Origin of the sequence: Enterobacter sp. BNK-22, from assembly GCF_048684805.1 — a bacterium.
GTDB lineage: Bacteria > Pseudomonadota > Gammaproteobacteria > Enterobacterales > Enterobacteriaceae > Enterobacter > Enterobacter quasiroggenkampii.
The window spans coordinates 4,460,792-4,575,458 of sequence record NZ_JBLQTT010000001.1 but is presented as its reverse complement, the minus strand read 5'-3'; the positions used below and the strand labels follow the sequence as shown (position 1 = coordinate 4,575,458).

General features: G+C 57.5%; 103 protein-coding genes and 3 tRNA genes (2 of these 106 cut by a window edge). 38 read left to right on the top strand and 68 right to left on the bottom strand.

The window, feature by feature from the left end; translation table 11 throughout:
- Positions 1 to 660, top strand: the 3' end of a protein-coding gene (locus ACMGGE_RS21615) for a 6-phospho-beta-glucosidase (RefSeq protein ID WP_045908509.1). 765 nt of this gene lie to the left of the window's left edge; 660 of the gene's 1,425 nt are visible here — the last part of the coding sequence; its start codon lies off the left edge, out of view; its stop codon occupies positions 658 to 660.
- An 88-nt stretch (positions 661 to 748) separates the two neighbouring features.
- Here the strand turns inward: ACMGGE_RS21615 and hycI are convergent, their stop codons facing one another.
- The 9 genes from hycI to hycA all read right to left on the bottom strand — a co-directional run bounded on the left by hycI (position 749) and on the right by hycA (position 8,527).
- A complete protein-coding gene (gene hycI / locus ACMGGE_RS21610) occupies positions 749 to 1,204 on the bottom strand; it encodes a hydrogenase maturation peptidase HycI (protein WP_063622347.1) in 456 nt (151 codons plus the stop codon).
- On the bottom strand, positions 1,197 to 1,607 hold the full coding sequence (locus ACMGGE_RS21605) for a formate hydrogenlyase maturation HycH family protein (RefSeq protein WP_262766796.1): 411 nt from the start codon (positions 1,605 to 1,607) through the stop codon (positions 1,197 to 1,199). The genes hycI and ACMGGE_RS21605 overlap by 8 nt, the downstream gene beginning before the upstream one ends.
- On the bottom strand, positions 1,604 to 2,371 hold the full coding sequence (gene hycG, locus ACMGGE_RS21600) for a formate hydrogenlyase subunit HycG (RefSeq protein ID WP_069720343.1): 768 nt from the start codon (positions 2,369 to 2,371) through the stop codon (positions 1,604 to 1,606). The genes ACMGGE_RS21605 and hycG overlap by 4 nt, the downstream gene beginning before the upstream one ends.
- The gene (locus tag ACMGGE_RS21595; RefSeq protein WP_008499573.1) at positions 2,371 to 2,913 is read right to left on the bottom strand and encodes a formate hydrogenlyase complex iron-sulfur subunit; all 543 of its coding nucleotides are present in this window, start codon (positions 2,911 to 2,913) and stop codon (positions 2,371 to 2,373) included. Before ACMGGE_RS21595 ends, hycG begins: the two co-directional genes overlap by 1 nt.
- 9 nt (positions 2,914 to 2,922) lie before the next feature.
- A complete protein-coding gene (hycE, locus tag ACMGGE_RS21590) occupies positions 2,923 to 4,632 on the bottom strand; it encodes a formate hydrogenlyase subunit HycE (protein WP_420294136.1) in 1,710 nt (569 codons plus the stop codon).
- 15 nt (positions 4,633 to 4,647) lie between these two features.
- The gene (locus ACMGGE_RS21585) at positions 4,648 to 5,571 is read right to left on the bottom strand and encodes a respiratory chain complex I subunit 1 family protein (protein ID WP_420294135.1); all 924 of its coding nucleotides are present in this window, start codon (positions 5,569 to 5,571) and stop codon (positions 4,648 to 4,650) included.
- Position 5,572: 1 nt separating this feature from the next.
- Positions 5,573 to 7,387 (bottom strand): formate hydrogenlyase subunit 3, encoded by a 1,815-nt coding sequence (hycC, locus tag ACMGGE_RS21580; RefSeq protein ID WP_420294134.1) that lies wholly within the window; start codon positions 7,385 to 7,387, stop codon positions 5,573 to 5,575.
- Positions 7,384 to 7,992 (bottom strand): 4Fe-4S dicluster domain-containing protein, encoded by a 609-nt coding sequence (locus tag ACMGGE_RS21575; RefSeq protein ID WP_023308971.1) that lies wholly within the window; start codon positions 7,990 to 7,992, stop codon positions 7,384 to 7,386. The genes hycC and ACMGGE_RS21575 overlap by 4 nt, the downstream gene beginning before the upstream one ends.
- A 70-nt stretch (positions 7,993 to 8,062) precedes the next feature.
- On the bottom strand, positions 8,063 to 8,527 hold the full coding sequence (hycA, locus tag ACMGGE_RS21570; RefSeq protein ID WP_032653166.1) for a formate hydrogenlyase regulator HycA: 465 nt from the start codon (positions 8,525 to 8,527) through the stop codon (positions 8,063 to 8,065).
- A 210-nt stretch (positions 8,528 to 8,737) separates the two neighbouring features.
- Here hycA and hypA point away from each other — a divergent pair, with 210 nt between their 5' ends.
- The 10 genes from hypA to ACMGGE_RS21520 all read left to right on the top strand — a co-directional run bounded on the left by hypA (position 8,738) and on the right by ACMGGE_RS21520 (position 18,665).
- On the top strand, positions 8,738 to 9,088 hold the full coding sequence (gene hypA, locus ACMGGE_RS21565; RefSeq protein WP_039265546.1) for a hydrogenase maturation nickel metallochaperone HypA: 351 nt from the start codon (positions 8,738 to 8,740) through the stop codon (positions 9,086 to 9,088).
- Positions 9,089 to 9,091: 3 nt separating this feature from the next.
- Complete coding sequence (gene hypB, locus ACMGGE_RS21560; protein ID WP_048029230.1) at positions 9,092 to 9,955, top strand: hydrogenase nickel incorporation protein HypB; 864 nt, start codon at positions 9,092 to 9,094, stop codon at positions 9,953 to 9,955.
- On the top strand, positions 9,946 to 10,218 hold the full coding sequence (locus ACMGGE_RS21555; protein ID WP_047650282.1) for a HypC/HybG/HupF family hydrogenase formation chaperone: 273 nt from the start codon (positions 9,946 to 9,948) through the stop codon (positions 10,216 to 10,218). Before hypB ends, ACMGGE_RS21555 begins: the two co-directional genes overlap by 10 nt.
- Positions 10,219 to 10,220: 2 nt before the next feature.
- Entirely contained in the window at positions 10,221 to 11,342 is a 1,122-nt protein-coding gene (gene hypD, locus ACMGGE_RS21550) for a hydrogenase formation protein HypD (RefSeq protein WP_420294133.1), read from the top strand.
- Positions 11,339 to 12,349, top strand: a complete 1,011-nt coding sequence (gene hypE / locus ACMGGE_RS21545) for a hydrogenase expression/formation protein HypE (RefSeq protein WP_196352702.1) — start codon at positions 11,339 to 11,341, stop codon at positions 12,347 to 12,349. Before hypD ends, hypE begins: the two co-directional genes overlap by 4 nt.
- Positions 12,350 to 12,404: 55 nt before the next feature.
- The gene (gene flhA, locus ACMGGE_RS21540; RefSeq protein ID WP_048224598.1) at positions 12,405 to 14,477 is read left to right on the top strand and encodes a formate hydrogenlyase transcriptional activator FlhA; all 2,073 of its coding nucleotides are present in this window, start codon (positions 12,405 to 12,407) and stop codon (positions 14,475 to 14,477) included.
- A 154-nt stretch (positions 14,478 to 14,631) separates the two neighbouring features.
- Positions 14,632 to 15,630, top strand: a complete 999-nt coding sequence (locus ACMGGE_RS21535; RefSeq protein WP_420294132.1) for an ABC transporter substrate-binding protein — start codon at positions 14,632 to 14,634, stop codon at positions 15,628 to 15,630.
- Positions 15,630 to 16,667, top strand: a complete 1,038-nt coding sequence (locus tag ACMGGE_RS21530) for a FecCD family ABC transporter permease (protein WP_045908496.1) — start codon at positions 15,630 to 15,632, stop codon at positions 16,665 to 16,667. Before ACMGGE_RS21535 ends, ACMGGE_RS21530 begins: the two co-directional genes overlap by 1 nt.
- The gene (locus tag ACMGGE_RS21525) at positions 16,667 to 17,428 is read left to right on the top strand and encodes an ABC transporter ATP-binding protein (protein ID WP_045908495.1); all 762 of its coding nucleotides are present in this window, start codon (positions 16,667 to 16,669) and stop codon (positions 17,426 to 17,428) included. The genes ACMGGE_RS21530 and ACMGGE_RS21525 overlap by 1 nt, the downstream gene beginning before the upstream one ends.
- Positions 17,429 to 17,444: 16 nt before the next feature.
- On the top strand, positions 17,445 to 18,665 hold the full coding sequence (locus ACMGGE_RS21520; protein WP_063622358.1) for an MDR family MFS transporter: 1,221 nt from the start codon (positions 17,445 to 17,447) through the stop codon (positions 18,663 to 18,665).
- Between the two features lie 5 nt (positions 18,666 to 18,670).
- On the opposite strand, the gene ACMGGE_RS21515 is transcribed toward ACMGGE_RS21520, so the two are convergent.
- Complete coding sequence (locus tag ACMGGE_RS21515) at positions 18,671 to 19,015, bottom strand: nitrous oxide-stimulated promoter family protein (protein WP_045418265.1); 345 nt, start codon at positions 19,013 to 19,015, stop codon at positions 18,671 to 18,673.
- 175 nt (positions 19,016 to 19,190) lie between these two features.
- Here ACMGGE_RS21515 and ACMGGE_RS21510 point away from each other — a divergent pair, with 175 nt between their 5' ends.
- Together ACMGGE_RS21510 and mutS are read left to right on the top strand one after the other, a co-directional pair.
- On the top strand, positions 19,191 to 19,421 hold the full coding sequence (locus ACMGGE_RS21510) for a SymE family type I addiction module toxin (RefSeq protein ID WP_111967758.1): 231 nt from the start codon (positions 19,191 to 19,193) through the stop codon (positions 19,419 to 19,421).
- 113 nt (positions 19,422 to 19,534) lie between these two features.
- Positions 19,535 to 22,096 carry a DNA mismatch repair protein MutS gene (mutS, locus tag ACMGGE_RS21505; protein WP_023616757.1) on the top strand — a complete coding sequence of 854 codons (2,562 nt, stop codon included), beginning with the start codon at positions 19,535 to 19,537 and terminating at the stop codon, positions 22,094 to 22,096.
- A gap of 137 nt (positions 22,097 to 22,233) precedes the next feature.
- Here mutS and ACMGGE_RS21500 read toward each other — a convergent pair whose 3' ends face one another.
- From ACMGGE_RS21500 to ACMGGE_RS21490, 3 genes are read right to left on the bottom strand one after another with little or no spacing between them, the layout of a single operon-like run.
- The gene (locus tag ACMGGE_RS21500; protein WP_003862116.1) at positions 22,234 to 22,455 is read right to left on the bottom strand and encodes a non-oxidative hydroxyarylic acid decarboxylases subunit D; all 222 of its coding nucleotides are present in this window, start codon (positions 22,453 to 22,455) and stop codon (positions 22,234 to 22,236) included.
- A gap of 10 nt (positions 22,456 to 22,465) precedes the next feature.
- Positions 22,466 to 23,893, bottom strand: a complete 1,428-nt coding sequence (locus tag ACMGGE_RS21495) for a non-oxidative hydroxyarylic acid decarboxylases subunit C (RefSeq protein WP_420294131.1) — start codon at positions 23,891 to 23,893, stop codon at positions 22,466 to 22,468.
- Positions 23,883 to 24,485 carry a non-oxidative hydroxyarylic acid decarboxylases subunit B gene (locus tag ACMGGE_RS21490; protein WP_008499595.1) on the bottom strand — a complete coding sequence of 201 codons (603 nt, stop codon included), beginning with the start codon at positions 24,483 to 24,485 and terminating at the stop codon, positions 23,883 to 23,885. Before ACMGGE_RS21490 ends, ACMGGE_RS21495 begins: the two co-directional genes overlap by 11 nt.
- A gap of 172 nt (positions 24,486 to 24,657) precedes the next feature.
- On the opposite strand from ACMGGE_RS21490, the gene ACMGGE_RS21485 reads away from it, so the two are divergent.
- Positions 24,658 to 25,065 carry a MarR family winged helix-turn-helix transcriptional regulator gene (locus ACMGGE_RS21485; RefSeq protein WP_023294441.1) on the top strand — a complete coding sequence of 136 codons (408 nt, stop codon included), beginning with the start codon at positions 24,658 to 24,660 and terminating at the stop codon, positions 25,063 to 25,065.
- Here the strand turns inward: ACMGGE_RS21485 and ACMGGE_RS21480 are convergent.
- A complete protein-coding gene (locus tag ACMGGE_RS21480) occupies positions 25,062 to 25,949 on the bottom strand; it encodes a LysR family transcriptional regulator (protein ID WP_262805788.1) in 888 nt (295 codons plus the stop codon). The genes ACMGGE_RS21485 and ACMGGE_RS21480 overlap by 4 nt on opposite strands.
- 108 nt (positions 25,950 to 26,057) lie before the next feature.
- Here ACMGGE_RS21480 and ACMGGE_RS21475 point away from each other — a divergent pair, with 108 nt between their 5' ends.
- Complete coding sequence (locus ACMGGE_RS21475) at positions 26,058 to 27,260, top strand: MFS transporter (RefSeq protein ID WP_111967761.1); 1,203 nt, start codon at positions 26,058 to 26,060, stop codon at positions 27,258 to 27,260.
- Positions 27,257 to 27,637, top strand: coding sequence for a DUF4440 domain-containing protein (locus ACMGGE_RS21470; protein ID WP_063622361.1), 381 nt, complete (start codon positions 27,257 to 27,259; stop codon positions 27,635 to 27,637). The genes ACMGGE_RS21475 and ACMGGE_RS21470 overlap by 4 nt, the downstream gene beginning before the upstream one ends.
- Positions 27,638 to 27,689: 52 nt before the next feature.
- Here ACMGGE_RS21470 and rpoS read toward each other — a convergent pair whose 3' ends face one another.
- Both rpoS and nlpD read right to left on the bottom strand, forming a co-directional pair.
- Positions 27,690 to 28,682 carry an RNA polymerase sigma factor RpoS gene (gene rpoS / locus ACMGGE_RS21465; protein WP_008499600.1) on the bottom strand — a complete coding sequence of 331 codons (993 nt, stop codon included), beginning with the start codon at positions 28,680 to 28,682 and terminating at the stop codon, positions 27,690 to 27,692.
- A gap of 59 nt (positions 28,683 to 28,741) precedes the next feature.
- Complete coding sequence (gene nlpD / locus ACMGGE_RS21460) at positions 28,742 to 29,815, bottom strand: murein hydrolase activator NlpD (RefSeq protein WP_240613108.1); 1,074 nt, start codon at positions 29,813 to 29,815, stop codon at positions 28,742 to 28,744.
- Between nlpD and ACMGGE_RS21455 the strand changes: the two genes are divergently transcribed.
- Complete coding sequence (locus tag ACMGGE_RS21455; protein WP_369751013.1) at positions 29,757 to 29,888, top strand: peptidase; 132 nt, start codon at positions 29,757 to 29,759, stop codon at positions 29,886 to 29,888. The two genes, nlpD and ACMGGE_RS21455, sit on opposite strands and share 59 nt — an antisense overlap.
- 94 nt (positions 29,889 to 29,982) lie before the next feature.
- Here the strand turns inward: ACMGGE_RS21455 and ACMGGE_RS21450 are convergent, their stop codons facing one another.
- The 11 genes from ACMGGE_RS21450 to cysG form a co-directional block, all read right to left on the bottom strand.
- Positions 29,983 to 30,609 (bottom strand): protein-L-isoaspartate(D-aspartate) O-methyltransferase, encoded by a 627-nt coding sequence (locus ACMGGE_RS21450; protein ID WP_008499604.1) that lies wholly within the window; start codon positions 30,607 to 30,609, stop codon positions 29,983 to 29,985.
- Entirely contained in the window at positions 30,603 to 31,364 is a 762-nt protein-coding gene (gene surE / locus ACMGGE_RS21445) for a 5'/3'-nucleotidase SurE (protein WP_021241911.1), read from the bottom strand. The genes ACMGGE_RS21450 and surE overlap by 7 nt, the downstream gene beginning before the upstream one ends.
- A complete protein-coding gene (truD, locus tag ACMGGE_RS21440) occupies positions 31,345 to 32,394 on the bottom strand; it encodes a tRNA pseudouridine(13) synthase TruD (RefSeq protein ID WP_045908488.1) in 1,050 nt (349 codons plus the stop codon). The genes surE and truD overlap by 20 nt, the downstream gene beginning before the upstream one ends.
- Positions 32,391 to 32,870 (bottom strand): 2-C-methyl-D-erythritol 2,4-cyclodiphosphate synthase, encoded by a 480-nt coding sequence (ispF, locus tag ACMGGE_RS21435; protein ID WP_008499607.1) that lies wholly within the window; start codon positions 32,868 to 32,870, stop codon positions 32,391 to 32,393. Before ispF ends, truD begins: the two co-directional genes overlap by 4 nt.
- On the bottom strand, positions 32,870 to 33,580 hold the full coding sequence (ispD, locus tag ACMGGE_RS21430; RefSeq protein ID WP_262822474.1) for a 2-C-methyl-D-erythritol 4-phosphate cytidylyltransferase: 711 nt from the start codon (positions 33,578 to 33,580) through the stop codon (positions 32,870 to 32,872). The genes ispF and ispD overlap by 1 nt, the downstream gene beginning before the upstream one ends.
- A gap of 19 nt (positions 33,581 to 33,599) precedes the next feature.
- Entirely contained in the window at positions 33,600 to 33,911 is a 312-nt protein-coding gene (ftsB, locus tag ACMGGE_RS21425) for a cell division protein FtsB (protein ID WP_008499609.1), read from the bottom strand.
- Positions 33,912 to 34,077: 166 nt separating this feature from the next.
- Entirely contained in the window at positions 34,078 to 34,404 is a 327-nt protein-coding gene (locus ACMGGE_RS21420) for a DUF3561 family protein (protein WP_008499610.1), read from the bottom strand.
- A 58-nt stretch (positions 34,405 to 34,462) separates the two neighbouring features.
- Entirely contained in the window at positions 34,463 to 35,068 is a 606-nt protein-coding gene (cysC, locus tag ACMGGE_RS21415) for an adenylyl-sulfate kinase (protein WP_021241908.1), read from the bottom strand.
- Positions 35,068 to 36,492, bottom strand: coding sequence for a sulfate adenylyltransferase subunit CysN (cysN, locus tag ACMGGE_RS21410; protein WP_048029217.1), 1,425 nt, complete (start codon positions 36,490 to 36,492; stop codon positions 35,068 to 35,070). The genes cysC and cysN overlap by 1 nt, the downstream gene beginning before the upstream one ends.
- A 9-nt stretch (positions 36,493 to 36,501) precedes the next feature.
- Positions 36,502 to 37,410 (bottom strand): sulfate adenylyltransferase subunit CysD, encoded by a 909-nt coding sequence (cysD, locus tag ACMGGE_RS21405; RefSeq protein WP_006811770.1) that lies wholly within the window; start codon positions 37,408 to 37,410, stop codon positions 36,502 to 36,504.
- 9 nt (positions 37,411 to 37,419) lie between these two features.
- Positions 37,420 to 38,769, bottom strand: a complete 1,350-nt coding sequence (gene cysG, locus ACMGGE_RS21400; protein ID WP_162270769.1) for a siroheme synthase CysG — start codon at positions 38,767 to 38,769, stop codon at positions 37,420 to 37,422.
- Between the two features lie 246 nt (positions 38,770 to 39,015).
- Here cysG and ACMGGE_RS21395 point away from each other — a divergent pair, with 246 nt between their 5' ends.
- Positions 39,016 to 40,059, top strand: coding sequence for an aminopeptidase (locus tag ACMGGE_RS21395; protein WP_048029216.1), 1,044 nt, complete (start codon positions 39,016 to 39,018; stop codon positions 40,057 to 40,059).
- A 98-nt stretch (positions 40,060 to 40,157) separates the two neighbouring features.
- Here the strand turns inward: ACMGGE_RS21395 and cysH are convergent, their stop codons facing one another.
- From cysH to cysJ, 3 genes are read right to left on the bottom strand one after another with little or no spacing between them, the layout of a single operon-like run.
- Positions 40,158 to 40,892, bottom strand: coding sequence for a phosphoadenosine phosphosulfate reductase (gene cysH, locus ACMGGE_RS21390; protein ID WP_045908483.1), 735 nt, complete (start codon positions 40,890 to 40,892; stop codon positions 40,158 to 40,160).
- Positions 40,893 to 40,907: 15 nt separating this feature from the next.
- A complete protein-coding gene (cysI, locus tag ACMGGE_RS21385; RefSeq protein WP_414455331.1) occupies positions 40,908 to 42,620 on the bottom strand; it encodes an assimilatory sulfite reductase (NADPH) hemoprotein subunit in 1,713 nt (570 codons plus the stop codon).
- Positions 42,620 to 44,425, bottom strand: coding sequence for an NADPH-dependent assimilatory sulfite reductase flavoprotein subunit (gene cysJ / locus ACMGGE_RS21380; protein WP_414455332.1), 1,806 nt, complete (start codon positions 44,423 to 44,425; stop codon positions 42,620 to 42,622). The genes cysI and cysJ overlap by 1 nt, the downstream gene beginning before the upstream one ends.
- Before the next feature lie 306 nt (positions 44,426 to 44,731).
- Between cysJ and queD the strand changes: the two genes are divergently transcribed.
- Positions 44,732 to 45,094 carry a 6-carboxytetrahydropterin synthase QueD gene (queD, locus tag ACMGGE_RS21375; RefSeq protein ID WP_420294130.1) on the top strand — a complete coding sequence of 121 codons (363 nt, stop codon included), beginning with the start codon at positions 44,732 to 44,734 and terminating at the stop codon, positions 45,092 to 45,094.
- Here queD and ACMGGE_RS21370 read toward each other — a convergent pair.
- Entirely contained in the window at positions 45,079 to 47,427 is a 2,349-nt protein-coding gene (locus tag ACMGGE_RS21370) for a helix-turn-helix transcriptional regulator (RefSeq protein ID WP_420294129.1), read from the bottom strand. The genes queD and ACMGGE_RS21370 overlap by 16 nt on opposite strands.
- A gap of 171 nt (positions 47,428 to 47,598) precedes the next feature.
- Between ACMGGE_RS21370 and ACMGGE_RS21365 the strand changes: the two genes are divergently transcribed.
- The gene (locus tag ACMGGE_RS21365) at positions 47,599 to 48,768 is read left to right on the top strand and encodes a M20 aminoacylase family protein (RefSeq protein ID WP_048224638.1); all 1,170 of its coding nucleotides are present in this window, start codon (positions 47,599 to 47,601) and stop codon (positions 48,766 to 48,768) included.
- Between the two features lie 25 nt (positions 48,769 to 48,793).
- Positions 48,794 to 50,191: an MFS transporter gene (locus ACMGGE_RS21360; RefSeq protein WP_262811448.1), complete on the top strand. Its 1,398-nt coding sequence runs from the start codon at positions 48,794 to 48,796 to the stop codon at positions 50,189 to 50,191.
- 17 nt (positions 50,192 to 50,208) lie between these two features.
- On the opposite strand, the gene queE is transcribed toward ACMGGE_RS21360, so the two are convergent.
- The 3 genes from queE to ACMGGE_RS21345 all read right to left on the bottom strand — a co-directional run bounded on the left by queE (position 50,209) and on the right by ACMGGE_RS21345 (position 53,201).
- On the bottom strand, positions 50,209 to 50,880 hold the full coding sequence (gene queE, locus ACMGGE_RS21355) for a 7-carboxy-7-deazaguanine synthase QueE (protein ID WP_021241905.1): 672 nt from the start codon (positions 50,878 to 50,880) through the stop codon (positions 50,209 to 50,211).
- Between the two features lie 72 nt (positions 50,881 to 50,952).
- Positions 50,953 to 51,642 carry an N-acetylmannosamine-6-phosphate 2-epimerase gene (locus ACMGGE_RS21350; RefSeq protein WP_414455334.1) on the bottom strand — a complete coding sequence of 230 codons (690 nt, stop codon included), beginning with the start codon at positions 51,640 to 51,642 and terminating at the stop codon, positions 50,953 to 50,955.
- Positions 51,642 to 53,201, bottom strand: coding sequence for a PTS transporter subunit EIIC (locus ACMGGE_RS21345; RefSeq protein ID WP_063436634.1), 1,560 nt, complete (start codon positions 53,199 to 53,201; stop codon positions 51,642 to 51,644). The genes ACMGGE_RS21350 and ACMGGE_RS21345 overlap by 1 nt, the downstream gene beginning before the upstream one ends.
- A gap of 165 nt (positions 53,202 to 53,366) precedes the next feature.
- On the opposite strand from ACMGGE_RS21345, the gene ACMGGE_RS21340 reads away from it, so the two are divergent.
- Together ACMGGE_RS21340 and ACMGGE_RS21335 are read left to right on the top strand one after the other, a co-directional pair.
- Positions 53,367 to 54,191 (top strand): MurR/RpiR family transcriptional regulator, encoded by an 825-nt coding sequence (locus ACMGGE_RS21340; RefSeq protein WP_032675434.1) that lies wholly within the window; start codon positions 53,367 to 53,369, stop codon positions 54,189 to 54,191.
- Positions 54,192 to 54,548: 357 nt separating this feature from the next.
- Positions 54,549 to 55,658: an SDR family oxidoreductase gene (locus ACMGGE_RS21335; RefSeq protein ID WP_126533978.1), complete on the top strand. Its 1,110-nt coding sequence runs from the start codon at positions 54,549 to 54,551 to the stop codon at positions 55,656 to 55,658.
- A 52-nt stretch (positions 55,659 to 55,710) separates the two neighbouring features.
- Here the strand turns inward: ACMGGE_RS21335 and eno are convergent, their stop codons facing one another.
- The 5 genes from eno to rlmD all read right to left on the bottom strand — a co-directional run bounded on the left by eno (position 55,711) and on the right by rlmD (position 63,392).
- A complete protein-coding gene (gene eno / locus ACMGGE_RS21330; RefSeq protein ID WP_024909267.1) occupies positions 55,711 to 57,009 on the bottom strand; it encodes a phosphopyruvate hydratase in 1,299 nt (432 codons plus the stop codon).
- Between the two features lie 82 nt (positions 57,010 to 57,091).
- The gene (gene pyrG, locus ACMGGE_RS21325) at positions 57,092 to 58,729 is read right to left on the bottom strand and encodes a glutamine hydrolyzing CTP synthase (RefSeq protein WP_032648095.1); all 1,638 of its coding nucleotides are present in this window, start codon (positions 58,727 to 58,729) and stop codon (positions 57,092 to 57,094) included.
- A 223-nt stretch (positions 58,730 to 58,952) separates the two neighbouring features.
- Complete coding sequence (gene mazG, locus ACMGGE_RS21320) at positions 58,953 to 59,744, bottom strand: nucleoside triphosphate pyrophosphohydrolase (protein ID WP_032675437.1); 792 nt, start codon at positions 59,742 to 59,744, stop codon at positions 58,953 to 58,955.
- 66 nt (positions 59,745 to 59,810) lie between these two features.
- Positions 59,811 to 62,042 (bottom strand): GTP diphosphokinase, encoded by a 2,232-nt coding sequence (gene relA, locus ACMGGE_RS21315; protein ID WP_008499628.1) that lies wholly within the window; start codon positions 62,040 to 62,042, stop codon positions 59,811 to 59,813.
- Between the two features lie 51 nt (positions 62,043 to 62,093).
- Complete coding sequence (gene rlmD, locus ACMGGE_RS21310) at positions 62,094 to 63,392, bottom strand: 23S rRNA (uracil(1939)-C(5))-methyltransferase RlmD (protein ID WP_420294128.1); 1,299 nt, start codon at positions 63,390 to 63,392, stop codon at positions 62,094 to 62,096.
- A 57-nt stretch (positions 63,393 to 63,449) separates the two neighbouring features.
- On the opposite strand from rlmD, the gene barA reads away from it, so the two are divergent.
- On the top strand, positions 63,450 to 66,209 hold the full coding sequence (gene barA / locus ACMGGE_RS21305; RefSeq protein ID WP_048029196.1) for a two-component sensor histidine kinase BarA: 2,760 nt from the start codon (positions 63,450 to 63,452) through the stop codon (positions 66,207 to 66,209).
- Positions 66,210 to 66,298: 89 nt separating this feature from the next.
- On the opposite strand, the gene ACMGGE_RS21300 is transcribed toward barA, so the two are convergent.
- From ACMGGE_RS21300 to syd, 8 genes are all read right to left on the bottom strand, one after another.
- Entirely contained in the window at positions 66,299 to 67,438 is a 1,140-nt protein-coding gene (locus ACMGGE_RS21300; protein ID WP_420294127.1) for a glycerate kinase, read from the bottom strand.
- A 77-nt stretch (positions 67,439 to 67,515) separates the two neighbouring features.
- The gene (gene gudD, locus ACMGGE_RS21295; protein WP_420294126.1) at positions 67,516 to 68,856 is read right to left on the bottom strand and encodes a glucarate dehydratase; all 1,341 of its coding nucleotides are present in this window, start codon (positions 68,854 to 68,856) and stop codon (positions 67,516 to 67,518) included.
- A 12-nt stretch (positions 68,857 to 68,868) separates the two neighbouring features.
- A complete protein-coding gene (locus ACMGGE_RS21290; protein ID WP_045908469.1) occupies positions 68,869 to 70,209 on the bottom strand; it encodes an enolase C-terminal domain-like protein in 1,341 nt (446 codons plus the stop codon).
- Positions 70,209 to 71,564, bottom strand: coding sequence for a galactarate/glucarate/glycerate transporter GudP (gene gudP, locus ACMGGE_RS21285; RefSeq protein WP_196365335.1), 1,356 nt, complete (start codon positions 71,562 to 71,564; stop codon positions 70,209 to 70,211). The genes ACMGGE_RS21290 and gudP overlap by 1 nt, the downstream gene beginning before the upstream one ends.
- A 333-nt stretch (positions 71,565 to 71,897) precedes the next feature.
- On the bottom strand, positions 71,898 to 72,347 hold the full coding sequence (locus tag ACMGGE_RS21280; protein ID WP_023294459.1) for a flavodoxin: 450 nt from the start codon (positions 72,345 to 72,347) through the stop codon (positions 71,898 to 71,900).
- 24 nt (positions 72,348 to 72,371) lie between these two features.
- On the bottom strand, positions 72,372 to 73,148 hold the full coding sequence (gene truC, locus ACMGGE_RS21275) for a tRNA pseudouridine(65) synthase TruC (RefSeq protein ID WP_045908468.1): 777 nt from the start codon (positions 73,146 to 73,148) through the stop codon (positions 72,372 to 72,374).
- Entirely contained in the window at positions 73,145 to 73,474 is a 330-nt protein-coding gene (locus ACMGGE_RS21270; protein ID WP_023309024.1) for a YqcC family protein, read from the bottom strand. Before ACMGGE_RS21270 ends, truC begins: the two co-directional genes overlap by 4 nt.
- A 632-nt stretch (positions 73,475 to 74,106) precedes the next feature.
- Complete coding sequence (syd, locus tag ACMGGE_RS21265) at positions 74,107 to 74,652, bottom strand: SecY-interacting protein (RefSeq protein ID WP_045908467.1); 546 nt, start codon at positions 74,650 to 74,652, stop codon at positions 74,107 to 74,109.
- Positions 74,653 to 74,721: 69 nt separating this feature from the next.
- Between syd and queF the strand changes: the two genes are divergently transcribed.
- The 5 genes from queF to xni all read left to right on the top strand — a co-directional run bounded on the left by queF (position 74,722) and on the right by xni (position 81,157).
- Positions 74,722 to 75,564 (top strand): NADPH-dependent 7-cyano-7-deazaguanine reductase QueF, encoded by an 843-nt coding sequence (gene queF, locus ACMGGE_RS21260; protein WP_420294125.1) that lies wholly within the window; start codon positions 74,722 to 74,724, stop codon positions 75,562 to 75,564.
- A gap of 116 nt (positions 75,565 to 75,680) precedes the next feature.
- Entirely contained in the window at positions 75,681 to 77,045 is a 1,365-nt protein-coding gene (gene ppnN, locus ACMGGE_RS21255; protein ID WP_008499641.1) for a nucleotide 5'-monophosphate nucleosidase PpnN, read from the top strand.
- Positions 77,046 to 77,560: 515 nt separating this feature from the next.
- Entirely contained in the window at positions 77,561 to 78,856 is a 1,296-nt protein-coding gene (locus ACMGGE_RS21250) for an HAAAP family serine/threonine permease (protein ID WP_008499642.1), read from the top strand.
- Positions 78,857 to 78,921: 65 nt separating this feature from the next.
- Complete coding sequence (locus tag ACMGGE_RS21245) at positions 78,922 to 80,289, top strand: L-serine ammonia-lyase (RefSeq protein WP_420294124.1); 1,368 nt, start codon at positions 78,922 to 78,924, stop codon at positions 80,287 to 80,289.
- A gap of 112 nt (positions 80,290 to 80,401) precedes the next feature.
- The gene (gene xni, locus ACMGGE_RS21240) at positions 80,402 to 81,157 is read left to right on the top strand and encodes a flap endonuclease Xni (protein WP_021241892.1); all 756 of its coding nucleotides are present in this window, start codon (positions 80,402 to 80,404) and stop codon (positions 81,155 to 81,157) included.
- A 62-nt stretch (positions 81,158 to 81,219) separates the two neighbouring features.
- Here xni and rlmM read toward each other — a convergent pair whose 3' ends face one another.
- From rlmM to ACMGGE_RS21220, 4 genes are all read right to left on the bottom strand, one after another.
- The gene (gene rlmM / locus ACMGGE_RS21235; protein WP_048029185.1) at positions 81,220 to 82,320 is read right to left on the bottom strand and encodes a 23S rRNA (cytidine(2498)-2'-O)-methyltransferase RlmM; all 1,101 of its coding nucleotides are present in this window, start codon (positions 82,318 to 82,320) and stop codon (positions 81,220 to 81,222) included.
- Positions 82,313 to 82,708, bottom strand: a complete 396-nt coding sequence (locus ACMGGE_RS21230; RefSeq protein WP_008499646.1) for a DUF423 domain-containing protein — start codon at positions 82,706 to 82,708, stop codon at positions 82,313 to 82,315. The genes rlmM and ACMGGE_RS21230 overlap by 8 nt, the downstream gene beginning before the upstream one ends.
- A gap of 39 nt (positions 82,709 to 82,747) precedes the next feature.
- The gene (gcvA, locus tag ACMGGE_RS21225; protein WP_008499647.1) at positions 82,748 to 83,665 is read right to left on the bottom strand and encodes a glycine cleavage system transcriptional regulator GcvA; all 918 of its coding nucleotides are present in this window, start codon (positions 83,663 to 83,665) and stop codon (positions 82,748 to 82,750) included.
- Between the two features lie 349 nt (positions 83,666 to 84,014).
- On the bottom strand, positions 84,015 to 84,242 hold the full coding sequence (locus ACMGGE_RS21220) for a YgdI/YgdR family lipoprotein (RefSeq protein ID WP_008499648.1): 228 nt from the start codon (positions 84,240 to 84,242) through the stop codon (positions 84,015 to 84,017).
- Between the two features lie 192 nt (positions 84,243 to 84,434).
- Here ACMGGE_RS21220 and csdA point away from each other — a divergent pair, with 192 nt between their 5' ends.
- On the top strand, positions 84,435 to 85,640 hold the full coding sequence (csdA, locus tag ACMGGE_RS21215; protein WP_262752588.1) for a cysteine desulfurase CsdA: 1,206 nt from the start codon (positions 84,435 to 84,437) through the stop codon (positions 85,638 to 85,640).
- Positions 85,640 to 86,086, top strand: coding sequence for a cysteine desulfurase sulfur acceptor subunit CsdE (gene csdE / locus ACMGGE_RS21210; protein ID WP_045908462.1), 447 nt, complete (start codon positions 85,640 to 85,642; stop codon positions 86,084 to 86,086). Before csdA ends, csdE begins: the two co-directional genes overlap by 1 nt.
- Here the strand turns inward: csdE and tcdA are convergent.
- Positions 86,077 to 86,883, bottom strand: coding sequence for a tRNA cyclic N6-threonylcarbamoyladenosine(37) synthase TcdA (tcdA, locus tag ACMGGE_RS21205; protein WP_006811804.1), 807 nt, complete (start codon positions 86,881 to 86,883; stop codon positions 86,077 to 86,079). The two genes, csdE and tcdA, sit on opposite strands and share 10 nt — an antisense overlap.
- A 75-nt stretch (positions 86,884 to 86,958) precedes the next feature.
- The gene (gene mltA / locus ACMGGE_RS21200) at positions 86,959 to 88,056 is read right to left on the bottom strand and encodes a murein transglycosylase A (protein ID WP_021241890.1); all 1,098 of its coding nucleotides are present in this window, start codon (positions 88,054 to 88,056) and stop codon (positions 86,959 to 86,961) included.
- A gap of 208 nt (positions 88,057 to 88,264) precedes the next feature.
- Between mltA and ACMGGE_RS21195 the strand changes: the two genes are divergently transcribed.
- From ACMGGE_RS21195 to ACMGGE_RS21185, 3 genes are all read left to right on the top strand, one after another.
- Positions 88,265 to 88,341, top strand: a tRNA-Met gene (locus ACMGGE_RS21195).
- 44 nt (positions 88,342 to 88,385) lie between these two features.
- Positions 88,386 to 88,462, top strand: a tRNA-Met gene (locus ACMGGE_RS21190).
- Between the two features lie 44 nt (positions 88,463 to 88,506).
- Positions 88,507 to 88,583, top strand: a tRNA-Met gene (locus ACMGGE_RS21185).
- A gap of 87 nt (positions 88,584 to 88,670) precedes the next feature.
- Here ACMGGE_RS21185 and amiC read toward each other — a convergent pair.
- Positions 88,671 to 89,924, bottom strand: coding sequence for an N-acetylmuramoyl-L-alanine amidase AmiC (gene amiC / locus ACMGGE_RS21180; RefSeq protein WP_021242006.1), 1,254 nt, complete (start codon positions 89,922 to 89,924; stop codon positions 88,671 to 88,673).
- 227 nt (positions 89,925 to 90,151) lie between these two features.
- On the opposite strand from amiC, the gene argA reads away from it, so the two are divergent.
- Positions 90,152 to 91,483, top strand: coding sequence for an amino-acid N-acetyltransferase (argA, locus tag ACMGGE_RS21175; protein ID WP_023294467.1), 1,332 nt, complete (start codon positions 90,152 to 90,154; stop codon positions 91,481 to 91,483).
- Positions 91,484 to 91,517: 34 nt separating this feature from the next.
- Here argA and recD read toward each other — a convergent pair whose 3' ends face one another.
- The 12 genes from recD to rppH form a co-directional block, all read right to left on the bottom strand.
- Entirely contained in the window at positions 91,518 to 93,338 is a 1,821-nt protein-coding gene (gene recD / locus ACMGGE_RS21170; RefSeq protein ID WP_069720010.1) for an exodeoxyribonuclease V subunit alpha, read from the bottom strand.
- Complete coding sequence (gene recB / locus ACMGGE_RS21165) at positions 93,335 to 96,877, bottom strand: exodeoxyribonuclease V subunit beta (RefSeq protein WP_420294123.1); 3,543 nt, start codon at positions 96,875 to 96,877, stop codon at positions 93,335 to 93,337. The genes recD and recB overlap by 4 nt, the downstream gene beginning before the upstream one ends.
- Positions 96,874 to 99,756, bottom strand: coding sequence for a pitrilysin (gene ptrA / locus ACMGGE_RS21160; RefSeq protein ID WP_420294122.1), 2,883 nt, complete (start codon positions 99,754 to 99,756; stop codon positions 96,874 to 96,876). Before ptrA ends, recB begins: the two co-directional genes overlap by 4 nt.
- Positions 99,757 to 99,895: 139 nt before the next feature.
- Positions 99,896 to 103,270, bottom strand: coding sequence for an exodeoxyribonuclease V subunit gamma (recC, locus tag ACMGGE_RS21155; protein WP_420294121.1), 3,375 nt, complete (start codon positions 103,268 to 103,270; stop codon positions 99,896 to 99,898).
- Between the two features lie 12 nt (positions 103,271 to 103,282).
- Entirely contained in the window at positions 103,283 to 103,606 is a 324-nt protein-coding gene (locus ACMGGE_RS21150) for a prepilin-type N-terminal cleavage/methylation domain-containing protein (protein WP_420294120.1), read from the bottom strand.
- Positions 103,591 to 103,992, bottom strand: coding sequence for a DUF2509 family protein (locus ACMGGE_RS21145; RefSeq protein ID WP_262779267.1), 402 nt, complete (start codon positions 103,990 to 103,992; stop codon positions 103,591 to 103,593). The genes ACMGGE_RS21150 and ACMGGE_RS21145 overlap by 16 nt, the downstream gene beginning before the upstream one ends.
- Positions 103,989 to 104,549: a prepilin peptidase-dependent protein gene (locus tag ACMGGE_RS21140; RefSeq protein WP_420294119.1), complete on the bottom strand. Its 561-nt coding sequence runs from the start codon at positions 104,547 to 104,549 to the stop codon at positions 103,989 to 103,991. The genes ACMGGE_RS21145 and ACMGGE_RS21140 overlap by 4 nt, the downstream gene beginning before the upstream one ends.
- On the bottom strand, positions 104,543 to 105,004 hold the full coding sequence (locus tag ACMGGE_RS21135) for a prepilin peptidase-dependent protein (RefSeq protein ID WP_420294199.1): 462 nt from the start codon (positions 105,002 to 105,004) through the stop codon (positions 104,543 to 104,545). The genes ACMGGE_RS21140 and ACMGGE_RS21135 overlap by 7 nt, the downstream gene beginning before the upstream one ends.
- A gap of 184 nt (positions 105,005 to 105,188) precedes the next feature.
- Positions 105,189 to 105,983, bottom strand: a complete 795-nt coding sequence (gene thyA / locus ACMGGE_RS21130; protein WP_014885081.1) for a thymidylate synthase — start codon at positions 105,981 to 105,983, stop codon at positions 105,189 to 105,191.
- Positions 105,984 to 105,989: 6 nt separating this feature from the next.
- A complete protein-coding gene (lgt, locus tag ACMGGE_RS21125) occupies positions 105,990 to 106,865 on the bottom strand; it encodes a prolipoprotein diacylglyceryl transferase (RefSeq protein WP_420294118.1) in 876 nt (291 codons plus the stop codon).
- A gap of 205 nt (positions 106,866 to 107,070) precedes the next feature.
- A complete protein-coding gene (gene ptsP, locus ACMGGE_RS21120; RefSeq protein ID WP_032643187.1) occupies positions 107,071 to 109,317 on the bottom strand; it encodes a phosphoenolpyruvate--protein phosphotransferase in 2,247 nt (748 codons plus the stop codon).
- A 12-nt stretch (positions 109,318 to 109,329) separates the two neighbouring features.
- A complete protein-coding gene (gene rppH / locus ACMGGE_RS21115) occupies positions 109,330 to 109,860 on the bottom strand; it encodes an RNA pyrophosphohydrolase (protein WP_013098553.1) in 531 nt (176 codons plus the stop codon).
- 683 nt (positions 109,861 to 110,543) lie between these two features.
- Here rppH and mutH point away from each other — a divergent pair.
- The 3 genes from mutH to ACMGGE_RS21100 all read left to right on the top strand — a co-directional run bounded on the left by mutH (position 110,544) and on the right by ACMGGE_RS21100 (position 112,755).
- Complete coding sequence (mutH, locus tag ACMGGE_RS21110; protein ID WP_047747241.1) at positions 110,544 to 111,236, top strand: DNA mismatch repair endonuclease MutH; 693 nt, start codon at positions 110,544 to 110,546, stop codon at positions 111,234 to 111,236.
- A gap of 128 nt (positions 111,237 to 111,364) precedes the next feature.
- On the top strand, positions 111,365 to 111,583 hold the full coding sequence (locus tag ACMGGE_RS21105) for a YgdI/YgdR family lipoprotein (protein ID WP_008499668.1): 219 nt from the start codon (positions 111,365 to 111,367) through the stop codon (positions 111,581 to 111,583).
- Between the two features lie 131 nt (positions 111,584 to 111,714).
- Entirely contained in the window at positions 111,715 to 112,755 is a 1,041-nt protein-coding gene (locus tag ACMGGE_RS21100) for an NADP(H)-dependent aldo-keto reductase (protein ID WP_023309049.1), read from the top strand.
- 92 nt (positions 112,756 to 112,847) lie between these two features.
- Here ACMGGE_RS21100 and lplT read toward each other — a convergent pair whose 3' ends face one another.
- Positions 112,848 to 114,041 (bottom strand): lysophospholipid transporter LplT, encoded by a 1,194-nt coding sequence (gene lplT / locus ACMGGE_RS21095; RefSeq protein ID WP_111967511.1) that lies wholly within the window; start codon positions 114,039 to 114,041, stop codon positions 112,848 to 112,850.
- A protein-coding gene (gene aas / locus ACMGGE_RS21090) for a bifunctional acyl-ACP--phospholipid O-acyltransferase/long-chain-fatty-acid--ACP ligase (protein ID WP_045909892.1) crosses the window boundary here: on the bottom strand, positions 114,034 to 114,667 show its 3' end. The gene runs 1,526 nt beyond the window's last position; 634 of the gene's 2,160 nt are visible here — the last part of the coding sequence; its start codon lies beyond the right edge, outside the window; the stop codon is at positions 114,034 to 114,036. The genes lplT and aas overlap by 8 nt, the downstream gene beginning before the upstream one ends.

Below are 114,667 nucleotides of genomic sequence, written 5' to 3'. Positions count from 1 at the left end.
CTGGAGAAAGACCGCGAGAACCTGTTCTTTATCGACGTGCAGGCGCGCGGCAGCTATCCGGCCTATTCTGCCCGCGTGTTCCGCGAGAAAGGCGTCGTGATTGTTAAAGACCCGGGCGATGACGAACTGCTGAAAAATACCGTCGATTTTGTCTCGTTCAGCTATTACGCCTCGCGCTGCGCCTCGGCGGATATGAACGCGAACAACACCAATGCGGCGAACATCGTTAAATCTCTGCGCAACCCGCACATTCAGGTGAGCGAATGGGGCTGGGGCATCGACCCGCTCGGCCTGCGCATCACCATGAACATGATGTACGACCGCTACCAGAAGCCGCTGTTCCTGGTGGAAAACGGCCTGGGGGCGAAAGATGTCGTTGATGAAAACGGCGAGATTAACGACGACTACCGCATCAGCTATCTGCGCGAGCATATCCGCGCGATGGGCGATGCGATTGAGGACGGCGTGCCGCTGATGGGTTACACCACCTGGGGCTGCATTGACCTTGTCTCGGCCTCAACCGGTGAGATGAGCAAGCGTTACGGGTTTGTGTACGTCGACCGCGACGACGCCGGGAACGGCACGCTGGAGCGGAAACGCAAGAAATCGTTCGGATGGTATAAGAAGGTGATTGCGAGTAACGGGGGGGATCTCGAGTAGCCTGTTGCCCTCACCCCAGCCCTCTCCCACAGGGAGAGGGAGATGGGTTTGGTAGGCCGGGTAAGGCGAAGCCGCCACCCGGCACTGCTCAGAGCTGAGAAAAACCTCCATCCCCAACCCACCCGGCTAGTCGTGAATACACCACCTCCACCGCCTCCTTCACCGGCGGCGTCATCGGGTAATAAAATCCGACAATGTCCGGCTGAATGCCCAAAAACAGCACCTCGCCCACGTCACCTTTGATCTGATCCACCAGGTAGTTCAGCGGCATATTGTGGGTGGTCATCATAAACATCTCGGCGATGTCGTCCGGGTCAATCAGGCGGATCTCGCCGGGGTTGAGTCCCATATCGGTGGCATCGACGATTAACAGCCTGTCCGGACGCAGCTCGCGGATGGCAACCACGTCGTTTTCCGGCGCGCTGCCGCCGTCAATCACCACCCAACTGCCCTGCGGGTTCGCGGCGCACATCTCCGCCAGCAGCGGACCCGCGCCGTCGTCGCCCATCATGCTGTTGCCGACACACAGTAAAACGTCAGTCACGTAATCTCCTCACCATCAGGTAGATGGCACTCTCCTGATGAATATCATGCAGCATACCGAGCAGCGTTTTGCTCCACACCTGCTGCTCCGGGGTTTGTCTGCCGAGCGCCGCGTCAAAGGCGTTGGCGAGCATGGCAATGTGGTTCGCATCGATCACGATCTCACCATATTTCGGCACGCCTTCCATTTTGCGCCGCGCCGTACTGCCCTCCTCCAGCGTGGCAATCCACGCCAGGTATTCCGGCCACGGGCAGCTCAGTGCGGCCTCCAGGCAGTCAATCACCCCGAGGTGATGCCCAATCGCCAGGCTGTAATAGACCACCTGCTGCGCCGCATCCGGCGTGGCATCGTTCTCATCAATAAACTTACGGCTCAGCTGGCTGAACACCACCGTTTCACTCATCGGATACGCGCCTCATCGACGATGCTGTTCAGGTTCGCCACAATCTCATTGAGGCGCGGATCGTTTTCCGCCTCCAGCCAGCGTGCGACCTGATGCTCGCCCTGGCTCAGCAGGCGCAGATAGTCGTCGGCAATCTGACGGCCGTAGCGATAGCCCGCCAGCCTGCGCGCCGCGCGATCCACCTTCACCCGCAGCGGCTGCACCATATCCGGGTGCAGAATGGCCGCTGGCTGGTTGTCGAGCTCGCCCGGCTCGCGGGCGTGGATTTTCTGCTCCAGCAGGCCGAGCGCCATCGCAAAGCCGTACAGCGTGGCGGCGGGCGTCGGCGGACAGCCCGGAATGTAGACGTCCACCGGCACGATTTTGTCGGTGCCGCCCCAGACGCAGTAGAGGTCGTGGAAGATGCCGCCGCTGTTGCCGCAGGCACCGTACGAGATGCAGATTTTCGGGTCCGGCGCGGACTGCCAGGCGCGCAGCGCGGGCGAGCGCATGGCGCGGGTGACGGCCCCGGTGAACAGCAGGATGTCCGCATGACGCGGGGACGGCACCACTTTGATGCCGAAGCGCTCGGCGTCAAACAGTGGCGACAGCGTAGCGAAGATCTCAATCTCGCAGCCGTTGCAGCCTCCGCAGTCCACGCGGTAGACGTAGGCCGAGCGTTTGATTTTTTTCAGCAGCGACGCCTTCATGCTGGCGATGGATTCGTCCACCGTCATCGGCACCGGAATGCCGTTAGCGTCGCGTGGGCCAAGTAAATTTTCCATCAGCTGGCCTCTCTCATGTGGCGGGTGATATCAATGCGGTCGGACGGCAGCAGGCACTTCTGTCGCTTGCACGCCGGGCAGGTTTCAAAGCTTTCACGGTGATGCTCCGCGCGGGCGTCGCCGTTGTGCTGCAGCAGCGCAATGGCGTAGTCGATCTCTTTCTGCACGGCGAACGGGCGCTGGCAGACGCGGCAGTGGCACAGGTCAAAGCGCGACTGCTGCAGGAAATCCTCTTTCTTCCACACCGCCAACTCGTACTCCTGCGACAGGCGGATGGCGACCGTCGGGCAGACCTCTTCGCAGCGGCCGCAGAAGATGCAGCGCCCGAGGTTAAACTGCCAGGCCAGCTCGCCGGTTTTGAGATCCGTTTCCACCGTTAAGGCGTTCGACGGACAGGCGTTGACGCAGGCCGCGCAGCCGATGCACTGCTGCGGGTTGTGTTCCGGCTTGCCGCGAAAGTTTTTGTCGACCGGCATCGGCTCCAGCGGATAGCGGCTGGTCTGCGTGCCGGTTTTGATCACTTTTTTGATAAAGGTAAACATGACGAATCCTTATTTCAGCGGCGAGTTCTTACGCTCGATGCTGTAGCGCTCAAGCTCTTTGTACGGCACCACCTGGCTTTTCTTCTTGCGCACGTCCACGACGGTCATGCGGTCGGTGCAGGAGTAGCACGGGTCGAGGCTGCCGATGATCAGCGGCGCATCAGACACGGTGTTACCGCGCAGCATGTAGCGCAAGGTTGGCCAGTTGGCGTAGGTCGCCGCACGGCAGCGCCAGCGGTAGAGCTTCTGGTTGTCGCCGGTCATGCTCCAGTGAATATCGTCCCCGCGCGGCGCTTCGGCAAAGCCGAGGGCAAAGCGGTTTGGAATGTAGGTGAAGCCCTCCACCATCAGCGGGCCACCCGGCAGGTTGTCCAGACCAAAGTCGATCATATTCAGCGCGGTGAACACCTCGTTGATGCGCACCTTCAGGCGGGAGATGACGTCGCAGCCCTGCTCGCTGTGCACGGTCATCGGCAGCAGGCCATAGCCGACGAACGGGTGATCGGCACGCGTGTCGCGGGCGTGGCCGCTGGCGCGCACCATCGGGCCGACGTTACTGAAATCGCGGGCAATCTCCGGATCGAGGCGGCCAATGCCGACGGTGCGCTGCTCGATGTTGGGCGTGCTGAGCAGCATGTCCACCAGCTCCTGCACGTCGCGGCGCATCTGCTGCGCCAGCTGGCGGGTCTGGATCATGTCATCCTTCAGCAGGTCGCGGCGGATCCCGCCGATCAGGTTCAGACCGTAGGTTTTGCGCGCCCCGGTGAGGATCTCCGCCATCTTCATCGACGCCTCGCGCACGCGGAAGAACTGCATAAACCCGGAGTCAAACCCGACGAAGTGGCAGGCCAGCCCGAGGTTCAGCAGGTGCGAGTGCAGGCGCTCCACCTCCAGCAGGATGGCGCGGATCATCTGCGCGCGTTCCGGCACCACGATCCCCATGCCGTTCTCTACCGAGGTGGTGTAGGCGGTGCTGTGGGCGAAGCCGCAGATGCCGCACACGCGGCCAGAAAGAAACGTGACTTCGTTGTAGCCCATGCGGGTTTCCGCCAGCTTTTCCATGCCGCGGTGGACGTAGAACAGGCGGTAGTCGGCGTCGATAATGTTTTCGCCGTCGACGAACAGGCGGAAGTGGCCCGGCTCGTCGGAAGTGACGTGCAGCGGGCCGATCGGCACAACGTTATTTTTCTTGCTGCCCAGCTCGTTGATGAATTCGTAGGTTTCACTGTCGGTGGTCGGGGCCGGACGCTGGCGGTAGTCCATGCTGTCTTTGCGCAGCGGATAGAGTTCGTCCGGCCAGTCGTCCGGCAGCACCAGACGGCGTTCATCCGGCAGGCCAACCGGCACCAGACCATACATGTCGCGCACTTCACGCTCGCCCCAGACGGCAGCGGGCACGCGCGGCGTGACGGACGGGTATTCCGGTTTATTCGGGTCGACCTCGACGCGCACGGTGATCCAGCACTTCTCGCCCTGCTCCATCGACATCACGTAGTACACCGCGTAATTGCCGCACAGCTGGCGCTCGTCGTTACCGAACAGCACCGACAGCCAGCCGCCCTGCCGGTAGTAGAGAAACTCCACCACTTCTGGCAGATAGTTCACCTTTACGGTGACGGTGATCTGGTCTTTGGTTTGCCAGGATTCCTCCAGCACCACGCCGGGGAAAGCCTGATGCAATGCGGCGAGATACTGCTGACCTTTCTTTTCTTCAGACATAAACACTCTCTTTAATCACGCCACCAGCAAGGAGACGAACGCTAAAAATGCAAAACCAAAACCGGCCCAGGTAATGCGTGACGTTTCCACAAAACGCAGACGCGCCATGCTGTTTTCGAACAGGGCAATGACCAGCACGCCGACCAGCAGCTTGAGGACGGCAACCACGACGGCCAGCAGCAGACCGCCCGCGGAGAAGTGCGTCATCTGCCCCCACGGGAAGAAGACGCCGACAAACATCTGCAGCACCACCAGCTGTTTAAGGCTGATGCCCCACTTCAGCACCGCAAAGCCGTAGCCGCTGTATTCGGTGAGCGGTCCTTCCTGCAGTTCCTGCTCGGCTTCGGCCAGATCGAACGGCAGCTTGCCCATCTCGATAAAGGTGGCGAATGCGCAGGCGCACAGCGCCAGAACCAGCGGAAGGGAGCGGGCAACCGGCCAGTGGTATACGGTGTCGGTGATAAAGCTGATATGGGTTGAGCCCGCAACCTGCGCGGCAACCCACAGCCCCAGCAGCAGGATCGGCTCAACCAGCACGCCGAGCATCGCCTCGCGACTGGCACCGATGCCGGTAAACGGGCTCCCGGTGTCGAGACCCGCAATCGCAAAGAAGAAGCGGGCGATGGCAAACAGGTAAATCAGCGTAATCAGATCCCCGAGCGCCGGCAGCGGCGAAGCCACCGTCACCACCGGCAGCGCGGTGGCGATGGTGAGCATCACGCCCACCATCACGAACGGCGTCAGGCGGAAGACCCAGCCTGCGGCATCCGGCGCCACGCTCTGGCGAGAAAGCAGCTTGAAGAGATCGCGATACTCCTGGAGCACGCCAGGACCGCGACGGTTGTGCATCCGGGCGCGCACCACGCGCGTGATGCCCGACAGCAGCGGCGCGGCGGCAAACAGCACCAGCGCCTGAAGAATTGCCAGTAACAGACTCATGTCAGGCTCCTCGTGAAATCACAACGACCACCAGCACCGCCAGCTCGATAACCGCCAGACGGCGGAACAGCGCGGGTACGGCAGCGCTCTGCCAGCCGGGTACCCAGCGCACCGGGTTCAGCCAGTGGCGCAGCTTCAGCACGGCGGCAAAGTTCTCTTTCACCGGCATAGCGAAACCGTGGGCGGTGATGACCATCGACTGTTCGTGTTCGTAGCCGCAGGCCCATGCTGCACCGCGCGAGCGGGAGGTGAGCCGGTCGCGTTTGAAGAACAGCATCAGCACCAGCGGCAGCAGCGGTGCGCCTATCAGCAGCAGCGCGATCATGGGCTGGGAAACGGTGGTGTTCGCCGCGGTCAGCGGCAGCGGAATGGCATTGCCCAGCAGCGGCAGCAGCCACGGTGCGGCGACGCCGCCCGCGATGCAGCACAGCGCCAGCGCGACCACGCTTACGCCCATCAGTAGCGGTGCGCAGCAGGCGTTCTCAGCCTCACGCGTACGGGGTGCACCGAGGAAGGTCACGCCATAAACTTTCGCCATGCACATCACCGCCAGCGCCCCGGTAATCGCCAGCCCGACCGCCAGCAGCGGGCCGAGCAGACGGGCGATAAACGCCTCGCTCTGACCGAGGGCGAAAAAGGACTGATAGATCACCCACTCCCCGGCAAAGCCGTTCAGCGGCGGCAGCGCGGCCATCGCCATCAGCCCGACCAGCATCGCCAGCGAAATCACCGGCATTTTTTTGCCAATCCCACCGAGCTTTTCGATATCCCGATGGCCGGTGCGGAACCAGACGCTGCCCGCCCCGAGGAACAGGGTGCTTTTAAACAGGCTGTGGTTGATCAGGTGATAAAGACCGCCGATAAAACCGGCCGCAATCAGCGCCGGTTGATTCAGCGCCAGCCCGGTCACGCCCGCGCCAATGCCGAGCAGAATGATGCCGATATTCTCCAGCGTGTGGTACGCCAGAAGACGCTGGATATTGTGCTCCATCAGCGCGTACAGGCCGCCGACGAAGGCGGTGATCATGCCCGCAATCAGCAGCACCACGCCCCACCACAGCGGCGGTTGTCCGCCGGTCAGCGTAATCGCCAGGATCCCAAACAGACCGACCTTCATTACCACCACCGAAAACAGCGCGGCGGCGGGCGCGGAAGCATTCGCATGCGCCTGCGGCACCCAGCCGTGCAGCGGAATGATGCCGGCGAGCAGGCCAAAGCCGAGCACGCCCAGCAGCCAGACGTCATTCCCCAGCGGATGCCCGTTAAGCGCAGCGAAGTCCAGCGTGCCGAAGCGCTGCCACACCAGCCAGCAGGCCAGCGCCAGCAGCAGCGTCCCGAGGCGTCCCAGCGCAAACCACAATTTCCCGGAGGCGCTACAGCCCGTCAGGAACACGCCGCAGAGCGCCATGATCTCCGCCATCACCACCAGCGCGCCGAGGTTGCTGGCGGTAACGGTACAGACCGCCGTCGCCATCAGCAGGTTCACCAGCAGGCCGTTGGCTTTAGCGTGCGGGTGGCGATGCCACTCGATATTGAACAGGCTGATAAATAGCCCGCACAGGCCAAACGTCACCAGCCAGAGGGCGTTCAGCGGCGTAATCTCAACGGTGTGGCGAACCAGCGGTATGAGGGTGTCAACGGATTGTCCGCCGAGCAGAACAACGCCGCCTGCCGCCAGCGTCAACAGGCTACCTGCCGCCCCGCCGATCCCGGCAACTCCGCCGCTCAGGGTTTTATGGAAGGAGAAGATCGGCGCCAGAATAGCTGCGGCAATAAAACAGGCTACTGCGCCGGTAATCATCATGGCCGCGTTCATTTCGCCCCCTCGTTAAGCGCCTGTAGCAGAGAAAGGTCGCCAAAATCACTGTTGATGGTCAGCTCGCGCTTGCGCTTGCTGGTACGGGCGATGTCGCGAATGTTAACAAGAATCAGCGCTTTCGTCGGACAGGTCCGTACGCAGGCCGGGCCCTGTTCATCGAAGCTGCACAGGTCGCACTTCACCGCCACGGCACGGATGCCGGGCACCCAGTCCAGCAGTGTGCTGACGCGTGCAGGCGCCGGCGGCGCGGGCGGGGCTTTAGGCGAGTTGGCATTGGCCGGAATATGCAGCGGGCGGCTGCCGGAAAATTCAATTGCGCCGAACGGGCAGGCAATGCCGCACAGCTTGCAGCTTACGCACAGGCTTTCGTTCAGCTGGACAGCACCATCCACGCGGGTGATGGCATTTACAGGACAGACGCCCGCGCACGGGGCATCTTCACAGTGATGGCAGAGCTGCGGGGCAGACTCTTTTTCATTACGCATGACGTGCAGGCGCGGCATGGACTGCAGCCCATGCAGGCGATGTGTTTCCGAACACGCCGCCTCACAGGTTCGACAGCCAATGCAGACCGTCGAGTCAGCAATTACAAAACGGTTCACCGGGTTATCCTCTGGTGATAGTCATTTTTGTCGAAAAGCTGTCTTGTCGACACTTCTCGACACGCATGGGTCAGGCCACGTTCGCTGAGGCATTTCCATCCATCAGCTGCTTCAGGTTGACCGGAAGATCGTGCTCAACGGCGGCGTACAGGCCGTTATAAACCGGCGCGATTTTTTCCAGATAATGCTCCAGCACCTGCTGGCGATCGCGGTTGCTGACGTGGCCGTCCACCATGCCGTCGGCCATCAGCTGCGCCTTCGCAATACACTGTTTTTCGCCGTCTTTTGTCTCGAGGTAGTACTCAATGGTGTGGCTGTTGAAGTTATCCGCCAGGGTCACGTTGATGGTGAAATGGCCGAAGAGGACAAAGCGCATATCCCCCTGCGCCGCGCAGCTCATCGCGTGGTGAAGACGCGCTTTCGACAAGGTAATGCCCTGAACCAGCGAGTTGCAGTAAAGGTGCCACTGGTCCTGTAACTGTTGATGACGCTGCGCGATGTAATCTGCTTTTTCGCTGATTTCCCAAATAGTCATAGAAGGTATCCGTTTAATGGAGATAGCGGCTGTTAAGCAGATTCCATGCCAGTTTTTATTTTGCTGATTTTAAAGGGATTAAACTGAAAAACCGCTGTCAACACCGCGGTGTCGACGTGTCATTTCGACAGCGTTGACATCGTCACGCCTTAACAAAAATCAAGCTGGCACTGTTATTGCATTACCGGGGCAATTCATTGAGGAGGCGTCATGCACGAAATCACCCTCTGCCAGCGGGCTCTGGAACTTATCGAACAGCAGGCAGTGCAAAACCACGCGAAGCGCGTCACCGGCGTCTGGCTGAAGGTCGGAGCGTTTTCCTGCGTCGAGACCAGCGCCCTGACCTTCTGTTTTGAGCTGGTCTGCCGCGGCACGCTGGCGGAAGGCTGCGAACTGCATATTGAAGAACAGCAGGCGGAGTGCTGGTGCGAGCAGTGTCAGCAGTACGTCACCCTGCTGTCATCGAAGGTACAGCGCTGCCCGCAGTGTCAGAGCGGCGGTCTGCGCATCGTGGCGGATGACGGCATGCAGATCCAACGCCTCGAAATCGAGAAGGAGTAAAGTATGTGTAGTACCTGCGGTTGCGCCGAAGGCAACCTGTATATAGAAGGGGATGAACACCGCCCCCACTCCGCGTTTCGCTCCGCGCCCTTTTCACCCGCCCCACGCCCTGCGGCAGCCCTGACCGGCATTACCTTTGCGCCGCAACGCTCCGATGCGGGCGACCTGCATTACGGCCACGGCGAAGCAGGCACCCACGCGCCGGGCATGAGCCAGCGCCAGATGCTGGAGGTGGAAATCAACGTGCTGGACAAAAATAACCAGCTCGCCGCCCGCAACCGCGCCCGCTTTGCCACCCGCAAACAGCTGGCGCTGAACCTGGTCTCCAGCCCCGGTTCCGGTAAAACCACGCTGCTGACCGAAACGCTCAAGCGCCTGAACGGGCGCGTCTCCTGCGCGGTGATCGAAGGCGACCAGCAAACCGTTAACGACGCGGCGCGCATTCGCGAAACCGGCACCCCGGCGATTCAGGTCAACACCGGCAAAGGCTGCCACCTGGATGCGCAGATGATTGCCGACGCCGCCCCGCGCCTGCCGCTGGCAGATAACGGCATCCTGTTTATTGAAAACGTTGGCAACCTCGTCTGCCCGGCGAGCTTCGACCTCGGCGAACGACACAAGGTGGCGGTGCTTTCAGTGACCGAAGGCGAAGACAAGCCGCTGAAGTACCCGCACATGTTTGCCGCCGCGTCCATCATGCTGCTGAACAAAGTCGACCTGCTGCCGTACCTGAATTTCGACGTGGATAAGTGCCTGGCGTATGCCCGCGAGGTGAATCCGGAGATTGAGATCCTGCTGGTCTCCGCCACGCGCGGCGACGGCATGGACGGCTGGCTACACTGGCTGGAGAGCGAACGATGTGCATAGGCGTACCGGGACAAATTCACGCCATCGACGGTAATCAGGCCAAAGTCGAGGTTTGCGGCATCCTGCGCGACGTCGACCTGACGCTGGTGGGCAGCACCGATGAAAGCGGCGCTTCGCGTCTCGGACAGTGGGTGCTGGTCCACGTGGGGTTTGCCATGAGCGTGATTAACGAAGCGGAAGCCCGCGACACGCTCGACGCCCTGCAAAATATGTTCGACGTAGAGCCTGACGTGGGCGCGCTGCTGTACGGCGAGGAGCGGTAATCATGCGTTACGTTGATGAATACCGCGCGCCGGAGCAGGTGCTGCAGCTTATCGGCCTCCTGAAAACGCGCGCAGCGCGGCTGGACTACACGAAAGAAAGGCCGCTGCGGATCATGGAGGTGTGCGGCGGGCACACGCACGCGATCTTCAAATTTGGCCTCGACCAGCTGCTGCCGGAGAACATTGAGTTTATCCACGGCCCCGGCTGCCCGGTCTGCGTGCTGCCGATGGGGCGCATCGACAGCTGTATTGAAATTGCCAGCCAGCCCGACGTCATTTTCTGCACCTTTGGCGACGCGATGCGCGTGCCGGGGAAAAATGGTTCGCTGCTACAGGCGAAAGCGCGCGGCGCAGACATCCGGATCGTCTATTCGCCGATGGATGCCCTGACGCTGGCAGCGGATAACCCCGCGAGCAAGGTGGTGTTTTTTGGCCTGGGGTTTGAAACCACCATGCCCGCCACCGCCATCACGCTGCAGCAGGCGAAAGCACGCGGTGTCGATAACTTTTTCTTCTTCTGCCAGCACATTACGCTCATCCCCACCCTGCGCAGCCTGCTGGAAGAGCCAGGCAACGGCATTGACGCCTTTCTGGCACCGGGCCACGTCAGCATGGTGATTGGCACAGACGCCTACGGTTTTATCGCTGAACAGTACAATCGTCCGTTAGTGGTGGCTGGTTTCGAACCACTTGATCTACTGCAAGGTGTCACCATGCTGGTTGAGCAGAAAATAGCGGCCCTGAGTACCGTGGAAAATCAGTACCGCCGCGTGGTGCCGGATGCGGGAAATGAACGAGCGCAGCAGGCGATAGCCGACGTGTTTAGCGTTGAGGGCGACAGCGAATGGCGCGGCCTGGGGCTGATTGCTGAATCCGGCGTGCGCCTGACGCCAGCCTATCGCGCGTTCGATGCCGAAGCGCATTTCCGCCCGCAGCCGCAGCAGGTTTGCGACGATCCCCGGGCACGCTGTGGCGAGGTGCTCACCGGCAAATGCAAACCGCATCAGTGTCCGTTATTTGGCAATACCTGTAATCCGCAAACGGCGTTTGGGGCGCTGATGGTCTCCTCCGAAGGGGCGTGTGCCGCGTGGTATCAGTATCGCAACCAGGAGAGTGAAGCATGAATACGGTTGAAATGGCGCACGGCAGCGGCGGACAGGCGATGCAGCAGCTGATTAACCGGCTGTTTATGGAGGCCTTTAACAACCCCTGGCTCGCCGAACAGGAAGACCAGGCGCGCATTGACCTCGCCACCCTCACCGCCCAGGGCGACAGGCTGGCCTTCTCCACCGACAGCTACGTCATTGATCCGCTGTTCTTCCCGGGCGGCGATATCGGCAAGCTCGCCGTCTGCGGCACGGCGAACGACGTCGCCGTCAGCGGCGCCATCCCGCGCTACCTCTCCTGCGGGTTTATCCTTGAAGAGGGATTACCGATGGAGACGCTCACGGCCGTGGTCAACAGCATGGCGCAGACCGCGCGCGAGGCGGGGATCGCGATCGTCACCGGCGACACCAAAGTGGTGCAGCGCGGCGCGGCCGACAAGCTGTTTATCAACACCGCCGGCATGGGCGCGATCCCTGCCGATATTCACTGGGGGGCGCAGCGCCTCAGCGCGGGCGACGTGCTGATCGTGACCGGCACGCTGGGCTGCCACGGGGCGACCATCCTGAACCTGCGCGAGGGCCTGGGGCTGGACGGCGAACTGCGCAGCGACTGCGCGGTACTCACCCCGCTGATTCAGACGCTGCGCGGTATTCCCGGCGTGAAGGCCCTGCGGGATGCCACGCGAGGCGGTGTCAACGCCGTGGTCCATGAGTTTGCGGCAAGCTGCGGATGCGGGATTGAACTCACCGAGCGCAGCCTGCCCGTTAAGCCCGCCGTTCGTGGGCTTTGCGAACTGCTGGGGCTGGACCCGCTCAACTTTGCAAACGAAGGCAAGCTGGTGATTGGCGTTGAACGGGCCGCGGCACAAGCCGTTCTTGAACAGCTGCAGGCTCATCCGTCAGGAAAAGAGGCGGCAATAATTGGTGAAGTGGTTGAGCGCAAAGGGGTGCGCCTGACCGGACTTTATGGCGTGAAGCGCACGCTGGATCTGCCGCACGCTGAACCCTTACCCCGTATTTGCTAGGCCGCGCCACAAGCGACCAGCATGGATTTTTTGCTCGTTTCTACTGGAAAGCACTATGCCGTATACACCGATGAGCGATCTTGGACAGCAGGGCCTGTTTGACATTACGCGCACACTTTTACAGCAGCCCGATCTCGGTGCGCTGAGCGATGCCCTGACGCGGCTGGTCAGGCAGTCGGCGCTGGCCGACAGCGCCGCGATTGTACTGTGGCATAGCGGAACGCACCGCGCGAGCTACTACTCAACGCGTGACAATGGCAAAACGTTTGAATACGAAGACGAAACGTATCTCGCGCATGGCCCGGTGCGCCGCATTCTCTCCCGACCTGAAGTGCTGCACTGTAACTTTGAGGAGTTCCGGCAGGCGTGGCCGCGGCTCGCGGAGAGTAACCTCTATCAGCCGTTCGGGCATTACTGCATGCTGCCGCTGGCAGCAGAGGGTCAGATTTTTGGCGGCTGTGAGTTTATCCGCACGACCGACCAGCCCTGGAGCGAGGCGGAATACGAACGCCTGCACACCTTTACCCAGATTGTGGCCGTCGTTGCGGAGCAGATCCAAAGCCGCGTGACCAATAATGTGGATTACGACCTGCTGAGCCGCGAACGCGACAACTTCCGCATTCTGGTCGCCATCACCAACGCCGTACTGTCACGGCTCGATATGGACGAGCTGGTCAGCGAAGTGTCGAAAGAGATCCATCACTATTTCAAAATCGATGCCATCAGCATCGCGCTTCGCGGCCATCGCAAGGGCAAGCTGAACATCTACTCTACGCATTATCTGGATGAAGCCAACCCGGCACACGAGCAGAGTGAAGTGGATGAAGCGGGGACCCTTTCGGAGCGGGTCTTCAAAAGCAAAGAGATCCTCCTGATCAACCTCAACGAACAGGATCCGGTGGCACCGTACGAGCGGATGCTGTTTAACACCTGGGGCAATAAAATTCAGACCCTGTGCCTGTTGCCGCTGATGTCCGGCAACACCATGCTGGGCGTGCTTAAGCTGGCGCAGTGCGAGGAAGGCGTCTTTACCACCGCCAACCTGAAGCTGCTGCGACAGATCGCCGAGCGTATTTCCATCGCCCTGGATAACGCCCTCGCCTATCAGGAAATTCATCGTCTGAAGGAGCGGCTGGTGGATGAGAACCTGGCCCTGACCGAACAGCTCAACAACGTGGACAGCGAGTTTGGTGAAATCATCGGACGTAGCGACGCCATGTACAACGTGCTCAAGCAGGTTGAGATGGTGGCGCAAAGCGACAGCACGGTACTGATTCTGGGCGAAACCGGTACGGGTAAAGAGCTGATTGCCCGCGCCATCCACAACCTGAGCAACCGCAACAGCCGTCGGATGGTGAAGATGAACTGCGCCGCGATGCCCGCAGGGCTGCTGGAAAGCGACCTGTTCGGCCACGAACGAGGTGCCTTTACCGGGGCAAGCAGCCAGCGGCTGGGCCGGTTTGAGCTGGCGGACAAAAGCTCGCTGTTCCTCGATGAAGTGGGCGATATGCCGCTGGAGCTACAGCCGAAACTGCTGCGCGTCCTGCAGGAGCAGGAGTTTGAACGTCTTGGCAGCAACAAGCTTATCCAGACTGACGTGCGGCTGATTGCCGCCACCAACCGAGACCTGAAAAAGATGGTCGCCGACCGCGAGTTCCGCAGCGATCTCTACTATCGCCTGAACGTCTTCCCGATCTTCCTGCCGCCGCTGCGCGAGCGCCCGGAAGATATTCCCCTGCTGGTCAAAGCGTTTACCGCCAAGATCGCGCGTCGGATGGGTCGAAATATCGACAGCATTCCTGCCGAGACGTTACGTACCCTTTCATCGATGGAGTGGCCCGGCAACGTGCGCGAGCTGGAAAACGTCATCGAGCGTGCGGTGCTGCTGACGCGCGGGAATGTCCTGCAGCTCTCCCTGCCTGAAGTGACGCTGCCTGACGTGAGCGTGCCCGCCGCCGAGACAGCGAAAGAGGGAGAAGATGAATATCAGCTCATTATGCGCGTACTCAAAGAGACCAACGGCGTGGTCGCCGGGCCAAAAGGTGCCGCCCAGCGTTTAGGGTTAAAACGCACTACCCTGCTGTCGCGCATGAAACGTCTCGGGATCGATAAAGAGAGCCTGGTTTAAGCCCCTCAATCCGGCGGTGTTGCTCTGACACCGCCTTTCGTTACCCTGCGCAATTGTCCCTCATTGACACAAAATCGTTTCCTCTGTATAAAATTCCGCCTTAATAATGAGTTTCATTTGCATCAATAATAATATTAATCAAGGGTAGCGTTTCATGAAGAAGGTCATCTGCGCGTTAGGCCTGGCGGTTGCGTCGGTCAGTTCTGCTCTGGCAACCACATATCCTCTCACCATTGAAAACTGTGGCTATAAAGAGACATTCACCAAAGCGCCGGAACGCGTCGTGGCCCTGGGTCAGAATACCGTCGAAATCTTGCTCCTGCTGGGGCTGGAAGATAAGGTGAAGGCCAGCGCCTTCTGGCCGACGAAAGTGTTGCCGCAGCTCGCGGAACAGAACGCAAAAATCAAAACCCTGACGGTCGAAATCCCTACCCTTGAATCCGTGCTTGCGCAAAATCCCGACTTTGTCCCCGCCCAAACGCCGCTGTTGCTGGGGCCGGAAAGCAAGGTCGCAAAACGCGACGATCTGATGACCCTGGGCGTGAACAGCTACGTGTCCCCGGGCATGTGCGCGACCAAAAAAGCCACGGGCGATATGTACGGCAGCCGCCAGAAACTGTGGGATATGACGTATCTCTATCAGGAGATTGAGGATTTCGCCAAAATCTTTAACGTTGAAGACCGCGGTCAGGCCGTGATTGCCGATTTCAAAAAACGTGAGGCCGACCTGCGTAAGGAATTCGGCAAGAACAAAAAAGACCTCTCGTTTGTCTTCTGGTTCTCCAGCTCATCCCCCTCTGCGGACGCCTACGTAGGCGGTAAAAATAGCCCCTCCGGGTTTATTGCGAGCCTGATGGGCGGGCATAACGCCATCACCTCCAAGACCGAATGGCCAACCGTGGGTTGGGAGAGCATTATTGCCGCCAATCCGGATGTGATTGTGGTCTCCAGCCTGGACCGCAACCGCTGGGCGCTGGATAACGCGGAAGAAAAAATCAAATTCCTGAAGAGCGATCCGGCCGTCAGCCAGCTGGACGCGGTGAAAAAAGGCCACATCGTGGTGATGGACGGTCAGGCCATGAACCCGACGATTCGCACGATTTACGGGGCTGAGCAGGTCGGCGAACAGCTCAGAAAGCTGGGGCTGAACTGATGACAATCGCCGTTCTTCAGGCCCGGCAGAGCCTGGTTCTGACGACCTCGGCTTTGCTCGCCCTGGTACTGCTATTTCTGGTGATCGCCCTGAGCGTCAGCGTCGGCGAGCTGTCCATCCCGCTGGATAACGTGTTTTACGCCATCAGCAATAAAATGGGGCTCACCGAGGTTCCGCTCACTCGCATCTATGAAAGCGTCATCTGGGACTTTCGCCTGAGCCGCGCGCTGGTGGCGGCCTGCTGCGGCGCGGGGCTGGCCATCTGCGGTGCCGTATTGCAGAGTTTGCTGAAGAACGCGCTGGCGGAACCCTACGTGCTCGGCGTGTCCGCGGGCGCGTCGACCGGTGCGGTTTCTGTTGTCGTATTGGGGATCGGCACCGGTGCGGTCTCCCTTTCTGCCGGTGCCTTCGCCGGGGCATTCGCCGCGTTTGCATTTGTCGCGTTTCTGACGAACGGCGCGCGCGGCGGGAATGAACGTACTATTCTGGCAGGCGTCGCCGCCTCGCAGCTTTTCAACGCCATTACCGCCTACACCATCAGCACCTCCGCCAGCGCCCAGCAGGCGCGCGACGTGATGTTCTGGCTGCTGGGCAGCTTCAGCGGCGTACGCTGGCCTGAATTCCAGCTGGCACTGGTCGTGGTGCTGATTGGGTTAGCCATTTGCCTCTACTATTCCCGGGCGCTGGATGCCTTTACGTTCGGTGACGACGCCGCCGCGTCGCTGGGCATTGCCGTTCCCTGGGTGCGCCTGGCGCTCTTTACCACCACCGCGCTGATTACCGCAACCATCGTCAGCATGGCGGGGTCAATCGGCTTTGTCGGGCTGGTGGTGCCGCACGTGATGCGTTTCCTGTTCGGGCCGCTGCACCGCACGCTACTGATTGCCAGCGCGCTGGCAGGCGCGATCCTGATGGTGCTGGCAGACATTGCCTCACGCATGCTGATTGCACCGCAAAGCCTGCCCGTCGGCGTGGTCACCGCGCTGGTTGGCGTCCCCTTCTTTGCCGTGATTATTTACCGTTCAAGGAATAAGTAATGAGCATCTGCGCGGAAAATATTACCTGGAAGGTCGGCAAAAAAGTCATCGTTAATGACGTCTCGCTGAAGGTGTCACGGGGCGAAACGGTAGGACTGCTTGGCCCTAACGGCTGCGGTAAATCCTCTCTTTTACGTATCCTCGCGGGGCTGCGTCGCCCGGATGCTGGCTGCGTCACCCTGGACGGACAGGACATTACCCGCATCGCCAAAAAACAGCTTGCCCGCCGGGTCGCCTTCGTGGAACAGCACGGCATGACTGACGCCAACATGCGCGTGCGCGACGTGGTGAAACTTGGACGTATTCCGCACCACTCCGCCTTTTCCAACTGGAGCACGCACGATGACGAGACCGTCACCGCCGCTCTGCAGCGCGTGGATATGCTGGATAAAAGTGACCAGGGCTGGCTGAGCCTCTCCGGCGGTGAACGTCAGCGCGTCCACATTGCCCGCGCGCTGGCCCAGACCCCGACGGAAATCCTGCTGGATGAACCGACCAACCACCTGGACATTCATCATCAGATGCAGCTGATGCAGTTGATCAGTGAATTACCGGTCACCAGCATTGTCGCCATCCACGATCTCAACCACGCCTCGATGTTCTGCGACTCGCTGATTGTGATGCAGAAAGGGCACATTGTGGCGACGGGAACACCGCAGGACATCCTGTCCGAGTCGCTGCTCTGGGACGTCTTCCGGGTCAAAACCAAAATTGAGATCTCACCATTCCATGGCAAAAAGCACATTCACTTTATCGTTTAGGGGCGAGTGAACAACGATGCCCCTTCGCCCTGCCACCACGCTCTGGCCGCCCGTCTTACTGGGTAGCCAGTTTGTTTTTAACATTGGCTTTTACGCTGTTGTTCCCTTCCTGGCGATATTCCTGCGCGACGACATGCTGCTCTCCGGCGGGCTGATCGGGCTGATCCTCGGCCTGCGCACCTTCTCTCAGCAGGGGATGTTTATCGTCGGCGGTGCGCTCTCGGACAGGTTTGGCGCGAAAGTCGTTATCCTGAGCGGCTGTATTGTTCGCGTTGCGGGGTATCTGCTGCTGGCGTTCGGAGGATCGCTGTGGCCGATTATTCTGGGCGCGTGTCTGACAGGCGTGGGCGGCGCGCTGTTTTCTCCGTCGATTGAAGCATTGCTGGCGAAAGCGGGCACGCACAGCGAGGCGAAAGGTAAACGAAGCCGGGCGGAGTGGTTCGCGCTCTTTGCGGTCTGCGGGGAACTCGGTGCGGTACTGGGCCCGGTTGCCGGCGCCCTGCTCACCGGCCTGGGCTTTCGCCAGGTGGCGCTGGCGGGCGCAGGGGTCTTTATCGTTGCGCTGGTGGTGCTCTACTTTTGCCTGCCCGCGTCGCGCCACGCCTCGCGGACGCTGAAGCTCGTTCCCTGGTGGACGACGTTCCGCCAGCCGCGCTTTGTCGCCTTTATTATTGCCTATAGCTCGTGGCTTTTGAGCTATAACCAGCTCTATCTGGCGCTGCCGGTAGAGATCCAGCGTTCCGGCGGTAACGAGAAAGATCTCGGCCCGCTTTTTATGCTGGCCTCTGTCCTGATCGTGGCGTTACAGCTGCCGCTGGCGCGTTTCGCCCGGCGCGTGGGCGCGGTGAGGATCCTGCCGGTGGGCTTTTTGCTGCTCTCCGCCGCCTTTGCAAGTGTGGCAATGTTTGCGTCGACGGCACCGCCAGAGGGCTGGCTGCGCCTGCTGCCGTCGGTCTGTTTCGTGACGCTGTTGACGCTGGGGCAGATGCTGCTGGTACCCTCGGCAAAGGATCTGATCCCAAGGTTTGCCGAAGAGTCCACGCTGGGGGCGCACTATGGCGCACTCGCCACCGCTGGCGGAGTCGCGGTCCTGACGGGGAATTTGCTGTTTGGCAGTCTGTTGGATCGCGCCCTGGTGCCCTCCACGCAGGCGATGCTTCCCTGGCTGCTGCTGGCCCTCTTCCCGCTCTGCAGCGCGCTGGCCATGAACGTGATTTGCCGCCCGCTCAGAAGCTGAACCGGTCACTTTTTCGGACGATACTTTTCCGGCAGTTCCGGTACGGGACGACGATCATCCATCAGATGACGGACGGTCAGAATGGGGTGACGCCAGAGCATTCGCGGGCCTGCCCAGCGCATAATTTGCTTCATCTCTTCGCGTTTGGCAGGCTGGTAGCAGTGGACCGGACACTGTTTACAGGCAGGCTTTTCCTCCCCGAAAACGCATTTATCCAGGCGCTTATCGGCATAGGCATTTAGCGCCTGATAGTGCCCCTCTTCCGCAGAGGCCTGAGGACATTGCTTCTGATACAGCGCGATCATTTTCGCGATGGTCTCTTTTTCACGTGAAATTCGTTTACCGGACATAGCGACTTACCGAACAATAAAGTGCAAAAATAATACACCTTTCAATGCAGAATTTCAGTTTTTGCATGCGGTTTTCTGAAGCCTGATTCCAGTTTTAGCCCTGCACCGCCCGACAATCACTGGTATTTTATACAGGCATCAGTAATGACTTTTATCCGTATTGTCGGGAGACCCTATGCAAGAACTCACTATCAACAAACCCTATCGCCATTTAACCGTGGGATATTTCAGAAAGCGCCATGAAGACCGCAATACCAAGATACCGAAGCGCTACAGCGTGCATGCGGCGCTGAGCTTAAAAGGAGACTGGCTTGAACAGGCAGGGTTTACCACCCACTCCCGGGTTCGCGTGGGCGTTGAGCATGGAAAAATAGTCATTGAGTTAATGTCGGAAGATGCCTCGTAAAGCGACGACATTTTTCTGCGCCGTACCTTTTTTTCATGCGACAATAGAAGGAACAAACGGCCACTGAGCCGCTCAAAACGGTTTATATTCAAAGAAATGGACATCATAACTCCATGAGCACACTCGACAATTTCGACGCACATACGCCGATGATGCAGCAGTATCTGAAGCTGAAGGCACAGCATCCGGAAATCCTGCTGTTTTACCGTATGGGCGATTTTTACGAGCTGTTTTATGACGATGCTAAGCGTGCATCGCAGCTGCTCGACATCTCGCTGACCAAACGTGGCGCATCGGCAGGTGAGCCCATCCCGATGGCAGGCATTCCGCACCACGCGGTAGAAAACTACCTGGCGAAACTGGTGAATCAGGGTGAATCTGTCGCCATCTGCGAACAGATCGGCGACCCCGCGACCTCAAAAGGTCCGGTGGAACGCAAAGTCGTGCGCATCGTCACGCCAGGTACCATCAGTGATGAAGCCCTGCTTCAGGAGCGCCAGGATAACCTGCTGGCCGCGCTCTGGCAGGACGGCAAAGGGTTTGGCTACGCGACGCTGGACATCAGCTCCGGGCGTTTTCGTCTGAGTGAACCGGCCGATCGTGAAACGATGGCAGCCGAACTGCAGCGCACCAACCCAGCAGAATTGCTCTACGCCGAAGATTTCGCCGAAATGGCGCTGATTGAAGGTCGTCGCGGGTTGCGCCGCCGTCCGCTGTGGGAATTCGAAATTGATACCGCGCGCCAGCAACTGAATCTGCAGTTTGGCACCCGCGATCTGATTGGCTTTGGCGTTGAAAATGCCCCGCGCGGTCTGTGCGCGGCCGGTTGCCTCCTGCAGTACGTGAAAGATACCCAGCGCACTGCCCTGCCGCACATTCGCTCTATCACCATGGAGCGCCAGCAGGACAGCATCATCATGGATGCCGCCACGCGCCGTAACCTGGAGATCACGCAGAACCTGGCGGGCGGTGTAGAAAATACGCTTGCGTCGGTCCTGGACAGTACGGTCACGCCAATGGGCAGCCGTATGCTGAAACGCTGGCTGCATATGCCGATTCGCGATACCGCAACGCTGGTTTGCCGTCAGCAGACGATTGCCGCCCTGCAGGATCGGTATACCGAGCTGCAGCCTGTCCTGCGCCAGGTGGGGGATCTGGAACGTATCCTGGCCCGTCTGGCGCTGCGCACGGCGCGACCGCGCGACCTCGCGCGGATGCGTCATGCTTTCCAGCAGTTACCGGAACTCCGTGCGCAGCTGAGCGACGTTGACAGCGCGCCGGTACAGAAACTCCGCGAAACCATGGGTGAATTTACCGAACTCCGCGAGCTGCTTGAACGCGCCATTATTGATGCGCCTCCGGTTCTCGTGCGTGATGGCGGCGTGATTGCTCCGGGCTACAACGAGGAGCTGGACGAATGGCGGGCGCTGGCCGACGGCGCGACAGACTACCTTGATAAGCTAGAGATCCGCGAGCGCGAGCGTCTTGGGCTCGACACCCTGAAGGTGGGTTATAACGCGGTTCACGGTTACTACATTCAAATCAGCCGCGGGCAGAGCCACCTGGCGCCGATTCACTACGTGCGCCGCCAGACGTTGAAAAACGCTGAACGCTATATCATTCCCGAGCTGAAAGAGTACGAAGACAAAGTCCTCACCTCGAAAGGGAAAGCGCTGGCGCTGGAAAAACAGCTCTATGAAGAGCTGTTCGACATGCTGATGCCGCACCTGGCCGACCTGCAGCTGAGCGCCAGCGCGCTGGCGGAACTGGACGTGCTGGTGAACCTGGCAGAGCGCGCGGAAACGCTGAATTACACCTGCCCGACCTTTACCGACAAGCCCGGCATTCGTATTACCGAAGGCCGTCATCCGGTGGTCGAGCAGGTGCTGAACGAACCGTTCATCGCCAACCCGCTGAGCCTGTCGCCGCAGCGAAGAATGCTGATCATTACCGGTCCGAACATGGGCGGTAAGAGTACCTATATGCGTCAGACGGCGCTGATTGCCCTGCTTGCCTATATCGGCAGCTACGTTCCGGCGCAAAACGTGGAGATTGGCCCCATCGACCGTATCTTTACCCGTGTTGGAGCTGCGGATGATCTGGCGAGTGGTCGCTCAACCTTCATGGTTGAAATGACTGAAACGGCTAACATTTTGCATAACGCGACGGAGCACAGCCTGGTGCTGATGGACGAAGTCGGACGCGGAACATCAACCTATGACGGTTTGTCGCTGGCATGGGCCTGTGCGGAAAGCCTCGCGAATAAAATCAAGGCCATGACGCTGTTCGCCACCCACTACTTCGAGCTGACGCAGCTGCCGGAGAAAATGGAAGGGGTGGCTAATGTCCACCTTGATGCGCTGGAGCACGGCGACACCATCGCCTTCATGCACACGGTGCAGGATGGCGCGGCAAGCAAGAGCTATGGTCTGGCCGTTGCGGCGCTGGCCGGGGTACCGAAAGAGGTGATCAAGCGCGCGCGTCAGAAACTGCGTGAACTGGAAAGCCTGTCACCGAATGCGGCAGCGACGCAGATTGACGGAACGCAGATGTCGCTGCTGGTACCGGCGGAAGAGACATCGCCTGCCGTGGAAGCGCTGGAGAACCTCGATCCGGATTCACTGACACCGCGTCAGGCGCTGGAGTGGATTTATCGTTTGAAGAGTCTGGTTTAGTTTTCTGCGATCTTTGCCCGGTGGCGCTGCGCTTACCGGGCCTACGGTTTTTGTAGGCCGGGTAAGGCGAAGCCGCCACCCGGCAAAACAGACCGCACGATGTTATCGCCCGGTAAGCGCAACGCCACCGGGCTTTTTTACAGCAGCGGCGGGATTGTCGGCACCTGCGGCGCCTCATCGATATCCTTCTGCGTCATGCGGAACGCTTCCGGGTAATGTTCGCGGCTGGTACGACGCAACGGTTCGGTATCGCGCCAGGTATACAGACAATGCTGGCACTGATAAACGGTCCAGACCCCTTTCACCGGCGACGTCGCCATCACTTCAATATGCTCATCGGCACAACGTGGACAAATCATCTTTTCCTCCTTATTGGCGTGCAGCCAGCATCGCGGTCAGTTTTTCAGCCCAGGCTTTGGTTTCAGGGAGATCCTGTACCGGCTGGCTATAGTGGCCCCGGGTATCCGGTGCGACAGGCGTGGTGGCATCGATAATCAGTTTGTCGGTAATACCCGCAGGACTGGATCCAGGATCCAGTTCCAGCACCGACATATTCGGCAACTGCACCAGATCGCCTGCCGGGTTAACCTTCGACGACAGTGCCCACATCACCTGCGGGAGGTTGAACGGGTCGACATCCTCATCCACCATGATCACCATCTTCACGTAGCCCAGGCCGTGTGGTGTGGTCATGGCGCGCAAGCCGACCGCGCGGGCAAAACCGCCGTAACGCTTTTTGGTGGAGATAATCGCCAGCAGGCCGTGGGTGTACATCGCGTTCACCGCCTGCACTTCCGGGAACTCCGCTTTCAGCTGCTGGTAGAGCGGCACGCAGGTGGCTGGCCCCATCAGATAATCAATCTCGGTCCACGGCATATCGAGATAAAGGGATTCGAAAATCGGTTTGGTGCGGTAAGAAACTTTGTCGATACGCACAACCGTCATGTTACGGCCACCGGAGTAGTGCCCGGTAAACTCGCCAAACGGACCTTCAATTTCGCGCTTGCGGCCTTCTATCACCCCTTCCAGGATCACTTCAGAACCCCACGGTACGTCGAAGCCGGTCAGCGGCGCGGTGGCAATCGGATATGGGCTTTCACGCAGCGCGCCGGCCATTTCATACTCTGACTGATCGTATTTCAGCGGCGTCGCGCCCATCAGGGTAATGATCGGATCGTTGCCGAGGGTAATGGCAATCGGCAGGTCTTCGCCGCGCTCTTCGGCTTTGTGCAGATGCAGAGCGATATCGTGCATCGGTACCGGCTGCAGGCCGAGCTTGCGCTTGCCCTTCACTTCCATGCGATAGATGCCGACGTTCTGCTTGCCGAAGTTATCCGGGTCGAGCGGATCGCGCGAGACGACGCACGCTTTATCGAGATAGAACCCCCCGTCGCCGTCGTTCAGACGGAACAGCGGCAGAATATCGAACAGGTTAATGTCTTCACCGTCCACCGTATTCTGCGCCCAGGCCGGATTGGCGCGGCGCTCTGGCGCAATCGGGAATTTATCCCAGCGGCGAATAAACTCGTCGATCTGCTTTTTCACTGGCGTGTTCGCAGGCAGCCCCATCGAGATGGCATGGTTCTGCCAGGAGCCGATGGTGTTCATCACCACGCGGGCATCGGTAAACCCGCGAATGTTGTCGAACCACAGCGCGGGCGCGCCGTCACCGATGCGGCCGGTCGCGTTGGCTGCCGCCGCCAGATCCGGCTCGGCGTTTACCTCTTCCTCAATTTTCAGCAGTTGCCCTTGCTCATCGAGCGCCTGCAGGAAGCTTCTCAAATCATCAAATGCCATCTTTATTCTCCTGTGAAAAATGTTTCGCCTCCCGCAACCCGTTCCAGCGGCGCGCCTTTTTATGCTCCAGACCAAACTGGTCAAGCACGCGGGTCACAATATGCTGGGTAATGTCATCGGCGGTTTGCGGGTGGTTGTAATACGCAGGCATAGGCGGCACCATCGCCACACCCATGCGGGAGAGCGCCAGCATATTCTCCAGATGAATGGTGCTGAGCGGCGTTTCACGGGGCACCAGCACCAGCTTGCGCCCCTCTTTCAGCACCACATCCGCCGCACGGCCTACCAGCCCTTCGGCATAGCCCGCGCGGATCCCGGCCAGCGTTTTCATGCTGCAGGGAATGACGATCATGCCGTCGGTACGAAATGAACCGGAGGAGATAGTGGCGGCCTGGTCAGCCGGGCTGTGGACGACGTCAGCCAGCGCAGCAACGTCCTGCGCGGTGTAAGGGGTTTCCAGTTCAATGGTGGTTTTTGCCCACTTCGACATCACCAGATGCGTCTCTACTTCCGGCATTTCCCGCAGCGCCTGCAGCAGCGCCACGCCCAGCGGAGCACCCGTTGCTCCCGTCATTCCCACGATTAATCTCATTCAGCACCTCAATTAATTTGTTCGTACACGAACATTATGAGTAAACTACTCCCGGATCGATTTCCTGACAAGATTGTTCGTATACGATCACACGAATTGCTAAAAAATGCCGCGTTAAAATCTAAAGTAAGAGCGGCTATCATAGAGGGAGATTTTTTCCGTCGGAGTGTTCATGGAACTAAGACAAGAGGCGTTCCACCTGTTACGTCAGCTTTTTCAACAGCATACCGCCCAGTGGCAACATGCATTACCGGAGCTGACCAAGCCGCAGTATGCGGTGATGCGCTCTATTGCCGAGCATCCAGGCATCGAACAGGTGGCATTAACTGAAGTCGCGGTCAGCACGAAAGCGACCCTGGCGGAAATGCTCAGCCGCATGGAGGCGCGCGGGCTGGTCAAACGCGAGCACGACCCTGCGGATAAGCGCCGTCGCTTTGTCTTCCTCACGCCAGAAGGTGAGGCCCTGCTTGCAGACTGTAAGCCGGTAGGCAATGAGGTTGATGAGGCCTTTTTAGGCCGTCTAAACAAGGCCGAGCGGGAGCAGTTCTCGGCTCTCATCAAAAAGATGATGCACGATTAATTCACGCTGGTGCGCATAAAATCGATAAAGGTGCGCACTTTCGCTGACACATGCCGGGCATCAGGATAGACCGCATAGATGCCCTGCCGCGCAAAAGTATACCCCGGTAAAACCGTCACCAGCGTTCCCGCATCAAGCGCATCGCGCAACAGCCATTCCGGCAGTAACGCCACGCCACCGCCTGCGAGCGCAAAAGCCATTAGCGCCTGAGCGCTGTCGGCAAACAAACGCGGCGCTTTTTTTATCTCCAGCACGTCAGGCGCACCGCGGGCATCTTTCACCTGCCAGCGCAGCGGCGAGGCTAAGCGTTCGTGGATGATCCAGTCGGCCTGCGCCAGCTGCGCCAGCGATTCGATCGGGTTTCGCGCAAGCCACTCGGGCGTTGCGACGGGGAGAATAGAAAAGTGAGAAATCAGTGCGGCATGGTTGCGCGAATCGACAAGCGTCCCCAGCCGGATGGCCACGTCAAAGCGCTCCGAGATAAGGTCAGCATGCAGTGACGACGAAGCATGTCGTACGCGAAGATCCGGGTGTTGGTGGCTAAATCTGGCCAGCAGCGGCACCACGACCCGGGCGCCATATTCAGGCGTGGTCGTGATCCGCAGTTCGCCGGTGAGCCCCGCATGGTTCGCGCGGACATCTTCCTGCAGCCGTTCGGCGTCCTTCAGAAGCGCCACGCTGCGCTGATGAAACAGCGCGCCCGCCTCGGTTAACGTCAGGCGGCGGGTAGAGCGCAGCAGCAGCGTAACGCCCAGCTCATCTTCAAGCTGGCGAATATTGAAGCTGACGACCGCTTTTGTCAGCCCCATCGACTCGGCAGCCGCCGTAAAACTGCCGGTGTCGGCCACTGCGATAAACATCTGCGTCCGCTGTAGGTTAATCATCGTCACGCCCGATACTGTCAAAATATTTTTGACAGTATATCGCGCTTTGTCAGGTTTATCCGTGATTCCCGAGCCGATACGATACGCCACCTCACCGGAGGATCCACCATGACGTATCGCAGCAAAATTGCCGTTGTCTATCTGCTGGGCTTTTTTCTTGATTTGATCAACATGTTTATTGCCAGCGTCGCCTTTCCGGCAATGGCTCACGCCTTTACTGCCACGCCTTCTGCGCTTGCCTGGGTCAGTAACGGGTATATTGCCGGTCTGACGCTGGTGATCCCATTCAGCAGCGTGCTCACGCGCCGCATCGGGCCAAAGCGCGTCATCCTGTTTTCGCTTTTTCTGTTCAGTGCCGCCTCTGCTGCGGCAGGCACGTCGGCAACGCTTGAGAGTCTGATCGCCTGGCGAGTGCTTCAGGGCGCAGGAGGAGGCTTACTGATCCCGGTCGGACAGGCGCTGACCTGGCAACAGTTCAGGCCGCACGAGCGGGCCCGACTCTCCTCAGCGGTGATGCTGGTTGCGTTGCTTGCCCCGGCCTGCTCCCCGGCTGTCGGCGGCGTGCTTGTGCAGACGCTGGGCTGGCGATGGATCTTTTTCGCCACGCTCCCGGTGGCTATTGTGACCTTTGTTCTGGCCTGTCTGTGGCTTAAGCACGAAAAACCCACGATGAACGCGGCCAGACTGCTAAACCTGACCTTGCTCGCGGACCCGCTTTTGCGTTTTTCCATGCTTGTCTATTTATGCGTCCCCGGCATATTTATTGGGGTGAACGTCACGGGCATGTTTTATCTTCAGCACGAGGCGAACATGAGCCCAGCCGCAACGGGAATGCTCATGCTGCCGTGGTCTGTGGCATCGTTTCTCGCCATCACGGCGACGGGACGTTATTTTAACCGTATCGGCCCCCGGCCGCTGATCGTCATCGGCTGCCTGTTGCAGGCGGCGGGTATTCTGCTTTTGATTGACGTCAGCTCGTCAACACTGTTGCCTGCCGTCGCGTTTACCCTGATGGGCGCGGGAGGAAGCCTGTGCAGCAGTACGGCTCAGAGCAGCGCGTTTCTGACAACGCGCCGGGACGAGATGCCGGATGCCAGCGCGCTGTGGAATCTCAATCGTCAGCTGAGCTTTTTTGCCGGTGCCCTGCTGCTTGCGCAGGTGCTGAACCTGGCGCAGGCGTGGCTGACACCTCACGCCGCCTGGCACGGGATGTTTATTTTTGCTGCAGGCATGACCTTGCTGCCTGTACTGTACGTTTTTCGTCTTAACAATACGCAGGTGCTAAACCCGCTGCGACAGGAGAATTCATGACGCCTTTCGAACACGACATTATCGACCTCCACATTGCGCTTGAAGACTGGTTAGGCAAAGGTGAAGGTGATCCCGACGCCCTGCTCGCCCGTTTCCGTCCCGATTTTCTGATGATCCCGCCGGGCGGTGTGCAGATCGACTATCGCGGCCTGGCCAGTTTTCTGGAAAAACAGCGCGGAAGCCGTCCCGGGCTGAAAATCGTTATTGACGAATTAACCACGGTCCAGAGCGGCGAACGGGGTGCAGTGCTTCACTACCGGGAGACGCAAACCCGGCCAGACCTGCCCGTCAACGTGCGCTGGTCGACCGCGGTGCTCAGTCAGGAAGGCGACAAAATAACGTGGCGTCTGCTGCACGAAACGGCGGCACAGCCGTAACACAAAAGAAAAAGGCCCGTCTCACGACGGGCCTTTTTTGACGAAAGGTTGCTTATTCGCGGAACAGCGCTTCGATATTCAGACCTTGCCCCTGCAGGATTTCACGCAGGCGGCGCAGACCTTCAACCTGAATCTGACGAACACGTTCACGGGTCAGGCCAATTTCACGGCCGACGTCTTCCAGTGTCGCAGCTTCATACCCCAGTAAACCGAAACGACGTGCCAGCACTTCACGCTGTTTGGCGTTCAGTTCGAACAGCCATTTGACGATGCTCTGTTTCATGTCATCGTCCTGCGTGGTGTCTTCCGGACCGTTATCTTTTTCATCGGCCAGGATGTCCAGCAGCGCTTTTTCGGAGTCGCCACCCAGCGGGGTGTCAACGGAGGTAATGCGCTCGTTGAGACGCAGCATACGGCTTACGTCATCAACCGGTTTATCGAGTTGTTCGGCAATTTCTTCTGCGCTTGGCTCGTGGTCCAGCTTATGGGACAACTCGCGTGCGGTGCGCAGATAGACGTTCAACTCTTTAACGATGTGGATCGGCAGGCGGATCGTACGGGTCTGGTTCATAATAGCCCGTTCGATGGTCTGACGAATCCACCAGGTCGCGTAGGTTGAGAAACGGAACCCGCGTTCCGGGTCAAACTTCTCAACTGCGCGGATGAGACCTAAGTTGCCCTCTTCAATCAGATCCAGCAGAGCCAGACCACGATTGCCGTAACGGCGGGCAATTTTCACGACCAGTCGCAGGTTACTTTCAATCATGCGACGACGCGAGGCGACATCACCACGCAAAGCACGACGTGCGAAATAGACTTCTTCTTCGGCCGTTAGCAGTGGGGAGTAACCAATCTCCCCAAGGTAAAGCTGAGTCGCGTCCAGTACACGCTGTGTGGCACCCTGCGATAACAGCTCTTCTTCAGCCAAATCGTTATCACTGGGTTCCTCTTCTACTAAGGCTTTTTCGTCAAAAGCCTCTACTCCGTTCTCATCAAATTCCGCGTCTTCATTTAAATCATGAACTTTCAGCGTATTCTGACTCATAAGGTGGCTCCTACCCGTGATCCCTGAACGAGACACCCTGGCTGGCATGCCCCGTCAAATTATCGCTGCGGCAAATACTGCAGCGGGTTTACGGATTTCCCCTTGTAACGAATTTCAAAATGCAAGCGTGTAGAACTGGTTCCGGTGCTACCCATGGTAGCGATTTTTTGCCCCGCCTTAACTTCTTGTTGTTCCCGGACCAGCATTGTGTCGTTATGGGCGTAGGCACTCAGGTAATCATCGTTATGTTTGATGATAATAAGATTACCGTAACCGCGCAGAGCGTTACCGGCATACACAACGCGTCCATCTGCGGTCGCGATGATAGCCTGTCCTTTACTCCCTGCGATATCGATCCCTTTATTTCCCCCTTCGGAGGAAGAGAAGTTTTCGATAACCTTGCCGTCAGTCGGCCAGCGCCATGCAGAAATCGGCGAACTGGAGGTCATACTGCTGGCAGTCGGTTCAGTAGAGCTAACCACAGGTGCCGTAACCGGTGCTGTGACAGCAGTCGCAGTCCCTTTATTATTCGGCAACATTTTGTTAGCAGTCTGATCACCTGAATCCTCAGAATACGTAATTACAGGTTGTGAAGCAACCACCGTGGTGGATTTTTGTGCAGGCTTAACGCTGTTATTTTGAGCCGTCACATCGGCCGCTGAAACCGTGTTGCCAGGCGTAAGCGGCGTACCCGTCGCGTTGCCCACCTGGAGCGTTTGCCCGACTTCCAGACCATATGGGGCCTGGACGTTGTTGCGCTGCGCGAGGTCACGGAAATCGTTCCCGGTGATCCACGCAATGTAGAACAGCGTATCACCGCGTTTCACGGTATAGGTGCTGCCACCGGTGTAGCTACCTTTCGGAATGTTCCCATACTGGCGGTTATAGACTATGCGGCCATTTTGGGTCTGAACAGGTTGTTCAACTGGCTGAACCTGCATTGGCTGTGTAACAGGATGTTGCACAGGCTGAATTTGTGGCGTTTGCTGCGGTGCAGCCGTCCCCATTTTAGGTGGCGGCGTGATTAACATTCCGCTGGACGTGTTACCGGAGCCGCTGTTTCCGCCGACGGAACTGACGGGCGCAGGCGCGTTGTTAGAACTTGTACAGCCTGCCAGCCAGAGCGAAACCAGTGATAATGCCGCAACACGGCTGATGGTGAATTTAGGGCTTCCCGCGCTCATTTATCCCCCAGGAATGTGTTAACTACCAGTGACTTAAAATTTACCGTGATGGCACGAATCTTTCGCGCCACACCATACGCTGAATTTGCCTTAATAACCCTGGATAATTCCGAGTCTCAGGCCAACTCCCCCTTCACCAGAGGCACAAAGCGCACGGCTTCCACGGTGTCGATAATAAACTCGCCGCCGCGCCGACGAACGCGCTTCAACAGCTGCTGCTCGTCCCCGACAGGCAGAACCAGAATGCCCCCCTCATCCAGCTGCGACAACAGGGCTGCTGGAATTTCAGGCGGGGCCGCCGTCACGATGATCGCGTCAAACGGGGCACGAGCCTTCCAACCCTGCCATCCATCACCGTGTCGTGTCGAAACATTATGTAAATCAAGTTGTTTCAGGCGACGACGCGCCTGCCACTGTAAACCTTTGATCCGCTCAACGGAGCAAACATGATGCACCAGATGCGCCAGGATCGCGGTCTGATACCCCGAACCGGTGCCAATCTCCAGCACGCGGGAGTCGGGCGTCAGCTCCAGCAGCTCCGTCATGCGAGCCACCATGTAAGGCTGCGAAATCGTCTGGCCCTGCCCGATGGGCAGCGCCACGTTTTCCCACGCTTTGTGTTCAAACGCCTCGTCTACAAATTTCTCACGCGGAACCAGGGCGAGCGCTTCAAGCACGTGCTCGTCGCGGATCCCCTGCGCGCGTAGTTGTTCCAGAAGAGTTTGTACACGTTTGTTTACCATTGCGCGTTCACTCCTGCGCGATCCAGCCAGCCCGACACCACATCATGCGCGCTATACGCGGTTAAATCTACGTGCAGCGGGGTAACCGAAACATAGCCTTCTTCCACGGCGGCAAAGTCGGTATCCGGACCCGCATCGCACTTATCGCCGGGAGGGCCGATCCAGTAAAGCGTGTTGCCGCGCGGATCCTGCTGCGGGATCACCTGATCGGCAGGATGTCGACTCCCGCAACGGGTGACGCGGATGCCTTTAATTTCATCAAGAGGAAGATCCGGCACGTTGATGTTGAGGATGCGTCCGGTACGCAACGGCTCGCGGCCGAGCGCCCGCAGGATCGAACAGGTCACCGCGGCGGCGGTGTCGTAGTGCGTGTAGCCGTTCAACGAGACCGCCAGCGCCGGGAACCCCAGGTGACGTCCTTCCATTGCGGCCGCCACGGTGCCGGAGTAAATCACGTCATCGCCGAGGTTAGGCCCGGCGTTAATGCCGGAGACGACGATATCCGGACGCGGCCGCATCAGCGCGTTCACGCCCAGAAAAACACAGTCGGTTGGCGTGCCCATCTGTACGGCAATATCGCCATTTTCAAAGGTAAAGGTGCGAAGCGACGACTCCAGCGTCAGCGAGTTAGACGCTCCACTGCGGTTACGATCGGGTGCCACAACCTGCACATCCGCAAACTCGCGGAGGTGTTTCGCCAGGGTCTGAATGCCTGGCGCGTGGATCCCGTCATCGTTACTCAGCAATATTCGCATAATCACCCGAGGTGTTGATAAGTTCCCTGACAACACTGGTGGCAAAGCTGCCTGCCGGCAGCCAGAAGCGTAACTCGACGGTCACGTCATCCCACCAGTTCCAGCTTAACTGCTGCGGATAGAGCAGCATCGCGCGGCGTGCCGCATCGACTTTTTCCCGCACCAGCAAGGACTGCAATTCTGGCGCATCCGCCACGGCTGACTGCTCGGCGGCCAGCGCGTCACCCTGTGTTCCCCAGTCGCCCGTACCGGGCAACGCGGCGGTGATCAGCAGCCCTTTTGCGTCCACGCGCGACTGGACATCGGCCATCTCTTCGGCCGTTGCCACAAACCAGCTTCCGCGTCCCGCTAATTGTAGCGCATCGCCAACAACAACTTGATTCGCGTCCGGTTTTTTCAGCCTTTCGCTCACAATCTGATTAAACAACGCACTGCGGGCCGCCGACAACCAAAAACTGCGTTTATTCCTGTCCCGCACCGGCGCGTCGCTTTGCGCCCAGCGCAGTGCGCCCTGCAGGTTGCTGCCGCCAATGCCAAAACGTTGCGCGCCAAAGTAGTTCGGTACGCCGCGGTCACTGATGGCGTTCAGACGTTTTTCAACGTCTTCACGGTCAGTCACTTCGCGCAGCACCAGCGTAAACGCGTTGCCTTTCAACGCCCCCAGACGCAGTTTGCGCTTGTGGCGGGCATATTCCAGTACCTTACAGCCCTCAAGCTCAAATTTGCTTAAATCAGGCATCGTATTGCCGGGAACGCGCGCGCAGAGCCACTGTTCGGTGACGGCGTGTTTATCTTTCTGCCCTGCAAAGCTCACCTCGCGGGCATGAATTTTGAGAAATTTTGCCAGCGCGTCGGCCACAAAGCGGGTATTGCAGCCATTTTTCAGAATACGCACCAGGATATGTTCGCCTTCGCCATCCGGCTCAAAGCCCAGATCCTCGACCACGAGGAAATCTTCAGGGCTGGCTTTCAGCACCCCGTTCCCCTGCGGTTTGCCATGCAGATATGTCAGGTTGTCGAAGTCTGTCATTTGCTCGCCTTCACCAGCAGCGCCACGGCTTCACAGGCAATCCCTTCGCCACGACCGGTGAAGCCCAGCTTCTCAGTCGTCGTCGCTTTGACGTTCACGTCGTCCATATGGCAGCCCAGATCTTCTGCGATAAACACGCGCATCTGCGGAATGTGCGGCAGCATTTTCGGGGCCTGGGCGATAATCGTCACGTCGACGTTGCCAAGGGTGTAGCCTTTCGCCTGGATGCGGCGCCACGCTTCGCGCAGCAGTTCACGGCTGTCTGCCCCTTTAAACGCCGGGTCGGTGTCCGGGAACAGCTTGCCGATATCACCCAGTGCGGCCGCGCCCAACAGCGCGTCGGTCAGCGCATGCAGCGCCACGTCGCCATCAGAATGCGCCAGCAGCCCTTTTTCATAAGGAATGCGCACGCCGCCAATGATAATTGGGCCTTCACCGCCAAAGGCGTGTACATCAAAACCGTGTCCAATTCGCATTATGCCTTCTCCTGATGGGTCAAACGGGTAAGATAAAATTCCGCGAGCTGTAAATCTTCCGGACGCGTCACTTTAATATTATCAGCACGTCCTTCAACAAGCGTTGGGTGGAAACCGCAGTACTCCAGCGCAGAGGCTTCGTCCGTAATGGTCGCACCTTCGTTAAGCGCGCGCGTTAAGCAGTCGTGGAGTAATTCGCGGGGGAAAAATTGCGGCGTCAGCGCGTGCCATAGATCGACGCGATCGACGGTGTGGGCGATAGCCCGTTTGCCCGGCTCGGCACGCTTCATGGTGTCGCGCACGGGGGCGGCCAGAATGCCACCCACTTTGCTGGTTTCGCTCAACGCCAGCAGGCGAGCGAGATCGTCCTGATGCAGACACGGACGCGCCGCGTCATGCACCAGCACCCACGGCGCGTTACCGGCAGCCTGAATGCCTGCCAGCACGGAATCGGCGCGCTCGGTACCGCCATCGACAACGGTAATCTGTGGATGATTTGCCAGCGGTAGCTGCGCGAAGCGCGCATCGCCCGGGCTGATAGCGATGATCACCCGCGTCACCCGCGGGTGCGCCAGCAGCGCCGCCACGGCGTGCTCGAGGATCGTTTTATCGCCAATAGAGAGGTATTGCTTGGGACATTCTGTCTGCATGCGCCGGCCAAAACCTGCGGCCGGCACCACGGCGCATACGTCCGAAAAAGTTACTGCCATGTCGTAATCCTGGGCCTGATTATCGATTGTTTTGTGCTGAGCCCTGATTGCGTTTAGACGCATCCGGAACCAGACGATAAAAGGTTTCGCCCGGCTTAGTCATACTGAGTTCATTGCGTGCGCGTTCCTCAATCGCCTCTTGCCCGCCATTGAGGTCATCAATTTCAGCGAAGAGTTGATCGTTTCGCGCCTTAAGTTTGGCGTTTGTTGCCTGCTGAGCCGCGACGTCATCGCTCACCCGGCTATAGTCGTGCAGTCCGTTCTTGCCGAACCACAGCGAATATTGCAGCCAGATTAGCAAAGCCAGCAACAGCAGCGTTAGTTTACCCATCCTGCCCCCTGAAAAACGGCATCATCATCCCAAGACTTCCCCAGAGCACTACGCCGGGGTAACAGAGATGCCGCAACATCGCGGGCAAATGTACCACATTTTTTCCGCAGAATCGTCCTGCTCAATATCGTTACACAGTTGGTTACGGTTTGAATTATGGCTGAAGTTAGCCCATGAGCCACAAAAATAACAGACCAAACATCAGAACCACCGTCACAATCGTGACCACGGTACTGTAGAGCAGCTTGCCATTGAGAAGCGAGTGCAGCGCAATGCCGACGACAACCGCCACAGGCATCAGCGCCAGAAAGAAAGGCCAGGTGTAGAGAAAGAAGAACAGCGTGTTGCCGCCGTAGATAAGAAACGGGATACCCAGCGCCAGCAACCATGAGACGAAGCCAATGATGGCCCCAGGAAATGACCAGGTCGTTTCGTCGTCGGTCGCAAGCGGCTCCGACCCGGTGGTGGTAATGTAATGTTCACTGTTGCGCATAGCTAGTCCTGTGACCGTGACTCATCGTTCGGGAAGACAGCTCCCGAACGATACCGTCTCAGGATCTGATAATATCGTCCCGTCTGAGCAGGTCTAATAATTGGCTTACTAAATTTGTTACCAATTGTTGACCCTCCAGGTGAATTTCAGGCGATTCAGGCGCTTCGTAGACCGCGTCAATTCCGGTGAAGTTGCGCAGTTCTCCGGCACGCGCTTTTTTGTACAGCCCTTTCGGGTCGCGCGCTTCGCAAACCTCCAGCGGCGTATCCACAAACACTTCAATAAAGCGATCCTGACCGACGCGTTCGCGCACCATCTGGCGCTCGGCGCGGTGGGGAGAGATAAACGCGGTCAGCACCACCAGCCCGGCGTCGGCCATCAGGCTGGCGACTTCCCCGACCCGGCGGATGTTCTCTTTGCGGTCGTCGTCGCTGAACCCTAAATCGCTACACAGGCCATGGCGCACGTTGTCGCCATCCAGCAGGTACGTGCTTACGCCCTGCTGATGCAATGCCTCTTCCAGCGCGCCCGCCACCGTCGATTTACCCGAGCCGGACAGCCCGGTAAACCACAGCACAACCCCACGGTGACCGTGGAGCTGTTCGCGCTGGGCGACGGTGACCGGATGAGGATGCCAGACGACGTTCTCATCATGGGCGGCCATTACTTGCCTCCCAGCAGATCGCGCGCGCCCCAGTGCGGGAAATGTTTACGCACCAGCGCGTTCAGTTCCAGCTCAAAGGCGCTGAATTCAGAGGCCACGGCAGCCTGTTTAATCGGTTCGCGTACCATACCGGCCCCGACGGTAACGTTGGTCAGCCTGTCGATAAAGATAAGCCCGCCCGTCACCGGGTTCTGCTGATACGGATCCAGCACCAGCGGTTCGTCGAAGGTCAGATCGACCAGACCAATACCGTTCAGCGGCAGCTCGGTAACTTCGCGCTGGGTCAGATTGTTGATGTCCACCTGGAACTGAATACCGTCCACGCGGGCGCGGGTCTTCTTGCCGGCAATTTTGATGTCGTAGCTTTGGCCCGGCGTCAGCGGTTGCTCCGCCATCCACACCACATCCACGGAAGCCCCCTGTACGGCGGCCAGGGTTTCCTGGGCATCCACCAGCAGATCGCCCCGGCTGATATCAATCTCGTCTTTCAGCACCAGCGTAACCGCTTCACCGGCGCCCGCCTCCTGCAGATCACCGTCGAAGGTGACGATACGGGCGATGGTCGATTCCACGCCGGATGGCAGCACCTTGACGCGCTGACCGACCTTCACGGAGCCTGACGCAAGGGTGCCGGAGAAACCGCGGAAGTCGAGGTTTGGACGGTTGACGTACTGCACCGGGAAGCGCATCGGCTGGGTGTCGACCACGCGCTGGATTTCAACCGTTTCCAGCACTTCCAGCAGCGTCGGGCCGCTGTACCACGGCATGTTCGCGCTCTGGGAGGCGACGTTATCCCCTTCCAGCGCCGAGAGCGGCACAAAGCGGATATCCAGGTTGCCCGGCAGCTGTTCGGCAAAGGTCAGATAGCTCTGGCGGATCTCCTCGAACTTCTCTTCGCTGAAGTTCACCAGATCCATCTTGTTGACCGCCACCACCAGGTGTTTGATCCCCAGCAGCGTGGAGATAAAGCTGTGGCGACGGGTCTGATCCAGCACGCCTTTACGCGCGTCGATCAGCAGGATCGCCAGGTCGCAGGTCGACGCGCCGGTCGCCATATTGCGGGTGTACTGTTCGTGCCCCGGGGTGTCGGCGATAATAAATTTGCGCTTCTCGGTAGAGAAATAGCGGTAGGCCACATCGATGGTGATGCCCTGCTCGCGCTCCGCCTGCAGGCCATCCACCAGCAGCGCCAGATCCAGCTTTTCACCCTGGGTACCGTGACGCTTACTGTCATTATGCAGGGAAGAGAGCTGATCTTCGTAAATCTGGCGCGTATCGTGCAGCAGGCGGCCAATCAGGGTGCTTTTCCCGTCATCCACGCTGCCGCAGGTCAGAAAACGCAGCAGGCTTTTGTGTTGTTGCGCATGCAGATACGCTTCCACACCGCCTTCTTTGGCAATTTGTTGAGCAATAGTGGTGTTCATGGCGGCTCCTTAGAAATAACCCTGACGTTTCTTCAGCTCCATGGAGCCTGCCTGGTCGCGGTCAATCACGCGCCCCTGTCGCTCGCTGGTGGTCGATACCAGCATCTCTTCGATGATCTCCGGCAGCGTCTGCGCACTGGACTCCACCGCGCCGGTCAGCGGCCAGCAGCCGAGGGTGCGGAAACGGACCATCTGTTTTTTGATCACTTCGCCCGGCTGCAGGTCGATGCGATCGTCATCGATCATCATCAGCATGCCGTCGCGCTCCAGCACCGGGCGCTCGGCGGCCAGGTACAGCGGAACGATCTCGATGTTTTCCAGATAGATGTACTGCCAGATATCCAGCTCGGTCCAGTTGGAGAGCGGGAAGACGCGGATGCTTTCGCCTTTGTTGATCTGACCGTTGTAGTTGTGCCACAGCTCCGGACGCTGGTTTTTGGGGTCCCAGCGGTGGAAGCGGTCGCGGAAGGAGTAGATACGCTCTTTGGCGCGGGATTTCTCTTCGTCACGACGCGCGCCGCCGAAGGCCGCATCAAAACCGTATTTGTTCAGCGCCTGCTTCAACCCTTCGGTTTTCATGATATCGGTGTGTTTGGCGCTGCCGTGGACGAACGGGTTAATGCCCATCGCCACCCCTTCCGGGTTTTTATGCACCAGCAGTTCGCAGCCGTAGGCTTTCGCGGTACGATCGCGGAACTCGTACATCTCGCGGAATTTCCAGCCGGTATCCACGTGCAGCAGCGGGAACGGCAGCGTACCTGGATAAAACGCTTTACGCGCCAGATGCAGCATGACGCTGGAATCTTTACCGATGGAGTACATCATCACCGGGTTAGAAAACTCGGCGGCCACTTCGCGGATGATATGGATACTTTCCGCTTCGAGCTGCCGCAGGTGTGTAAGACGTTTTTGGTCCATAACCGTTCCTTAAGCCAAATTTACAACAGAAGAACCAAAGCCTTCTGTATCGGTTGTGTGCTGAAACCAGGCGAGCGTGCTGTGCAGCTGCACCACTTCCCCCACCACGATCAGGGCGGGCATAGGGGCGTCTTTCGCCAGGGTTGCAAGATGTTCCAGGGTGCCCGTCGCAACGTGCTGATCGACGCGCGTGCCGCGAGAAATGACGGCAACGGGGGTCGTCGCCTCGCGACCGTGCTGAATAAGCTGTTCGCTGATGTCCGCCGCCTTCATCGTGCCCATGTATATCGCCAGCGTCTGGCGGCTCTGGGCGAGATGCGACCAGTCAAACGGCGTGCTGTCCGCCTTATAGTGGCCGGTCACAAAGGTGACGCTCTGGGCGTAATCGCGGTGGGTCAACGGGATACCGGCGTAAGCCGTCACCGCAGAGGCCGCCGTGATGCCGGGCACCACCTGGAACGGTATGCCCGCTTCGGCCGCCGCCTGCAGCTCTTCGCCGCCGCGCCCGAAGATAAACGGATCGCCCCCCTTCAGGCGCACCACGGTTTTGCCCGCTTTGGCGGCGTCAACCAGCATCTGGTTGGTGTCGTGCTGCGGCACAGAGTGCTCGCCAGCCCGTTTGCCCACGCAGATTTGCTCCGCGTCACGACGGATCAGCTCGCGCACGCCGTCGGTGACCAGATGGTCGTAGAACACCACGTCCGCGTCCTGCAGCACCTGCAGGCCGCGCAGCGTCAGAAGCCCGGCATCGCCCGGCCCCGCGCCCACCAGAATGATCTCCCCGCCGGTGCTGCCGGGGTTATCCAGTTCATCTTCAAGAATTTTCTGCGCCGCTGTCTCATTACCGGCATGCATCAGGCTGGCAAAGCGGCCGCGAAACACGCGCTCCCAGAAGCGACGGCGTTCCGTCACGCTGGTCAGGCGGGTTTTCAGATGGTTGCGCCAGTAGCTGGCTTTCTCCGCCATCCGCCCGAGGCTGGTCGGCAGCAGTGCTTCGATTTTTTCCCGCAGCACGCGCGCCAGCACCGGTGCGGTCCCGCCGGAGGAGATCGCCACCAGCAGCGGCGAGCGGTCAACGATCGACGGGAAAATAAACGAGCATAAAGGCTGGTCGTCCACCACGTTCACCAGGCGGTAACGGGCCTGAGCGGCGTCGGAGATCCGCCGGTTGAGGTCACGATCTTCGGTCGCCGCAATCACCAGCACGACGCTATCGATTTGTGACTCGTGAAAATCTGCCTCTGCAACGACCTGCACCTGCGCCCCTGCGCGCTGCAGAAACGCAATTTTGCGATCGGCGATTTCACCCGTACCAACAACCAGCACCGGTTTCTCTTTAATCGCAGCAAATAAGGGCAGATAGTCCACAAGCAACAACTCACTAACAACGAGGAATAGAGGGACTATAGGGGGCGGCTTAGACCGAATGAAATTACGAATTGGAATGAGTAGTTACTCAATGGAATAACGCGATGAAAATGCTAATACCAAAAAGTGCTTAACACGCGATATTTCGGGCATTTAAGAGCAATTCAAATTGTGTATGGACGATCACAGTTTCATACTAGGCGGGTGACTATTTTGCTCTGTTTTTAAGGACTCACTATGTTTTCCGCAACGCGCCACCGTATTGCTGCCCTGGCGCTCGGCGTTTGCTTTATTCTTCCCGCTCAGGCAAAAAACCAACCTTATGGTGAAATCGCCAATATGCAGGCGCGGCATATTGCCACCGTTTTCCCCGGACGCATGACAGGTTCGCCTGCGGAAATGCTCTCCGCAGACTATCTTCGCCAGCAGTTTGCCGACATGGGTTATCAGAGCGATATCCGATCGTTTCACAGCCGCTACGTCTATACCTCCCGAAATAAAACGAAAAACTGGCATAACGTGACCGGCAGTACGGTGATTGCGGCCCACGAAGGTACCGCAAAAGAGCAAATTATTATTATGGCGCACCTTGATACCTACGCCCCGATGAGTGACGCCGATACGGATAATAATCTTGGCGGGCTGACGCTGCAGGGCATGGACGACAATGCCGCAGGCTTGGGCGTGATGCTCGAACTGGCCGAGCGGATGAAAGATATTCCCACCCAATATGGCATTCGTTTTGTTGCCACCAGCGGTGAAGAAGAGGGCAAACTCGGCGCTGAGAATCTCCTTAAGCGCATGAGCGCTGAGGAGAAGAAAAATACGCTGCTGGTGATTAACCTCGACAACCTGATCGTCGGCGACAAGCTCTATTTCAACAGTGGGCAGAGTACGCCGGGTACCGTGCGGAAACTGACACGCGACCGGGCCCTGGCGATAGCCCGCAGCCATGGTGTTTATGCCACCAGCAACCCTGGCGGTAACCCGGATTATCCACGAGGCACAGGCTGCTGCAACGACGGGGAAGTGTTCGATAAGGCGGGCATTCCGGTGCTGTACGTGGAAGCGACAAACTGGGCGCTGGGCAAAAAAGATGGCTACCAACAGCGGGCTAAATCGAAGGCCTTCCCGGACGGGACGAGCTGGCACAACGTGATGCTGGACAATCAGCAGCACATCGATCGCGCGCTGCCGCAGCGGATTGAGCACCGCAGTCGTGATGTGGTGAAGGTGATGCTGCCGCTGGTGAAAGAGCTGGCGAAAGCGGGGAAAGCCTGAGGCCGTTAAGCCCGGTGGCGGCTACGCCTTACCGGGCCTACATATGGAACGAGCCTTTGTTGGCCCGGTAAGCGCAGCGCCACCGGGCAAAAAGGTTATCACCCTTCGTGCAACCCGCACTCGCGCTTCAGCCCGAAGAATCGCGTCTCTTCTTCCGCCATTCCCGGTTCCCACTTACGCGTGGTGTGGGTATCGCCCACCGACAGATAACCCTGGTCCCACAGCGGATGGTATTTCAGCCCGTGCTTTTGCAGGTACTGATACACCGTCCGGTTATCCCAGTCGATAATCGGCAGCACTTTAAAGACCCCGCGCTGCACCGCCAGCACCGGTAAAGTTGCCCGGCTACCGGACTGCTCGCGGCGCAGACCCGCAAACCACGTCTGCGCATTAAGCTCTTTCAGCGCCCGGTTCATCGGCTCAACTTTGTTAATCTCATTGTATTTCTCAATGCCCTCAACGCCCTGCTCCCACAGCTTGCCGTAGCGCGCCTCCTGCCAGGCCGCGCTCTCCGTCGCGCGGTAAACTTTGAGGTTCAGCCCGAGCTTGTCCGTCAGCTCGTCAATGAACTGGTAGGTTTCCGGGAACAGGTAGCCGGTGTCGGTGAGGATCACCGGAATGTCCGGACGGATCTGATTCACCAGATGCAGGCTGACCGCCGCCTGAATACCAAAGCTCGACGAGAGCACATACTCTCCCGGCAGGTTTTCCAGCGCCCACGCCACGCGCCCTTCGGCGTCCAGCTTTTCAAGGTGGGCATTGGTTTCTGCCAGCGCCAGAATGCGTTCGACTTTTGGCAGGTCATTAAGGGCGTTTAGATCGAGTACGGACATAATTACCTCTCGTGTTTACTCCCAGAAATCCCTGGCGGGATCGAGCACCGGGCGAATGATGCCCGCACGCACCGTAAAGTCGCCGAAGCCTTCACCCGCTTCGCGCTCTTTCGCCCAGCGCCCGACAAGCTCGTCGATGGAATCAAGAATTTCCGGCTCGGTGATGTTCTCGCGGAACATACGCGGGATGCGCGTACCGATTCGGTTACCGCCCAGGTGCAGGTTGTAACGACCCGGCGCTTTCCCCACCAGTCCGAGTTCGGCCAGCATCGCACGACCGCAGCCGTTCGGACACCCGGTGACGCGCATAACAATATGCTCGTCCGGAATGCCGTGTTTTTCCAGAATCGCTTCCACTTTGTCGGTAAACGACGGCAGGAAACGTTCCGCTTCCGCCATCGCCAGCGGACAGGTCGGGAACGACACGCAGGCCATTGAGTTTTCGCGCTGCGGCTTCACCGCATCCATCAACCCATGTTCGCGCGCCAGCTTCTCGATCTTCGCCTTCTGGCTTTCCGGCACGCCGGCAATGATCAGGTTCTGGTTAGCGGTAATGCGGAACTCGCCCTTATGGATCTTCGCAATTTCCAGCAGACCGGTTTTCAGCGGACGCCCCGGATAATCCAGAATACGGCCGTTTTCGATAAACAGCGTCAGGTGCCATTTATTGTCGATACCCTTCACCCAGCCAATGCGATCGCCGCGACCGGTGAATTCGTAAGGGCGGATCGGCTCAAACTTGATGCCCGCCCGACGCTCCACTTCCGCTTTGAACGTCTTCACGCCCACGCGCTCCAGGGTGTATTTGGTTTTCGCGTTTTTACGGTCGGTACGGTTACCCCAGTCGCGCTGGGTCGTCACCACCGCTTCCGCCACGGCCAGCGTATGCTCCAGCGGCAGGAAGCCGAACTCGCTGGCGGTACGGGCGTAGGTTTTCTTGTTACCGTGTTCGATGGACAGGCCGCCGCCCACCAGCAGGTTAAAGCCAATCAGCTTGCCGTTTTCGGCAATCGCCACGAAGTTCATGTCGTTGGCGTGCAGGTCGATATCGTTCTGCGGTGGAATAACGACCGTGGTTTTAAACTTACGCGGCAGGTAGGTCTGACCGAGGATCGGCTCTTCGTCGGTGGTCGCGACTTTTTCCTGATCGAGCCAGATCTCTGCATAGGCGCGCGTGCGCGGCAGCAGGTGCTCGGAGATCTTCTTCGCCCACTCGTACGCTTCGGCGTGCAACTCGGACTCATACGGATTCGAGGTGCAGAGCACGTTACGGTTCATGTCGTTGGCGGTCGCCAGCGCGTCCAGCCCAACGGAGTGCAGCATCTGGTGCACCGGCTTGACGTTCTTCTTCAGAATGCCGTGGAACTGGAAGGTCTGACGGTTGGTCAGACGGATGCTGCCGTAGATCGTGTTTTCACCGGCAAACTTGTCGATCGCCTGCCACTGTTTGGTGGTAATCACCCCACCCGGCAGACGGCAGCGCAGCAGCATCGCGTGACGCGGCTCCAGCTTCTGCTCTGCACGCTCGGCGCGGATGTCGCGGTCGTCCTGCTGGTACATGCCGTGGAAACGGATCAGCAGGAAGTTGTCGCCTTTGAAACCGCCGGTGAGACCGTCATTCAGATCTTCAGCAATGGTGCCACGCAGATAGTTGCTTTCCAGCTTCATGCGCTCGGCGTCTGTCAGTTTACCTTCGACCACCAGTGGCCCTGGATGTTTTTCGCTCATTAGTAGACATCTCGCTGATAACGGCGCTCAACGCGCAGCTCACTTAAAAATTCGTCCGCCGCTTCGGCATCCATACCGCCGAATTCGGCAATCACTTCCAGCAAAGTCTGCTCAACGTCTTTCGCCATGCGATTGGCGTCGCCGCAGACATAAATGTGGGCACCGTCATTGATCCAGCGCCACAGTTCTGCGCCCTGTTCGCGCAGTTTGTCTTGTACGTATACTTTTTCTTTCTGGTCGCGAGACCAGGCCAGATCGATGCGGGTCAGTACGCCTTCTTTCACATAGCGCTGCCACTCGACCTGGTAGAGGAAATCTTCGGTAAAGTGCGGATTGCCAAAGAACAGCCAGTTTTTACCCGGCGCGCCGTCTGCCGCGCGCTGCTGCATGAAGGCGCGGAACGGCGCAATGCCGGTGCCCGGGCCAATCATAATGACCGGCGTTTCCGGGTTTGCCGGCAGGCGGAAGTTATCGTTGTGCTCGATAAAGACGCGCACTTCGCCCTCTTCTTCCACGCGATCCGCCAGGAAGCCTGATGCCCCGCCCGTGCGGGCGCGGCCTTCGATATCGTAACGCACCACGCCGACGGTAATATGCACTTCACTCTCCACTTCAGCCTGGGAAGAGGCGATGGAGTACAGGCGCGGGGTGAGCGGGCGCAGCAGGCCGATCAGCGCATCGGCATCCAGCTGAGCCGGAGAGAAGCGCACCATATCGACAATCGGCGTCGTCGCGGCGTAATGCTGAAGTTTCGCCTTGTCGCCCACCAGCGGCAGCAGGGATTCGCTGCGCGTCAAGGTGGCATAATTTTCGACGATATTCGGGGTGTTCACCGTCAGCTCAAAATGCCACTGCAACGCATCAGAAAGCGGCTGCGTTTTACCGTCAACGGTGACAAGCTCGTCGCCTTTCAGCCACAGCAGCTCAACCAGCTCTTTCACCAGCGCCGGATCGTTCTGATACCAGACGCCCAGCGCATCGCCAGGCTGATAGCGCAGGCCCGAGTCGCCCAGATCGATTTCGATATGGCGCACATCTTTTTCTGAATCGCGGCCGGTAATTTTCTGGTTCACCGACAGGCTCGCCGTCAGCGGCGCCTCTTTGGTGTACGGGCTGGTGTGGATGTCGTTAACTGCACCCGTCGCGGTGAACGCGGCCTGCGCCGACGTCTCTTTCGGCACGCGCGCTTTTAGCACCTCAACGATGCGGGCGCGCCATTCGGCGGCGGCGGCCTGGTATTCAACATCCGCGTCAACGCGGTCCAGCAGGCGCTCCGCGCCCAGCTCCGCCAGCTTGCTGTCGAAGTCTTTGCCGGACTGGCAGAAGAATTCATAGGAGGTGTCGCCCAGGCCAAAGACGGCAAACGCCGTGCCATCCAGCTTCGGCGCTTTTTTCGAGAACAGGAACTTATGCAGCGCCACCGCTTCTTCAGCGGGTTCACCTTCACCCTGCGTAGAGGCAACCACCACCAGCAGTTTTTCCGACGCGATTTGCTTAAATTTGTAATCCCCGGCGTTGACCAGGTTCACGTTCAGTTTCGCGGCCAGCAGGTCGTCGCGCAGTGCTTCGGCCACGCGGCGGGCATTGCCCGTCTGCGAGGCCGAAATCAGGGTAATGGCCGGAATTTCAACGGCCGTGGCCGGTGCACCCGCCACAGCGCCAGGCTGTTGATTGAGCATTCCCCAGAAATAACCGGAGACCCAGGCAAGCTGAGTGGGAGAAAAATCAGAGGTGGCAGCCTGAAGGCGCGCCAGTTGCTCCGGGTTCAGGGGAAGCAAATTTGAAGGTGGGGCCTGTGTTGTCATGCGTCGTTATGTTCCAGTAGCCAAGCGGACTTTAAGCGAATAAATCCAAACTGAAGATAAGGTTAACGGCGAGAATAATAACAATTAAAGAAGGGATGGAAATAATAAATAACCAAATGGACTAACCTGTTTTGGTTGTCATGCTTAGCGATAAAACCGATTAAATAACCTTATGAAATAAAAGAATAAATAGCAATAAACACCCTGAATACGAGGCGGTTGCCGCTCAGAGCCGTTTTAGTTAATGCTAAAAATTGTGCTTTCCGGTACTATGCGGCGGTTTTTTCCGCATTACTGAGAGCGATCATGTCCACCACACTGTTTAAAGATTTCACCTTCGAAGCCGCCCACCACCTTCCGCATGTCCCTGAAGGGCATAAATGTGGCCGTCTGCACGGGCATTCGTTCATGGTGCGTCTTGAGATCACCGGTGAAGTTGATCCGCATACCGGTTGGATCATGGATTTTGCCGAGCTGAAGGCGGCGTTTAAGCCGACCTACGATCGTCTGGATCACTACTACCTGAACGAGATCCCGGGCCTTGAAAACCCGACCAGCGAAGTGCTGGCAAAATGGATTTGGGATCAGATGAAACCGCGGGTACCGCTGCTGAGCGCGGTGATGATCAAAGAGACCTGTACCGCGGGCTGCATCTATCGCGGGAAGTGATCGTCCTCATCCTCGCAGGCGTTTAACGGCGTGAGTTCATAAAGAACGAGCGCGTTACTTTCCAGCGACTCCGTGATTTGCCAGCCGTCATAAAGCCGTTCATCGTGTACGGAAAGCGTTGGACGCGCTTTATGCGCAATCCAGTTCCACATCTCTTCGTCAGGCCCGCTTTCGCTTCGAACGCCTTCCAGCAGCGGGTAAAGCGCGCCGTTATGACGATCGAACAGATGGCGCTTGATGCGCCATCTGCCGCGCGCCCCCTGCAGCTGCAGGTGGTGGTGCTGCTGAAAACGCTGGATAAAGGCCTCTTCACTCGACAACAGCGGATTGAATACCACCACGTTGCGCAGCAGCAGTTGGTAGCCACCTTCATGACGCAGCAGTAGCACGCTCTTGTCGTTAACGAGCACCTCTCCCCGCAGACGCTGCCACAGCCAGAGTACCCAATAGATGGGCCGTGGAAGGCCGTGATTATATTGAAGCGCAAGGCTCGATGTATCGAGGGTGTTGTTCGCCCTCGCTTCCCCCTGTAAACCAGAATTTAGCCAGAAGCCCGCCAGCCAAACCTGTTCTGAAAGCCCGAGCAGGTTTTGCATCAGCAGCGCGCCGCGGAAAAACCAGCCGTTGGTCGCCCGCGTGTTGCCGGTAAGGGTATTCCATGAGAGTAACCATACCGGCAGCGTCCGCTGCCGCTGGCGAAGGGCGGCGAGGATCTGGCGGACCTTTAGCACAGGGTAATTTTCAGACGAGGAAAGATGCGCGGGATCCAGCTGCGCCAGATCGAGCAGCTCATTGGCATCGGCCGGGCACGCGAGGAAATCAGCCTGGTTCAGGATAGCTGACTGGAACAGCGCGTCACCGCCAGGCCCGGTTCCCGCGGGTAAGAAACGATGCCATACGCCAAACTTCGCCTGCGGAAGGTACGACTTGAACGCCGCTCGCTGCGTCTGCCAGGCATGCTCCTGCGTTTCCGCGTTGGCCTGCGAAGACCAGTGCATAACCGCGTGCCAGCCTGCGGTGACGTCGGGCGAAAAACGGTTAATCGATAGCTGCAAAAAACGCGTCAGCAGATCGCATCGGGTGGTGACGCCCGTGTGCAGCAGCACTGTCCAGCCCTTTTTGGCCACCCAGCTGAACACCTGCTGCAGATTGTACCAGCAGGAGTAGCCGGCCATCTCGGGATCGTCCCACCCCGTGGCGAACAGACGGCTGCTGAGAAAAGGTTCCGCGATATCAATACCCTCAATGGGGATCGCTTCATGAAGCGCCTCCAGATGCTGGCGAACATCCTCCCGCAACAAATCGTCGAGCTCGCGCAGGGTCACAACAAGCCGCGTGCGGCGCAGCGAAGCCGAGATCGGGTGAAGCTGCGCCAGATTCAGGATCCGCTCCTGACGCGGCGCGTGGGCGAGCGGAGGGGGTTCCCAGCCGTGCGCCTCAGCGCCGTTAAGCAGGCCGAAAAGCGTATCCACCGCAACGGGAAAGCGCTGCTCGTCCGCGCTCGCCCGCAGGCGGGACGCCTCTGGGCGATGGCGCCCGGCCTTGCGAAACTCGCCCGGAGACATGTTGTGATAGCGCCGGAAGCGATCGGTCATTATGCGCGTGCTGGCAAACCCGTGCTCCAGCGCAATCTGATGCAGAGGACGGCTGGTGAGACGCAGGGCGTCAGCCGCTTTTTCCAGCCGCAGGGCGGTGATGTACTGCATAAAACTGACTCCCGTCTCTTTTCGAAAGAGACGGGAGAGCCACGCTTCTGAGACGAACTCACTCTCTGCGATTTCGGCCAGCGTAATGCGGCGGGTGTAGCTGGCGTCGATCCGCTCCAGAACACGGGCGATGCGCTTGCTTACGTTCGCGTGCTGGTGCCGGGGTTTCTGGCGGGTGGGCTGCTGAAAGCGACCGGTTAGCAGCAACAGGATCTCGCTCAGCCAGCGATTCGCCTCCAGCCGATAGCGGCGCGGATCGTTCACCAGCGTCACCACCAGAAGCTGGCGCAGCAGGTGCCGAAGCGCGTCGCACTGCGGCAAGCTCGCGCCGGGCTCCGCCGGAATCGCATAGTCATGGGCAAAAAAGTCTTCGTACAGCTGGATGACCCAGCCCCCGGAGAGGGTGACACGCAGGGTGACGTTAGCGCTCCGGCTGCTAAACCACCAGCGCTGATGGCGGTTTATTATCGCAAGACCGTTTGTCTGCATCGTTTCTGGCCCCGCGTCGGCGTGCAGCTCCCCCTCACCCTCCAGCACCCAGAGTATCGTCAGCGAATCACCTTCATCCTGCGCATAGCGTCGGATGTCCTCAACGGTTACCGCAAACTCACTTTTACGCTGCTTCATTTGCTGCTCCTGCCAGGACAAATAATGACATCCTCTTTTTTGTCATAACTGAATCGTATGAAAAACAATCAGAAAAAAGGCGTCGATTCACAACAAAAAAGGGCGTTTTCCGGCAATGCGATCGACATAAACTCGAAACTAACACCATTTGGCAGGAAAAGGATAACAAAAATGACACATCCAATTGTTGACGCGCTGCGAGGCTCCGAGGCTCAGTTCACTGAATTACGACGCGAATTTCACCGGCATCCCGAAATCGGCTTCGAGGAGCATAAAACCAGCGACCGCGTCGCGGCACTCCTGAAGCAATGGGGCTATGAGGTCCATCGGGGAATGGCCAAAACCGGCGTGGTCGGCACCCTGAAGGTGGGCAACGGCAGCAAACGTCTGGGCCTGCGCGCCGACATGGACGCACTGCCGATGCAGGAAAATAGCGGCAAAGCGTGGAGCAGCACGGTTGAAGGTAAATTTCACGGCTGCGGACACGATGGGCACACCACTACCCTGCTTTATGCCGCAGAGTATCTGGCCCGTACCCGCAACTTTAGCGGCACGCTGCATCTGATTTTTCAGCCAGCCGAAGAGCTGCTGTATGGCGGGCGCGTCATGGTTGAAGACGGCCTGTTTGAACAATTCCCCTGCGACCATATTTTTGGGCTGCATAACATGCCCTCCCAGCCGCTTGGGAAAATTGGCCTGCGCGATGGCGCCATGATGGCCTCCTCTGACACCATACATATTGAAGTGAACGGCGTAGGGGGACACGGCGCCGTTCCGGAACACACCGTTGATGCTACGCTGGTTGCCTGTCACATCACCCTCGCCCTGCAGTCGATTGTGTCGAGGAATATCACCCCATTCCAGCCGGTCGTCGTGACCGTGGGCAGCATCCAGGCGGGACATGCCCCGAATATTATCAACGATAAGGTATTAATGAAGCTGACCGTGCGCACGCTGGATGAAGCGGTGCGTCAAACCGTCCTGCAGCGGATCCACGACATTGCCGTGGCGCAGGCTGAGAGCTTCAACGCCACGGCCACGATTCGTCACGTGAATGGCAGCCCGGTGCTGCGCAATAGCCCGCAGGCCAATGACATGGTGCGCACGGTGGCGACTGACCTGTTCGGTCAGGATGCCGTTGCATCGGTCAATGCGTTTATGGGAAGCGAGGATTTTGCGTTCATGCTCGAAAAAAATCCTCAAGGCTGCTACTTCACTCTCGGTGCCGGAGATGAGCCGGACCGCTGTATGGTGCATAACCCAGGCTACGACTTTAACGACAAGCTCCTGCTGACCGGGGCGGCGCTCTGGACTGCGTTAACCGAACACTATCTGCGCTGATTCGCGCCAATCTGAGGGCTGCACGATGAGTACCGTTCCACTGACAGACACAACGTCCTACGCAGGTAACGATCGGCTGTTGGCCGGTATTGTGATGAGCGTCCTGACATTCTGGTTATTTGCGCAGTCTGTGATTAACGTTGTGCCGGCAATGAAAAACAGCCTCGCAATCTCTCTTGAAACCCTTACGCTGGCGGTCAGCCTCAGTGCGCTATTCAGCGGCTGTTTTGTCGTTGCCTGCGGAGGATTTGCCGATAAGTTTGGCCGCGTGCGCATGACGTACATTGGCCTGATGCTGAGCATCATCGGCAGTGCCTTACTCTTCGTATCGTGGGAGCCCGTTCTGTTTTTGCTGGGGAGAGCGATACAAGGTCTGTCAGCGGCCTGCATCATGCCCGCCACGCTGGCGCTGATTAAAACCTGGTATCAAGGCAACGCTCGCCAGCGGGCAATCAGCTTTTGGGTCATCGGCTCATGGGGCGGCAGCGGCCTGAGCTCATTTGTCGGCGGTGCCATCGCCACCTCGCTCGGCTGGCGCTGGATCTTTATTTTTTCCATGCTGGTGGCGGCGGTGGCACTCCTGCTGATTCGCGGTACCCCGGAAAGCCGAAGCGACAGCGCACGTCGCCATAAGCTGGATACTAGCGGCCTGGTGAGTTTTGTCCTTATGCTGGTACTGCTGAATCTGTTTATCAGCAAAGGCCACGGTTGGGGCTGGAGCAGCGGCCTGTCATTGCTGGTGCTGGGTAGCGCCGCGCTGGCAGCGGCCTGCTTCGTGCTCACCGGGCGACGCAAGGGTGATGCGGCGCTGATTGATTTTGCCCTGTTTAAAAACCGGGCCTACAGCGCCTCGGTATTCTCTAACTTTTTGCTCAACGGCTGCATTGGTACCATGATGATTGCCAGCATCTGGCTGCAACAAGGCCACCGTCTGTCACCACTGCAAACCGGCATGATGACGTTGGGGTATCTGATTACCGTGCTGGCGATGATCCGGGTGGGGGAAAAGCTGCTTCAGCGCTACGGCGCGCGCCTGCCGATGATGACCGGGCCGCTGCTGACCGCAACGGGCATCACGCTTATCTCCTGCACGTTTTTAAGCAAGGAGATCTACATCATCACCGTCTTTCTCAGTAACATTTTATTTGGGCTGGGGCTGGGATGTTACGCTACGCCGTCAACGGATACGGCGGTGATGAACGCGCCAGAAAACAAAGTCGGGGTGGCCTCTGGGGTGTACAAAATGGGCAGTTCGCTGGGGGGAGCGATGGGGATCGCGGTTACCGCGTCGCTCTATGCGCTGCTGCTGCCGCTGGGCATGGCCAGCGCCGCACAGTATGCGCTTCTTTTTAACAGCGCGATGTGTCTCGCTTCGGTGGGAGTGACCTGGGCGTTACTCCCTTCAGGTCGGGCCCCGCGATAGGCGGGGCCACGAAAGGGTCAGGCAATATTCAGATATTTGTGCGTCTGCATCGACAGACGCCAGTTGCGCGCAATACAGGTTTCAATGCACAGGCGCGTTGCATCGTCTTTCTGGCTGATAGGCTGCAGGGCAATCACCCGCTGCTTTTCATCCGTCAGGGTGGCCAGCAGTTCATCCAGCGCTTCGATATCTCGCACGCGCCCTACCGGGTGCTTAATCTCATCCGCGCGCTCCAGCGCCTGAGACAGCACGTCGTACCCGCCGCGCATATTCACTTTTGGCGATACCGTCACCCAGGTGGTGTGCGAGCAACGCACTTCATGGGTGCCGCTGGTTTCGATCTGGCAGCTGTAGCCGTTCTTTTCGAGCAACTCGGTCAGCGGGGTCAGATCGTGGATGCAGGGTTCACCGCCGGTGATCACGACGTGACGGGCCGTCCAGCCCTGACGGCCAATAATGGCCAGCAGATCTTCGGCACTGCCCGCGCCCCACTTATCGCTCTCTTTGGTTTTCGCCAGAATGCTAAACAGCGACACTTCCCGATCTGCGAGCTTATCCCACGTATGTTTGGTGTCACACCAGGCACAGCCAACCGGGCATCCCTGTAAACGAATGAAAATAGCGGGAACGCCGGTAAAGTAACCCTCGCCTTGCAGGGTCTGGAACATCTCGTTAATCGGGTACTGCATAGTCATCTCAGTAAAGGGGATAAACGATAAGTATCGCAGATCCCCGCCGGATGGTCATGCTCCATCGGTGCTTTACGCGCCAATCGCCGCCATAAACCGTTCCGTGATTTGCTGTGGACGGGTGATCGCGCCGCCGACCACCACCGTATGCGCGCCCAGCGCCAGGCACCTGGCCGCACGTTCAGGCGTATCCACGTTGCCTTCGGCAACCACGGGCACCGTCACGGCCGCCAGCACCGCTTTCAGGAACGCGCAGTCGTTGTCAGGCAATACATGGCCCGCGGTTTCCGCCGTGTAGCCGTAAAGCGTGGTGCCGACGCAGTCGAAGCCCAGCGCCTGCGCCGTCACGGCTTCGTCCACGGAGGAGATATCCGCCATCAGCAGCACCGCGGGATAGCGAGAGCGGATGCGCGAGACCAGCGTTTCCAGGGATTCTCCGCAGGGACGCTCCCGCGCCGTCGCATCAAGCGCAATCATGTCCGGCGAGACGCGCATGAGCTCATCCACCTCTTTCATTGTCGCGGTGATAAACACCTCACTTTCGGGATAATCCCGTTTGATGATGCCGATGACCGGCAAAGACACCTGCTGCTTTATGGCCTCAATATCCGCCACGCTGTTGGCGCGAATAGCCGCGGCCCCGCCCTGTGCCGCCGCCAGCGCCATTCTCGACATAATAAACGGGCTGTGCAGCGGTTCATTTTCCAGCGCCTGACAGGAGACGACCAGTTTTCCCTTCAGGGTATCCAGTACAGTTTTCATTACGATAAGATCTCTTCCACTTCGTTTTTGATAATCGTGACGTGCGGGCCATAGATGACCTGAACGCCGTTGCCGCGCACGATAACGCCGCGCGCCCCGGTGGCTTTCAGCGCCGCGTCATTCACTTTGCTGCCGTCTTTAACCGTCACGCGAAGACGCGTGGCGCAGCAGTCCACCTCGTCCAGATTGTCTTTTCCGCCTAGTCCGGCGATCACCGCAGCAGCGCGTTCGTTTTGCGGCAGACTGACTTCGTCAGCCATCGCCTCCTTTTCCCGACCCGGCGTCGCGAAATCAAAGCGGTTAATCAGATAGCGGAAGGTAAAGTAGTACAGGAAGAACCACGGTACGCCGACCAGCGGAACGAACATCCAGTTGGTTTTGGCCTCTCCCTGCAAAATGCCGAACAGCACGAAGTCGATGAAACCGCCGGAGAAGGTTTGCCCGATGGTGATATGCAGCATGTGCGCGAGCATGAATGCCAGCCCGTCAAACAGCGCATGGATGACGTAGAGTACCGGCGCAATAAACAGGAACGAGAATTCGATAGGCTCGGTAATCCCCGTCAGGAACGAGGTTAACGCCGCAGAAAGCAGCAGTCCGGCAACGCGTTTTTTGTTCTCGGGTTTTGCCGTGTGGTACATCGCCAGGCACGCCCCGAGCAGGCCAAACATCATCGTAATAAAGCGCCCGGACATGAAGCGTGACGTACCCTCATAGAAATGTTGCGTGTTCGGGTCAGCCAGCTGAGCGAAGAAGATCCGCTGCGTGCCTTCCACGAGGTGTCCGTTGACGATTTCACTCCCGCCAAGCGCGGTGGTCCAGAAAGGCAGATAGAAGATGTGGTGCAGACCGAACGGGCCCAGCATGCGGAGAATAAAGCCGTACAGCAGGGTGCCCAGATAGCCGGTCGCATCCACCAGCCCGCCCAGACCAAAAATCAGCTTCTGGAAATGCGGCCAGACCACGGTCATGAGCGCACCGACGAGTATCGCCGCCAGCGAGCTGATAATAGGAACAAAGCGCGAGCCGCCAAAAAAGCCCAGAAACTGCGGAAGCGCAATTTTATTAAACCGATGATGGAGCGCGCAGGTCACCAGCCCAATCACCACGCCGCCAAACACGCCGGTTTCCAGCGTCTGAATACCCAGCGTCATGCCCTGCCCCACGGCCCCCGGGTTCTCATGCGCCAGTTTGCCGGTGAGGATCAGCAGCGCGTTGATGGTGGCATTCATCACCAGAAACGCGAGTAACGCCGCCAGACCCGCCGTGCCCTTATCGCTTTTTGCCAGCCCGACGGCCACCCCAACGGCAAACAACACCGAGAGGTTCGCAAACACGATGGATCCTGCGCTGCTCATGATGGTGAAAATGGCCTGCAGCCAGCTCACGTCTAAAAACGGATAGGCTGCCAGCGTGTTGGGATTCGATAGCGCGCCGCCTATCCCCAGCAGCAGACCCGCCGCAGGCAACACGGCAATCGGCAACATAAAGGATTTGCCAAAGCGCTGCGCTTTTTCAAACCATCCTCCTGAAGAAGCCCCACTGAATATTTGCATCATTTTTTCATCCCCCCATTAAACGATGAAAATTTTTACCACATAAATGTTTAATAGTGAAAATTATCATCACAAACCAGGACGACGATCATACTTTTTCAAAATGACTGGCATCTTTCCCCCGCTTTCCGCCACACTAGTCGCAGAGAAACGCATTAAGGATCGAGCATGTCAGACCATGAAAACCTGCTGCTGAAGCTACGCCAGGAGGCTTCCGGGTACAGCCCAACACAACAAAAACTCGGTGAGTTTGTCCTCAGCGATCCAGCCCGGGTGCTCTACCTGACGATCACCGAGCTGGCGCGCGAGAGCCACACCAGCGAGGCCAGCGTCACGCGTCTTTGCCGGACGCTGGGCTGCAAGGGCTATAACGAATTTAAAATGGCGCTTGCGCTGGATATTCAGCAGGGTCAGCCCGCGCGTCAGGCGGGGGATGAGATTGATAACGTGGTGGATGAGTCGGTGCAGGCATTGCAGGATACCGCCAGGCTTCTTGACCGCGCGCTGCTTGAAAAGGCCGCGCTGGCGCTGCATCAGGCGCAGTCGGTGCAGATTTATGGCGTTGCGGCCAGCGCGATCCTCGGGGAGTATCTCCACTACAAGCTGTTGCGTCTGGGGAAACCCGCACAGCTGTTTAGCGATATGCACCGCGCGGCCATGAATGCGACAACGCTTTCAAAAGAGACCCTGGTGGTGGCTATCTCCAGCTCGGGTTCAACGCGGGATTTACTCCACGTGGTGAAGCTTGCCCGCAAACGTGGCGTTAAGGTACTGGCTCTCAGCAATACGCCCCGCAGCCCGCTGGCGTCCCTGAGCGACATGCAGCTGGTGGCCGCCAAGCCAGAGGGGCCGCTTAGCGCGGGCGCGCTCAATGCTAAGGTTGGGGTCATGCTGCTGGTCGAGCTGCTGACTACGTCCCTGATTGCGCTGGATGGTCATTACGGCGACGTTAGCCAGCAAACAGCCAGCGCCACGCTTCCCCTTTTACTCTGAAAATCATTCGCAGGCTAAATAAAACAGCCTGCGTCTTGTGTCGTCTGATTTACGTTAAGGGGGGGTAAATCATTTATCTGGTAAATGTTTGGTGTAACAAAGTATTATATTTATTACATTTTGAATTAAGCTAACCACCTGGTGGCCAAGCCATAAAAAACATTAAAATCAATATCTTAAAATATTAATTTTAATAAATTGAATTTTTACCCAACCTATAATGTCCAATATCTCCACCTGATTTTCTTTCCTTAAAATAAGCTTAAGACGCCATTGATTTCGGCGTTTTATTATTTAAATGCCGTTTACTTTTGCCCGCCTACAATCCGCCTCATCAATCATAATGAGACGGTATTAATGAAGATGTTATTGATTACAGGCGTGACCGGATTTCTGGGTGGTGCAGTACTGGAAAAAATCCTGACCAACGATCAACCCGTAAAACTGCTTTTGCTCGCGCGTGCCAGCGATCCGCAGAGCGGGCTGGAGCGTGTGCTGGAGAACATGCGCAAGTTCAACGTTCCTGAGGACAAACTGGCCTCTCTGAATGTGGATAATATCCTGATTGGCGACCTCAGCCAGCCTGAAGCCTTCCTGAACGATCCCCGTCTGGATCGGGTCACGCATGTCGTGAACTGTGCGGCTGTCGCCTCATTTGGTAACAACCCGCTCATCTGGAAGGTCAACGTTGAAGGAACGCTGGCGCTGGCGCGCCGTATGGAGCAGGTCTCAGGACTGCAGCGTTTCCTCCACGTAGGCACGGCAATGTCATGCACACCGGAGCAGGATTCCCTGGTCGCCGAAAGCGCGGAATTCAGAGAGAATGCTGAACACCTGGTGGAATACACTTATTCGAAGTCAACCATCGAACAGCTGATGCGCCAGGAATGTCCGAACCTGCCGCTGCTCATCGCGCGTCCGTCCATCGTTGTCGGCCATACCCGCCACGGCTGCACGCCGTCGAGCAGCATTTTCTGGGTCTTTAGCATGGGCCTGATGCTGCAGAAGTTTATGTGCTCCATGGAAGACAGGATCGACGTTGTTCCGGTGGATTATTGCGCCGACGCGCTGTTAATGCTGCTGAACAGCAACGCGCGTCCGGGGGAAGTGGTACACATTTCTGCCGGTGAAGAGAACAGCGTTCGCTTTGCGGATATCGATCAGGCGATGGCGCAGGCGCTGGAGAAAGCCCCCGTCGGGGATAAATATGCGCAGGTTAGCTACGAAACGCTGGTCAGAATGCGCCGCGAGTTGAAAACGATTTTTGGCCCGTGCAACGAACGTCTGATGCTAAAAGCCATGCGGTTATACGGTGCGTTTGCCACGCTTAACGTGCGCTTCAGCAACGATAAGCTGCTGAGCATGGGGATGCCGAAGCCACCCCGGTTTACGGATTATATCGCCCGCTGCGTGCAAACCACCCAGGGGCTGACCATTCCGGAGCAAATGGCGGTCGATTTTAAATAGCCAAAAAAATGCCAGTCATTCGACTGGCATTTTCATTTTAAGGCTTAGGCGATTATGCCTGGCCTTTGATCTCTTTACGACCGTTGTATGGTGCTTTTTCGCCCAGCGCTTCTTCGATACGAATCAGCTGGTTGTATTTAGCAACACGGTCAGAACGGCTCATAGAACCGGTTTTGATCTGGCCTGCAGCGGTACCCACAGCCAGGTCAGCAATGGTAGCGTCTTCAGTTTCGCCAGAACGGTGAGAGATAACCGCGGTGTAGCCAGCGTCTTTCGCCATTTTGATCGCAGCCAGCGTTTCGGTCAGGGAACCGATCTGGTTGAATTTGATCAGGATGGAGTTAACGATGCCTTTCTCGATGCCTTCTTTCAGGATCTTGGTGTTGGTTACGAACAGGTCGTCACCCACCAGCTGGATTTTGTCGCCCAGTACTTTAGTCTGGTATGCGAAGCCAGCCCAGTCAGACTCGTCCAGACCGTCTTCGATAGACACGATTGGGTACTGTTTGGTCAGGTCTTCCAGGAAGTGAGTGAACTCTTCGGAGGTGAACGCTTTGTTGCCTTCGCCAGCCAGAACGTATTTACCGTCTTTGTAGAATTCAGATGCTGCACAGTCCATCGCCAGGGTGATGTCTTTGCCCAGCTCGTAGCCAGCAGCTTTTACTGCTTCTGCGATAACAGCCAGAGCTTCTGCGTTAGAACCCAGGTTTGGCGCATAGCCACCTTCGTCACCAACAGCCGTGTTCATGCCTTTAGCTTTCAGAACTTTAGCCAGGTTGTGGAACACTTCAGAACCCATACGTACCGCTTCTTTCAGGGATTTCGCGCCAACTGGCTGAATCATGAATTCCTGAATATCAACGTTGTTGTCTGCGTGCTCACCACCGTTGATGATGTTCATCATTGGTACAGGCATAGAGTATTTGCCTGGGGTGCCGTTCAGTTCAGCGATGTGCTCGAACAGTGGCATACCTTTCGCAGCCGCAGCCGCTTTGGCGTTTGCCAGAGAAACAGCCAGGATTGCGTTCGCACCGAAGTTAGATTTGTTTTCAGTACCGTCCAGATCGATCATGATCTTGTCGATGCCAGCCTGGTCTTTGGCGTCTTTGCCAATGATTGCCTGAGCAATAGGACCGTTTACAGCGCCAACCGCTTTCAGTACGCCTTTACCCAGGAAGCGAGATTTGTCGCCATCGCGCAGTTCCAGCGCTTCGCGGGAACCGGTAGAAGCACCTGATGGAGCAGCAGCCATACCAACGAAACCACCTTCCAGGTGAACTTCGGCTTCAACGGTCGGGTTACCACGGGAGTCGATGATTTCACGACCGATGACTTTAACGATTTTGGACATTAGATTTTCCTCAGTACAAGTTAAACTAAAACTCCAGACAAACAACGCGTACCAAAGGTACGCGTTGCCGTTCTAACTTTTTTTACTTCGCCTGACGCTTCTGGTAGTCGCTGGCGGCCTTAACAAAGCCTGCAAACAGCGGATGCCCGTCACGTGGCGTTGAAGTAAATTCCGGGTGGAACTGGCAGGCGACAAACCACGGATGGTTTGGCACTTCAATGATCTCGACTAACTGATCATCCCCGGAGCGTCCCGCAACACGCAGGCCCGCGGCTTCAATAGGTTTCAACAACATGTTGTTGACTTCATAGCGGTGACGATGGCGCTCGGTAATGACCGGCTCGCCATACAGCTTGCGAACCACGCTATCGTCAGTCAGCTGGCAGGCCTGTGCGCCAAGACGCATGGTGCCACCCAGATCGCTCTTCTCGGTACGGACTTCGACGTTACCTTCTTCGTCACGCCATTCGGTGATAAGCGCCACAACAGGGTACTTACAGTCTGGCACAAATTCCGTAGAGTTCGCGTTTTCCATTCCCGCTACGTTGCGCGCAAATTCGATCAGCGCAACCTGCATACCCAGACAGATGCCGAGGTATGGAATATTGTTTTCACGCGCATAGCGCGCGGTGGCGATCTTGCCTTCTACACCACGGTAGCCGAAACCGCCAGGGATAAGAATAGCATCCAGATCTTTCAGGATTTCAACGCCACGCGTTTCAACATCCTGCGAATCAATCAGCTTGATGTTCACGGAGACACGGTTCTTCAGACCACCGTGTTTCAGCGCTTCGATCACGGACTTGTAGGCATCCGGCAGCTCAATGTACTTGCCGACCATACCGATAGTCACTTCGCCTGCCGGATTGGCTTCTTCGTAAATAACCTGTTCCCATTCAGACAGGTTAGCTTCCGGACAGTTCAAGCTGAATCGTTTACAAATATAATCGTCCAGGCCCTGAGATTTCAACAGGCCCGGGATTTTATAAATGGAATCGACATCTTTCATTGAAATAACGGCTTTTTCAGGCACGTTACAGAACAATGCAATTTTCGCACGTTCGTTCGCCGGCACCGCACGATCGGAACGGCAAACCAGGATGTCTGGCTGAATACCAATGGAGAGCAGCTCTTTAACAGAGTGCTGAGTCGGTTTGGTTTTCACTTCACCTGCGGCGGCCATGTACGGCACCAGCGTCAGGTGCATGAACAGCGCGTGTTCACGGCCAATGTCTACCGCCAGCTGACGAATCGCTTCCAGGAATGGCAGGGATTCGATATCACCCACGGTACCGCCGATTTCAACCAGCACCACGTCGTGGCCTTCGCCACCCGCAACAATGCGTTCTTTGATGGCGTTAGTGATGTGCGGGATAACCTGAACGGTGGCACCCAGATAATCACCACGGCGCTCTTTACGCAGAACGTCGGAGTAAATGCGGCCGGTCGTGAAGTTGTTACGACGGGTCATTTTGGTGCGGATGAAACGCTCGTAGTGGCCAAGATCCAGATCGGTTTCAGCGCCGTCTTCAGTAACGAACACTTCCCCGTGTTGGATTGGGCTCATGGTGCCCGGATCGACGTTGATGTACGGATCCAGTTTCATCATGGTCACATTGAGGCCACGGGCTTCAAGAATGGCTGCGAGGGAGGCTGCGGCAATGCCTTTACCCAGAGAGGATACGACCCCGCCGGTCACAAAAATATAGTTCGTTGTCATGCTGAACCTGAGAAGTTAGGGTGAAACGATGGAATAACCAGGACGGGAAAGTAGTATACCCGAACACGGCGAGCGCCACAAACTTTCATTCTCCGTCTCCATTCCAGGCCATGACAAACATAAGGAGTGAGAAAATAGCCCCTTTTGGGTAAATGTTTTTGACGCAAATCAAGCGCTTGTCATTTAAAAAATCACACAAATTGCGCTTGATCGCAAAATTTCGTTAGAGATCAGATTCCTGGCGCTTTACTTCCTGCCAGACTTCTTCCATCGCGTCGAGGTCAATACCGGTCATTTCCAGGCCTCGCGAGGCGACAATCCGCTCTACTTCGCGAAAGCGGCGTTCGAATTTCAGGTTGGCTTTTTGCAGTGCCGTTTCCGCTTTTACACCCAGGTGGCGAGAAAGGTTGACGGTCGCAAACAGCAGATCGCCCATCTCTTCCTCAAGCTTTGCTTCATCCACCACCGCCTGCTGCGCTTCGTGCATGACCTCGTCAATCTCTTCGTGCACTTTATCCAGCACCGGGCCGAGGGAGGTCCAGTCAAACCCCACCGCGGAGCAGCGTTTCTGGATTTTGTGCGCGCGCATCAGCGCGGGCAGGCTCAGCGGGATATCATCCAGCGCGGAGTGCTGGGATTTTTCTGCCCGCTCTGCACTTTTGATCTGCTCCCAGCGGGCCAGCACTTCGGTGCTGTTTTCTGCGGTGGCGTCACCAAAAATATGGGGATGACGGCGCTCAAGCTTGTCGCTGATGGCAGCGCAAATATCGTCAAAGTTAAAGCGCCCTTCTTCCTGCGCCATCTGCGCGTAGAACACCACCTGGAACAGCAGATCGCCCAGCTCGCCGCGCAGGTCGTCAAAATCTTCACGGGAAATGGCGTCCAGCACCTCGTAGGTCTCTTCAAGGGTGTACGGGGCGATGGTGGCGAAAGTCTGCTCTTTGTCCCACGGGCAGCCGTTTTCCGGGTCGCGCAGGCGCTTCATGATGCCGAGCAGGCGGTCGATTTGAGTCATAGTTCTGTCCTGATGAAAAAATGCCGGGGGGCGGCGTTGCCTTACCCGGCCTACGGAAGAGGATGTTTAGCCGCCGTGCAGACGACGCGCGTCAATCACATCCGGCACCTGGTTCAGCTTGCCAAGCACGCGGCCCAGCACCTGCAGGTTGTAGATTTCGATGGTCATATCGATGGTGGCAAGCTGCTCGCGGGTATCGCTGCGGCTGGCGACGCCCAGCACGTTGACCTTCTCGTTGGCGAGAATGGTCGTAATGTCGCGCAGCAGGCCGCTGCGGTCGTTGGCGGTAACACGCACCACCAGCGAGTAGCCAGCGGAATAGCTTTCCCCCCAGACCGCTTCCACGATGCGCTCCGGCGCATGGGACTGAAGCTCGGCAAGCTGGTCGCAGTCGGAACGGTGAATCGAAATTCCGCGCCCCTGGGTGATAAAGCCGACGATATCATCCCCTGGGATTGGCTGGCAGCAGCGGGCGATGTGGTGCATCAGGTTACCGACACCTTCGACCACCACGCGGCCGTTGTCCTTGCTGCGCTGCTGCGGCGCGTAGGTTTTCTGCTGCAGCTGCTTCAGCGCCGCCGCGTCCTGCTCTTCCGCGCTTGGCTTATTGAACTGCGCCTGCAGGAAGTTCACCATCTGATTCAGACGAATATCACCGCCGCCAATGGCCGCTAACAGCTCATCAAGCTCGTTGAAGTTGTAGCGCGGCAGCAGGAATTTCTCCGCCTCTTTCAGGCTGATTCCGATATGCTCCAGCTCGTCGTCGAGGATCTGACGACCGGCAAGGATATTCTTGTCACGATCCTGTTTACGGAACCAGGCGTGAATTTTCGAGCGTCCGCGGCTGGTGGTGACATACCCCAGGTTCGGGTTAAGCCAGTCCCGGCTCGGGTTCGGCTGCTTCTGGGTAATGATTTCAATCTGGTCACCCATCTGCAGCTGATAGGTGAACGGTACGATACGCCCGCCAATTTTCGCCCCGATGCAGCGGTGCCCCACATCGCTATGGATGTGGTAGGCAAAATCGAGCGGCGTAGAGCCGGCCGGCAGGTCAACAACGTCCCCTTTCGGCGTAAAGACATACACCCGATCGTCAAAGACCTGGCTGCGCACTTCGTCGAGCATCTCGCCGGAATCGGCCATCTCTTCCTGCCACGCAATCAGCTTACGCAGCCAGGCAATGCGGTCTTCGTGGCCTGAACGCGCCCCGCCGGACGTGCCTTCTTTGTATTTCCAGTGCGCGGCAACGCCCAGTTCGGCATCTTCATGCATCTGTTTGGTGCGGATTTGAATCTCGACCGTTTTACCACCCGGGCCAAGCACCACGGTATGGATAGATTGATAGCCGTTCGGTTTGGGGTTGGCGACATAGTCATCGAACTCATCCGGCAGATGACGGAAGTGAGTGTGTACTATCCCCAGCGCGGCGTAGCAGTCCTGCAGACGCTCCGCCACGATACGCACGGCGCGCACGTCAAACAGCTCGTCAAAGGCGAGGTGTTTCTTCTGCATTTTGCGCCAGATGCTGTAGATGTGTTTTGGTCGACCGTAGACTTCGGCGCGCACGTTCTCTTCTTTCATCGCCTGACGCAGGCCGCCGACAAACTCCTCAATATAGTGCTCGCGATCGATACGGCGCTCGTGCAGGAGTTTGGCAATCCGTTTATATTCCGCCGGGTGCAGATAGCGGAAGCAGTAATCTTCCAGCTCCCATTTCAGCTGACCAATCCCTAAGCGGTTCGCCAGCGGCGCATAGATGTTTGTACACTCTTTGGCGGCCAGCACGCGCTCGTCTTCCGGCGCATCCTTCACCTCTCGCAGGTGGGCAATACGCTCGGCCAGCTTGATGACCACGCAGCGGAAATCATCCACCATGGCCAGCAGCATCCGGCGAACGTTATCGACCTGCTCTGAGGAGACGGAATCGGTGTGCGCGGCTTTAAGCTGGCGGATAGCCGCCATATCGCGTACGCCGTGGATCAGCGCGACGACGGATTTCCCGACGCTGTCGCGCAGCACGTCTTCGCTGACCACGTCCGCATCCGCAAGGGGGAACAGCAGCGCGGCCTGCAGCGTTTCGATGTCCATGTTCAGCATGGACAGGATTTCAACCATCTCCACGCCGCGCCACAGGAGAAGATCGGCGTCGGGATGCCCCTGCGTGGTGCGCAGACAATAGGCCCAGGTTTCGGTTAAGCGTTCACACGACTGCTGGCTGGAAATTCCCAGACTTGCGATCCATTTTTGTGGGTCAAACTCCCCAGCTTTATTGAGATGTGCACTTCTTACCGCAACCATTGTCCTCTCCTTTAGGGACCAGGGCCTGTCGAAGTCGACAAGCCAAACAAATTAGATGTGCTCGAACAACACCATCGATTCCAGATGCCCAGTGTGCGGGAACATGTCCAGCATTGCCAGACGCTGAATCTGGTAACCCGCGCTGAGTAATGCCTCGCTGTCCCGGGCAAGGGTTGCCGGGTTACAGGAAACATAGACCACACGCTTCGGCGCGAGTTTAATAATATGTGCCATCACGCCCGGGGCACCGGCACGTGCCGGGTCGAGCAAAATTTTATCGAAGCCCTGCTTTGCCCACGGCTGTTGGGTGACATCTTCCTCAAGATTTTGATGAAAGAATGTCACATTTTGCAAGCCGTTCTGCCGCGCGTTCTCCTGCCCTTTCGCCACCAGCGCCTCAACGCCTTCCACGCCGACGACGCAGGCCGCTTCTCGCGCCAGCGGCAGCGTGAAGTTGCCCATTCCGCAGAACAGATCGAGCACCCGGTCGCTTTTCTGAACATCCAGCCACGCCAGCGCTTTCGCCACCATCTGCTGGTTAACGCCATCATTGACCTGAATGAAATCTCGCGGACTGAACGTTAAGCGTAGTCCGTTTGACGCATACCAGGGCGCCTCACCGGTAACCTGTTCAAGTATCTCGCTTTGTGGTGCAAGGAAAAGCGCCAGGTCGTGGGAATGCGAAAAGCGTTCCAGTTTTTCGCGATCTTTTTTCGACAACGGCGCGGTATGGCGCAGCACCATCAGCGGGCCATTGTTTGCCATGACCAGTTCGACATGCCCAAGATGGCGAACGCCGTCCAGCCCGGAGAGGCAGATGCGCACTTCCGGAAGCAATGCCTCAAGATGGGGCACCAAAATGGGGCACTGCTTCACGTCAACGATGTCGCTGGAGCCAGCCTTGCGAAACCCCATCTCCAGCCGCTCCGTTTTTGGCTGATAGCTGAGGCTCAGGCGCGCGCGACGACGATAGCCCCAGGGCTCATCGGCAAGGATTTCGTTAACGTCATGTTTAATCAGACGCGCCAGCGCGCGGCTTTTGCTTTTTTGCTGTAATTCTGTGCTCGCGTGCTGTTGCTGGCAGCCGCCGCACACGCCAAAATGGGGACAGCGGGGCGCCACACGCTCCGGGCTATCGTTGAGGCGACGCTTAACCTGCCCGCGCGCAAACTGGCGTTTATCTTCCGTCAGCGTAATTTCTGCTCGTTCTGCTGGCAGTAAACCTGTTATAAACAGAGCCTTACCATTGTGGCGTGCCACTCCCTGACCAAACGGATCAAGGTCCGTGGCCTCAACAGTGATGATTTGACGCGTCGTCACGCGTCGCTTTGCAGAGTAGAATTGCGCCATCGCAGAGATTTTTCTCACATAAACATAATTATCTTAATTGTCCCATAACGGAACGCCATGACCAACTACAGCCTGCGCGCGCGCATGATGATTTTGATCCTCGCCCCCACCGTTCTCATCGGTTTGCTGCTGAGTATCTTCTTTGTGGTGCACCGCTATAACGATTTGCAGCGACAGCTGGAGGATGCAGGCGCCAGCATTATCGAACCGCTTGCCGTCTCCAGCGAGTACGGCATGAACCTGCAAAACCGCGAATCCATTGGGCAGTTAATCAGCGTACTCCACCGCCGCCACTCGGACATCGTACGCGCCATTTCCGTTTACGACGAACATAACCGCCTGTTTGTCACCTCGAATTTTCATCTCGATCCGGCGGCCTTGAAGATCCCGGACGGTACGCCGTTCCCGCGTCACCTCACCGTACTGCGGCGCGGCGATATCATGATCCTGCGCACGCCGATCGTGTCGGAGAGTTATTCCCCCGATGAGTCTGCGCAGTCCGACGCCAAATCCAGCAATAATATGCTGGGATATGTGGCGCTGGAGCTGGATCTCAAGTCGGTCCGGCTACAGCAGTACAAAGAGATTTTCATCTCCGGCGTGATGATGCTGTTCTGCATCGGCATTGCGCTGATCTTCGGCTGGCGCCTGATGCGCGACGTGACGGGTCCCATCCGCAACATGGTTAACACGGTTGACCGCATTCGCCGGGGACAGCTCGACAGCCGTGTGGAAGGGTTTATGCTGGGCGAGCTGGATATGCTGAAAAACGGCATCAACTCGATGGCGATGTCGCTGGCGGCCTATCACGAAGAGATGCAGCACAACGTTGACCAGGCGACGTCCGACCTGCGCGAAACGCTGGAGCAGATGGAGATCCAAAACGTTGAGCTGGATCTGGCGAAAAAGCGCGCTCAGGAAGCGGCGCGTATCAAATCGGAATTCCTTGCCAATATGTCGCACGAGCTGCGCACGCCGCTCAATGGCGTGATCGGCTTTACCCGTCTGACCCTGAAAAGCGAGCTGAATCCTACTCAGCGGGATCACCTGCACACCATTGAACGCTCGGCCAACAACCTGCTGGCGATCATCAACGACGTGCTGGACTTCTCCAAGCTGGAAGCGGGCAAGCTGATCCTCGAGAGTATTCCCTTCCCGCTGCGCAGCACGCTCGATGAAGTGGTGACGCTGCTCGCGCACTCGTCGCACGACAAAGGCCTTGAGCTGACGCTTAATATTAAAAACGACGTGCCGGATAACGTCATTGGCGATCCGCTGCGCCTGCAGCAGGTCATTACCAACCTTGTCGGGAATGCCATTAAATTCACCGAAAGCGGTAATATCGACGTCCTGGTAGAGAAACGCTCGATCAGCAGCAATAAGGTCCAGATTGAAGTCCAGATCCGCGATACCGGCATCGGCATTCCGGAGCGCGACCAGTCGCGTCTGTTCCAGGCGTTCCGTCAGGCGGATGCCAGCATCTCCCGCCGTCATGGCGGCACCGGTCTGGGGCTGGTGATCACCCAGCGTCTGGTGAACGAGATGGGCGGCGATATCTCTTTCCACAGCCAGCCAAATCGCGGTTCAACCTTCTGGTTCCATATTAATCTGGACCTCAATCCGAACGTGCTGACCGATGGCCCGGTGACGGACTGCCTGAAAGGCAAGCGTCTGGCCTACGTTGAACCTAACGCTGCGGCGGCGCAGTGTGCGCTCGACATCTTAAGCACCACGCCGCTGGAGGTGGTCTACAGCCCAACCTTCTCCGCTCTGGCCGTTGAGCATTATGACATCCTGCTGATGGGGATCCCGGTCACCTTCACCGGCGAGCTGACCATGCAGCAGGAGCGGCTGGCGAAAGCCGCCTCGATGACCGACTACCTGCTGCTGGCGCTGCCTTGCCACGCGCAGCTGAATGCAGAAGAGTTGAAAAATGACGGGGCCGCCGCCTGCTTGCTTAAACCGCTCACTGCGACCCGCCTGCTGCCCGCGCTCACGGAATATTGCCGTCTTAGCCAGCATGCCCTTCCGCTGATTAACGATGAGCAAAAATTGCCGATGAGCGTGATGGCGGTGGATGATAATCCGGCCAACCTGAAGCTCATTGGCGCATTGCTTGAAGACCAGGTTCAGCATGTTGAACTGTGCACCAGCGGCGCGCAGGCGGTTGAACAGGCTAAGCAGATGCAGTTCGATTTAATCCTGATGGATATACAGATGCCGGGCATGGACGGCATCCGGGCCTGCGAGCTGATCCACCAACTGCCGCATCAGCAGCAAACGCCGGTTATTGCTGTCACCGCGCACGCGATGGCGGGCCAGAAGGAGAAGCTGCTGAGCGCCGGGATGAATGACTATCTGGCAAAGCCCATCGATGAAGAGAAACTTCATAGCCTGCTGTTGCGCTACAAGCCGGGTCATATTGGCGGAACGTACACGGTTTCCAGCGAGCAGGCTGAGATAAGTGTTAATCAGAACGCCACCTTTGACTGGCAGCTTGCGCTGCGCCAGGCGGCAGGTAAACCCGATCTCGCCCGTGACATGCTGCAAATGCTGGTCGCGTTTCTGCCGGAAATTCGCAATAAGGTGGAAGAGCAGCTGGTGGGTGAAAACCCGGAAGATCTGCTGGACGCAATCCACAAGCTGCACGGCAGCTGCGGGTACAGCGGCGTACCGCGGCTGAAAAACCTCTGCCAACTGCTGGAGCAGCAGCTGCGTGCGGGCACGCCGGAATCGGAGCTTGAACCGGAGTTTCTGGAGCTGCTGGATGAAATGGATAACGTGACGCGCGAAGCGATGAAGGTGCTGGGGAGCTGAGGTAAAAGCCCGGTGGCGCTACGCTTACCGGGCCTAAAGGTGCACTAACGTAGGCCGGGTAAGGCGAAGCCGCCACCCGGCAATCACAGCTAAAATGCCTGCCCCACTTTCAGCACCGCCGCGATATTTCTTGCGGCCATCCTGACGTTTTCGCCGGCATTTTCCAGCGCGTCTTCCAGCGAGCAGATGGTGTAGATCACGCTGAACACCGCATCAATGCCGTGATCGTGTACCACGCCAACGTCCGCCGTCAGGCTGCCCGCAATGCCGATAACGGGTTTGTTAAAGCGTTTCGCCACCTTCGCCACCCCCACCGGGACTTTGCCGTGGATCGTCTGGCTGTCAATGCGGCCTTCACCGGTGATCACCAAATCCGCATCGGCCACCTGGTCGGCCAGGTGTAACGCATCGGTCACGATCTCAATGCCCTGGCGCAGCTGCGCGCCGCAAAAGGCGTACAGCGCCGCGCCCATGCCCCCCGCCGCGCCGCCGCCAGCAAGGTTTAGCACATCAATATCCAGGTCCCGGGCAATCACGCTCGCATAGTGCGCAAGCGCGTTGTCCAGGGTGACGATCATCTCGGGTGTGGCCCCCTTCTGCGGGCCAAATACGGCTGACGCGCCGTCCTTCCCGGTAAGCGGATTGGTTACATCGCAGGCCACTTCAATCCGGCATTCCGCCAGACGTCTGTCCAGCCCGCTTAGGTCAATACGCGCGAGTTTTCCCAGCTCGCCCCCGCCCTGCCCAAGAGACTGTTCATTGTCGTCCAGCAGTTTCGCCCCCAGCGCCTGCACCATGCCTGCGCCGCCGTCATTGGTGGCGCTGCCGCCAATGCCAATAATGATATGCTTAACGCCCGCATCCAGCGCGTGACGAATCAGTTCGCCCGTGCCCCAGGAGGTGGTTTTCAGCGGATTACGCAGCGAAGGTGCAACCAATTCCAGGCCGCTTGCCGCCGCCATTTCAATAAAGGCGCTCTGCTTATCTCCGGACAAGCCATAGAACCCCTCCACGCGCTCGCCCAGCGGGCCGGTCACCGGAACATGCACAATGCTTCCCTGCGTTGCTGCGATCATCGCCTCAACCGTCCCTTCGCCACCGTCCGCGACCGGCAGTTTCACATAAACCGCCTCGGGAAAGATCTCGCGAAAACCACGTTCTATCGCTGTCGCAACCTCAAGCGCACTCAAACTTTCCTTATACGAGTCCGGTGCGATAACAATTTTCATAAGCCATCCTTACGCATAGTCGTTACGTTAAGCATACACCACGTAAAAGACCGCTCGTGGGAGCGGTCCCAATGCGTTTATCGTACCATGCACGGACGTTTATTGTCGAATGTCCAGTCCGGGATCAAATACTGCATCGCCATCGCATCGTCGCGCGCGCCCAGACCGTGTTTCTGATACAGCTCATAGGCCTTCATGACCTGATCCATATCCAGCTCAACCCCCAACCCCGGCGTGGAAGGCACCTGCACCATGCCACCTTTAATCTCAAACGGCTGCTTAGTCAGACGCTGATTACCTTCCTGCCAGATCCAGTGGGTGTCGATAGCCGTGATGGTGCCCGGCGCGGCGGCGGCGACGTGCGTGAACATCGCCAGAGAGATATCGAAGTGGTTGTTGGAGTGCGAACCCCAGGTCAGGCCAAACTCATGGCACATCTGCGCCACACGCACCGAGCCCTGCATCGTCCAGAAGTGCGGGTCAGCCAGCGGAATGTCGACTGACTGGAGGGATAAGGTATGCCCCATCTGACGCCAGTCGGTAGCAATCATATTGGTCGCGGTTGGCAGCCCTGTAGCGCGACGGAATTCCGCCATCACTTCACGGCCAGAGAAGCCTTGTTCAGCGCCGCATGGATCTTCCGCATACGCCAGCACGCCTTTCAGCTGCTTGCCGATCGCGATCGCTTCATCAAGCGACCAGGCACCGTTCGGATCCAGCGTCACGCGCGCCTGCGGGAAGCGTTTTGCCAGCGCGGTGATGGCTTCCGCCTCTTCTTCCCCGGCCAGCACGCCGCCCTTCAGTTTAAAATCGTTGAAGCCATATTTCTCGTAAGCGGCTTCCGCCAGGCGCACCACCGCATCAGGGGTCATTGCCTCGTCGTGGCGAAGCCGGTACCAGTCGCACTGTTCTTCGGGCTGGCTCTGGTACGGCAGTGGCGTCAGCTTGCGGTCGCCGACAAAGAACAGATAGCCCAGCATTTCCACTTCGCTGCGCTGCTGCCCCTCGCCCAGCAGCGACGCAACGTTAACGCCCAGATGCTGGCCCAGCAGATCCAGCATCGCGGCTTCAATTCCGGTCACCACGTGGATAGTGGTGCGCAGATCGAAGGTCTGCAGGCCCCGGCCCCCGGCATCGCGATCGGCAAAGGTATTGCGCACGGTGTTGAGGACATTTTTATACGCCCCCAGCGTTTTGCCCACCACCAGCGGAATGGCCTCTTCCAGGGTTTTGCGGATCTTCTCCCCGCCCGGAATTTCGCCCACGCCGGTATGGCCAGCATTGTCTTTGATAATGATAATGTTGCGGGTAAAGAACGGCGCGTGCGCGCCGCTCAGGTTCATCAGCATGCTGTCATGGCCCGCAACCGGAACGATCTGCATGGCGGTGACGACAGGGGTAGAAAAAGTACTCATCATTCAATCCTTTTATCAGTGACGTCCGAAAACAGGGCGCTTACGGTCAAATGTCCAGCCGGGAATAAGGTACTGCATCGGGCCCGCGTCGTTACGCGCGCCGCCCGGCAATTTTTTATACGCCTCATGGGCTTTCTGGATCCGATCCCAGTCCAGCTCCACGCCCAGGCCCGGCGCATCCGGTACGGCAATTTTGCCCTCTGTGATTTCCAGCGGATTTTTCGTCAGGCGGGCTTCCCCTTCCTGCCAAATCCAGTGGGTGTCGATGGCGGTCGGGTTACCCGGCGCTGCGGCGCCAACGTGGGTAAACATCGCCAGCGAAATATCAAAGTGATTGTTCGAGTGACAGCCCCAGGTGAGCCCCCAGTCATCGCACAGCTGGGCCACGCGCACTGCGCCGGAGAGCGTCCAGAAGTGCGGGTCCGCCAGCGGTATGTCGACGGCGTTCAGCATCACCGCGTGCCCCATTTCGCGCCAGTTCGTGGCGATCATATTGGTCGCCACCGGCAGCCCGGTGGCACGACGGAACTCGGCCATCACTTCACGGCCCGAGAAGCCCTGCTCCGCGCCGCAGGGGTCTTCCGCATAGGTCAGAACATCCCCCAGCCCTTTGCACAGGCTAATGGCTTCATCCAGCAGCCATGCGCCGTTCGGATCGACGGTGATCCGTGCATCCGGGAAGCGCCGTTTCAGCGCCCGGGCCGTTTCAATCTCCTGCTCGCCGGGCAGCACGCCGCCCTTCAGCTTGAAATCCTTAAAGCCGTAGCGATCCTGCGCCGCCTCGGCCAGCCGCACCACCGCGTCGCTGGAGAGCGCCTCCTGGTGGCGTAACTGATACCAGTCGTGGTCGCCCGCGGTTCGGGCCAGATAGGGGAGGTCGGTTTTATTGCGATCGCCAACGTAGAACAGATAGCCCAGCACGGTGACTGCATCGCGCTGTTTGCCGGGCCCCAGCAGTTCACAGACCGGGACATTGAGCGCCTTCCCCAGTAAATCAAGCAGAGCCGCTTCCAGGGCGGCAACCGCGTTGACGCGCAGTTCAAACGTCCAGGCACCTTTTCCGAACGTCTCAAAGTCTGCCGACTGATTGCCCTTATGCACCCGCTGAACCACCTTGTTCAGGCGGGCAATCTCCTGCCCCACGACCTGCGGAATGGCATCGACCAGCGTCTGGTAAATCACCTCTCCGCCTGGCGCCTCGCCCACGCCGGTATTTCCTGCGCTGTCTTTCAGCACGACGATATTACGGGTAAACCAGGCGTTATGCGCACCGCCAATATTGAGCAGCATGCTGTCCTGCCCGGCCACCGGGATGACCTTCATCTCCGTGATGGTTGGGCTCGATTGCGTTGTCATCAGCCACGCTCCGCAACAGGTTTAAGTTCGACGCGTTTGATATCCCCCACCAGCACCAGGTAACTCAGGACCGCCACCAGCGCATGCACACCCACGTAGATTAGCGCACCGTTGAACGATCCGGTGGTGCCGACGATGTAGCCGATAGCGATGGGTGTAACAATCCCGGAGATATTGCCGAACATGTTGAACAGACCGCCGCTCAGGCCGCTGATCTCTTTCGGGGCCGTATCCGCCATCACCGCCCAGCCCAGCGCGCCAATGCCTTTGCCGAAGAAGGCCATCGCCATAAAGCCGATAATCATCCACTCGGCATTGACGTAGTTACAAAACACCATGGTCATGGAGAGCAGCATGCCGAGCACGATAGGCGTTTTACGCGCGATGTTCAGGGAACCGGTGCGGCGCATCAGCCAGTCGGAAATGACCCCGCCGAGCACGCCTCCCACGAAGCCGCAGATGGCCGGAACCGAGGCGACAAACCCCGCTTTAAGAATCGACATGCCGCGTGCCTGCACCAGGTAAACCGGGAACCAGGTGATGAAAAAGTAGGTCAAGGCGTTGATACAGTACTGGCCCAGATAGATCCCGATCATCATGCGCGAACCGACGAGCTGCCTGATCTGCACCCATTTCTGGCTGAACGGGACTTTCGCCGTCGAGGATTTCTGATCCATGTTGATCAGCGCGCCGCCTTCTGCGATGTACTCCAGCTCTTTTTTGTTTACGCCAGGATGCTGGTTGGGTTCGTGGATCACTTTCAGCCAGATAAAGCTGATGACGATCCCGAGTCCGCCCATAAAGAAGAACACGTGCGACCAGCCCACCTCATGGGTCAGCCAGCCCATAATGGGCGCAAAGATCACCGTCGCGAAGTACTGTGCGGAGTTGAAAATCGCCACCGCCGTTCCCCTCTCCTGCGCCGGGAACCAGGCCGCCACAATGCGGCTGTTGCCCGGGAAGGAAGGCGCTTCCGCTAACCCCACCAGGAAGCGCAGCGTGAAGAGCGCCACGATAATGCCGAAGCCGCTGAAGATATCGACGAAGCCCTGCAGCAGGGTAAAGGCAGACCAGATAAAGATGGACCAGAAATAGACCCGTTTAGAGCCAAAGCGGTCCAGCAGCCAGCCGCCAGGAATTTGCCCGATGACGTAGGCCCACGAGAAGGCGGAGAAAACGTAACCCATGCCCACGGGATCGAGGCCGATATCTTTTGCCATTTCCGAGCCGGCAATCGACAGCGTGGCGCGGTCACCATAGTTAAAGGACGTGACGATAAACAGCATCACCACTATCCAGTAGCGGGCATTGGTGCGCTTTTCAGCGCTGCTCGCTGCGTGGCTTAATGAACTCATTGTTGCACTCCTGAAACATAGCTTTCGCCTGATTCATTCTGTACAGCACCGGTAGGGTAAGCAGAATGAGATAGATTTTGTCGTTTTGGTACGGCCTGAAGCCGTTTTATCGTGACCGGAAAAGTATATGAAGGAGTGCCTCTTCACCTCACCGTGCAAAAACACAGTATTAAAGGGTGTGAGGGAGGTTGTTTAGGGCATAAGCCCAGAGGAGTGGAAGGTGGTTCACGGAAATGGCGTTTGGGGCGGGGGGTAATGCCGGGTGGCGGCTACGCCTGACCCGGCCTGGAAAACCCGTAGGCCCGCGCAAGCGAAGCGCCGCCGGGCAGCGTGTTATTTGAGAAGTGAGGCCCAGTTCTCCACCCACGGGTTTGATTCGCTTTCTGGCTCCGGGTGCTCACCCGCATCAATCAGCAGCATCTCGCCCACGCGCTGGGCGCTCTGCTCCTGCAGGAGCGCATCGAACTGCTTGCCGCCGCCGCAGAAGTTAGCGTAAGAGCTATCGCCGAGGGCGATGATGCCGTAGTGAACATCTGGCTGATAGCCAAGCTGGTCTTTAATGCCCTGGAACAGCGGCACGATGCTGTCCGGCAGATCGCCCTGCCCGGTGGTGGAGGTCACCACCAGAATGTATTTATCTTTATACTTTTCCCAGTCCGCCAGCTCCGGATCTTCATAGACCGTGGCTTTATGACCCTGGCTTGCCAGAATCGCCTCCGCCTCTTCCGCGACCAGCAGCGAGTTGCCGTACATTGTGCCGACGAAAATGCCTACTTCAGCCATGCTATTTTCCCATAGTGAATGCGCTTACTCTTCATCCTGAACGTTGCCCGATACAAACTCAACCCTTTCATTTTCGGGGAGTTGTCCGAGCCAGCCAAACTGTGACAACGCCTGCATCCAGACGTCGTCCAGCCCCGCGCGGATAGTCAGCGGCTCGCCGGTAAACGGGTGCGTCAGGCTGAGCTCGCTTGCGTGTAACATCAGACGATGGCAGCCAAAGTGCTCGGCCGCGCTGCGGTTCTGGCGCAAATCACCGTGTTTGCTGTCGCCAATAATCGGGTGACGCAGATGCGCAAGATGGCGTCGCAGCTGGTGCTTACGCCCGGTTTTGGGCAGAAGCTCAACCAGGCTGTAGCGTGTGGTCGGAAATTTGCTGGTGGCCACCGGCATTTCCGTCGTCGCCATGCCGCGATAATCCGTCACGGCGGGCTGCGGGCCTTTGTCATCCCGGGCAAATTTATCGGCGATTTTGTCCAGTTCCTCCACCAGCGGGTAGTCTAGGGTGGCGGACTCGGTCAGCCAGCCACGCACGACCGCGTGGTAGCGCTTCTGGATCTGGTGCTGTTCGAACTGCTGCGCCAGCAGACGGCCAGCTTCGCTGGAAAGCCCCATCAGCAGCACGCCGGAGGTCGGCCGGTCGAGGCGATGGGCGGTAAATACATGCTGACCAATCTGGTCGCGAACGGTCTGCATCACCACCACTTTCTCGTCGCGATCCAGCCAGCTGCGGTGCACCAGCCAGCCTGACGGTTTATTCACCGCCACCAGCCACTCGTCCTGATAGAGGATCTCAAGCGTCATGCATCTTCACCGGCAAACAGGGCATCCAGTTTTTCCAGTTCGACCAGCATGACGTCGCGCGCAGGGTGCGTCGCTTCGAGCGCCATTTCATAATAGGGAGAGACAGCAAACGCCTGCGGCAAGGGGTGCCCCCCCTCAAGCAGGGCGTGCATGCGCGGAATTAACACCCACTGCAGCCACTCGAAAGGCGCCAGCGTATCCAGGCAAAAGGGCTGGGTGCTGGCGAACGCTTCTGGCTGCGGCGCGGTCTCCTGCCACAGCTGATGTTGGCGCAAAAGGGCTTCGATGGCGTGCAACTGAGCACGAACGCTATCGTGTTGCGTCATAGTAACCTCAACTGAAAATGTGAACGGCGCGCAGCATAGCATTGCGAAAGGCAGAAATAAAAAAAGGGAGCACTGTAAAAACAGTGCTCCCGGTTCGTTCCGCAGCATTCCAGCTACAATTCGTGCTCCCTGCTCATCCGTGACAACTTTTCCTGAAGCCCGAAGGCCTGGTCATCCGTCTACCTTTCGCATCCTGCACACATCTTCCTGACGTGTTTGTTTCATCCTGAAACGTCCTGGCCTTCCTGACCCACCGACCATCCTGACCGGCTCTCGTTCTCCTTCCTGGAGGTGTCCCTTACGCATCCTGCGTTATCCACTTTGCTTCATCCTGAAGCCTTCCTGCAGCGCCATCCTGACGAGTCCTGTGTGAGAAACGCCATCATCCTGATGTTCGTTTCTCGTGTCGGCTTCCTGTCGACGGAGATAGAATCCGCTATTCCGCTTCGTCTTACAACCCACTCAGCCAGCGTTGTAAGACGCCGGGACTCCCTAAAAATAATAGGATGAACAACTAATCCATTGAAAAATAGAGTGATATTAATCTGAATTTAATGAGGTAATACTGAATGTTCCAGCGATCTCTCACAAACCTTGTAAGAGATCTCTCACACGCGCTGTAGCAGCATGGATTACAGAAGGGGCTCAAGTCGGGTGAGGAAATCCGCAAGAGAGGGGGCGAGAGTCTCGCGATTGCGGGTACCGATAGTCTCTTTAATCACTTCACCTGACAGATTACAGACGGAGATAACGTCCAGCTCGCTGTCCAGCGTGGCGATAAAGAGCGTCGGAGAAAGCTTAAGGCGTTTTTGCGTGACCAGATGACCGATCAGGTTTTCCTGAACACGCTGCAGATCGTCTTCGCTCCAGGTCTGCAACAGCGTCAGCGTCATGTCCGCAAAGCGCGCAGGCATATCCCCTGCAAACTGCGTGGCATAAAACGCATGAACCGCTGGTTGTACCACAATGTCCATTGCCCGTTCAACCGCATTTACATTCTGCTCGCCGGTATTCGGCTTCGGCTGCCAGATCACGTAATCATCAAGCGAAGAGATAATGCATGGCGAGGGGACGCCATATAAATCAGCACTTTGCGGCCACGTGCCCTGCTTTTCATGCCATGCATCGCAGTAGCGGGTCGTAAAGGTAGTGAGGGCATTTGCAGTTTCGATGTCCACCGATTTCTCTCTTCTTGTCAGACAGGATAAACTCAGGCCATAAGTGTACCTGTAAAGTGGCTATGAAACATGTCTTACGAAAATCATCAGGCGTTAACCGGCTTAACGCTGGGTAAATCGACCGATTACCGCGATACCTACGATGCAAGCCTGCTGCAGGGCGTGCCGCGTAGCCTGAACCGCGATCCTCTGGGACTGCACGCGGACGCCCTGCCGTTCGTGGGGGGCGATATCTGGACGCTGTACGAACTCTCGTGGCTCAACGCGCGCGGCCTGCCGCAGGTGGCGGTGGGTCACGTTGAGCTGGACTACGCCAGCGTGAATCTCGTCGAGTCGAAAAGCTTTAAGCTCTATCTCAACAGCTTTAACCAGACCAAATTCAACAGCTGGGACGACGTTCAGCACACCCTGGAACGTGATTTAAGCGCCTGCGCGCTGGGAAAGGTGAGCGTCTCACTCTATCGCCTGCACGAGCTGGAAGGCCAGCCGGTCGCCCACTTCAACGGAACCTGCATCGACGATCAGGACATCGAGGTGGAGAATTATGAATTCAGCGCGGACTACCTCGAAAACGCGGCGAGCGGCAAGGTGGTCGAAGAGACGCTGGTCAGCCATCTGCTGAAATCCAACTGCCTGATCACGCATCAGCCGGACTGGGGCTCGGTGCAGATCCAGTACCGCGGCTCGAAAATTGACCGGGAAAAGCTGCTGCGCTACCTGGTGTCGTTCCGCCATCACAATGAATTCCACGAGCAGTGCGTGGAGCGCATTTTTAGCGATATTCAGCGCTTCTGCCAGCCAGAAAAATTGAGCGTTTACGCGCGCTACACCCGCCGCGGCGGTCTGGACATTAACCCGTGGCGCACCAATACCGATTTTGTGCCGGCGACGGGCCGGCTGGTGCGTCAGTAATATAAATATTTTCACAATATGCGCGGTATCTTCCGCGCTTTAGGTTGTGAAACGTCACGGGCCAGGGCTATTGTAATCAACAGGGAAAGACGATAATCGTCCCGTAAGGAGCTCACTTGATTACACATATTAGCCCGCTTGGCTCAATGGATATGTTGTCGCAGCTGGAAGTGGACATGCTTAAACGCACGGCCAGCAGCGATCTTTATCAACTGTTTCGTAACTGTTCACTTGCCGTTCTGAACTCCGGAAGCCTGACAGATAACAGTAAAGAACTGCTGTCCCGCTTCGAAAGCTTTGATATCAACGTGCTGCGCCGCGAGCGTGGCGTGAAGCTTGAAGTCATCAACCCGCCGGAAGAGGCGTTTGTCGACGGACGCATCATTCGATCACTTCAGGCTAACCTGTTTGCCGTGCTGCGTGACATCCTGTTTGTTAACGGGCAGATCCACAACGCAGGCCGTTTCCAGCATCTCGATCTGGAAAGCTCGGTCCATATCACCAACCTGGTGTTCTCCATTTTGCGCAACGCCCGTGCCCTGCACGTGGGTGAAGCGCCGAACATGGTTGTCTGCTGGGGCGGTCACTCCATTAACGAAACCGAATACCTTTATGCGCGTCGGGTGGGCACCCAGCTTGGCCTGCGCGAACTCAATATCTGTACCGGGTGTGGTCCGGGTGCGATGGAAGCGCCAATGAAAGGTGCCGCAGTGGGTCACGCGCAGCAGCGCTACAAAGAGGGACGGTTTATCGGTATGACCGAGCCGTCCATCATCGCCGCTGAGCCACCTAACCCGCTGGTTAACGAACTGATTATCATGCCGGATATCGAGAAACGTCTTGAAGCGTTTGTCCGTATCGCCCACGGCATCATCATCTTCCCGGGCGGCGTGGGGACAGCGGAAGAGCTGCTCTATCTGCTGGGTATTCTGATGAACCCGGCCAACAAAGATCAGGTTCTGCCGCTGATCCTGACCGGACCAAAAGAGAGCGCCGACTACTTCCGCGTGCTGGACGAGTTTATCGTGCACACGCTGGGTGAAGCCGCGCGTCGTCACTATCGCATCATCATCGACGATGCTGCGGAAGTGGCGCGCCAGATGAAAAAAGCGATGCCGCTGGTGAAAGAGAACCGTCGCGATACCGGGGATGCCTACAGCTTTAACTGGTCAATCCGCATTGCACCGGATCTGCAGATCCCGTTCGAGCCTTCACACGAGAACATGGCGAACCTGAAACTCTACCCGGATCAGCCGGTGGAAGTCCTGGCCGCCGATCTGCGTCGCGCCTTCTCCGGGATTGTGGCGGGCAACGTCAAAGAGGTCGGTATCCGCGCCATTGAGCAGTACGGTCCGTACAAGATCCACGGCGATCCGGAGATGATGCGCCGTATGGATGACATGCTTCAGGGCTTTGTCGCCCAGCACCGCATGAAGCTGCCGGGCTCTGCCTATATTCCTTGCTACGAAATCTGCACCTGACGCTTAGCGATATCTCATCAAAGCCGGGTCGCCCTGTTGCGCGTCCCGGCTTTTTTTATTCCTGATGTAATTCATAGGCATCACTTATATCTTTTACAAAGTTGTCACATACGCAAACGATTACCTGCATTTTGCAACCGTAAATTATCAGCCTTAATCCAAATTACCTGCCAGAAAATACTAAAAACCCATTTCTTTACAGAGAAAGACACCTATATCACGGGGCGGTCTTTCAGCGCACATGTCGTTGGTGGTAGCCTTCGCGCCCGTAAATTCTCTTTGATGTTTTTTTAACAGATAAATGGTCTAAAGATGCCCACATCATAAGTGGATTATTGCATTTGAGATCACGATCACTGATAGATTCATAACTAGAATGTATCTTTCCGCCCGCCAATAGTTACGGGCAAAAATTATTAAAAAACCGTCACTGAACGAATTTCATATTACCGTCAGGCACTTTTTCATCGGATTTGACTAAAAACCTGACAATTCGCTTCCTCCAGGAGATACAGATGGAAACCACTCAAACCAGCACCGTTGCTTCGATTGAATCCCGAAGTGGTTGGCGCAAAACGGATACCATGTGGATGCTTGGCCTTTACGGCACAGCAATCGGCGCTGGTGTACTGTTCCTTCCTATCAACGCAGGCGTCGGCGGTCTGATCCCGCTGATCATTATGGCTATCATTGCTTTCCCGATGACCTTCTTTGCACATCGCGGTCTGACCCGCTTCGTGCTGTCCGGTAAAAACCCGGGTGAAGACATCACTGAAGTGGTTGAAGAGCATTTCGGCGTGGGCGCAGGTAAACTGATTACCCTGCTCTACTTCTTCGCGATTTACCCTATCCTGCTGGTTTACAGCGTGGCGATCACCAACACCGTTGAAAGCTTCATGCTGCACCAGCTGCATATGACGCCGCCACCGCGTGCCATCCTGTCTCTGATCCTGATTGTCGGCATGATGACCATCGTGCGCTTCGGCGAGCAGATGATTGTGAAAGCGATGAGCGTACTGGTGTTCCCGTTTGTGGCCGCACTGATGCTGCTGGCCTGCTACCTGATCCCACAGTGGAACGGTGCAGCGCTGGAAACCCTGTCCCTGAGCAGCGCGTCTGCGACCGGTAACGGCCTGCTGATGACCCTGTGGCTGGCGATCCCGGTAATGGTCTTCTCCTTCAACCACTCTCCTATCATCTCCTCTTTCGCCGTGGCGAAACGTGAAGAGTACGGTAATGGTGCAGAGAAGAAGTGCTCCAGCATTCTGGCACGCGCTCACATCATGATGGTGCTGACCGTTATGTTCTTCGTCTTCAGCTGCGTACTGAGCCTCTCCCCGGCGGACCTGGCGGCAGCGAAAGAGCAGAACATCTCAATTCTGTCTTACCTGGCGAACCACTTTAACGCACCGCTGATTGCGTGGATGGCACCGATCATCGCGATGATCGCCATCACCAAATCCTTCCTGGGCCACTACCTCGGCGCACGTGAAGGCTTCAACGGTATGGTGATTAAATCTCTGCGCGGTAAAGGCAAGAGCATTGAAATCAACAAGCTGAACAAAATCACTGCACTGTTCATGCTGCTCACCACCTGGGCGGTAGCGACGCTGAACCCAAGCATCCTGGGCATGATTGAAACCCTGGGCGGCCCGGTCATCGCGATGATTCTGTTCCTGATGCCGATGTACGCGATTCAGAAAGTCCCGGCTATGCGTAAGTACAGCGGTCATGTCAGCAACGTCTTTGTGGTTATCATGGGGCTTATCGCTATCTCTGCGATCTTCTACTCCCTGTACACCATGTTCTGATTCTCACCCGCGCCGTCCCCGGACGGCGCACTCCCTCCTCTCTGACTGAAAGCAATGGACGCATCATGATTAGCGTATTCGATATTTTCAAAATCGGTATTGGTCCTTCCAGCTCTCACACCGTCGGACCGATGAAAGCCGGTAAGCAGTTCACGGATGACTTGATTGCACGCGGCATCTTGCACGACATCACCCGCGTGGTTGTCGATGTATACGGCTCGCTTTCCCTGACCGGGAAAGGCCACCACACCGATATCGCCATTATCATGGGCCTGGCGGGAAACCTGCCGGACACCGTTGATATTGATGCGATCCCTGGCTTTATCCAGGACGTGAACACCCACGGGCGCCTGCTGCTGGCGAACGGCGAGCATGAGGTTGAATTCCCGGTTGACCATTGCATGAATTTCCATGCGGACAACCTGTCGCTGCACGAAAACGGTATGCGCATCACCGCGCTGGCCGGCGACAAAGCGATATACAGCCAGACTTATTACTCTATCGGCGGCGGTTTTATCGTCGACGAAGACCACTTTGGTCAAACCAGTACTTCCTCTGTCGAGGTGCCGTATCCGTACAAAACGGCGGCAGACCTCCAGCGCCACTGCCAGGAGACGGGCCTTTCCCTCTCCGGTCTGATGATGAAAAACGAGCTGGCGCTGCACAGCAAAGAGGAGCTGGAACAGCACTTCGCTAACGTCTGGGATGTGATGCGCGGCGGTATTGAGCGCGGGATCACCACCGAAGGCGTTCTGCCGGGCAAGCTTCGCGTACCGCGTCGTGCGGCAGCGCTGCGCCGTATGCTGGTGAGCACCGACAAAACGACAACGGACCCGATGGCCGTGGTGGACTGGATCAACATGTTTGCCCTGGCGGTAAACGAAGAAAACGCCGCAGGGGGCCGTGTGGTCACCGCGCCGACTAATGGTGCCTGCGGCATCGTTCCGGCGGTACTGGCGTACTACGACAAGTTTATCCGTGAAGTGAATGCGAACTCGCTGGCGCGCTACCTGCTGGTGGCCAGTGCGATTGGTTCTCTGTATAAGATGAACGCCTCCATTTCCGGTGCGGAAGTGGGCTGTCAGGGTGAAGTCGGCGTGGCGTGCTCCATGGCGGCAGCGGGTCTGGCGGAGCTCTTGGGCGCAAGCCCGGCGCAGGTGTGCATTGCTGCGGAAATCGGCATGGAACACAACCTGGGGCTGACCTGTGACCCGGTTGCTGGCCAGGTACAGGTTCCGTGCATCGAGCGTAATGCGATTGCCTCCGTGAAGGCGGTGAACGCGGCGCGTATGGCGCTGCGCCGCACCAGCGAACCGCGCGTCTGTCTCGATAAGGTTATCGAGACCATGTACGAAACCGGTAAAGATATGAACGCCAAATACCGCGAAACCTCTCGCGGCGGCCTGGCGATGAAGATCGTAACCTGCGATTAAGCCTCTCAGGAAGCCTCGTTTTGCGAGGCTTCTTCCTGTTTTCCCCACCATTCATAGTTTCATGCTGCTGACAGTGTTACCCTTCTTGCATTAGATAGAAGGGAGATTATCTGTGGCCGTTCATTTACTTATCGTCGATGCACTTAACCTGATTCGCCGTATCCATGCGGTACAGGGGACGCCTTGTAAAGACACCTGCCTGCACGCGCTGGAACAGCTTATCCGCCATAGTGAACCCACCCATGCGGTCGCGGTATTTGATGACGAAGCTCGCAATACGGGCTGGCGGCACCAGCGTCTGCCCGACTACAAAGCCGGACGCGCACCGATGCCGGACGATCTTCACGCCGAATTGCCCATGCTGCGCGCCGCATTTGAACAGCGGGGCGTCCCCTGCTGGGGCGCACAGGGAAATGAAGCCGACGATCTCGCGGCTACCCTGGCCGTAAAGGTGGCGAGTGCCGGGCATCAGGCCACGATCGTTTCTACAGACAAAGGCTACTGCCAGCTGCTCTCCCCCACTATCCGTATTCGCGACTATTTTCAAAAACGCTGGCTGGACGCGCCGTTTATTGCCAGCGAGTTTGGCGTATCGCCAGAGCAACTGCCGGATTACTGGGGCCTGGCTGGCATCAGCAGTTCTAAAGTTCCGGGAGTGGCCGGGATTGGGCCGAAGAGCGCCGCGCAGTTGCTGACCGATTTTCAGAGTCTGGAAGGCATTTACGCCCGTCTGGACGAGGTGCCAGAAAAATGGCGCAAGAAGCTGGAGGCGCATAAAGAGATGGCGTTTATCTGCCGGGAAATCGCAACGCTCCAGACGGATTTACAGCTGGACGGGAATTTACAGCAGTTAAGGTTAGAACGTTAAAGCGACGACACGGTTTTGAAAGCCCGGTAAGCGCAGCGCCACCGGGCAAAACAAAGCACGTATTAGCGCTCGTCGCGACGCCCGCCTACGGCTGCCCACCAGCGACGAATATGCACCGTCACCTCTTCGCGGTCGTGATACAGCTGACGCGCCTGGATCTCCACGTTAATCCCATGCTCGTCCATCTGCTCCTGAATGTAGGCCAGGTTCTGCGACACCTCCTCATAGCGCTTTTTCATCGGCAGCTTGAGGTTGAAAATGGTCTCGCGACACCAGCCGTTTACCAGCCAGGAGGCCATCAGCGCGGCCACTTTCGCCGGTTTCTCAACCATGTCGCACACCATCCATGAGATGTTGTTACGGTTCGGGCGATAGCGGAAGCCGTCTTCACGCAGCCAGGTGACCTGCCCGGTGTCCATCAGGCTTTGCGCCATTGGGCCGTTATCAACAGACGATACCCACATGTTGCGTTTCACCAGCTGATAGGTCCAGCCGCCCGGGCACGCGCCGAGATCGACGGCGTACATGCCATTTGCCAGACGCTCATCCCATTCATCCGCCGGGATAAAGACGTGGAACGCCTCTTCCAGCTTGAGCGTGGAACGGCTTGGCGCATCGGCCGGGAAGCGCAGACGCGGGATGCCCATAAAGAAAGGAGAGTTGTTGGTGGTGTACGAATAGCCCGTATAGCAGCAGCCCGGTGCGATAAAGAAGATATGCACCACCGGACGCTTCGGCGTTTCGTAGTTCGTCAGCACGCCCGCATCACGCAACGCCGCACGCAGCGGAACGGTGAACTTACGGCAGAATTTCATCAACTCTTTACTTTCGTTGGTATCCGCCACTTCAACGCGCAGATCGCCGCCCTTCTCCACCACGCCCTGCAGCATGCCGACAATGGGGGTGATGCGGTCTTCCGGGGGAAGATCCTTCAGCAGCTCACCCGCGACAAACATCTGGCGCGCAAAGATCAGCGAGCTGAACGGCAGCTCGCGTGCCAGCTTATCCGCATCTTCAGGCTGATAGCATTCAAAAACCACGTAACCCGCGTTTTCTTTTACGCGAGCAAAGCCGAAGATTTCGCGCTTCGCCGCTTTATCGGTAATTTCCGCGGCGCACTCTTTCTCAAACCCCGGGCGACAATATAAAACAACCTTATTCATGAACAACGCCCTTGCGTTTCAGACGGATAGCTCCGATAAACATTAATACCCAACCCGCCAGGAAGCTGACGCCGCCGACAGGTGTAACAAACGCCCACAGGCGTAAATGCGAAAGTGCCAGACAGTAGAGGCTGCCGCTAAAAAGCACCGTGCCCAGCGCCAGGAAGACGCTGCTCCAGTAAAACCAGATGCTGATACGGCGCTGCATCGCCACCGCCAGCCCAAAGATCGCCAGCGTATGGAACGCCTGATATTCAAGGCCGGTCTGGATCCAGCCCATCTCTACAGCGCCCAACGACTTGCTTAAGACATGTGCGCCGAAGGCGCCCAGTGCAACAAAAATAAAGCCACTCACCGCGGCAAAAATCAGCATGAATCGGCTGGTCATGTTTAAGTCCTGAATTAATGCGTGCCCGGCACACAAACGTTATTGTTCATACCTGAAGCGGAATTTTTCTTGCTCGCTTGCCGCTTTCGCCAGTATCCACTGCCGGAAGGCGGCTATTTTACCCAGTTCTGCCTGACTGTCATGACAAACCAGATAAAACGCATTCTTGCTGACCAGTACATCATTAAAAGGGCAGACCAGGCGACCTGCCTCAATTTCGGACTGCGCCATGACGTTGTTCGCCAACGCCACGCCCTGCCCGTGAATGGCAGCCTGTAACACCATCGCACTGTGGCTAAAGATGGGTCCCTGCTGCACGTTTATATGAGTAAGACCTAATTGACGGGTATAAGTTTGCCAGTCGCGTCGAGAGGCATCATGTAAAAGCGTATGCTGCGCCAGGTCAGCGGGGGACTTCAGCGCCTTGTCGCCCGTTAACAGCAGGGGAGAACAGACCGGCAGGAGATATTCTGCGTATAATTTCTCAACACGCAAGCCCGGCCAGTTACCGCGACCATAAAAAATCGCGACATCCACGTCATCGGCCAGCTTGTCTTCCTGACGATCCACGGCCTGGATTCGAACGTCTATCCCCGGATAAGCTGAGTTAAAGCTTGAGAGTCTTGGCACCAGCCACTGAATGGCAAAACTGGGCAATAAACTGACAGTCAGGGCACCTTTTGCACTGCGGGCCTGTAGCTTACGCGTGGCTTCAGTGAGCTGCGAAAAAATCTCTTTAATATCCTGAAAATAGCTCTGCCCCTCTTCGGTCAACAGCAACGAGCGGTTGCGTCGACGAAACAGCTTAAGGCCCAGAAAATCCTCCAGAGACTTGATTTGGTGACTTACTGCGGCCTGTGTCACAAAAAGCTCATCGGCTGCGCGGGTGAAGCTCAGGTGACGTGCTGCTGCATCAAAAACACGTAATGCGTTGAGGGGGGGCAATCGCTTTGACATGGTTATCTGGCTTAGATGTTAACGGAATTTAACAAATAGGAAACAACGTTTAACCTATTAGTTTTTTTTATCTGAGCCATTATAATTTGTCCGTTGAGGAACTACCAGCAAATACCTATAGTGGCGGCACTTCCTGAGCCGGAACGAAGAGCTTTTTTCGGAATGCGTGTTCTGAAGGGCTTTTGGCTTACGGTTGTGATGTTGTGTTGTTGTGTTTGCAATTGGTCTGCGATTCAGACCACGGTAGCAACGCTACCAATTTTTCACTTCCTGTACATTTACCCTGTCTGTCCATAGTGATTAATGTAGCACCGCCAATTTGCGGTGCTTTTTTTTCGCCTGCGATCGGTTAATGCTCGATCTCTTTCATCTCTTTCACGTCCGTGCGGTTGATCTGCTGCTTGTTCCCGTTAGCATCTTTGTACGAAATCATCCCGGTATCGTTATCGGTTGTCGGTTTCCCTTCCGAAACGATGGAACGACCATCGTTGGTGTGCATCACGTAGTTGTTACCGGAACAGGCGCTCAGGGCAAAAGTAAACGCACAGGCAGAGATGATTGCAGCTGTCTTATTCATGATTATTCTCCTTTAGCAATTAATGCTATTCAAACCTCGATTTATAACAGGCTAAAACATCCGCCTAACACTATTTAGCATAACCTGCTTTTTTGGGGTCATCAGGATAAGCAGACAATTCCGATAGATATCAACCTCCTTGCCCTGCCGCTGAAATTGCGCGACGATCGTGATATTGAAATGAGGAATCCCATGAACGCTTTCAGTCCTGCGCAGTTCCGCGCACAGTTTCCGGCGCTGGCCGATGCCGGTATTTATCTGGACAGTGCCGCCACCGCCCTCAAGCCACAGGCGGTCATTGACGCCACGCAGCAGTTCTACAGCCTGAGCGCCGGGAACGTGCATCGCAGCCAGTTTGCCGAAGCGCAGCGATTAACCGCGCGCTATGAAGCTGCGCGCGATCGGGTTGCGCACCTGATCAATGCCGAAAGCGGGAAGAGCATCGTCTGGACGCGCGGCACCACCGAGGCCATCAATATGGTGGCCCAGAGCTATGCGCGCCCGCTACTTCAGCCGGGCGATGAGATTGTCGTCAGCGAGGCGGAACATCACGCCAACCTGGTGCCGTGGCTGATGGTGGCCGAACAAACGGGTGCACGCGTGGTGAAGCTTCCGCTTGGCGCAGACCTTCTGCCCGATGTGGCCCGTCTCCCCGAGTTGATTACCCCCCGCAGCCGCATTCTGGCGCTCGGACAGATGTCCAACGTTACCGGTGGTTGCCCAGACCTGGCTCAGGCTATTCGGATAGCCCATGCCAGCGGGATGGTGGTGATGGTCGACGGCGCGCAGGGCGTGGTGCACTTCCCGGCCGACGTACAGGCGCTGGATATCGACTTCTATGCCTTCTCAGGGCACAAGCTCTACGGACCAACCGGTATAGGGGCGTTGTACGGCAAGCCGGAACTGCTGGCAAAAATGACGCCGTGGCTCGGGGGCGGCAAGATGATCACCGAAGTGACTTTTGACGGTTTCAAAACGCAGGATGTGCCTTACCGCCTGGAAGCCGGTACGCCGAACGTGGCGGGTGTCATTGGCCTAAGCGCGGCGCTGGAGTGGCTGGAAGAAACAGACGTTGTTCAGGCTGAAAGCTGGAGCCGGGGACTGGCGACGCTGGCAGAGGAAGAACTGAAGAAGCGCCCGGGTTTCCGCTCGTTCCGCGTTCAGGACTCAAGCCTGCTCGCCTTTGATTTTACGGGCGTGCATCACAGTGACATGGTGACGCTGCTGGCCGGGTATGGCATCGCCCTGCGCGCCGGGCAGCACTGCGCGCAGCCGCTGCTGGCGGCGCTCGGCGTGAGCGGTACGCTGCGTGCCTCGTTCGCGCCCTATAACACACAAAGCGATGTTGACGCGCTGGTCGCTGCCGTTGACCGCGCGCTTGAAATACTGGTGGATTAATGACTCACGCTGCTTTAGCCGGACATCCGTTTGGCACCGTCATCACTGAAGAGACGTTAAAACAGACCTTTGCCCCGCTTTCACAGTGGGAAGATAAATATCGCCAGCTGATTCTTCTTGGTAAGCAATTACCGACCCTCTCTGACGATCTCAAGGCGCAGGCGAAAGAGATCGCTGGCTGTGAAAACCGCGTCTGGCTGGGCGTAAGCGTGTCCGGCGAGAAACTGCACTTCTTCGGCGACAGCGAAGGCCGCATCGTTCGGGGTCTGCTGGCCGTATTGTTGACGGCAGTGGAAGGGAAAAGCGCGGCGGAACTGCTGGCGCACTCGCCGCTGGCGTTATTTGATGAGCTGGGGCTGCGCGCGCAGCTCAGCGCCTCGCGCGGTCAGGGGTTGATCGCGCTCAGCGACGCGGTACTGGACGCCGCCCGTCAGGCTCAGGCCTGACGTTCCGCCTTCGCCATCATCTTCTTCAGGGCGTGAGACACCGCCACAAAGCCGAAGGAAGCGGTCACCATGGTGGCCGCGCCAAAGCCTGAGGCACAATCCATTCTTTTTGGCCCTTCCGCCGTGCTTTTCATCGCACACACGGAGCCATCCGCCTGCGGGTAGACCAGCGCTTCGGTCGAGAACACGCAGTCAACGCCCAGCTTGCCTTTGCTGTTTTTCACAACATTAAAGTCGCTTTTCAGGCGTTCACGCAACTTGGCGGCAAGAGGATCCTGAATGGTTTTCGCCAGATCGGCCACCTGGATCTGCGTCGGATCGATTTGCCCGCCCGCGCCGCCGGTCGTCACCAGTGGGACCTTGTAACGACGACAGTATGCGATCAGCGCGGCTTTTGGACGCACGCTGTCGATGGCGTCAATCACATAGCTGTAGCCTTTGCTCATGTACTCCGCGACGTTATCTGCCGTCACAAAGTCGTCGATCACCGTCACGCGGCACTCCGGGTTGATCAAACGGATGCGCTCCGCCATGACCTCAGATTTTGCCAGGCCGACGTTATCACGCAGGGCGTGGATTTGACGGTTGGTGTTGGTGACGCACACGTCATCCATATCAATCAGCGTGATTGCGCCAATACCGGTTCTCGCCAGCGCTTCTGCGGCCCACGACCCCACACCACCAATGCCCACGACGCAGACATGCGCATCCGCAAACAGCTGCAGGGCTTTTTCACCATAGAGACGTGCCGTGCCGCCAAAACGCTGGCGCCAGGCATCGCTGATTACCACAGACATAACACCTCAGATGTAAAAAGGGTGAGGTTCTCCTCACCCTGAACAGTAATCCGTATTGCGCTCAGAATACCACAATCAGCCGCTGAATACGTTTCCGGCACCCGGTGCGGCCTTCAGTACCCACACGCGTCCGTAGTGGTTATACCAGCCTGCACGGTGGCCTGCATCCGGGCCAATGCCCTGATAGATATCGAAGTGCTGGCCTTTGATCGCGCCGCCGACGTCCAGCGCCACCATCAGACGCAGCTCATACTGGCCGTTGAACTTGCCGTTGTTGTCCAGCAGCGGGACCTCTGCCAGCAGCGTGGTGCCCGCAGGAATAATCGAACGATCCGATGCCACCGACGCACGGCCAATCAGCGGTACCGCGCTCGCCCCTTTCACCGGCGCGAAGTTTTGCGGTTTAAAGAAGACGAACGACGGGTTCTGCTCCAGCAGCTCACGCACCTCGGCCTCGCTGTGCTTTTCGCCCCACTCGCGGATCGCCTGCATCGACATGTCTTCTTTCTTCACTTCGCCGCGGTCGATCAGCACCTTGCCAATACTGCGATAGGCGTGGCCGTTTTTACCGGAATAGCTGAAGAAGTTAAGCGGTGAACCGTCGCCAAAATCAATATAGCCGCTGCCCTGAACGTCCATGATGAAGTTATCCATCAGCGAGTTGCTGTAGGCCAGAACGTAATTTTCACTCAGCGCACCGGCGTAAATTTCGGCACGCGACGGCAGACGACCGCGTTTAGGCGGCATACGGTAGATAGGGTACTGGAATTCGCCCTGACGCGTGTGTCGCGCCTGGATAACCGGGGTGTAGTAGCCGGTAAACTGAACGTTGCCGTAGTTATCGGCCCCTTCCATCTGCCAGGCGTCGATACCAAACTGGCGCATGTTGCGCGTATCGCCGCCCGCCCGCAGCCAGTCCTGTACCGCGCTATAAACGTTATTCTGTGCGCTATATAAACGCGGTGACGCGTTGCGGATCTGGTAGACCTGCTCGGAGAAATCACCGGCATTAATCGGTGCGCCGACAGCATCAGGCTGATTAACTAAAGAGAAAGGCTGGGATAACTTCCCGTCTTTATACTGTTGACCGCGATCGGTCGGTTTGGAAGAACAGGCCGCAAGAATCGCTACCATTGCGCCCGCCATCAGATACTTCGCCCAACGTCCTTTCATTCTGTCTCGTCTTTAAGTTGCCCATTTCCGCGTGATGAAGATAACAAACCGCCAGGGCTAATGAAATGCGATCGCATGCCCTTTGGCAAATTTTGCGCAAAAAATAGTCCAAACAGCGCCATGTCGTTCAATTTGCATACAAAATCATGATAAATGTGAAAAAGGGGTTGCATCACAAACCTATCCGAGTATAGTGCGCATCCACGGACGCGGGGTGGAGCAGCCTGGTAGCTCGTCGGGCTCATAACCCGAAGGTCGTCGGTTCAAATCCGGCCCCCGCAACCAATTAAAATTTGATGAAGTATCTTCTACGACAGTAGAAAGACGGACGCGGGGTGGAGCAGCCTGGTAGCTCGTCGGGCTCATAACCCGAAGGTCGTCGGTTCAAATCCGGCCCCCGCAACCAATCAAATTTGAAGAAGTAAGCTTCTACAAGAGTAGAAAGACGGACGCGGGGTGGAGCAGCCTGGTAGCTCGTCGGGCTCATAACCCGAAGGTCGTCGGTTCAAATCCGGCCCCCGCAACCAACACTTCTAAAACAATAAACACCCTTAAGGGTGTTTTTTTGTATCTGTCGTTTGTGAATTTGCCGGGCGTAAACCCGGCCAAAAGATCTACCCGCGCCGCGCCAGCGTCGCCCCGTCAGAGAAATACGCACGAATCCCTGCCAGAATCGACTCCGCCACTTCCTGCTGGAATTTTGCCGTCTTGAGCTTACGCTCCTCTTCCACGTTACTGATAAACGCGGTTTCAACGAGGATGGACGGGATATCCGGCGCCTTGAGTACCGCAAATCCGGCCTGTTCAACGCTGTTCTTATGCAGCTTATTGATGTTGCCCAGCTTGCCCAGCACCGCTTTACCAAACTTCAGGCTGTCGTTAATGGTCAGCGACTGCACCATATCGAACATGGTGTGGTCGACGTAGCGATCGCCGCTTTTGCTCACGCCACCGATCAGATCCGAGGCGTTCTGAGTGTCCGCCAGGTATCTCGCGGCGGTACTGGTTGCGCCTTTGGTTGAGAGCGCAAACACCGACGAGCCGCTTGGCTGACGGCTGGTAAACGCATCCGCATGGATTGAGACGAACAAATCTGCGCGCTGCTTCTGCGCTTTCGCCACCCGGACCTTCAGCGGAATAAAGACGTCTTCATTACGCGTCATATAGGCGCGCATATTGCCTTCTTTATCAATCAACGCCTTCAGACGACGGGCAATTTGCAGGACCACGTCTTTTTCACGCGTGCGGTATTTCCCCACCGCACCGGAGTCTTCGCCGCCGTGGCCTGGATCGAGCATGATCACAATCGGACGATCGCGCCCTGCTTTCCCCGGCTGCGGACCGCTTTGCGCCGGCGGAACCTGACGCTGCAGATCGCCCTTGTTGTAGTCCTCCAGCAGAGCGAGAAGCGGATCCTGAATATCCGTCGCATTGGCCGGGTAGAGATCCATGACCAGGCGCTCTTTGAACGTCGCGACAGGCGCCAGGGCAAACAGCTGCGGCTTCACGTTCTGCTTCAGTTCAAACACCATGCGCACGGTTTGCGGATCGAACTGCCCGACGCGCGCCGATTTAATAAACGGATCGTCGCCGCGGATCTGCGCCGCCATCCCTTTCAGCACGGAGTTGAGATTAACGCCTTCGAGATCCACCACCACACGTTCCGGGTTGCTGAGGGCAAATTGCTTATATTTCAGCACGCGATTGGATTCGACCGTCACGCGCGTATAGGTCGACGATGGCCAGACGCGCACCGCCACGACCTGACTGGTGGCGGCAAGACCGACCTGACTGACGCTAAGCAACCACATTGCCCCGGCCCCTTTTAACAAACGGCGGCGGCTTATTGCTGAATTGGATCCCGACATGCTTCTCCCGAGCAAGAACACTGACTGATATACAAAATGTCCAGATTGACCGAAAACTTTAACGAATGACGCATAAACTGTCATCTATAAAAGGGTAAACAATCATACGCTAACGCACGGATTACTTATCATTTTCTGTGGGTCGCGGAAAATTTGCGCTTGCACACGCGGCCACAATCGAATAAAAATACAGAAATTACGAATAAACATTCATTAAGGGTTGTGCCATGGTGAAGGAACGTAGAACCGAACTGGTCCAGGGATTCCGCCATTCTGTTCCCTATATCAACGCCCATCGGGGAAAAACGTTTGTCATCATGCTTGGCGGCGAAGCCATCGAGCATGAAAATTTTTCCAGCATCGTCAATGACATTGGCCTGCTGCACAGCCTGGGGATCCGCCTGGTGGTGGTCTATGGCGCGCGCCCGCAGATCGACGCCAACCTGGCCGCTCACCACCACGAGCCGATTTACCACAAGCATACCCGCGTCACGGATGCCAAAACACTTGAGCTGGTGAAGCAGGCGGCAGGCCTGCTGCAGCTGGATATTACCGCTCGCCTGTCCATGAGCCTGAACAACACGCCGCTGCAGGGCGCGCATATCAATGTCGTGAGCGGCAACTTCATCATTGCCCAGCCGCTCGGCGTGGACGATGGCGTGGATTACTGCCACAGCGGCCGCATTCGTCGTATTGATGAAGAAGCCATACACCGCCAGCTGGACAGCGGAGCCATCGTCCTGATGGGCCCGGTCGCCGTTTCTGTGACCGGCGAAAGCTTTAACCTCACCTCAGAAGAGATCGCCACGCAGCTGGCGATCAAGCTGAAGGCGGAAAAAATGATTGGGTTCTGCTCCTCCCAGGGCGTCGTGAACGATGAAGGAACGATCGTGCCGGAACTCTTCCCGAATGAAGCCCAGGCCCGCGTGGAGGCGCTGGAAGCCGAAGGCGATTACTACTCCGGCACCGTCCGCTTCCTGCGTGGCGCCGTGAAGGCCTGCCGCAGCGGCGTGCGCCGTAGCCACCTGATCAGCTATCAGGAAGATGGCGCCCTGCTGCAGGAGTTGTTCTCCCGCGACGGTATTGGTACGCAGATTGTCATGGAGAGCGCGGAGCAGATACGCCGCGCCACCATCAACGATATCGGCGGTATTCTGGAACTGATCCGCCCGCTGGAACAGCAGGGTATTCTGGTGCGTCGTTCACGCGAGCAGCTGGAGATGGAGATCGACAAATTCACCATTATTCAGCGCGATAACCTGACCATTGCCTGCGCCGCGCTTTATCCGTTCCCGGAAGAGAAGATCGGTGAAATGGCCTGCGTGGCGGTGCATCCTGATTACCGCAGCTCTTCACGCGGTGAAATGCTGCTTGAGCGCGTGGCGGCACAGGCGCGCCAGATGGGGCTGAGCAAGCTGTTCGTCCTGACGACGCGCAGCATTCACTGGTTCCAGGAGCGCGGCTTCACGCCGGTGGATATTGATTCCCTGCCGGAAACGAAGAAAGAGATGTACAACTATCAGCGCCGTTCAAAAGTGCTGATGGCGGACCTGGGATGATACGACGCCCTCACCGTGCGGCGAGGGCGTTCGTTCAGAGGGACTCAAATATCGCGCCCAGCCCGCTTCGGCGTTCCGTGCGGGTGGCTATCGCCTGCACCAGCACGCGTTCATCCGTATACAGCGACAGGCGCTGACGCGCGCGCGTAATGGCGGTATAGATCAGCTCGCGGGTGATGACGGGGGAAAGCTGCGTGGGCAGGACCAGCGCCGCGTGGTTAAACTCGGAGCCCTGGGATTTATGCACCGTCATCGCCCAGGCGGTTTCATGCTCGGGCAAGCGGCTGGGCTGGAAAGACTTCACGCTCCCGTCCGGCATCTGGAACCAGACGCGCAGGCCCTGGCCGCAGTCGAGCGCAATCCCGATGTCCCCGTTAAAGAGCCCCAGCGCGCTGTCGTTGCGGGAAATCATCACCGGCCGCCCTTCATACCAGCGCGAGTGCGGGGTACGGTTAATTTTGCGTTTTTGCGCCAGCAGCTGTTCCAGCCTGTCGTTCAGGCCCCGGACGCCAAAGGGACCTTCCCTCAGCGCACAGAGCAGCTGATATTCACCAAACGCGGCAATGACCTGCTCCGGCGGACGCTGCTGTTGTACGCCCGTCAGAAAGTGCTGGTAACCCTGCAGGGCGTCATCCAGCATCGCCTGATACGCCTCCCCGCTTTCCAGCGATTTTTTCTCAATATCCGTAAAGGTTCCGGCAAACACCGCGGAGGTGGCGTGCCTGTCTCCCCGGTTTACGGCCGCCGCAAGCTGGCCGATGCCGGAATCGCTGCCGAAACGGTAGCTTTTCTGCAGCAGACACAGGCTGTCGCGCAGCGCGCCTGCAAGCGAGTGGCTTTCAGAGGTGAGCGTACATCCGGTGAGACGGGCGAGCTCCTGGGCGCGTTCAGCGGTATACCCCAGGCTGGCATAGGTGCAGATATCGCCCAGTACGGCCCCCGCCTCCACGGAGGCAAGCTGGTCACGATCGCCGAGAAAAATGACGCGCGCGTGCGGCGGTAGCGCATCAATCAAACGCGACATCATCGTCAGGTCAATCATCGACGCCTCATCCACCACCAGCACATCCAGGTGCAGGGGATTACCGGCATGATAGCGCAGACGCTGGCTGCCTGGCTGTGCGCCAAGCAAACGGTGCAGCGTGCTGGCTTCATTGGGGAAAAGCGCAAGCTGATCCCCGGTTAACGGCAGCTTTTGCAGCGCGCCGCCTAACGACTCCGTCAGACGCGCCGCCGCTTTACCGGTGGGGGCCGCCAGGCGAATACGGCACTTTTGCTCGCCCGATAACTGAATCAGCGCGGCAAGCAGTTTTGCCACGGTGGTCGTTTTCCCGGTGCCCGGACCGCCAGAAATCACCGAGATCCGACGCGTTAAGGCCACTGCAGCCGCCACTTTTTGCCAGTCTGTCGCGTCGTCAGAGGTAAACAGCGCATCCAGCGTTTGCCGGAGCCGCGTTTCATCACAGGGAAGCGGGGCGTTGGTCTCGCTGAAGAAGCGCGCCACCGTCAGTTCGTTACGCCACAGCCGGTTAAGATACAAACGCTCGCCGACCAGAATCATTGGCGTCCCGGTATCGGCTCCGCTCACGGCAGGCGAACGGCGTAATATCGCCTGCCAGTCCACGGCGTCACCCAGCAGCGCGAAACACGCCTGTAAAGCCGGAGGCATTTTCTCATCCACCGCCAGACGCGACAGCGGCAGACATACGTGCCCCTCCCCCGCGTCTTTGCTCAGAATGGCGGCGGCAAGCATGACGGCAGGCTCCTCGCCTGCCACCATCATGGCAAACTGCACGTCCAGGTGGCGCAGTAATCGTTGTTCAACCGCGTCCAGCAGTAGCGCCTGCATCGTCATGCCACCTCCTCCGTGCCTGCAGCAAACAGGTTATCCATTTTTTCAATCAGTTCCACAGCCGGACGCGTGCTAAAGACGCCGGAATGCGGGTCGTTGGCATCCACGCCGCGCAAGAACAGGTAAATCACGCCGCCAAAATGCGCGTCGTAACGGTAATCGGCAATACGATGGCGCAGGTAACGGTGCAGCGCCAGGGTATAAAGCTGGTACTGCAGATCGTAGCGATGCATTTGCATAGCCGACGCCATCGCCTGTTGGGTATAGGCTTCGCTGTTTTCGCCCAGCCAGTTCGATTTGTAATCCAGCAGGTAGTAGCGCCCGTCGTGGCGGAAAACGAGGTCGATAAAGCCTTTTAGCATCCCCTGCACCTGGCGGAAGTTCAGCGGCGGGCATCCGGCGGATAACGGATCGTACTCGCGGATCAGCGCATCAAGCGCCTCGGCCCTGAGCGGGCCGGCGATGGGGAGGTAAAACTCCATCTCCACCTGCTTATCTTTGGCGGTCAACTGGCTAAGCGAGATCCCCTGCGCGGTGAGCGGAGCATGCAGAACCGCGCGGATCCAGTCGGTGAGAACCGGCTGCCATTGCGCGTCGTAACCACCGCTCTGTAACATCTTTAGCACCCACTCTTCGGAAACCGGCTGGGTAAAATCCAGTTCTTCAAACAGGCTGTGCAAAAACGTGCCCGGCGAGGCGCCGCGCGGAAACTGGTGCGGCGTCAGCACCGGCTCAACGGGTACGCTACCGGCGCCTGCGGCATCCACGTCCAGTTTTGGCATCAGATCCTGCGCAATACTCTGCCCGTGCTGCTGTAAGCCGGAGTAGCTGGTCACGCGCCAGTCGTCCGCAATCGTGCGTACCACCCGACGGGCATGGAGATCTGACTCGTGCGGCTCCGGCATGTGCCAGCGGCTGTTGTCGGGCAGCGAAGGAATATGCAGGGCAACATACTCAGAGCAAAGGGATTCGATGCACTGGCGCAGGCCCGCCGCGTCTTTGGGTTCACCCTGCTGAATAAGCCGCCCCAGCGCGCTCAGATGAAAATCGCTCTCCCCGCTCTTTTCGCCCCGACGCCGGAACAGCGGCGCAACACCCAGGCTGCAGTGCCAGACCGAGCGGGTCAGCGCCACGTAGAGCAGGCGTAAATCTTCCGCCAGACGTTCGGCCTCTGCCAGCTCAACGCTGGACTCCGCGTTGCTGAGATCGAGCACCGCCTCAAAAGACTCGCGATCGTGGTAAAAAGCCTGATCCTGCACACGGTAATTGGCGATAAACGGCAGCCAGACCAGCGGATATTCCAGGCCTTTCGACTTGTGGATGGTGACGATCTGCACCAGATGTTTATCACTCTCGAGGCGCATCTGCTGGCTGGAGGAATTGCTGTTCGGATCGGCAATCTGCTGCGCCAGCCAGCGCACCAGGGCGTGCTCGCTCTCCAGCTGCGTACCCGCTTCCTGCAAGAGTTCGCTGATGTGTAAAATATCGGTCAAACGTCGCTCGCCACCTGCGGTAGCCAGCATATTCTCCGCAATGTGGCGCTGAGCCATGAGCTCGCGCACCATCGCCATCACGCCGCGCTTCTGCCATTTTTCGCGATAGCGCACAAACTCCTCTACCACGGCATCCCACGCGGCTTCGTCATTGTTGAGGGTATCAATATCGCGCGCGTTCAGTCCGAGCATCGCACTGGCTAATGCGCTGCGCAATGTACTTTCCCGCTCCGGGGCCAGCACGGCCTGGAGCAGCCATAACATCTCCTGCGCCTCAAGCGTTTCAAAGACGCTGTCACGGTTCGAGAGGTAGACGGAGGGGATATTCAGTAACGTCAGGGCGTCGCGGATGAATGCGGCCTCCTGACGGCTGCGCACCAGAACCGTAATATCCGATGCCTTTACCGGGGCGGGGTTATCCCCCTTCCACAGCAGCGCCTCGCCCCGCGCCCCGGCACTGAGCCAGTCACGGATTTGCGCGGCACAGTGCTGGGCCATGGCATTTTGATAGTCGGCAACGCCGCAGCCTTCCCCATCCAGCAGCCAGAAGTTCATGGCAGGCTGCGTCACGCCGTTAAACTCGAAGCGCAGAGAGGCATTTTTCGGGGCAAATTTTACCGGCTGAAACGGGATCTCCCGGAACATAAACGCCGTATCCATACGGCTAAACAGCGCGTTGACGCTTTCCACCATGCCGGGAGAGGAGCGCCAGTTAGTATCGAGCGTGTAATGCGCGTCAACCTCGCTGCGGGCTTTCATGTAGGTGAAAATATCCGCGCCGCGGAAGGCGTAGATGGCCTGTTTCGGATCGCCGATTAACAACAGCGCGGTGTCGGGCTGCTGGCGCCAGATACGGCGGAAAATGCGGTACTGCTGAGGGTCGGTGTCCTGAAATTCGTCAATCATCGCGACCGGGAAGCGGGTGCGAATCGCGGCGGCAAGCGCTTCACCATTTTCACTGCACAGCGCCGCATCCAGGCGGCTCAGCATATCGTCGAAACCCAGTTCACCCCGGCGGCGTTTCTCGCGCGCCACGGCTTCACGAATTTCGGTCATGGCGCGGGTGATCATCAGATCGTTGAGCGTGAGGGGCTCCGCCAGCAGGGTTTCAATCGCCACAAACAGGGGATGCTCAGGAACAATGCCGTCGGCTTTGGTCCGCTCAGTCAGGAAACGTTGGGAGAATTTCTCCAGCGCGTCCGGGAGCTGATAGCCCCGCGTCTCTTCCTGCGCCCAGGCGCTGATCTTGTCGATCCATTTTCCCTGATTGCCGCGGTTGAACTTGCGACGGTCAATCCCGGAATTTTCGATAATGGCGTCAATCTCGCCGACTGACTCCATCCATTTTTGCTTGATGTCCGCAATTTTCGCGATGATTTTTTCATGCCGTGAGGCCAGGGTTTCATCTGCCGGCGGTGGGGATTTGATGACCGGCGCTTCCCCCTGCAGATAACGATCGATCGCGCGCAGCAGCGCTTCCGGGCCTTTCCAGAGCGCATGTACCGCTTCGGCGATATCACGCTGTAAGGGGTAGCAGTGGCGACGCCAGAAATCCGCGCAGGCCTGATAGCGAAGCACGGATTCATCTTCAATGAGCTGCTGTTCGAACAGCATACCGGACTCGAACGCGTTCAGGCTCAGCATGCGCTGGCAAAAACCGTGAATGGTAAAGACGGACGCTTCATCCATCTGCCGTTCAGCGAGCAGCAGCCACTGGGCGGCCTGTTGCTTATCGGCAATCTCTTCCAGAAGGCTGGCGTAGAGGGGGTTATCCGTGCTCTGACGCAGACAGGCAATGCGCAGCTCGTGGATGTTGGTACGAATACGGCCCCGCAGCTCCGCGGTAGCGGCCTCGGTGAAGGTGACCACCAGCAGCTCTTCCACGCTCAAAGGACGTGGAAAAGCAGCGTTGCCGCCAAGCCCTAACAGCAGGCGCAGATAGAGGGCGGCGATGGTGAAGGTTTTTCCCGTTCCCGCTGAGGCTTCAATCAATCGTTCACCCTGCAGAGGTAAACGTAAGGGATCAAGGGACTCAGCGGTATCGGTCATTCTTTCTTACTCCAGGGCATAGATTGCTGCAGCGCGCTGACGCTCTTCCAGACTTTCCAGCCTTTCGGGTTTACGTACTCCGTTTTCCCGTTCTGGCTACCGGAAACCTGAGACAGGATGGTTATTCCCTGCGGCTTAATAACCGCCTGATGGAAGAAGTCGGCAACCTTCTGCGGCGTCAGCTGTTTTATCTCGGCCACTACTTTATCACGCGAATCAAATTTCAGATTACCGCGATCGAAATCTTTGCTCAGTTGCGAGGCTTCTTCACCCAGCGTCTGCGGCGGCTGCATCACCTGCGCGATGACGGCCTGCTGGATCTGGGCAAACTCTTCCGGCTTCATGGCGCGCAGTTTTGCTTCAACCTGCGGGAAGAAGGCCTGGTAACGCTGCCAGAGATACGCCGGTTGTTTATCGCTGCTTTGCAGCAGGAAACCCAGCCCCCACTGACGACCGACGTTCATGGAGAAGGCAAACACCGCGTAGCCAAGCTGCTCCTCTGTGCGTAACTGGTTATAGAACCACGGCTGAATAATCTGTCCCAGCACGGCGCTCTGCGCTGAACTGGCGAATTCATCATAGCCCGTTGGCACAAAGACCGCGGCCAGCGCGGAATCCGTGCTGTTGCCCGCCTTTTCAAAAATCACATTCTGTTTTTTCTCAACCAGCACGTCCTGGTTGCGGCACCACTCGTCGCCTTTAGAGCCGAGCTGAGTGCGAACATTCTCCGCCAGGGTTTTGGCCTGCTCCTCACTCATGTTGCCGACGATCAGGAACTCCGGACGCGTGTTGCTTTTCAGCGCATCGCGGTACGCGAGCACATCTTTTAAGGAGATGGAAGGCAGCAGCGCGCGGCGATCCTCACGCTGGAAATAAGGAACCTGCGACAGCATTTGCGCCGGCATAAGCGCCAGATCGTAAGCCTTGCCCTTCTCGGCAGAATCCATCATCTGGGCATACCAGGATTTAGCCTGCTCAAGCTGCTCTTCCGTCGGCGTGTAGCTGAAGTAGCCCTCCAGCAGGGCCTGGAACAGCTGAGGCAAGCGCTGGGTATAGCCGTTTGCATTAAGCATCAAACCGTTATTGGCGTTGGTGGAGAAGCTGATCCCGCCCACGGCGGCCTGGTTGCTGAGCTGATCGAGCGCGATACCGGCGAGATAGTCATTGAGCGCGAACATCACCTGATTTTTGGCGCTGTTCATGGCTTTCGGGTTACGCAGCACCACGCTGACATCGGCTTTAGGCTCACTGGCGAAATAGCGGCTTGGGGTATACACGACGCGCAGCGTTGGCTCATCAATGATGAGTTCCGGGTGCAGGTAATCTTTCGTCGTTTTGATCAGCGAGAAGTCATCCGGAATATAGGGGTTCAGCTCCGGCAGCTTCAACGCAATCTCCCCGGCCTTTTTCTGCCAGTCGGCGAAGGTCTGAGCGCTGATATTATCCACCTGATAAGGGGCGTCGACAAAATACGCCGTCTTGTTATGCGGTTCGTTCGGACTGATGTACCAGATGCGGGCATTCTCCGGCGTCATCATCGCCAGGCGGGCTTTTACCGCCCCGGCATCGTACCGGTCGGCAATATTCACCGCGTCGAGAGTATGTTCCACCGGCACGCGGATCATGGTATCCGCCAGCCACTCCACATAGTCCATGTCGCGGGTGATGGACGGGTAGCGGAAATCGAGATCCAGCACGTGCGCGAGTTCATCAAAATAGCGCTTATCGACGCCTTTTTCGCGCAGTAAAGCGAGGTAGCTAAAGATAGCCGCCACGACTTCATCGCGGTTGGCCTGTCCTTTGTCGGTCAGCGTCGCGGAGATCGCCAGCACGCCGCTATTGCCGTTCACAACCGGATCGGAGTCGGCGCGAATGCCTTCCGCCAGCCCCTGCTTTTGCAGCCAGTCAGACAGCGTACCCGGGCTACGATTACCGATCAGGTAGGTGACCAGCTCATCGGTTTTACTGCGAAACTGCGCCGTATTGTTATCAATGCGGAATTCCACGCGCAGCACTTTACGCGGCATAGCAGGAACGTAGTGGATCACGATGCCTTTTTGCGCATCCGTGACCACCGGAACGGTGATTTGCGGCAGGTCGATATTTTTATTCGGCACCCGGCCAAAGGTTTTGGCCGCCATGGCTGCCAGCTCTGGCAACGGTTTATTGCTGTAGATGACCGCCTTCATCAGGTTGGCGGAGTAGTATTTATCGCGAAACGCGTGCAAGGCATCCAGCACCGGGCTGTTCGGTTTGTCGCTCAAGGTTTCCAGGTTACCGCCGGAGAAGCGCGAGCCCGGGTGCGCAGGGTTGATGGTTTCGGCGCTGACCTGCGCCATGCGCATACCGTCTCGGGTGCGGGCCATGGTCAGCTCGGCATTCACCGCGTTGCGTTCACGCTCAGCGTATTTTTTATCCAGCAACGGCGCGGCGATGGAATCAGCGAGGCGATCGACCGCCCCTTCCAGCGCATCATTTTCAACTTCGAGATAAAAGGCGGTGCGGTACGGCGCCGTACTGGCATTGTGGCTGCCGCCATGCATCTTCAGAAATTCGGACAGGCTATCTGGCTGCGGGTATTTTTTTGACCCCATCAGCGTCATATGTTCCAGATAGTGTGCAAGCCCAGGATGAGCGTCAGGATCTTCCAGCGACCCAACCGGCACCACTAATGCCGACAGGGATTTCACCGCCTGCGGGTCGGAAACCAGCAGCACGGTCATCCCGTTATCAAGGCGAATAGCCTGATATTGACGGGTATCCTTTTCGCTCTTACGGATAGTTTCCTGAACGGGTTGCCAACCGGAGTCTGCGTGAGTGACGGGCGCCCAAAGGGCAATAAACAAAACAAACGCTTTAAACAAGGTGCTGCCTGGCATTACGACCTCTTTATCACGGCTACATCATTAACAAACTGCGTGCTGGACACGCCAACATCTCTTTCTTTGGGTACATCAGTCCGTGATAAGAAATGCATCATAAATGAACACCCTTATCTGCGCAATTTTTATACAGCGCTCAGGACTGATTAAATTTAAACAACGGCAGCAGGTAGCGCTGCGCCTCTTCCGTGATAGCCTCCAGGTATTCTGGCTCGAGCGTTCGCCACAAACGCTGATACCAGACATCATCCCCTTCGCCCCGCACCATCATGTTTCCTTCGTAGGCCTGCATAAATTTGCTGCGTGCTTTCTGCAGCGAAGCCTCATCCGTTAACATCGCATCATTCTGCGCGTCATAACAGGCTTTTATCCAGGCGCCGCCACTTTCCGGCAGTAACAGGAGCGGTTTGTTCATTCCCTGGCGGTAGCCCTCAATGTACAAAGAGAGATACCCTAACGCCTGCTCGGCTTCCATCGGCGGGAAGCACCACTCGCCCTCTTTGCGCACGAAAATCCGGCTTTCGCCTTTATACCCACCCGCACTGTAGACAAGATGTTCGAGCCAGAGTTGCAAACCCTGGGAAACGCTGAGCATAGAGGGTCGCCAGCGCAGCAGCCCATCCGGCTGAACCTGGGTTAACCAGCCCGTGAGCTGTATCCCGTTGCAGTTGAGATCGATTTCAATACTTTTCCCTGGCTGTCGGCACGCTCGTACGCGCTCTGCCAGGGCGGTCATCTCCTGACACTGCGCCTCCCAGACGATCTCCCCAAACGCTCCGTAGGGCAGCTGACCTGCAGCACGGTAGCGGCGGTAAAGTTTGTCGGCATCTTCCTCTTCAACCAGCGCGTTCAGCAGCTGCAGATTTAACTGATAGCGCTCCAGACCTTCCAGCGTAAACGGCTCTGACTCAGGAATTTCGCTCTCTTCAGAGCGGAAGTTGACCTGCAGTCGTTGCTGGAAAAAGGCGCGCACCGGATGCGCCCAAAACCGCTGAAGCTGCTCGAAGGTCAGTGTGTCGATAGGGCGCGGGGCAAGTTCCTGAATGAAATCGGTATGCGCATTCCCTTCCTTTTTCGCCGCCGGCAACCACTCAAGGGCATAGCTCTGGCGCTCGCTGGCAATATAGTTCACCGGGTCAAACGGCATGCGGCTGTGGAAACAGGTGATATGGGCTTTCACCCTCTGCTCGCTCTCATCACAGTTGCGCTCCTCATCTCCCGGCAGGTAGTGGCTCTGGCCGATATAGTCCACCAGCTCCTGCACCAGCACGGAGGGGAAACGCTCGCTGTTGTCCTGAATGGAACGACCGATATAGCTGATATAGAGCTTACTCTGCGCGGAAATGAGCGCTTCCAGGAAGAGGTAGCGGTCATCATCACGGCGGCTACGATCGCCCCGTTTAGGGTTTGCGCTCATCAAATCGAACCCCAGCGGCGGCAGCGCGCGCGGATACACACCGTCGTTCATGCCAAGCAGGCAGACTACCCTGAACGGGATAGAGCGCATGGGCATCAGGGTGCAGATATTGACAGGACCCGCCAGGAAACGCTGGCTGATTCGCTCCTGGTCAAGCCGCTGCGTCAGCTCATCCCGCAACAGCGAGAGCGGGATGGCCTCGTGGTAGTGAGAATTCACGCCTTCGTCGATGATAGCCTGCCACTGGGTTTCAATGAGCGCCATGGCCGCTTCGGTGTCATTGTCCGGCAGGAAGAAATCATTGAGTAACGCCCTGCAGACAGGGAGCCATTCTTCAAGTGGACGCGGCTGCAACAGCGCATATCGCCAGCGGTTAAGCTGCATTAATAGCGATGCTAAATGCCCCACCAGTTCAGCAATTAACCCGCTGGACTCATCGTAAGGCAGCACCTCATTCCACTCGCCCTGGCTGCTTTCCATGGCATAGCCCAACAGCATACGCGTCAGGCCAAATCGCCAGGTGTGCTGCCCGGTAGGGGTAAGCTCGAATTCCTGAACGTTATCGTCATCGATTCCCCAGCGTACGCCAGACTCGTTAACCCACTGACGAAGGTAGCGCAGCCCCTCTTCATTGATGTTGAAGCGTGCGGCCAGCACGGGAACATCCAGCAACGCCAGGACATCTTCGGAGATAAACCGGCTATCCGGCAGTGACAGGAGAGTGATAAACGCCTGCAATACCGGATGCGACTGACGGGCACGACGGTCAGATATCGCGTAAGGCAGGTATCGCTCGCCCGTTGCGCTGCCAAAAACGGCCTGAATAAAGGGACTGTAGCTATCGATATCCGCCACCATCACCACGATATCGCGTGGCGTCAGGTCGGGATCTTCCTGCAGCATCGCCAGCAGCTGGTCGTGAAGCACTTCGACCTCACGCTGCGGGCTGTGACAAACGTGGATCGTGATACTGCGATCGTCAGGATCCAGTTTTCGCTTATTGTCGCTGCGTTCGAACTCGTTCGCCGTCACGCCCATGACGGCACGGTTTTCCAGATCCAGAATATCTAACTGGATATTATGCAGCAGGCTGTCCGGGGCGATCTCAACAAAGGCATCCACGTCACCTTCACCTGAGGAAGTGATGTCTGAAAGCATGTGAATGTAGTCACGCCCCAGCTTCCCCCATGAGGCAAGCAGCGGATTAGGCAGGTTCTGAATACCCTCTTCATCGAAAAGCTGCCCGGCAGTCGAGCCGTCTTTAAACAGCGGGATGGATCGTTCTTCAAAAAGGCGTTTTCGTTGGCGGGTCACCAGCCGCGCCAGCCAGCGTTCGTCGAGGATATCCCCCCAGTACTGTCGGCAAGGGTTGGTAAACAAAATATGGATATCAATATGTTTACCCAGCGCATTCAACGCTTTCAGATAGACAGGGGGCAATGCGGATATTCCGCAGATAAACACGCGTGACGGCAGTCGGGCTGGGCGCTCCGACGCATTTTCAAGTATCGAGATAAACCGATCGTAGAGATTGGCACGGTGCCACTTAGGCTGGCCCAGTTTCTCCGTATGCTCTACCAGGGCTTTCCACAGCGGGGCCTGCCATATTTGCGCCTCCGGCAGGCCTTCAACCAACTCGCCCGCTTCCCAACGAATTAACCAGTCAGAGCGATAAACAAGGTATTGGTCGTAGAGATCGGCGGTGCGCGACGCCAGCTGGAACAGCTTGCGCTTGTCGGTATCGTCATTGAGGTAGTGACGCAGCATGGCAAATTCATCGTGCTGCAGCATTTCCGGCAGCAGCGCCATCAGCTTCCAGCTCATGGCCTGCTTGTTGAACGCGCTCTGCTCCGGGATATCCGGCAACACGCGGACAAACATCTCCCAGATAAAGCTCGCCGGCAGCGGAAAATCAATATTCGCGGCAATGCCAAACTTGCGGGAAAGCGACATTTGCAGCCACTGTGCCATACCGGTGCTCTGCACCAGCACCATTTCAGGCTCAAAAGGATCGTCAAGCCGCTCGCGCTCAACGATAAACTCCATCAGTGCTTCCAGCACATCCAGACGATTTGAGTGGTAGACCCTTAACATAGACGCTCCCGACTACTGGCTAACCGGGCAATGCAGACGCGTTAACTCACCGCGCCGCCCCAGAGGAGAAATAAGTGTAACCGTGATGCTGACACATCCTGCGAGCGTTGTCTGCCCCCGACGGGCCTGCCAGCCTGCAGGAAGAACATTTGTTGAGAGCTGAGACTGGTTCCAGGCATGGTGCCAGAGCTGACGATACTGATTAAATGCGGTGAACCGCGCCGCCAGCGCCCGCTGATACCCCGACAGTGCGGTCACGACCACCACCAGCAGCATCATCGCCAGCAGGACCTCAACCATGCTAAACCCTTTTTCTCTGCTCACGGCAGCTGACATAACGCGCTCTCCTTAAGGGGACAAAAATCGCTCCAGCCGTGAGGCGAAAAGCGCACGTTCCCGTCGACGATCTCTCCTGCACGCCAGAGCAGCAGGTCGTTGCCGCTGGCTATCAGTAGTACACGCGCCTCACTCAGTTGACGCAAACACACTCGCCATGTCGATGTCGTTTTGCACTGGATTTGTAGCTCTGGTGCCCAGCGCTGAACACGTCCCCACTCAAGCGCGGACTGTACCGTCGCCTGCTGCTGAAGCGAGCGGCTCTCACCGCCAACGAGCGCACTGAACGTTGTGACCTGCTGGTTTAGCCCCGTCAGGATCAGGGTACCGAGCACCAGTAAAAGCAGAACCAGCGCCAGCGAAGACATCCCGCGTTGACGGCTCACAGGTTATACCCCGTGACCGAATACAACGCCTGCCAGGGTTCTCCTTTATCGCCTTTACGTCTCGCGGCCAGTTCGATATTTACCTCTGGCGCAAAACCGGCATGTTCCACTTTCCTCACGACAAAATGTGCGATCGCAAGCCTGTCCGGGTCCGTGAGCTTTTCCCACCCTTTTCCTTCACACGACGCCGCGCCACGCAGGGTTTCCAGCGCCCCCGATTCCAGACGAAAACCGGTGCTGTCATTTTCTGATGCGCTGCTATCCCAGCGACCGTTACTGTTGGCATCCCACCGCACAATGATGCAGCTCCCCTGCCTGCCGATCGCCAGCGCCTGTCCCTGGCAATTTCCCGCGCAGTACCCCGCACGCTGAAGCTGCTTGCCGAGGGCGAACAGGTGTTGCCAGACCTCTTCTTCCAGCTCTCGCTGGCCGGATTGCAGTAATACGGCCCGCTCTAGCCCGGGTAAAAAACGCGATGCGCTTATCAGCAAAAGGCTGCTCATCGCCGTGGCAATCAGCACTTCTGTCATTGAGAAACCGCGCTGCCTCTTCAACATGTACCTCCCTCAGAGACCTGACACATCCTGATGCGTCCTCCATTTGAGACCATAATCAGCCATTCTCCAGCACGGCTTTGAACGCGTATTCGCCCCGCCCATGCCGTATCCCGTAATCCATAGAACCCGAGGGACGGCGTGACCTCACCGATCGTGACCTCAGGCCAGAGTGGAATCAGCACAAAGGGACTGTCCTTCTCACAACCTTGCACGGCAGAGCTCGCCAGACAGTCCCGGTCCCCCGTCCGCTGACGGGTAATTTGATGGTCGCGGTTGTGGCGGTTGGCATGGTTGCGCAGAAACAGCAGGTAATCTCGCACCTGGCTGGCGGTTTGCCACAACCGCTGCTGCCGTTGCCAGCTGTCCCAGCCGTACAGGCCCGAGGCGCTAAGGATGACGACAAGCGAAACGGCGACCAGCGTTTCGATAAGCGTAAAACCGTTCTCTTTTTTCATACCGGGAGTGTGGCGAAGCGCCGTGGACATGACGAGCATCGGATCCTCGTTTTACGAGACGTCATCCGGAGAAGTGGGAGAGTTGCAGCGCGTTGTAGGCTTTCTGGAGAGCGCTTCGGGAAACGGGAGAAAGGCGAAAAAAAACCGGCGCTAAACAGCACCGGTTGTGTCAGGCTTTATCGCATCAGATCGCGACGGGCGCTTTGATGCCCGGGTGCGGGTCGTAGCCCTCAATCTCGAAATCATCAAAGCGATAGTCGAAGATTGATGCCGGTTTGCGTTTGATAATTAGCTTCGGCAGCGCACGCGGTTCGCGGGTCAGCTGGAGATGCGTCTGTTCCATATGGTTGCTGTAGAGATGGGTATCCCCACCGGTCCAGACGAAATCGCCCACTTCCAGGTCGCACTGCTGCGCCATCATGTGAACTAACAGCGCATAGCTGGCAATGTTAAACGGCAGGCCGAGGAACACGTCACAGGAGCGCTGATAGAGCTGGCAGGAGAGCTTTCCATCCGCCACATAGAACTGGAAGAACGCGTGGCACGGTGCCAGCGCCATTTTATCCAGCTCGCCGACGTTCCAGGCGGAAACGATGATGCGGCGCGAGTCCGGATCGTTTTTCAGCTGGTTCATCACGGTGGTGATCTGGTCAATATGGCGGCCATCAGGCGTGGGCCATGCGCGCCACTGCTTGCCGTATACCGGGCCCAGATTGCCGTTTTCATCTGCCCATTCGTCCCAGATCGAGACGTTATTTTCGTGCAGATACGCAACGTTGGTATCGCCTTGCAGGAACCAGAGCAGTTCATGAATGATCGAGCGCAGATGGCAGCGCTTTGTCGTCACCAGCGGGAAGCCTTCCTGCAGATTGAAGCGCATCTGGTGGCCAAAAATGGAGAGCGTACCGGTGCCGGTGCGGTCGTTTTTCGGCGTGCCCTCATCGAGCACTTTTTTCATCAGTTCAAGATACTGTTTCATGGTTCCTCAGGAAATCTGTTGCTGTGGACGACGACGATACGCCCAAATCATCATAATGGCACCCGCGACAATCATCGGAATGGAGAGGATCTGCCCCATGCTGATGTACTGTACCCACTCGCCGGTAAACTGTGCGTCCGGCTGGCGGAAGAATTCGACGATGATGCGGAATGCACCGTAGCCAATCAGGAACAGGCCGGAGACAGCCCCCATCGGGCGCGGTTTGCGGATAAACAGGTTGAGGATGATAAACAGCACCACGCCTTCCAGCGCCAGCTCGTACAGCTGAGACATATGGCGCGGCAGCACGCCGTAGGTATCGAAAATGGACTGCCACTCAGGATGCGACGGCAGCAGCGCCATGTCTTCCGCGCGCGAGCCTGGGAACAGCATGGTAAAGGAAACGCTCGGGTCGACGCGGCCCCACAGCTCACCGTTGATGAAGTTGCCCAGACGGCCCGCCCCGAGACCAAACGGGATCAGCGGCGCGATAAAATCGGACACCTGGAAGAAGTTGCGTTTGGTGCGTTTGGCAAAAATCACCATCACCAGGATCACCCCAATCAGGCCGCCGTGGAAGGACATGCCGCCGTCCCAGACGCGGAACAGATAGAGCGGATCGTTCAGGAATACCGGGAAGTTATAGAACAATACGTACCCAATACGGCCACCGAGGAACACGCCGAGGAAGCCCGCATACAGCAGGTTTTCAACTTCGTTTTTAGTCCAGCCGCTGCCAGGACGGCTGGCGCGACGACTCGCGAGCCACATGGCAAAAATGAAGCCCACCAGGTACATCAGACCGTACCAGTGAAGCGAAACAGGTCCTACTGAGAAAATGACCGGATCAAACTCCGGAAAATGCAGATAACCACTGTTCATCTGTCACCACAAGATGTTGTTATTCCGCTGAAAGTGGACAGCGGTAGAAATGCGATTCTGCCGTAAGCAGAGGCTCCAAAGTTGCGAATCATAGCATAAGGCGGGCGCGGAGGATGCGCCAGAGATGTAAAAGATGTGTATAGGGTTTTACGCGCGCTGGTGCCCTCACCTCGCGCCTCTCCCACAGGGAGAGGGCGAAAGGCGATTACCGCCCGCCGCGGATCAGACCGCCCATACCGCGTCGTTCCATAAACGCCGCGACCTGATGACGGACCTCCGCTGCCAGCTGCGCCTCAAGGCTGCGTTCTGCCAGCTCGCGGGCATCATCGATGTCGATATGCCGCAACAGGTATTTCACGCGAGCAACAGCGCGACCGTTCATCGACAGATGGCGGTATCCCAGACCAATCAGGATCGCAACGCACATGGAATCCCCGGCCATTTCACCGCACAGGCGTAAATCAATGCCGTACTGCTCCGCTTCTCGGGCAATCATCGCTAAGGCGCGAATAATCGCCGGATGCAGGCTATCGTAGATACTGGCGACGCGGGTATTGTTACGGTCGACGGCCAGAATATATTGCGTCAGGTCGTTGGTGCCGACAGAGATAAAATCAACGCGGTTTGCCAGCTGCGGCAGCATAAAGACCATCGAAGGCACTTCAAGCATGACCCCAATCCGCGGTTTCGGGATCGCATAGCCGATCATCTCTTCCACTTCACGGCCAGCACGTTCGATCAGTCGCCGGGACTCGTCGATCTCATCAATGCTGGTGACCATCGGCAGTAAGATGCTGAGATTGCCCGTCGCCGCGTTGGCGCGCAGCATCGCGCGCACCTGGATCAGGAAGATCTCCGGCTGATCGAGCGTAATGCGGATCCCACGCCAGCCCAGGCACGGGTTTTCTTCGCTGATCGGCATATAGGGCAGCTGTTTATCCGCCCCGACGTCCAGGGTTCGCAGGGTGACAGGTTTGTCGTTAAACATCTGCAGCATACCCTGATACTGCGCCACCTGCTCCTCTTCAGAGGGGAAACCGCTCTGCAGCATGAACGGGATTTCTGTTCGGTACAGGCCAATGCCGTCGATGCGGCTGCCCAACTTCTCTTCGTGCTCGGGGCTTAAACCGGCATTGAGCATGACTTTGATCCGCTCACCGCTCTTAAGCTGGGCGGGCAGGTTAACGTCATCTTCCGCCAGCTTGCTTAATTCATTCTCTTCGCTGATAAGACGCTGGTATTCCTGGAGCAGAACCGGCTCAGGATCGACCAGCAGCTCACCGCGATAGCCGTCGACCACCAGCGTACGTCGGTGCAGCACCGACGGCTGAATGTCCGCCCCCATAACGGTAGGGATGCCCAGCGCGCGCACCATAATAGCGGCGTGTGAGTTGGCGGCACCATCGCGCACCACCACACCGGCCAGCCTGTCCTGCGGCAATTCAGCCAGCGTCGTTGCCGAGAGTTCGTCGGCGACCAGAACAAACCGTTTTGGCCAGGCATTCGGGCCCTGAATGGTGTCATCAAGATGGAACAGCAGGCGCTGCCCTAGAGCGCGCAGATCCCCTGCCCGCTCTTTCAGGTAACCGTCGGTCAGCGCCGCAAACTGGTCGGCAAATTTTTCGATGACCTTCTTAACCGCCCACTCTGCGACCGAGCCTTTATCCACTTCCGCAAAAAGCTCACGGCGCAGGCGCGCATCGGAGAGCAGGTGCGAATAGAGGTCGAATATGGCCGCCGTCTCTTTTTGCGCGCCTGCGGCAAAACGCTTGCTGTAACGACGAAATTCATTCGCCGCCTCTTCCAGCGCGGCGGTGAGACGCTCGCGCTCAAGCGCTTCATCAAGCGTTGAGGCTTCGTAAACCTGCTCCATTAACGGCAGCGTGGCGTCCATCCAGCCTTCAGCGATCGCCACACCTGGCGATGCCGGAAGGGCACGAATGCGCGTATGGCGATACTGACCAAAGAGCGCGGCAAGCTGAGACTGAGAGAGGATCGCCGCCATCTGCGTGGCCAGCGTGACGAGGAAAGACTCCTCGCTTTCGTCGTACTGACGTAGCTCACGCTGCTGGACAACCAGCACGCCGAGCAGCTGGCGACGCTGGATAATCGGCACGCCAAGGAAAGCGCGGAAGCGCTCTTCTTTTACGGAGGGGATGTATTTAAAGCTGGGGTGTTTTTGCGCGTCAGCAAGGTTAATGGGTTCAGCCAGTCGCCCAACCAGACCCACGATACCTTCATCAAATGCGAGCGTAACGGTGCGTCCACGTGGTTTTTTCAAACCACGGGTCGCCATCAGGTAATAGCAGCGCCGATCGTGGTCGGCCAGATACACCGAACAGACCTCGGTCTCCATCGCAAGACAGATGTCGGTGACCAGAATATTCAACGCCTCGTTCAGACGCGGCGCGCTGGCCACCTTCTCGACTATTTCTCGCAAGCGGGTGAGCATGATTTGCGTAGCTTAACCTCTTTTACGTCGCCAGGCAGGTGCGCTCTGCGGCTTAGGCGGGATCTCCTGAAGCTGCATCACCACACTTGCAAACTCTTTCATCACCCTACGGTAAACATCGCGCTTAAATGACACGACCTGACGAACAGGATACCAATAGCTCACCCAGCGCCAGCCATCAAACTCCGGCGTACTGCTGGTTTGCATATTGATGTCTGAATCGTTGCCCACCAACTGCAACAGAAACCACTTCTGTTTCTGGCCGATACAAACCGGCTTTGTGTCCCAACGCACCAAACGTTTCGGTAACTTGTAACGCAACCAGTTGCGGGTCGAAGCCAGGATGCGAACATCTTTTCGGCTCAAACCGACCTCTTCAAAAAGCTCCCGGTACATCGCTTGTTCTGGGGACTCTCCCGGATTGATCCCGCCTTGCGGGAACTGCCAGGAGTGTTGACCATATCGACGGGCCCACATCACCTGGCCCTGACGATTACAAATTACTATTCCTACGTTCGGGCGGTAGCCATCGTCATCAATCACCGGACTACCCCAAACTAAACCTTATATATGAATGATTGTTTCACACTACAGGGAGGCGGTAAACCACTCTCTTACAGGCCTGCAACCTAATAACAATTGAATAACTCACAAATAAGTACTGAGTTATAAACAGATGGGCGACAGCGAAGGGAATTTTATTCACCTTTTCTGTGGATATAGTTGTGAAGAAGTGTCTGATTACCGATGAACAACCTCAACGACCGCCGCACACCCTCTTTTGCTCGCATTCATTAAAATGATTATATTCATAGAGTTAGATGCGTTTACGTAAACAAAAAACTGAATAGCGTGACGATCGTCACACCAGGGATCGTCGTGCTGATGAAAGATCGAACAGCGTCGGTTTTATCCACAGATTGTGCCAATAAGTTAGTCACAATTTGTGTGAAAATTCGATTTTCATCGCACGTCAAGGCTGTAAATGGAAACAGTAGTCAGGGTTATGCCCAGTTATCCCATTTTTCTGTGGATAACATGGTGTAAGATCCTGTTCATTGTCAGTGACCAGATTTGAACAACCGCTTTTTCCACCCAGGCAAAACGATTTCAGACCGATAAAAAAACCTATAAATCATAGAGATGTCATATTGGTACAGAAAAAGTTAAACTCTATCCACAGGGGACAAATTCTTCGTTTATTTTTTAATCAAAAGGTTACCGTCATGCATCCGCTTACACCCTTGGGCTCACCACCGTCCAGCGAGAGCCAGTTGCTACTGCAGGCACAGCGTCTGGCCGGTTTTTCGCTTGGCGAGCTGGCAGCAATGGCCGGGCTGCCGATCCCGAAGGATCTGAAACGGGATAAAGGCTGGATCGGCATGCTGCTGGAGCTGTGGCTGGGTGCCAGCGCAGGGAGCAAACCTGAACAAGATTTTGCAGCCCTTGGCGTGGAGCTAAAAACCATTCCTGTAGACCGCCAGGGCAAGCCGCTTGAGACCACCTTTGTCTGCGTTGCGCCATTAACCGGCAATACCGGCGTAACGTGGGAAACCAGCCACGTTCGTCACAAGCTGAAGCGCGTATTGTGGGTACCGGTTGAGGGTGAACGTCAGATTCCCCTGGCCGACCGTCGCGTCGGCGCGCCGCTGCTCTGGAGCCCGGACGAGGATGAGGAGCATCAGTTGCGTCTGGACTGGGAGGAGCTGATGGACATGATTGTTCTTGGGCAGGTTGAGCGCATCACCGCCCGACACGGAGAGGTATTACAGCTGCGCCCAAAAGCAGCCAACAGTAAAGCCCTTACCGAGGCAATCGGCGCGCAGGGTGAGCCGATACTGACGTTGCCGCGCGGTTTTTATCTCAAAAAGAATTTCACCGGCGCACTACTCGCACGTCATTTCCTGTTGAAAACATAGTTTTTTACTTATTTTGAGAGCTCTCAAACATAATCGACTGCTTTTTAAGATTTTACCGCTTCCTCAAGTCGCCATATCGGGTTAATACTAGATTATGATTTGATACAAGCCAGATGAGGACGATAACGATGAAAAAATGGGCAGTATTAGTGTCAGCAGTCGGTTTAGCGTTTGCCGTATCGGGCTGTAGCAGCGATTACGTCATGGCGACAAAAGATGGTCGAATGATCCTGACCGACGGTAAACCCGAAGTCGACGATGATACCGGTCTGGTCAGCTACCGCGACCAGGAAGGCAATAAAATGCAGATCAATCGCGACGAAGTATCGCAAATTATCGAGCGATAATCAGAGAGAGGTCAGTCGCTTGCTGGCCTTTTTGATTTTTTTCTTCCCCTTTTGCTTCCCCTCTGCCATGTTTATATTCCTTTGTCGGGTACGCCCTGACGCGGTTTATATGTCTACTGAGGAAGCCGGCTATGCATTATCACCGTATCCCCCACAGCGCACTGGAAATTAGCCAACTGGGGTTGGGCACGATGACATTTGGTGAACAAAACAGCGAAGCCGATGCCCATGCACAACTCGATTATGCCGTCAGCCAGGGCATTAACCTGATTGATGTCGCAGAGATGTACCCTGTTCCGCCACGTCCTGAGACGCAGGGACTTACCGAAACCTATGTCGGTAACTGGCTGGCAAAACGCGGCAACCGTGAAAAGCTGGTGATTGCCTCCAAAGTCAGCGGCCCCGCGCGCAACAACGATACCGGGATCCGCCCGAACCAGATCCTCGATCGCAAAAATATCCGCGCCGCGCTGGACGCCAGCCTCAAGCGCCTGCAAACCGACTATCTCGACCTGTACCAGGTACACTGGCCGCAGCGGCCAACCAACTGCTTTGGCAAGCTCGGGTACAGCTGGAATGAGAGCGCCCCCGCGGTGACGCTGCTGGAAACACTGGAAGCGCTGACCGAATGCCAGCGTGCGGGAAAAATCCGCTACATTGGCGTGTCTAACGAAACGGCCTTTGGGGTCATGCGCTATCTGCACCTGGCGGATAAGCACGATCTGCCGCGTATCGTGACTATTCAGAACCCGTACAGCCTGCTTAACCGCAGCTATGAAGTGGGTCTGGCCGAAGTGACGCAGTATGAAGAAGTGGAACTGCTTGCTTACTCCTGTCTCGGCTTCGGCACCCTGACGGGGAAATACCTGAACGGCGCGAAACCGGCCGGGGCGCGTAACACCCTCTTTAGCCGCTTTACCCGCTACAGCGGCGAGCAGACGCAGAAAGCCGTTGCCGCTTATGTGGATATCGCGAAGCGTCACGGTCTTGACCCTGCGCAGATGGCGCTGGCCTTCGTGCGTCGTCAGCCGTTTGTTGCCAGTACCCTGCTGGGCGCAACCACGATGGAACAGCTGAAAACCAATATTGAGAGTTTCCACCTGAACCTGAGTGAAGAGGTGTTAGCGGAGATTGAAGCAGTGCATCAGGTTTATACTTATCCTGCACCATAGCCTGACGCTTTTGCCCGGTGGCGCTACGCTTACCGGGCCTACAGGTGCTCAAACCCAGGCCGGGTAAGGCGAAGCCGCCACCCGGCCAGATATCAACGGCGACGTTGCCACATCCACAAACCCGCAATCGCAATCGCAAACAGCCCGCCAAACCCGACGCCAATCCCCACCACCGGCACACCCACTTTTACCGCCAGCGAGTAGAGCCCCAGCATTAACAGCATTGCCAGGTTTTCACCCAGGTTTTGTACCGCAATGGCATTGCCTGCCCCGACGGTCTGCTTGCCCCGCTCCTGCAGTAACGCGTTCAGCGGCACCACGAAGAAGCCCCCCAGAATACCAATCAGGATGAGGAGGGCATACGCGGGCAATAATGCATGCTGCAGCGAGAAGATAAGCACCACGACGCCAATCAGGATCCCGGCGGGCATACAGCGTGCGACCGTCTCCAGCGTGACCAGCTTCGCCGCCGCGCCCGCCCCAACCACAATGCCGATGGCCACCATCGCATTAAGATAGGTTGGCGTCGCATTGTCAGTAATGCCCAGCGCCACCGGCACCCACAGAACCAGCAGGAAGCGCAGCGTGACGCCCGCGCCCCAGAACATGCTGGTCCCCATCAGGGAGAAACGCGTTTCACCGTTACGCCACAGCACGCGGCAGGCGGTAAAGAAACTGCCGGTCATCGGTTTAAATCGCCAGGATTGACCCGGGCGAGCCGCAGGCAGCTTCGGAATAAACAGGTTCGCCACGACCGCCCCGCCATACACCACCGCACACACGCCCAGTGCCGCCAGCACATGCCAGTCGGCCAGCACGCCGCCCGCAACGGAGCCAATCAGGATAGCGGCAATAGTAGATGACTCCATCAGACCATTGGCTTTCACCAGCTTATCCCCGGTGGTCAGCTCGCCGAGAATGCCGTACTTCGCCGGGGAGTAGGCGGCGGCGCCAATGCCCACCAGCGTGTAGCCAATAAACGGATTGAAGCCAAAGCAAATGCTGGCGGCACCCAGCAGCTTGAGGCCGTTGGCAAACATCATCACCCGGCCTTTCGGGAAACTGTCCGCCACCTGCCCCACAAATGGAGCAAAAATAATGTAAGCGCCCACAAACACCATCTGCAGGATCGGCTGACTCCAGTCGGGGTAAAACTCGGCTTTCAGCAGCGCCAGCGTGGCAAACAGCAGCGCGTTATCGCCGAACGCAGAGAGAAACTGCGCGGCAATGACGGCCATCATGCCTTTCGACCTGAGTGAAGTGTTAGTGTGTACTGACTCACGCATTTTGCTGTTCCGCCTCTTCAACCATGCCTTTCAGGGTCACGAAATCTGGCTTCCCGCTGCCCAGTACCGGGAGCTGTTTCAGGTAGCGAATATCGCGCGGCACGGCCAGTTCAGGAATACCGTGTTCACGCGCATAGCTCAGTAACCTGTCGCGCTTAAGCTCACCGTCGGTCGTAAACAGCACCAGCGCCTCGCCTTTGCTGGCATCGCTCTTCACCACCGTGGCGTGCATCTTCTCGGCGGACACGGCCGTCGCCAGTTGCTCCACCATTTCCAGAGAGACCATTTCGCCGGCAATTTTGGCGAAGCGTTTCGCGCGTCCCTGAATCTGTACAAAGCCCTGTTCATCGAAACGGACGATATCCCCGGTGTCGTACCAGCCGGTTTCAACCTCGCCGTTGACGTTTTCCGCCGTCGGCGCTTCCAGCACGCCCGGATTTTCCACGCGCAGATACCCGTTCATCACGTTTGGCCCTTTCAGCTGCAGGCGGCCACCGTCCTCAATGCCCGGCACCGCCAGCAGACGCGCGTCCATCCCCGGCAGAATTCGGCCAACCGTACCCGGTTTCGCCGCCATCGGCACGTTAATCGAGACCACGGGCGCACACTCGGTAACGCCATAGCCT

Bases quoted from the DNA above. Each gene is read 5' to 3' on its own strand.
- ACMGGE_RS21605 (WP_262766796.1), bottom strand. From the start codon at position 1,607: ATGAGTGAAACGGTGGTGTTCAGCCAGCTGAGCCGTAAGTTTATTGAT.
- hycG (WP_069720343.1), bottom strand. From the start codon at position 2,371: ATGGAAAATTTACTTGGCCCACGCGACGCTAACGGCATTCCGGTGCCG.
- ACMGGE_RS21595 (WP_008499573.1), bottom strand. From the start codon at position 2,913: ATGTTTACCTTTATCAAAAAAGTGATCAAAACCGGCACGCAGACCAGC.
- hycE (WP_420294136.1), bottom strand. From the start codon at position 4,632: ATGTCTGAAGAAAAGAAAGGTCAGCAGTATCTCGCCGCATTGCATCAG.
- ACMGGE_RS21585 (WP_420294135.1), bottom strand. From the start codon at position 5,571: ATGAGTCTGTTACTGGCAATTCTTCAGGCGCTGGTGCTGTTTGCCGCC.
- hycC (WP_420294134.1), bottom strand. From the start codon at position 7,387: ATGAACGCGGCCATGATGATTACCGGCGCAGTAGCCTGTTTTATTGCC.
- hycA (WP_032653166.1), bottom strand. From the start codon at position 8,527: ATGACTATTTGGGAAATCAGCGAAAAAGCAGATTACATCGCGCAGCGT.
- hypA (WP_039265546.1), top strand. From the start codon at position 8,738: ATGCACGAAATCACCCTCTGCCAGCGGGCTCTGGAACTTATCGAACAG.
- hypB (WP_048029230.1), top strand. From the start codon at position 9,092: ATGTGTAGTACCTGCGGTTGCGCCGAAGGCAACCTGTATATAGAAGGG.
- ACMGGE_RS21555 (WP_047650282.1), top strand. From the start codon at position 9,946: ATGTGCATAGGCGTACCGGGACAAATTCACGCCATCGACGGTAATCAG.
- hypD (WP_420294133.1), top strand. From the start codon at position 10,221: ATGCGTTACGTTGATGAATACCGCGCGCCGGAGCAGGTGCTGCAGCTT.
- hypE (WP_196352702.1), top strand. From the start codon at position 11,339: ATGAATACGGTTGAAATGGCGCACGGCAGCGGCGGACAGGCGATGCAG.
- flhA (WP_048224598.1), top strand. From the start codon at position 12,405: ATGCCGTATACACCGATGAGCGATCTTGGACAGCAGGGCCTGTTTGAC.
- ACMGGE_RS21535 (WP_420294132.1), top strand. From the start codon at position 14,632: ATGAAGAAGGTCATCTGCGCGTTAGGCCTGGCGGTTGCGTCGGTCAGT.
- ACMGGE_RS21530 (WP_045908496.1), top strand. From the start codon at position 15,630: ATGACAATCGCCGTTCTTCAGGCCCGGCAGAGCCTGGTTCTGACGACC.
- ACMGGE_RS21525 (WP_045908495.1), top strand. From the start codon at position 16,667: ATGAGCATCTGCGCGGAAAATATTACCTGGAAGGTCGGCAAAAAAGTC.
- ACMGGE_RS21520 (WP_063622358.1), top strand. From the start codon at position 17,445: ATGCCCCTTCGCCCTGCCACCACGCTCTGGCCGCCCGTCTTACTGGGT.
- ACMGGE_RS21515 (WP_045418265.1), bottom strand. From the start codon at position 19,015: ATGTCCGGTAAACGAATTTCACGTGAAAAAGAGACCATCGCGAAAATG.
- ACMGGE_RS21510 (WP_111967758.1), top strand. From the start codon at position 19,191: ATGCAAGAACTCACTATCAACAAACCCTATCGCCATTTAACCGTGGGA.
- mutS (WP_023616757.1), top strand. From the start codon at position 19,535: ATGAGCACACTCGACAATTTCGACGCACATACGCCGATGATGCAGCAG.
- ACMGGE_RS21500 (WP_003862116.1), bottom strand. From the start codon at position 22,455: ATGATTTGTCCACGTTGTGCCGATGAGCATATTGAAGTGATGGCGACG.
- ACMGGE_RS21495 (WP_420294131.1), bottom strand. From the start codon at position 23,893: ATGGCATTTGATGATTTGAGAAGCTTCCTGCAGGCGCTCGATGAGCAA.
- ACMGGE_RS21490 (WP_008499595.1), bottom strand. From the start codon at position 24,485: ATGAGATTAATCGTGGGAATGACGGGAGCAACGGGTGCTCCGCTGGGC.
- ACMGGE_RS21485 (WP_023294441.1), top strand. From the start codon at position 24,658: ATGGAACTAAGACAAGAGGCGTTCCACCTGTTACGTCAGCTTTTTCAA.
- ACMGGE_RS21480 (WP_262805788.1), bottom strand. From the start codon at position 25,949: ATGATTAACCTACAGCGGACGCAGATGTTTATCGCAGTGGCCGACACC.
- ACMGGE_RS21475 (WP_111967761.1), top strand. From the start codon at position 26,058: ATGACGTATCGCAGCAAAATTGCCGTTGTCTATCTGCTGGGCTTTTTT.
- ACMGGE_RS21470 (WP_063622361.1), top strand. From the start codon at position 27,257: ATGACGCCTTTCGAACACGACATTATCGACCTCCACATTGCGCTTGAA.
- rpoS (WP_008499600.1), bottom strand. From the start codon at position 28,682: ATGAGTCAGAATACGCTGAAAGTTCATGATTTAAATGAAGACGCGGAA.
- ACMGGE_RS21450 (WP_008499604.1), bottom strand. From the start codon at position 30,609: ATGGTAAACAAACGTGTACAAACTCTTCTGGAACAACTACGCGCGCAG.
- surE (WP_021241911.1), bottom strand. From the start codon at position 31,364: ATGCGAATATTGCTGAGTAACGATGACGGGATCCACGCGCCAGGCATT.
- truD (WP_045908488.1), bottom strand. From the start codon at position 32,394: ATGACAGACTTCGACAACCTGACATATCTGCATGGCAAACCGCAGGGG.
- ispF (WP_008499607.1), bottom strand. From the start codon at position 32,870: ATGCGAATTGGACACGGTTTTGATGTACACGCCTTTGGCGGTGAAGGC.
- ispD (WP_262822474.1), bottom strand. From the start codon at position 33,580: ATGGCAGTAACTTTTTCGGACGTATGCGCCGTGGTGCCGGCCGCAGGT.
- ftsB (WP_008499609.1), bottom strand. From the start codon at position 33,911: ATGGGTAAACTAACGCTGCTGTTGCTGGCTTTGCTAATCTGGCTGCAA.
- ACMGGE_RS21420 (WP_008499610.1), bottom strand. From the start codon at position 34,404: ATGCGCAACAGTGAACATTACATTACCACCACCGGGTCGGAGCCGCTT.
- cysC (WP_021241908.1), bottom strand. From the start codon at position 35,068: ATGGCCGCCCATGATGAGAACGTCGTCTGGCATCCTCATCCGGTCACC.
- cysN (WP_048029217.1), bottom strand. From the start codon at position 36,492: ATGAACACCACTATTGCTCAACAAATTGCCAAAGAAGGCGGTGTGGAA.
- cysD (WP_006811770.1), bottom strand. From the start codon at position 37,410: ATGGACCAAAAACGTCTTACACACCTGCGGCAGCTCGAAGCGGAAAGT.
- ACMGGE_RS21395 (WP_048029216.1), top strand. From the start codon at position 39,016: ATGTTTTCCGCAACGCGCCACCGTATTGCTGCCCTGGCGCTCGGCGTT.
- cysH (WP_045908483.1), bottom strand. From the start codon at position 40,892: ATGTCCGTACTCGATCTAAACGCCCTTAATGACCTGCCAAAAGTCGAA.
- cysI (WP_414455331.1), bottom strand. From the start codon at position 42,620: ATGAGCGAAAAACATCCAGGGCCACTGGTGGTCGAAGGTAAACTGACA.
- cysJ (WP_414455332.1), bottom strand. From the start codon at position 44,425: ATGACAACACAGGCCCCACCTTCAAATTTGCTTCCCCTGAACCCGGAG.
- queD (WP_420294130.1), top strand. From the start codon at position 44,732: ATGTCCACCACACTGTTTAAAGATTTCACCTTCGAAGCCGCCCACCAC.
- ACMGGE_RS21370 (WP_420294129.1), bottom strand. From the start codon at position 47,427: ATGAAGCAGCGTAAAAGTGAGTTTGCGGTAACCGTTGAGGACATCCGA.
- ACMGGE_RS21365 (WP_048224638.1), top strand. From the start codon at position 47,599: ATGACACATCCAATTGTTGACGCGCTGCGAGGCTCCGAGGCTCAGTTC.
- ACMGGE_RS21360 (WP_262811448.1), top strand. From the start codon at position 48,794: ATGAGTACCGTTCCACTGACAGACACAACGTCCTACGCAGGTAACGAT.
- queE (WP_021241905.1), bottom strand. From the start codon at position 50,880: ATGCAGTACCCGATTAACGAGATGTTCCAGACCCTGCAAGGCGAGGGT.
- ACMGGE_RS21350 (WP_414455334.1), bottom strand. From the start codon at position 51,642: ATGAAAACTGTACTGGATACCCTGAAGGGAAAACTGGTCGTCTCCTGT.
- ACMGGE_RS21345 (WP_063436634.1), bottom strand. From the start codon at position 53,201: ATGATGCAAATATTCAGTGGGGCTTCTTCAGGAGGATGGTTTGAAAAA.
- ACMGGE_RS21340 (WP_032675434.1), top strand. From the start codon at position 53,367: ATGTCAGACCATGAAAACCTGCTGCTGAAGCTACGCCAGGAGGCTTCC.
- ACMGGE_RS21335 (WP_126533978.1), top strand. From the start codon at position 54,549: ATGAAGATGTTATTGATTACAGGCGTGACCGGATTTCTGGGTGGTGCA.
- eno (WP_024909267.1), bottom strand. From the start codon at position 57,009: ATGTCCAAAATCGTTAAAGTCATCGGTCGTGAAATCATCGACTCCCGT.
- pyrG (WP_032648095.1), bottom strand. From the start codon at position 58,729: ATGACAACGAACTATATTTTTGTGACCGGCGGGGTCGTATCCTCTCTG.
- mazG (WP_032675437.1), bottom strand. From the start codon at position 59,744: ATGACTCAAATCGACCGCCTGCTCGGCATCATGAAGCGCCTGCGCGAC.
- relA (WP_008499628.1), bottom strand. From the start codon at position 62,042: ATGGTTGCGGTAAGAAGTGCACATCTCAATAAAGCTGGGGAGTTTGAC.
- rlmD (WP_420294128.1), bottom strand. From the start codon at position 63,392: ATGGCGCAATTCTACTCTGCAAAGCGACGCGTGACGACGCGTCAAATC.
- barA (WP_048029196.1), top strand. From the start codon at position 63,450: ATGACCAACTACAGCCTGCGCGCGCGCATGATGATTTTGATCCTCGCC.
- ACMGGE_RS21300 (WP_420294127.1), bottom strand. From the start codon at position 67,438: ATGAAAATTGTTATCGCACCGGACTCGTATAAGGAAAGTTTGAGTGCG.
- gudD (WP_420294126.1), bottom strand. From the start codon at position 68,856: ATGATGAGTACTTTTTCTACCCCTGTCGTCACCGCCATGCAGATCGTT.
- ACMGGE_RS21290 (WP_045908469.1), bottom strand. From the start codon at position 70,209: ATGACAACGCAATCGAGCCCAACCATCACGGAGATGAAGGTCATCCCG.
- gudP (WP_196365335.1), bottom strand. From the start codon at position 71,564: ATGAGTTCATTAAGCCACGCAGCGAGCAGCGCTGAAAAGCGCACCAAT.
- ACMGGE_RS21280 (WP_023294459.1), bottom strand. From the start codon at position 72,347: ATGGCTGAAGTAGGCATTTTCGTCGGCACAATGTACGGCAACTCGCTG.
- truC (WP_045908468.1), bottom strand. From the start codon at position 73,148: ATGACGCTTGAGATCCTCTATCAGGACGAGTGGCTGGTGGCGGTGAAT.
- ACMGGE_RS21270 (WP_023309024.1), bottom strand. From the start codon at position 73,474: ATGACGCAACACGATAGCGTTCGTGCTCAGTTGCACGCCATCGAAGCC.
- queF (WP_420294125.1), top strand. From the start codon at position 74,722: ATGTCTTACGAAAATCATCAGGCGTTAACCGGCTTAACGCTGGGTAAA.
- ACMGGE_RS21250 (WP_008499642.1), top strand. From the start codon at position 77,561: ATGGAAACCACTCAAACCAGCACCGTTGCTTCGATTGAATCCCGAAGT.
- ACMGGE_RS21245 (WP_420294124.1), top strand. From the start codon at position 78,922: ATGATTAGCGTATTCGATATTTTCAAAATCGGTATTGGTCCTTCCAGC.
- rlmM (WP_048029185.1), bottom strand. From the start codon at position 82,320: ATGAATAAGGTTGTTTTATATTGTCGCCCGGGGTTTGAGAAAGAGTGC.
- ACMGGE_RS21230 (WP_008499646.1), bottom strand. From the start codon at position 82,708: ATGACCAGCCGATTCATGCTGATTTTTGCCGCGGTGAGTGGCTTTATT.
- gcvA (WP_008499647.1), bottom strand. From the start codon at position 83,665: ATGTCAAAGCGATTGCCCCCCCTCAACGCATTACGTGTTTTTGATGCA.
- ACMGGE_RS21220 (WP_008499648.1), bottom strand. From the start codon at position 84,242: ATGAATAAGACAGCTGCAATCATCTCTGCCTGTGCGTTTACTTTTGCC.
- csdA (WP_262752588.1), top strand. From the start codon at position 84,435: ATGAACGCTTTCAGTCCTGCGCAGTTCCGCGCACAGTTTCCGGCGCTG.
- csdE (WP_045908462.1), top strand. From the start codon at position 85,640: ATGACTCACGCTGCTTTAGCCGGACATCCGTTTGGCACCGTCATCACT.
- tcdA (WP_006811804.1), bottom strand. From the start codon at position 86,883: ATGTCTGTGGTAATCAGCGATGCCTGGCGCCAGCGTTTTGGCGGCACG.
- mltA (WP_021241890.1), bottom strand. From the start codon at position 88,056: ATGAAAGGACGTTGGGCGAAGTATCTGATGGCGGGCGCAATGGTAGCG.
- amiC (WP_021242006.1), bottom strand. From the start codon at position 89,924: ATGTCGGGATCCAATTCAGCAATAAGCCGCCGCCGTTTGTTAAAAGGG.
- argA (WP_023294467.1), top strand. From the start codon at position 90,152: ATGGTGAAGGAACGTAGAACCGAACTGGTCCAGGGATTCCGCCATTCT.
- recD (WP_069720010.1), bottom strand. From the start codon at position 93,338: ATGACGATGCAGGCGCTACTGCTGGACGCGGTTGAACAACGATTACTG.
- recB (WP_420294123.1), bottom strand. From the start codon at position 96,877: ATGACCGATACCGCTGAGTCCCTTGATCCCTTACGTTTACCTCTGCAG.
- ptrA (WP_420294122.1), bottom strand. From the start codon at position 99,756: ATGCCAGGCAGCACCTTGTTTAAAGCGTTTGTTTTGTTTATTGCCCTT.
- recC (WP_420294121.1), bottom strand. From the start codon at position 103,270: ATGTTAAGGGTCTACCACTCAAATCGTCTGGATGTGCTGGAAGCACTG.
- ACMGGE_RS21150 (WP_420294120.1), bottom strand. From the start codon at position 103,606: ATGTCAGCTGCCGTGAGCAGAGAAAAAGGGTTTAGCATGGTTGAGGTC.
- ACMGGE_RS21140 (WP_420294119.1), bottom strand. From the start codon at position 104,549: ATGTTGAAGAGGCAGCGCGGTTTCTCAATGACAGAAGTGCTGATTGCC.
- ACMGGE_RS21135 (WP_420294199.1), bottom strand. From the start codon at position 105,004: ATGAAAAAAGAGAACGGTTTTACGCTTATCGAAACGCTGGTCGCCGTT.
- thyA (WP_014885081.1), bottom strand. From the start codon at position 105,983: ATGAAACAGTATCTTGAACTGATGAAAAAAGTGCTCGATGAGGGCACG.
- lgt (WP_420294118.1), bottom strand. From the start codon at position 106,865: ATGAACAGTGGTTATCTGCATTTTCCGGAGTTTGATCCGGTCATTTTC.
- ptsP (WP_032643187.1), bottom strand. From the start codon at position 109,317: ATGCTCACCCGCTTGCGAGAAATAGTCGAGAAGGTGGCCAGCGCGCCG.
- mutH (WP_047747241.1), top strand. From the start codon at position 110,544: ATGCATCCGCTTACACCCTTGGGCTCACCACCGTCCAGCGAGAGCCAG.
- ACMGGE_RS21105 (WP_008499668.1), top strand. From the start codon at position 111,365: ATGAAAAAATGGGCAGTATTAGTGTCAGCAGTCGGTTTAGCGTTTGCC.
- ACMGGE_RS21100 (WP_023309049.1), top strand. From the start codon at position 111,715: ATGCATTATCACCGTATCCCCCACAGCGCACTGGAAATTAGCCAACTG.
- lplT (WP_111967511.1), bottom strand. From the start codon at position 114,041: ATGCGTGAGTCAGTACACACTAACACTTCACTCAGGTCGAAAGGCATG.